Origin of the sequence: Salirhabdus salicampi, from assembly GCF_024259515.1 — a bacterium.
Classification (GTDB): domain Bacteria; phylum Bacillota; class Bacilli; order Bacillales; family Alkalibacillaceae; genus Salirhabdus_A; species Salirhabdus_A salicampi.
Genome location: NZ_JANBWE010000001.1, coordinates 861925 through 977267, shown reverse-complemented (window position 1 = coordinate 977267; position 115343 = coordinate 861925). Strand labels below are relative to the sequence as shown.

123 protein-coding genes, 2 pseudogenes and 2 riboswitches (2 of these 127 only partly in view) are annotated in these 115343 nt (G+C 36.4%); of the genes and pseudogenes, 29 read left to right on the top strand and 96 right to left on the bottom strand.

From position 1 onward, the window contains the following. From NLW78_RS05170 to NLW78_RS05155, 4 genes are all read right to left on the bottom strand, one after another. On the bottom strand, positions 1-446 hold the 5' end (the start) of the coding sequence (locus NLW78_RS05170; protein ID WP_254495916.1) for a GNAT family N-acetyltransferase. The gene continues 811 nt to the left of window position 1, outside the view; the window shows 446 of its 1257 coding nt (coding positions 1-446); the start codon lies at positions 444-446; its stop codon lies beyond the left edge, outside the window. A gap of 189 nt (positions 447-635) precedes the next feature. Continuing rightward, the gene (locus NLW78_RS05165) at positions 636-1562 is read right to left on the bottom strand and encodes a manganese-dependent inorganic pyrophosphatase (RefSeq protein ID WP_254495915.1); all 927 of its coding nucleotides are present in this window, start codon (positions 1560-1562) and stop codon (positions 636-638) included. A gap of 121 nt (positions 1563-1683) precedes the next feature. After that, positions 1684-2550 (bottom strand): CvfB family protein, encoded by an 867-nt coding sequence (locus NLW78_RS05160; protein ID WP_254495914.1) that lies wholly within the window; start codon positions 2548-2550, stop codon positions 1684-1686. 33 nt (positions 2551-2583) lie between these two features. Further along, positions 2584-2913, bottom strand: coding sequence for a CHY zinc finger protein (locus NLW78_RS05155; RefSeq protein ID WP_254495913.1), 330 nt, complete (start codon positions 2911-2913; stop codon positions 2584-2586). A gap of 100 nt (positions 2914-3013) precedes the next feature. On the opposite strand from NLW78_RS05155, the gene uvsE (NLW78_RS05150) reads away from it, so the two are divergent. The 3 genes from uvsE (NLW78_RS05150) (at position 3014) to NLW78_RS05140 (ending at position 7033) form a co-directional block, all read left to right on the top strand. Beyond that, the gene (uvsE, locus tag NLW78_RS05150) at positions 3014-3895 is read left to right on the top strand and encodes a UV DNA damage repair endonuclease UvsE (RefSeq protein WP_254495912.1); all 882 of its coding nucleotides are present in this window, start codon (positions 3014-3016) and stop codon (positions 3893-3895) included. An 82-nt stretch (positions 3896-3977) separates the two neighbouring features. Then, the gene (locus tag NLW78_RS05145; protein WP_254495911.1) at positions 3978-4766 is read left to right on the top strand and encodes a hypothetical protein; all 789 of its coding nucleotides are present in this window, start codon (positions 3978-3980) and stop codon (positions 4764-4766) included. Positions 4767-4795: 29 nt separating this feature from the next. Further along, entirely contained in the window at positions 4796-7033 is a 2238-nt protein-coding gene (locus tag NLW78_RS05140; protein ID WP_254495910.1) for a cell wall-binding repeat-containing protein, read from the top strand. Between the two features lie 61 nt (positions 7034-7094). Here the strand turns inward: NLW78_RS05140 and NLW78_RS05135 are convergent, their stop codons facing one another. The 3 genes from NLW78_RS05135 to NLW78_RS05125 all read right to left on the bottom strand — a co-directional run bounded on the left by NLW78_RS05135 (position 7095) and on the right by NLW78_RS05125 (position 8951). Then, entirely contained in the window at positions 7095-7598 is a 504-nt protein-coding gene (locus tag NLW78_RS05135; protein ID WP_254495909.1) for a CarD family transcriptional regulator, read from the bottom strand. A gap of 276 nt (positions 7599-7874) precedes the next feature. Then, a complete protein-coding gene (locus tag NLW78_RS05130; RefSeq protein WP_254495908.1) occupies positions 7875-8705 on the bottom strand; it encodes a deoxyribonuclease IV in 831 nt (276 codons plus the stop codon). 57 nt (positions 8706-8762) lie between these two features. Continuing rightward, a complete protein-coding gene (locus NLW78_RS05125) occupies positions 8763-8951 on the bottom strand; it encodes a hypothetical protein (RefSeq protein ID WP_254495907.1) in 189 nt (62 codons plus the stop codon). Between the two features lie 159 nt (positions 8952-9110). Here NLW78_RS05125 and NLW78_RS05120 point away from each other — a divergent pair, with 159 nt between their 5' ends. Beyond that, entirely contained in the window at positions 9111-9374 is a 264-nt protein-coding gene (locus tag NLW78_RS05120; RefSeq protein WP_254495906.1) for a YqhV family protein, read from the top strand. A gap of 71 nt (positions 9375-9445) precedes the next feature. On the opposite strand, the gene NLW78_RS05115 is transcribed toward NLW78_RS05120, so the two are convergent. Further along, entirely contained in the window at positions 9446-10417 is a 972-nt protein-coding gene (locus NLW78_RS05115) for a hypothetical protein (RefSeq protein ID WP_254495905.1), read from the bottom strand. Between the two features lie 271 nt (positions 10418-10688). Between NLW78_RS05115 and NLW78_RS05110 the strand changes: the two genes are divergently transcribed. Continuing rightward, on the top strand, positions 10689-10841 hold the full coding sequence (locus tag NLW78_RS05110; protein ID WP_254495904.1) for a hypothetical protein: 153 nt from the start codon (positions 10689-10691) through the stop codon (positions 10839-10841). A gap of 107 nt (positions 10842-10948) precedes the next feature. Here the strand turns inward: NLW78_RS05110 and dacB are convergent, their stop codons facing one another. Further along, positions 10949-12421 carry a D-alanyl-D-alanine carboxypeptidase/D-alanyl-D-alanine endopeptidase gene (gene dacB, locus NLW78_RS05105; protein ID WP_254495903.1) on the bottom strand — a complete coding sequence of 491 codons (1473 nt, stop codon included), beginning with the start codon at positions 12419-12421 and terminating at the stop codon, positions 10949-10951. A 205-nt stretch (positions 12422-12626) separates the two neighbouring features. Between dacB and NLW78_RS05100 the strand changes: the two genes are divergently transcribed. Continuing rightward, the gene (locus NLW78_RS05100) at positions 12627-13703 is read left to right on the top strand and encodes an iron-containing alcohol dehydrogenase family protein (RefSeq protein WP_254495902.1); all 1077 of its coding nucleotides are present in this window, start codon (positions 12627-12629) and stop codon (positions 13701-13703) included. 32 nt (positions 13704-13735) lie between these two features. On the opposite strand, the gene NLW78_RS05095 is transcribed toward NLW78_RS05100, so the two are convergent. The 9 genes from NLW78_RS05095 to NLW78_RS05055 form a co-directional block, all read right to left on the bottom strand. Further along, complete coding sequence (locus NLW78_RS05095) at positions 13736-15802, bottom strand: cation:proton antiporter domain-containing protein (protein ID WP_254495901.1); 2067 nt, start codon at positions 15800-15802, stop codon at positions 13736-13738. A gap of 640 nt (positions 15803-16442) precedes the next feature. Next, on the bottom strand, positions 16443-17087 hold the full coding sequence (locus NLW78_RS05090) for an SDR family oxidoreductase (protein ID WP_254495900.1): 645 nt from the start codon (positions 17085-17087) through the stop codon (positions 16443-16445). 11 nt (positions 17088-17098) lie between these two features. Continuing rightward, positions 17099-17620 carry a hypothetical protein gene (locus NLW78_RS05085; RefSeq protein WP_254495899.1) on the bottom strand — a complete coding sequence of 174 codons (522 nt, stop codon included), beginning with the start codon at positions 17618-17620 and terminating at the stop codon, positions 17099-17101. Positions 17621-17829: 209 nt separating this feature from the next. Further along, positions 17830-18261 carry a LytTR family transcriptional regulator DNA-binding domain-containing protein gene (locus NLW78_RS05080; protein WP_254495898.1) on the bottom strand — a complete coding sequence of 144 codons (432 nt, stop codon included), beginning with the start codon at positions 18259-18261 and terminating at the stop codon, positions 17830-17832. A 419-nt stretch (positions 18262-18680) separates the two neighbouring features. Next, positions 18681-19115, bottom strand: a complete 435-nt coding sequence (locus NLW78_RS05075) for a flavodoxin domain-containing protein (protein WP_254495897.1) — start codon at positions 19113-19115, stop codon at positions 18681-18683. Further along, on the bottom strand, positions 19115-20161 hold the full coding sequence (locus NLW78_RS05070) for a ribonucleotide-diphosphate reductase subunit beta (RefSeq protein WP_254495896.1): 1047 nt from the start codon (positions 20159-20161) through the stop codon (positions 19115-19117). Before NLW78_RS05070 ends, NLW78_RS05075 begins: the two co-directional genes overlap by 1 nt. Before the next feature lie 18 nt (positions 20162-20179). Beyond that, positions 20180-22462: a ribonucleoside-diphosphate reductase subunit alpha gene (locus NLW78_RS05065; protein ID WP_254495895.1), complete on the bottom strand. Its 2283-nt coding sequence runs from the start codon at positions 22460-22462 to the stop codon at positions 20180-20182. Between the two features lie 134 nt (positions 22463-22596). Then, a riboswitch (cobalamin riboswitch) is annotated at positions 22597-22775 on the bottom strand. Between the two features lie 200 nt (positions 22776-22975). Next, a complete protein-coding gene (locus NLW78_RS05060; protein WP_254495894.1) occupies positions 22976-24520 on the bottom strand; it encodes a S8 family serine peptidase in 1545 nt (514 codons plus the stop codon). 159 nt (positions 24521-24679) lie between these two features. Continuing rightward, positions 24680-24847 carry a XapX domain-containing protein gene (locus NLW78_RS05055; RefSeq protein WP_254495893.1) on the bottom strand — a complete coding sequence of 56 codons (168 nt, stop codon included), beginning with the start codon at positions 24845-24847 and terminating at the stop codon, positions 24680-24682. A 563-nt stretch (positions 24848-25410) separates the two neighbouring features. Here NLW78_RS05055 and NLW78_RS05050 point away from each other — a divergent pair. Then, positions 25411-26046 (top strand): FMN-dependent NADH-azoreductase, encoded by a 636-nt coding sequence (locus tag NLW78_RS05050; protein WP_254495892.1) that lies wholly within the window; start codon positions 25411-25413, stop codon positions 26044-26046. A gap of 54 nt (positions 26047-26100) precedes the next feature. On the opposite strand, the gene NLW78_RS05045 is transcribed toward NLW78_RS05050, so the two are convergent. Beyond that, positions 26101-26241: a hypothetical protein gene (locus NLW78_RS05045; RefSeq protein WP_254495891.1), complete on the bottom strand. Its 141-nt coding sequence runs from the start codon at positions 26239-26241 to the stop codon at positions 26101-26103. A gap of 236 nt (positions 26242-26477) precedes the next feature. Between NLW78_RS05045 and NLW78_RS05040 the strand changes: the two genes are divergently transcribed. Beyond that, positions 26478-26927 carry a YueI family protein gene (locus NLW78_RS05040; RefSeq protein ID WP_254495890.1) on the top strand — a complete coding sequence of 150 codons (450 nt, stop codon included), beginning with the start codon at positions 26478-26480 and terminating at the stop codon, positions 26925-26927. 115 nt (positions 26928-27042) lie between these two features. Here NLW78_RS05040 and NLW78_RS05035 read toward each other — a convergent pair whose 3' ends face one another. The 4 genes from NLW78_RS05035 to NLW78_RS05020 form a co-directional block, all read right to left on the bottom strand. Then, positions 27043-27486 (bottom strand): GNAT family N-acetyltransferase, encoded by a 444-nt coding sequence (locus tag NLW78_RS05035; protein WP_254495889.1) that lies wholly within the window; start codon positions 27484-27486, stop codon positions 27043-27045. A gap of 21 nt (positions 27487-27507) precedes the next feature. Then, a complete protein-coding gene (locus NLW78_RS05030) occupies positions 27508-27948 on the bottom strand; it encodes a DUF2243 domain-containing protein (RefSeq protein WP_254495888.1) in 441 nt (146 codons plus the stop codon). 164 nt (positions 27949-28112) lie between these two features. Further along, positions 28113-29093 carry a ring-cleaving dioxygenase gene (locus NLW78_RS05025; protein ID WP_254495887.1) on the bottom strand — a complete coding sequence of 327 codons (981 nt, stop codon included), beginning with the start codon at positions 29091-29093 and terminating at the stop codon, positions 28113-28115. Positions 29094-29215: 122 nt separating this feature from the next. Next, on the bottom strand, positions 29216-29749 hold the full coding sequence (locus NLW78_RS05020; RefSeq protein WP_254495886.1) for a YceI family protein: 534 nt from the start codon (positions 29747-29749) through the stop codon (positions 29216-29218). A gap of 286 nt (positions 29750-30035) precedes the next feature. On the opposite strand from NLW78_RS05020, the gene NLW78_RS05015 reads away from it, so the two are divergent. Continuing rightward, complete coding sequence (locus tag NLW78_RS05015) at positions 30036-30341, top strand: winged helix-turn-helix transcriptional regulator (protein ID WP_254496096.1); 306 nt, start codon at positions 30036-30038, stop codon at positions 30339-30341. 174 nt (positions 30342-30515) lie between these two features. Beyond that, a complete protein-coding gene (locus NLW78_RS05010) occupies positions 30516-31166 on the top strand; it encodes a trimeric intracellular cation channel family protein (RefSeq protein ID WP_254495885.1) in 651 nt (216 codons plus the stop codon). A gap of 1125 nt (positions 31167-32291) precedes the next feature. Here NLW78_RS05010 and NLW78_RS05005 read toward each other — a convergent pair. The 5 genes from NLW78_RS05005 to NLW78_RS04985 form a co-directional block, all read right to left on the bottom strand. Next, complete coding sequence (locus NLW78_RS05005) at positions 32292-32483, bottom strand: DUF6366 family protein (RefSeq protein ID WP_254495884.1); 192 nt, start codon at positions 32481-32483, stop codon at positions 32292-32294. A 293-nt stretch (positions 32484-32776) separates the two neighbouring features. Further along, complete coding sequence (locus NLW78_RS05000) at positions 32777-33049, bottom strand: hypothetical protein (RefSeq protein WP_254495883.1); 273 nt, start codon at positions 33047-33049, stop codon at positions 32777-32779. Positions 33050-33347: 298 nt separating this feature from the next. Continuing rightward, a complete protein-coding gene (locus NLW78_RS04995) occupies positions 33348-33794 on the bottom strand; it encodes a GNAT family N-acetyltransferase (RefSeq protein WP_302328416.1) in 447 nt (148 codons plus the stop codon). A 201-nt stretch (positions 33795-33995) separates the two neighbouring features. Further along, positions 33996-34634, bottom strand: coding sequence for a pyridoxamine 5'-phosphate oxidase family protein (locus NLW78_RS04990; protein ID WP_254495882.1), 639 nt, complete (start codon positions 34632-34634; stop codon positions 33996-33998). Between the two features lie 360 nt (positions 34635-34994). Further along, the gene (locus tag NLW78_RS04985; protein WP_254495881.1) at positions 34995-35294 is read right to left on the bottom strand and encodes a DUF5658 family protein; all 300 of its coding nucleotides are present in this window, start codon (positions 35292-35294) and stop codon (positions 34995-34997) included. A 259-nt stretch (positions 35295-35553) separates the two neighbouring features. On the opposite strand from NLW78_RS04985, the gene NLW78_RS04980 reads away from it, so the two are divergent. The 3 genes from NLW78_RS04980 to menC are packed head-to-tail and all read left to right on the top strand — an operon-like array spanning position 35554 to position 38637. Beyond that, positions 35554-36690: a M20 peptidase aminoacylase family protein gene (locus NLW78_RS04980; protein WP_254495880.1), complete on the top strand. Its 1137-nt coding sequence runs from the start codon at positions 35554-35556 to the stop codon at positions 36688-36690. Between the two features lie 2 nt (positions 36691-36692). After that, on the top strand, positions 36693-37529 hold the full coding sequence (locus NLW78_RS04975; protein ID WP_254495879.1) for a GNAT family N-acetyltransferase: 837 nt from the start codon (positions 36693-36695) through the stop codon (positions 37527-37529). A gap of 1 nt (position 37530) precedes the next feature. Then, positions 37531-38637, top strand: a complete 1107-nt coding sequence (gene menC, locus NLW78_RS04970) for an o-succinylbenzoate synthase (RefSeq protein WP_254495878.1) — start codon at positions 37531-37533, stop codon at positions 38635-38637. Positions 38638-38673: 36 nt separating this feature from the next. Here menC and NLW78_RS04965 read toward each other — a convergent pair whose 3' ends face one another. From NLW78_RS04965 to NLW78_RS04930, 8 genes and pseudogenes are all read right to left on the bottom strand, one after another. After that, positions 38674-39279, bottom strand: a complete 606-nt coding sequence (locus NLW78_RS04965) for a flavin reductase family protein (RefSeq protein WP_254495877.1) — start codon at positions 39277-39279, stop codon at positions 38674-38676. A 10-nt stretch (positions 39280-39289) separates the two neighbouring features. Next, positions 39290-39895 carry an alpha/beta hydrolase gene (locus NLW78_RS04960; protein ID WP_254495876.1) on the bottom strand — a complete coding sequence of 202 codons (606 nt, stop codon included), beginning with the start codon at positions 39893-39895 and terminating at the stop codon, positions 39290-39292. A gap of 1 nt (position 39896) precedes the next feature. After that, positions 39897-40841 carry a ring-cleaving dioxygenase gene (locus NLW78_RS04955; RefSeq protein WP_254495875.1) on the bottom strand — a complete coding sequence of 315 codons (945 nt, stop codon included), beginning with the start codon at positions 40839-40841 and terminating at the stop codon, positions 39897-39899. Between the two features lie 156 nt (positions 40842-40997). Next, positions 40998-41905: pseudogene (prpB, locus tag NLW78_RS04950) on the bottom strand (methylisocitrate lyase). Positions 41906-41920: 15 nt separating this feature from the next. Beyond that, positions 41921-43339 (bottom strand): bifunctional 2-methylcitrate dehydratase/aconitate hydratase, encoded by a 1419-nt coding sequence (locus NLW78_RS04945; protein ID WP_254495874.1) that lies wholly within the window; start codon positions 43337-43339, stop codon positions 41921-41923. 23 nt (positions 43340-43362) lie between these two features. Further along, the gene (locus NLW78_RS04940; RefSeq protein WP_254495873.1) at positions 43363-44880 is read right to left on the bottom strand and encodes a tripartite tricarboxylate transporter permease; all 1518 of its coding nucleotides are present in this window, start codon (positions 44878-44880) and stop codon (positions 43363-43365) included. 15 nt (positions 44881-44895) lie between these two features. Next, positions 44896-45354, bottom strand: a complete 459-nt coding sequence (locus NLW78_RS04935; protein ID WP_254495872.1) for a tripartite tricarboxylate transporter TctB family protein — start codon at positions 45352-45354, stop codon at positions 44896-44898. A gap of 88 nt (positions 45355-45442) precedes the next feature. Next, the gene (locus NLW78_RS04930) at positions 45443-46477 is read right to left on the bottom strand and encodes a tripartite tricarboxylate transporter substrate binding protein (protein ID WP_254495871.1); all 1035 of its coding nucleotides are present in this window, start codon (positions 46475-46477) and stop codon (positions 45443-45445) included. 212 nt (positions 46478-46689) lie between these two features. Here NLW78_RS04930 and NLW78_RS04925 point away from each other — a divergent pair, with 212 nt between their 5' ends. Continuing rightward, entirely contained in the window at positions 46690-47385 is a 696-nt protein-coding gene (locus NLW78_RS04925; protein ID WP_254495870.1) for an L-2-amino-thiazoline-4-carboxylic acid hydrolase, read from the top strand. A gap of 29 nt (positions 47386-47414) precedes the next feature. Here NLW78_RS04925 and NLW78_RS04920 read toward each other — a convergent pair whose 3' ends face one another. Next, positions 47415-48080 (bottom strand): response regulator transcription factor, encoded by a 666-nt coding sequence (locus NLW78_RS04920; RefSeq protein WP_254495869.1) that lies wholly within the window; start codon positions 48078-48080, stop codon positions 47415-47417. 14 nt (positions 48081-48094) lie between these two features. Beyond that, positions 48095-49681: an ATP-binding protein gene (locus NLW78_RS04915; RefSeq protein WP_254495868.1), complete on the bottom strand. Its 1587-nt coding sequence runs from the start codon at positions 49679-49681 to the stop codon at positions 48095-48097. A gap of 167 nt (positions 49682-49848) precedes the next feature. Between NLW78_RS04915 and NLW78_RS04910 the strand changes: the two genes are divergently transcribed. Next, entirely contained in the window at positions 49849-50016 is a 168-nt protein-coding gene (locus tag NLW78_RS04910; protein ID WP_254495867.1) for a hypothetical protein, read from the top strand. A gap of 642 nt (positions 50017-50658) precedes the next feature. Continuing rightward, positions 50659-52017, top strand: a complete 1359-nt coding sequence (locus NLW78_RS04905; protein ID WP_254495866.1) for a sodium-dependent transporter — start codon at positions 50659-50661, stop codon at positions 52015-52017. Between the two features lie 16 nt (positions 52018-52033). Here the strand turns inward: NLW78_RS04905 and NLW78_RS04900 are convergent, their stop codons facing one another. From NLW78_RS04900 to NLW78_RS04875, 6 genes are all read right to left on the bottom strand, one after another. After that, positions 52034-53239, bottom strand: coding sequence for a hypothetical protein (locus NLW78_RS04900; RefSeq protein WP_254495865.1), 1206 nt, complete (start codon positions 53237-53239; stop codon positions 52034-52036). A gap of 110 nt (positions 53240-53349) precedes the next feature. Next, entirely contained in the window at positions 53350-53487 is a 138-nt protein-coding gene (gene sspL / locus NLW78_RS04895; protein WP_254495864.1) for a small, acid-soluble spore protein L, read from the bottom strand. Between the two features lie 48 nt (positions 53488-53535). Beyond that, positions 53536-54150, bottom strand: a complete 615-nt coding sequence (locus tag NLW78_RS04890; protein WP_254495863.1) for an EAL domain-containing protein — start codon at positions 54148-54150, stop codon at positions 53536-53538. After that, on the bottom strand, positions 54113-55960 hold the full coding sequence (locus NLW78_RS04885; protein ID WP_254495862.1) for a diguanylate cyclase domain-containing protein: 1848 nt from the start codon (positions 55958-55960) through the stop codon (positions 54113-54115). The genes NLW78_RS04890 and NLW78_RS04885 overlap by 38 nt, the downstream gene beginning before the upstream one ends. A 67-nt stretch (positions 55961-56027) precedes the next feature. Beyond that, a riboswitch (cyclic di-GMP riboswitch) is annotated at positions 56028-56111 on the bottom strand. A 22-nt stretch (positions 56112-56133) separates the two neighbouring features. After that, positions 56134-57000 carry a 5'-3' exonuclease gene (locus NLW78_RS04880; protein ID WP_254496094.1) on the bottom strand — a complete coding sequence of 289 codons (867 nt, stop codon included), beginning with the start codon at positions 56998-57000 and terminating at the stop codon, positions 56134-56136. A gap of 158 nt (positions 57001-57158) precedes the next feature. Continuing rightward, positions 57159-57722: a DUF421 domain-containing protein gene (locus NLW78_RS04875; protein WP_254495861.1), complete on the bottom strand. Its 564-nt coding sequence runs from the start codon at positions 57720-57722 to the stop codon at positions 57159-57161. A 212-nt stretch (positions 57723-57934) separates the two neighbouring features. Here NLW78_RS04875 and NLW78_RS04870 point away from each other — a divergent pair, with 212 nt between their 5' ends. After that, on the top strand, positions 57935-58240 hold the full coding sequence (locus NLW78_RS04870) for an alpha-helical endospore appendage domain-containing protein (RefSeq protein WP_254495860.1): 306 nt from the start codon (positions 57935-57937) through the stop codon (positions 58238-58240). A 24-nt stretch (positions 58241-58264) separates the two neighbouring features. Here the strand turns inward: NLW78_RS04870 and NLW78_RS04865 are convergent, their stop codons facing one another. Continuing rightward, positions 58265-59590 (bottom strand): methyl-accepting chemotaxis protein, encoded by a 1326-nt coding sequence (locus NLW78_RS04865; RefSeq protein ID WP_254495859.1) that lies wholly within the window; start codon positions 59588-59590, stop codon positions 58265-58267. Positions 59591-59769: 179 nt separating this feature from the next. Between NLW78_RS04865 and msrA the strand changes: the two genes are divergently transcribed. Then, the gene (gene msrA / locus NLW78_RS04860; protein WP_254495858.1) at positions 59770-60300 is read left to right on the top strand and encodes a peptide-methionine (S)-S-oxide reductase MsrA; all 531 of its coding nucleotides are present in this window, start codon (positions 59770-59772) and stop codon (positions 60298-60300) included. Positions 60301-60353: 53 nt separating this feature from the next. On the opposite strand, the gene NLW78_RS04855 is transcribed toward msrA, so the two are convergent. The 3 genes from NLW78_RS04855 to NLW78_RS04845 all read right to left on the bottom strand — a co-directional run bounded on the left by NLW78_RS04855 (position 60354) and on the right by NLW78_RS04845 (position 63395). Beyond that, the gene (locus NLW78_RS04855) at positions 60354-61127 is read right to left on the bottom strand and encodes a hypothetical protein (RefSeq protein ID WP_254495857.1); all 774 of its coding nucleotides are present in this window, start codon (positions 61125-61127) and stop codon (positions 60354-60356) included. A gap of 154 nt (positions 61128-61281) precedes the next feature. After that, on the bottom strand, positions 61282-62712 hold the full coding sequence (locus NLW78_RS04850; RefSeq protein ID WP_254495856.1) for a PAS domain-containing sensor histidine kinase: 1431 nt from the start codon (positions 62710-62712) through the stop codon (positions 61282-61284). Between the two features lie 155 nt (positions 62713-62867). After that, a complete protein-coding gene (locus NLW78_RS04845) occupies positions 62868-63395 on the bottom strand; it encodes a type 1 glutamine amidotransferase domain-containing protein (protein WP_254495855.1) in 528 nt (175 codons plus the stop codon). Between the two features lie 108 nt (positions 63396-63503). Between NLW78_RS04845 and ytzI the strand changes: the two genes are divergently transcribed. Further along, positions 63504-63644, top strand: a complete 141-nt coding sequence (ytzI, locus tag NLW78_RS04840; RefSeq protein WP_254495854.1) for a YtzI protein — start codon at positions 63504-63506, stop codon at positions 63642-63644. 1 nt (position 63645) lies between these two features. Here ytzI and NLW78_RS04835 read toward each other — a convergent pair whose 3' ends face one another. Beyond that, positions 63646-64281 (bottom strand): methanogen output domain 1-containing protein, encoded by a 636-nt coding sequence (locus NLW78_RS04835; protein ID WP_254495853.1) that lies wholly within the window; start codon positions 64279-64281, stop codon positions 63646-63648. A 178-nt stretch (positions 64282-64459) separates the two neighbouring features. Here NLW78_RS04835 and NLW78_RS04830 point away from each other — a divergent pair, with 178 nt between their 5' ends. Beyond that, the gene (locus NLW78_RS04830) at positions 64460-65317 is read left to right on the top strand and encodes a DUF4349 domain-containing protein (protein ID WP_254495852.1); all 858 of its coding nucleotides are present in this window, start codon (positions 64460-64462) and stop codon (positions 65315-65317) included. A 33-nt stretch (positions 65318-65350) separates the two neighbouring features. On the opposite strand, the gene wrbA is transcribed toward NLW78_RS04830, so the two are convergent. From wrbA to NLW78_RS04805, 5 genes are all read right to left on the bottom strand, one after another. Then, complete coding sequence (gene wrbA / locus NLW78_RS04825; RefSeq protein WP_254495851.1) at positions 65351-65959, bottom strand: NAD(P)H:quinone oxidoreductase; 609 nt, start codon at positions 65957-65959, stop codon at positions 65351-65353. A gap of 91 nt (positions 65960-66050) precedes the next feature. After that, complete coding sequence (locus tag NLW78_RS04820; protein ID WP_254495850.1) at positions 66051-67187, bottom strand: bifunctional cystathionine gamma-lyase/homocysteine desulfhydrase; 1137 nt, start codon at positions 67185-67187, stop codon at positions 66051-66053. A 21-nt stretch (positions 67188-67208) separates the two neighbouring features. Further along, entirely contained in the window at positions 67209-68135 is a 927-nt protein-coding gene (locus tag NLW78_RS04815) for a PLP-dependent cysteine synthase family protein (protein WP_254495849.1), read from the bottom strand. A gap of 14 nt (positions 68136-68149) precedes the next feature. Beyond that, the gene (locus NLW78_RS04810) at positions 68150-68611 is read right to left on the bottom strand and encodes an S-ribosylhomocysteine lyase (protein ID WP_254495848.1); all 462 of its coding nucleotides are present in this window, start codon (positions 68609-68611) and stop codon (positions 68150-68152) included. Positions 68612-68626: 15 nt separating this feature from the next. Further along, a complete protein-coding gene (locus NLW78_RS04805; RefSeq protein WP_254495847.1) occupies positions 68627-69262 on the bottom strand; it encodes a class I SAM-dependent methyltransferase in 636 nt (211 codons plus the stop codon). 283 nt (positions 69263-69545) lie between these two features. Between NLW78_RS04805 and NLW78_RS04800 the strand changes: the two genes are divergently transcribed. Continuing rightward, on the top strand, positions 69546-70418 hold the full coding sequence (locus NLW78_RS04800) for an AAA family ATPase (RefSeq protein ID WP_254495846.1): 873 nt from the start codon (positions 69546-69548) through the stop codon (positions 70416-70418). A 6-nt stretch (positions 70419-70424) separates the two neighbouring features. Next, positions 70425-72233, top strand: coding sequence for a vWA domain-containing protein (locus NLW78_RS04795; RefSeq protein WP_254495845.1), 1809 nt, complete (start codon positions 70425-70427; stop codon positions 72231-72233). Here the strand turns inward: NLW78_RS04795 and NLW78_RS04790 are convergent, their stop codons facing one another. The 5 genes from NLW78_RS04790 to NLW78_RS04770 form a co-directional block, all read right to left on the bottom strand. After that, entirely contained in the window at positions 72234-72512 is a 279-nt protein-coding gene (locus NLW78_RS04790; RefSeq protein ID WP_254495844.1) for a hypothetical protein, read from the bottom strand. A 360-nt stretch (positions 72513-72872) separates the two neighbouring features. Continuing rightward, on the bottom strand, positions 72873-73307 hold the full coding sequence (locus NLW78_RS04785) for a hypothetical protein (RefSeq protein WP_254495843.1): 435 nt from the start codon (positions 73305-73307) through the stop codon (positions 72873-72875). A gap of 137 nt (positions 73308-73444) precedes the next feature. Then, positions 73445-74122, bottom strand: coding sequence for a hypothetical protein (locus NLW78_RS04780; protein ID WP_254495842.1), 678 nt, complete (start codon positions 74120-74122; stop codon positions 73445-73447). A 450-nt stretch (positions 74123-74572) separates the two neighbouring features. Beyond that, entirely contained in the window at positions 74573-75646 is a 1074-nt protein-coding gene (locus NLW78_RS04775; protein ID WP_254495841.1) for a metal ABC transporter solute-binding protein, Zn/Mn family, read from the bottom strand. Between the two features lie 117 nt (positions 75647-75763). Continuing rightward, positions 75764-76174 carry a Fur family transcriptional regulator gene (locus tag NLW78_RS04770; RefSeq protein ID WP_302328414.1) on the bottom strand — a complete coding sequence of 137 codons (411 nt, stop codon included), beginning with the start codon at positions 76172-76174 and terminating at the stop codon, positions 75764-75766. A 190-nt stretch (positions 76175-76364) separates the two neighbouring features. On the opposite strand from NLW78_RS04770, the gene NLW78_RS04765 reads away from it, so the two are divergent. Continuing rightward, positions 76365-76874 (top strand): hypothetical protein, encoded by a 510-nt coding sequence (locus NLW78_RS04765; protein WP_254495840.1) that lies wholly within the window; start codon positions 76365-76367, stop codon positions 76872-76874. 74 nt (positions 76875-76948) lie between these two features. Here the strand turns inward: NLW78_RS04765 and NLW78_RS04760 are convergent, their stop codons facing one another. From NLW78_RS04760 to NLW78_RS04695, 14 genes are all read right to left on the bottom strand, one after another. Next, a complete protein-coding gene (locus tag NLW78_RS04760; protein ID WP_254495839.1) occupies positions 76949-77098 on the bottom strand; it encodes a YfhD family protein in 150 nt (49 codons plus the stop codon). A 63-nt stretch (positions 77099-77161) separates the two neighbouring features. Next, on the bottom strand, positions 77162-78133 hold the full coding sequence (gene uvsE / locus NLW78_RS04755; protein WP_254495838.1) for a UV DNA damage repair endonuclease UvsE: 972 nt from the start codon (positions 78131-78133) through the stop codon (positions 77162-77164). A gap of 100 nt (positions 78134-78233) precedes the next feature. After that, the gene (locus NLW78_RS04750) at positions 78234-78407 is read right to left on the bottom strand and encodes a hypothetical protein (protein ID WP_254495837.1); all 174 of its coding nucleotides are present in this window, start codon (positions 78405-78407) and stop codon (positions 78234-78236) included. Between the two features lie 33 nt (positions 78408-78440). Continuing rightward, on the bottom strand, positions 78441-79289 hold the full coding sequence (locus NLW78_RS04745) for a MurR/RpiR family transcriptional regulator (RefSeq protein WP_254495836.1): 849 nt from the start codon (positions 79287-79289) through the stop codon (positions 78441-78443). Positions 79290-79300: 11 nt separating this feature from the next. Continuing rightward, positions 79301-80671: an aspartate aminotransferase family protein gene (locus tag NLW78_RS04740; protein WP_254496092.1), complete on the bottom strand. Its 1371-nt coding sequence runs from the start codon at positions 80669-80671 to the stop codon at positions 79301-79303. A gap of 125 nt (positions 80672-80796) precedes the next feature. Beyond that, complete coding sequence (locus tag NLW78_RS04735) at positions 80797-81726, bottom strand: type II secretion system F family protein (protein WP_254495835.1); 930 nt, start codon at positions 81724-81726, stop codon at positions 80797-80799. Between the two features lie 3 nt (positions 81727-81729). Then, positions 81730-82695 carry a type II secretion system F family protein gene (locus tag NLW78_RS04730; protein WP_254495834.1) on the bottom strand — a complete coding sequence of 322 codons (966 nt, stop codon included), beginning with the start codon at positions 82693-82695 and terminating at the stop codon, positions 81730-81732. A gap of 2 nt (positions 82696-82697) precedes the next feature. Beyond that, on the bottom strand, positions 82698-84041 hold the full coding sequence (locus NLW78_RS04725) for a TadA family conjugal transfer-associated ATPase (protein WP_254495833.1): 1344 nt from the start codon (positions 84039-84041) through the stop codon (positions 82698-82700). Positions 84042-84058: 17 nt separating this feature from the next. Further along, a complete protein-coding gene (locus NLW78_RS04720; RefSeq protein WP_254495832.1) occupies positions 84059-85246 on the bottom strand; it encodes a CpaE/TadZ family protein in 1188 nt (395 codons plus the stop codon). Continuing rightward, the gene (gene cpaB, locus NLW78_RS04715; protein WP_254495831.1) at positions 85243-85884 is read right to left on the bottom strand and encodes a Flp pilus assembly protein CpaB; all 642 of its coding nucleotides are present in this window, start codon (positions 85882-85884) and stop codon (positions 85243-85245) included. The genes NLW78_RS04720 and cpaB overlap by 4 nt, the downstream gene beginning before the upstream one ends. Positions 85885-85902: 18 nt before the next feature. Further along, positions 85903-86805, bottom strand: coding sequence for a pilus assembly protein TadG-related protein (locus NLW78_RS04710; protein ID WP_254495830.1), 903 nt, complete (start codon positions 86803-86805; stop codon positions 85903-85905). A 1-nt stretch (position 86806) separates the two neighbouring features. After that, on the bottom strand, positions 86807-87187 hold the full coding sequence (locus NLW78_RS04705) for a TadE/TadG family type IV pilus assembly protein (protein ID WP_254495829.1): 381 nt from the start codon (positions 87185-87187) through the stop codon (positions 86807-86809). After that, entirely contained in the window at positions 87184-87675 is a 492-nt protein-coding gene (locus tag NLW78_RS04700) for an A24 family peptidase (protein WP_254495828.1), read from the bottom strand. The genes NLW78_RS04705 and NLW78_RS04700 overlap by 4 nt, the downstream gene beginning before the upstream one ends. An 82-nt stretch (positions 87676-87757) precedes the next feature. Continuing rightward, on the bottom strand, positions 87758-87949 hold the full coding sequence (locus NLW78_RS04695) for a Flp family type IVb pilin (protein ID WP_437181945.1): 192 nt from the start codon (positions 87947-87949) through the stop codon (positions 87758-87760). 187 nt (positions 87950-88136) lie between these two features. Here NLW78_RS04695 and NLW78_RS04690 point away from each other — a divergent pair, with 187 nt between their 5' ends. Then, positions 88137-88490, top strand: coding sequence for a DUF192 domain-containing protein (locus NLW78_RS04690; RefSeq protein WP_254495826.1), 354 nt, complete (start codon positions 88137-88139; stop codon positions 88488-88490). A gap of 4 nt (positions 88491-88494) precedes the next feature. On the opposite strand, the gene NLW78_RS04685 is transcribed toward NLW78_RS04690, so the two are convergent. Next, on the bottom strand, positions 88495-89466 hold the full coding sequence (locus NLW78_RS04685) for a threonine ammonia-lyase (RefSeq protein WP_254495825.1): 972 nt from the start codon (positions 89464-89466) through the stop codon (positions 88495-88497). Between the two features lie 87 nt (positions 89467-89553). On the opposite strand from NLW78_RS04685, the gene NLW78_RS04680 reads away from it, so the two are divergent. Further along, positions 89554-89745: a hypothetical protein gene (locus tag NLW78_RS04680; protein WP_254495824.1), complete on the top strand. Its 192-nt coding sequence runs from the start codon at positions 89554-89556 to the stop codon at positions 89743-89745. A 53-nt stretch (positions 89746-89798) separates the two neighbouring features. Here the strand turns inward: NLW78_RS04680 and NLW78_RS04675 are convergent, their stop codons facing one another. The 17 genes and pseudogenes from NLW78_RS04675 to hisZ form a co-directional block, all read right to left on the bottom strand. Next, positions 89799-91046, bottom strand: coding sequence for an ATP-binding protein (locus NLW78_RS04675; protein WP_254495823.1), 1248 nt, complete (start codon positions 91044-91046; stop codon positions 89799-89801). A gap of 146 nt (positions 91047-91192) precedes the next feature. Further along, positions 91193-91444 (bottom strand): annotated as a pseudogene (locus NLW78_RS15645) (OsmC family protein); the annotation flags it as partial. Positions 91445-91465: 21 nt separating this feature from the next. Beyond that, on the bottom strand, positions 91466-91660 hold the full coding sequence (locus NLW78_RS04670; RefSeq protein WP_254495822.1) for a hypothetical protein: 195 nt from the start codon (positions 91658-91660) through the stop codon (positions 91466-91468). Between the two features lie 118 nt (positions 91661-91778). Next, positions 91779-93248 carry a degradosome RNA helicase CshA gene (gene cshA / locus NLW78_RS04665; protein ID WP_254495821.1) on the bottom strand — a complete coding sequence of 490 codons (1470 nt, stop codon included), beginning with the start codon at positions 93246-93248 and terminating at the stop codon, positions 91779-91781. A gap of 365 nt (positions 93249-93613) precedes the next feature. Continuing rightward, on the bottom strand, positions 93614-94006 hold the full coding sequence (locus tag NLW78_RS04660) for an ectoine synthase (protein WP_254495820.1): 393 nt from the start codon (positions 94004-94006) through the stop codon (positions 93614-93616). Between the two features lie 22 nt (positions 94007-94028). Continuing rightward, positions 94029-95312, bottom strand: coding sequence for a diaminobutyrate--2-oxoglutarate transaminase (gene ectB / locus NLW78_RS04655; protein ID WP_254495819.1), 1284 nt, complete (start codon positions 95310-95312; stop codon positions 94029-94031). 135 nt (positions 95313-95447) lie between these two features. After that, the gene (ectA, locus tag NLW78_RS04650) at positions 95448-95930 is read right to left on the bottom strand and encodes a diaminobutyrate acetyltransferase (RefSeq protein ID WP_254495818.1); all 483 of its coding nucleotides are present in this window, start codon (positions 95928-95930) and stop codon (positions 95448-95450) included. A gap of 443 nt (positions 95931-96373) precedes the next feature. Beyond that, on the bottom strand, positions 96374-100009 hold the full coding sequence (locus NLW78_RS04645; RefSeq protein WP_254495817.1) for a dynamin family protein: 3636 nt from the start codon (positions 100007-100009) through the stop codon (positions 96374-96376). Positions 100010-100109: 100 nt separating this feature from the next. Beyond that, positions 100110-101168, bottom strand: a complete 1059-nt coding sequence (gene hisC, locus NLW78_RS04640; RefSeq protein ID WP_254495816.1) for a histidinol-phosphate transaminase — start codon at positions 101166-101168, stop codon at positions 100110-100112. Between the two features lie 18 nt (positions 101169-101186). Next, positions 101187-101813, bottom strand: coding sequence for a bifunctional phosphoribosyl-AMP cyclohydrolase/phosphoribosyl-ATP diphosphatase HisIE (gene hisIE / locus NLW78_RS04635; RefSeq protein WP_254495815.1), 627 nt, complete (start codon positions 101811-101813; stop codon positions 101187-101189). Further along, positions 101813-102577: an imidazole glycerol phosphate synthase subunit HisF gene (gene hisF, locus NLW78_RS04630; RefSeq protein ID WP_254495814.1), complete on the bottom strand. Its 765-nt coding sequence runs from the start codon at positions 102575-102577 to the stop codon at positions 101813-101815. Before hisF ends, hisIE begins: the two co-directional genes overlap by 1 nt. A 2-nt stretch (positions 102578-102579) precedes the next feature. Continuing rightward, the gene (gene hisA / locus NLW78_RS04625; protein WP_254495813.1) at positions 102580-103287 is read right to left on the bottom strand and encodes a 1-(5-phosphoribosyl)-5-[(5-phosphoribosylamino)methylideneamino]imidazole-4-carboxamide isomerase; all 708 of its coding nucleotides are present in this window, start codon (positions 103285-103287) and stop codon (positions 102580-102582) included. Next, complete coding sequence (hisH, locus tag NLW78_RS04620) at positions 103284-103889, bottom strand: imidazole glycerol phosphate synthase subunit HisH (RefSeq protein WP_254495812.1); 606 nt, start codon at positions 103887-103889, stop codon at positions 103284-103286. Before hisH ends, hisA begins: the two co-directional genes overlap by 4 nt. Before the next feature lie 16 nt (positions 103890-103905). Further along, positions 103906-104490 (bottom strand): imidazoleglycerol-phosphate dehydratase HisB, encoded by a 585-nt coding sequence (hisB, locus tag NLW78_RS04615; RefSeq protein WP_254495811.1) that lies wholly within the window; start codon positions 104488-104490, stop codon positions 103906-103908. A gap of 14 nt (positions 104491-104504) precedes the next feature. After that, positions 104505-105800 (bottom strand): histidinol dehydrogenase, encoded by a 1296-nt coding sequence (gene hisD / locus NLW78_RS04610; protein ID WP_437181944.1) that lies wholly within the window; start codon positions 105798-105800, stop codon positions 104505-104507. A 17-nt stretch (positions 105801-105817) separates the two neighbouring features. After that, the gene (hisG, locus tag NLW78_RS04605) at positions 105818-106441 is read right to left on the bottom strand and encodes an ATP phosphoribosyltransferase (RefSeq protein WP_254495810.1); all 624 of its coding nucleotides are present in this window, start codon (positions 106439-106441) and stop codon (positions 105818-105820) included. A 1-nt stretch (position 106442) separates the two neighbouring features. Beyond that, the gene (gene hisZ, locus NLW78_RS04600; protein ID WP_254495809.1) at positions 106443-107705 is read right to left on the bottom strand and encodes an ATP phosphoribosyltransferase regulatory subunit; all 1263 of its coding nucleotides are present in this window, start codon (positions 107703-107705) and stop codon (positions 106443-106445) included. A 166-nt stretch (positions 107706-107871) separates the two neighbouring features. Here hisZ and NLW78_RS04595 point away from each other — a divergent pair, with 166 nt between their 5' ends. Next, a complete protein-coding gene (locus NLW78_RS04595) occupies positions 107872-108663 on the top strand; it encodes a histidinol-phosphatase HisJ family protein (protein ID WP_254495808.1) in 792 nt (263 codons plus the stop codon). 62 nt (positions 108664-108725) lie between these two features. Here NLW78_RS04595 and NLW78_RS04590 read toward each other — a convergent pair whose 3' ends face one another. Next, positions 108726-108962, bottom strand: coding sequence for a ferredoxin family protein (locus tag NLW78_RS04590; RefSeq protein ID WP_254495807.1), 237 nt, complete (start codon positions 108960-108962; stop codon positions 108726-108728). A 175-nt stretch (positions 108963-109137) separates the two neighbouring features. On the opposite strand from NLW78_RS04590, the gene NLW78_RS04585 reads away from it, so the two are divergent. Both NLW78_RS04585 and NLW78_RS04580 read left to right on the top strand, forming a co-directional pair. Then, positions 109138-110319 carry a M14 family metallopeptidase gene (locus NLW78_RS04585; protein ID WP_254495806.1) on the top strand — a complete coding sequence of 394 codons (1182 nt, stop codon included), beginning with the start codon at positions 109138-109140 and terminating at the stop codon, positions 110317-110319. Positions 110320-110892: 573 nt separating this feature from the next. Further along, the gene (locus NLW78_RS04580; RefSeq protein WP_254495805.1) at positions 110893-111897 is read left to right on the top strand and encodes a DUF3231 family protein; all 1005 of its coding nucleotides are present in this window, start codon (positions 110893-110895) and stop codon (positions 111895-111897) included. Between the two features lie 605 nt (positions 111898-112502). Here NLW78_RS04580 and NLW78_RS04575 read toward each other — a convergent pair. The 4 genes from NLW78_RS04575 to NLW78_RS04560 all read right to left on the bottom strand — a co-directional run bounded on the left by NLW78_RS04575 (position 112503) and on the right by NLW78_RS04560 (position 115127). Beyond that, positions 112503-112868: a VOC family protein gene (locus NLW78_RS04575; RefSeq protein ID WP_254495804.1), complete on the bottom strand. Its 366-nt coding sequence runs from the start codon at positions 112866-112868 to the stop codon at positions 112503-112505. 19 nt (positions 112869-112887) lie between these two features. Beyond that, the gene (gene sfsA / locus NLW78_RS04570; RefSeq protein ID WP_254495803.1) at positions 112888-113601 is read right to left on the bottom strand and encodes a DNA/RNA nuclease SfsA; all 714 of its coding nucleotides are present in this window, start codon (positions 113599-113601) and stop codon (positions 112888-112890) included. A 54-nt stretch (positions 113602-113655) separates the two neighbouring features. Beyond that, positions 113656-113862: a DUF6501 family protein gene (locus NLW78_RS04565; protein WP_254495802.1), complete on the bottom strand. Its 207-nt coding sequence runs from the start codon at positions 113860-113862 to the stop codon at positions 113656-113658. A 176-nt stretch (positions 113863-114038) separates the two neighbouring features. Then, positions 114039-115127 carry an AbrB family transcriptional regulator gene (locus NLW78_RS04560; protein WP_254495801.1) on the bottom strand — a complete coding sequence of 363 codons (1089 nt, stop codon included), beginning with the start codon at positions 115125-115127 and terminating at the stop codon, positions 114039-114041. 115 nt (positions 115128-115242) lie between these two features. Between NLW78_RS04560 and NLW78_RS04555 the strand changes: the two genes are divergently transcribed. Then, on the top strand, positions 115243-115343 hold the 5' portion of the coding sequence (locus NLW78_RS04555) for a GNAT family N-acetyltransferase (protein WP_254495800.1). 565 nt of this gene lie beyond the right edge of the window; only the first 101 of its 666 coding nucleotides appear in the window; its start codon is at positions 115243-115245; its stop codon lies off the right edge, out of view.

Genomic DNA, 115343 nt, shown 5'->3' with positions numbered 1-115343 from the left:
TGGGAAGGAATAAGTTTATATTGGTTCATTTTTGTCCCGAAACCAAAACCCATATACTTATAAAAGTCAGGGCGAAAGGGATATAACATAACGATACTAGCTTGTCTTTCATAGTAATATTGTAGAAAATATTCCACCATCTGCTTTGCAATTTTTTCTTTTTTATGTAACAAATCGACTGCGACAAGCCCGAGTCCTCCAGCCTTCATCTTTTTTGAAAAAAGATTGATTGTAAAATCATGCAGCCTTAAGTTTCCGCGTAATTCATTTTCCTCGTAATAACCATATAAATTGACAAACTCATTATTTTCTTGAATATTTTGTAATTTTTCTTCAAGTCTTTGCTTTTCTTCTACTGAATGTACGGAAAAACCTGGATAAGCATTGGAAACAATATTTACAACATCTTTCATTTTCTCAGTTGTGATTTTACTTATTTCTCCCATTGAAATCCCCCCATTGTAAACACTCTTTCTAAATGTAATTGCCAATTTATGGGTAGTTCATGCCTTTCATTACCACCCTTCCTCTACATCTTTTTTCCCTTTTTAAAGTCTAATACCGTATAATTTAACCCTAATTCCCTTATGTCAATAGTAAAGACACCGCCCTATAAAGAGCGGTGTCTGTTTGTGTTATAGTTGTTCAAATGCTTCCGTTAATACGGGTACAATCTGTTTTTTACGGGAAACTACACCCTTTAATACAGCAGTGTTATTGTCAAGTTTCGTATCAAACGCTTTTTCGACAGCTTCCGTTTTTTGCCCTACAGTAACAGCAATAGAATCATTATTCAATATATCGGTTACGGCAAGAAGGAATAGGTTTAAGTTGTTTGCTTCCACCTCTTTGTTCATTGCCTCTTCTAATTCACGTTGACGTGATAATAAGTCATTAGTATCCACTACATTTACTTGAGCAATTTTCACTTTGTTACCAGCCATTGTAAATTCTTTTGCATCTAATGAAATCAGTTCATCCGCAGTTTTACCATTTACATCTGCACCGGCTTTTAACATCTCCAAACCGTAGGATTCTGCGTCTACACCAGCAATTTCAGCCAATTCTTTTGCTGCTTGAACATCTTCATCTGTACAAGTAGGTGATTTAAATAGTAATGAATCGGAAATGATTGCGGATAACATTAAACCTGCAATCTCTTTCTTAATTGTGATGCCATTTTCTTTATACAGTTTATTTAAAATTGTTGCTGTACAACCAACAGGCTCTGCTCGGAAGTACAATGGATCACTCGTTTCGAAGTTTGCCACACGGTGATGATCAATAACTTCTAATATACGAGCATTCTCTATGCCATCTGCACTTTGTTGACGCTCGTTATGGTCAACTAATATGACATCATCGTTTTCTACCTTTTCAATAAGGCGTGGTTTTTCTGCATTAAAGTAATCTAACGCGAATGTTGTTTCACCATTTAATTCACCTAAACGTACTGGTTCCGCATTCACACCTAGTTCATTTTTTAAATCAGCATAAACGATGGCTGACGTAATTGTGTCAGTATCAGGACTTTTATGCCCGAAAATTAATACTTTACCCATAGTTATACACCCCTCAAATGTTCTCTGTTTTATATGTATTTATAAAGGTTATTGAACCTAACAATCATTTTAACATATCCTCATTCTCTCTAGTACTCATAAATATTCATCTATAACAATCTTAGCTATCCTTTTCCTTTATATACGTTTTTCCATCTTTTTGTTCAACTCTATTACTTTTCATCAACTTCCCTAGTGCACGCTTAAACGCTGCTTTACTCATATCGAACATATTATAAATTTCCTCTGGATCACTTTTATCACTGTAAGGCATAACCCCATCATGATGCTTTAAAAATTCAAGAATTGTTTCTGAATCGACATCTATTGCCTCCTGTTTAAGGGGTCTTAAAGAGACATTAAGGGTTCCATCATTTTTTACTTGTATAACTCTACCTTTCACCCATTCGCCTAAACGAGGATCCCGTTTACTTTCAGAATAATGGATAAATCCACGATATCCTTCTTCCGTAACGATAACGGCACCCTCTCGACTAGAACGGATAACTCTTCCACTAATTGGTTGATTCATTAAATCATCAGGAGCGTCTTCAAACTCATCTTCAAATGTACTCTCGGACATCGGAACCGCTAATAGTCTCCCTTTTTTATCGGTATCTAAAATAACATGAAGCACATCCCCAACTTCTGGCCAAGCTTCACGATATAATGGAAGATCGTCCTTTGATACTAGAATAGCTTTCTGAATGCCAATATCCACAAACACACCGAGATCAGAAATAACCTCTACAACCTCGGCCCAATCATACGTATCTATATCTGCTTCGGGAAGAACTTGGGTCGCTACGATTTCTCCTTTTTTATCTTGGTACAAGAAAACTTCTACTTCGTCCCCGTCCTCTAAATTATCAATAGCCTCATTTTTATGTAATAGTACTTCTGCATCATCATTTGTTAACACATAACCTGTATCAATGACGCGCTTAACAGTTAGGGTAGCTTTTGTCCCTACTTGTAAATTATTCATTTTCACTCTCTCCTTAGCTTGTTAGTTTTTCACTTATTCCTGAAAATATATATGGCGATGAAGTCGGCAGCCAGGATTGAAGGCTGTACGACAGCGTTGGCATTTTTCCCCATGTTGTAAATAATCATGAATCGTCATTTCTAACCCACACATTCCGCATAAGATCGCTTTTTCTTGAAACTCGTGAACCTCCCACACTTGAATTGCGTGGTCTGTGTTTTCATTATGACACTTGTAACACGGGTAATATACTTCACAGCATTTAAATTTGATGGCAATCACATCTAATGGTGAATGGTAATGTATACATCTTGTTTCATAATCTATAAGGTTTCCTTTTACCGTAACTCCTTTTATGTTCACAACTGTCACCTGCTTATTTAGATTACTCATTCATAAGGATAAATCATTCATCTTCATCAAATAATATGAAATAACTTTAATTTCAAAGTAGGTTGTGATTATGCGAATCGGATACGCCTGTATTAATACTTCATTGCCAACTAAGTTTAAAACTTGCCGTCTTGCCACCTTTGAAAAAAAAGGACCAGACATTATAAAGGAACTAACTATCAACAACTTACAAAATGTACTCGCTGCTTTAAAGTGGAATGTAGAACATAACATGTATTTTTATCGGATAAGCACAGAGATTGTTCCACTTGGCAGTCACCAGAACATGACTTGGGAGTGGTGGACAGACAAAGATATTTTATCATTAACAAGTACGATTAAACAGTTTAAAGAAAAACATAATATCCGTTTATCTATGCATCCGGGCCAATTTACTGTACTCAGTACGCCACGTGACGATGTATTAGAGCGATCTTTTTTAGACTTAGAATACCATGATAAGGTCTTAAATTTAGTTGGAGGATCGGATATGATCATACACGGAGGTGGACAGTACGGAAACATCGAGTTAGCTAAAGAACGTTTTATTAAACATTACCACATGTTATCAGACAGCATCAAAGAAAAGTTGCGATTGGAAAATGATGACCGTACCTATGCCTTAGAAGACGTAATTAGTATCTACAGGAAATGTGGTATTCCAATCTGCTTTGATATTCATCACTACATCTGTCATAACCGAAATGGAATTTTAGAAAACATGATGGAACACGTATTCGAGTCTTGGAAACCATTTGGAAGACCAAAGGTACATATAAGTTCTGGTAAAACCCATGTAAAAGATAGGAGTCATCATGATTATGTATTTAAACATGATTTTAACCGTTTATTATCCTTAGTTGGGGATCGTGAGGTCGACATTATGGTTGAAGCAAAATTGAAGGAACAAGCTGTTTTAAGAATTCAACATGAAGTATTTTCCCCATCGTAGGGGACCACTTTTTTCCAGTATGCGAACTATCTTTTGTCAAAGGATAAAACTGAGTAATTTCAATCGATGGGACGGTGAAGATATGGTGAAAATGCTCCTCATATTAAAAGCCCTTTTTATCATCCTCCTGTTCACTGGCTGTTCTTCTTCTACAGAACCAGACACGCAACAGGACAGATATCAACGTTTATCAACAGATGAACAGAATCCGCAACCAAATGATGAAACATTAATAGAAGACAATGAAAAAGAATGGTATGAACAGCCTTACGGTGATCTACCTCGGGATGAGGGAGAAGTTGAATTTCAACAGGAATCACAGGAGCGAACCATTCCAGAAGTGGCTGATGAAGAAGATTATGATCAAAGACAAATAATCCAAAAACAGAATGAGGAAATCAGTGAGAATGGTGAAGTGGTTCAAGGAAATATGACATTACCATTTTCAGATTTTAAAGAAAGGTGGAACGCCGTTACCGAGGAACAATTTTCTAACTTATATATTAAAGAACTTCAGCAAGAAGGAAGTGACACTGAAGAACAAGTTTATACGTCGCAATTAATGAGCAACTTATCATTACGTGTTTATGTGTTACAAGATTATATTCAACGAATCGAACTGACAAGTACAGCAAAAACGAACAATGTCAATCAATCTATGCTAATGGGTTGGAGTCAAATCATTAATATTATGCATCCGAATATAGAAATTTACGATGTAGACGCCTTATTTCATGATATAGGAGTTGGCCCTAATGCCGATTTATCAAAGGTAACAGCTAAGGAATTTCAATATTATCACATATTATACAAAATTCAGCCGACCAATAATGGATACCAATTTAGCGTCTCCTATGCCGATATAGAATAACACTTCTTTGCATATAAAGGGGGATTACAGTGAAGGCCATTAAATTTTTTTTAGTATTTATTTTCATACTACCTGTCGTAATGCAAAAAGGTTCTTCACCAGTCTCACAAGGACAAACAAATTTCTTTAATATGTCCTATGTGTATTTCGGTACACCTAGTTCTTACATCACTCAAGTTGATCGAACGAAAGGTAGTTTAAATGTTGTTTCTCCTAATTATTTTGACATCTCTAAAGAAGGAAACTTAGAGATTACTTGGCGATTACAAACATCGTTCATTAATGAAATGCACAAACGGGGAATAAAAGTTGTTCCATTCCTCGCCAATCACTGGGATCGTACTGCTGGAATAAATGGTCTAAATAACCGGGAACAGCTTGCACGAGATATAGCTAACGCAATAGAACAATACAATCTAGATGGTGTGAATGTGGACATTGAAGGTGTTGGTCACACGTACCGAAATGAGCACACAGACTTAGTCCGATTATTAAGGGAATACATTCCAAAACATAAAGAAGTTTCTGTAGCTGTTGCAGCGAATCCTAGTGGCTGGAATACTGGTTGGCACGGGTTTTACGATTATAAAGGTCTCGCCCAGCATAGTGATTATTTAATGATTATGGCCTACGATGAAAGTTGGGATTCTCCTGATAGTCCAATTGGACCTGTATCAAGTCTTTCTTTTTTTGAACGTTCCATACAATACGCAATAAACCAGGGGATTCCCCGTACAAAGATTGTTGCCGGTCTGCCTTTTTACGGGCGGATGTGGAAGTTAGATGGACCTACTTTGGAGGGGCGAAATTTACATGGCATGGGTCTTTCCTCCACTAGAGTAGAACCGCTCGTGAACCAATTTAATGGCAGAATACAGTTTGATGAAAAAACACAATCGTCATATGCAAGTTTTACCATCCCAGAAGGACAAAGTGCATTTATCGGGAGTACAAAATTAACGGAAGGTAGTTACATCATTTGGTATGAGAATGAGCCATCTATTCGGGCAAAATTGCAAATGCCGGGCAAATATGGAATAAAAGGAACTGGTTCATGGGCGCTCATGCATGAAACACCAAACACATGGGATTACTACACAAGTGCATTAAATACAGGAAATAGTCAACCTATCGCAACAAATCGATTTAGAAGTGGGCCAATGGCGGTTACTACGACCGACAACCTTAATTTACGGGAGACCGCTTCTCTATCAGGGACAATTATTCGTACACTTTCAAACAAAACTCTACTTAAGGTTACAGGGGATGTCATTACTGCAGACAATACGAACTGGGTCCCAGTACAACTCCAAGATGGAACAAGTGGTTTTGTTTCAAGCAGTTTCTTAAAACGATTTTCGTTACAAGAACTTTATGGAAAGAACCGCTTTGAGACAAGTACGAATGTATCTAAACATGGATGGCCTGAAAGTGCATCCACTGTTGTTTTAGGTCGTGGTGATGTTCCAATTGACGCCTTAACAGGTAGTGTTTTAGCCAAAAAGACACAATCTCCGTTGTTATTAACAAACAGTTCAAATTTACCGACGAATGTAGAGGATGAAATTGACCGATTACAGCCGAGCCGAATTTATATCCTAGGTGGTCAAGGTGCCATTTCAGACACTGTACAATCGCATTTACAAGGAAAAGGTTATAACGTTACAAGAATCGCTGGTTCAAACCGTTATGAAACCGCAGTACGAGTGGCAAGCGAGATCGGAAATCGCAATGAAATAATCTTAACTACTGGGAGGAATTCTCCCGATGCTTTATCAGTGGCTCCTTATGCTGGACAAACACAAACGCCGATCCTTTTAACAGACCAAAAATCACTACCGAATGAAGTTGCGCATTATATTCAAACAAACGGTATCAACAGTGTGACGATTATTGGTGGTGAAGGTGCTGTATCTAATAACGTTATTACGCAACTTCAAAATTTAGGTGTTCCGAATATTGAACGGATTGCAGGGAAAGACCGTTATGAAACAAGTGTAGCTATTGCACAACGATTTAAGAATGAATTCGATTTGTCCAACATCTATTTTGCTAGTGGTATTAGCTTTATCGATGCACTACCTGGGTCACCATTAGCTGCCATGCAAAGCTCACCCATCATCTTAATTAATAACGCAAACTTACCTCCGACCGTCGAAAGCTTTTTACAAAATGAGTTGCCAGGAACACCAAACGTAAATATTTTAGGTGGTTATGGTGTCATTTCGGATGCTACAAGGGCAAATGTTTTCCGTGTTTTAAGATAAAAAAATCACGCAGAAATATTCTGCGTGATTTTTTCTTATGTAAAGGAGTATTACCTCCCTTTTAAGAGCCGGTCAATACTGTTTTATCTTCTATGAATTTACCTGCTTCTTGGTCACTAATTCCTTTAATGAGTCCTAGCTCACTGATGACAATCTTTCGTGCATTATCAAGCATTTGCTTCTCGTTTGTATTTAAAGCTTTTTCCTGATTCAGTCGGGTTAAGTCACGAACAACCTCTACCCCATCTTGAAGGCTCCCTGTTTTCATTTTTTCCATGTTCGTTGTATATCTTTGTTTGCTGTTCAGTTCAGAATCTGTCTCCCCGTTTTCCATAACATCTAATACATCTTTTAGTGTACCTTGATCAACAACAGGACGAATATTAGATGTAGCAATCTTCGATTCAGGAATCATAACCTTCATGTTATCTATCTTTAACTTGATGATAAAATATTGCTCTTTCTTCCCAAAAATTTCTTTCTCTTCAACTGATTCAATTACCCCTGCGCCATGCATTGGATATACGATTTTACTTCCTACTTGGAACAAAATATCCACCTCCAAATGTGGTCCATGAACATATTATAACAAACTTTTTGTAATTTGAAAAATTAATTATAATAACATTAAAATAATATCTGTGTCAATAATATTAGCGATTTTAATTTTTGAAAATTTACATTAGTTAAAAAATAAAACGTAAACACTGTCGAAATCTACTGTCAACAAATGCAAGGAACACTCTATTTTTGCGCTTGCCCAGGAAATATATCACCCCCTATTCACAAAAATGGTCTAAAGTAAATCATATGTACTTGATACCTAAATCATGATTGAAAATTATGTTCCCCACGTTTGATATAGACGGGAAATTTCTATTTCTTTTGAAATTACGGAAGGTGTTTCTAATATAAACGGAGTGTGTTGTAACTCCATACATTTCATCAAATCCGAGAATTGTGTTTCCTCAATATATCCATCTTCAAAAATATTCGCATGCCTATCCTTTCCACTCCCAGCTGGAAATTTAGAATTATTTAGATGAATGACTTTTAGGTGTTGAAGATAGTCTTGTTTTAAACCAACTGCCCGAACTTCTCCCCAATTGGTTCCGTCCCATAAACTACTTGCATAGGCGTGACATGTATCTAAGCAAAAGCCGATCTTTTCAGGATAATTCGTTAGTTTTCTTACTTGTGCTAATTCTTCAATTGTTGTACCTATTGAACCTGGTTTGCCCGCATTATTTTCGAGTAAAATTTTACAATCCCCTTCCCAATGTTCTAAAACTTCATTTAATACATCAATCATTAAATGATAACTTGCTAGAGGATCATGCCGATTTCGCAACTTTCCGAAGTGAACAACAACCCCGATGGAGCCACATGCCTCAGAAATTTCTAAATCGTTATACAATGATTCAATTACCGCATTCCGCTTATTGTCTGTGGGTGTAATTGTCGTTGGGTATGGTGTATGGGAAACAGACACGAGACCATTCTCTAAACAAAATTCTTTACACGCACTTGCATCACTTTGATGAAAAGCTTTAACAGATAAGCTGCGAGGGTTTTTTGGGAAATATTGAAATGCCTCAGCCCGTAATTTTTTTGCCTGTATTGCTGCACCTAAATATCCTTCTTTTATACTCACATGACACCCAAATCTCATACGCATCCCCTTTCTCACTAAAAAGGAGGCCGGATACTGTCCAGACCTCCTCTTCCATTATTCCTTGTTAATTGATGCTTCTGCGCTAGTTTCTTTTTGATTGTTTGTATAACCTTTATCAAGCCTACCGGCATTTTCAATATCACCTGACATTTGATACCCTTCTACTTCGACGTTACCTGTTGTCCCATAAATTTTCATTCCATCTAACGAAGCCTTTGTACGCTCATTTTTATTTCTCTTCATGTTGTGGAAGCTCCTTTTACTTAGTTGATTCGTTTGTATTATTTCCACGATCAACAAAATTAGTCGAGATCTTTTCATACAAAAAATTGATAAGGCAAGTCTTCATAGTTATATACAAGCATATAATGACTTCAGGTACTAAAAAGTGAGGGATGAAAAGTGGATAAGGCGATATTTGGGATAGCAATGTTACGTGTACTTTCAGGTACATTTGAATTAATTGTCGCTATGATTATTTTAAAAATGAGTGATATGAGCAAAGTCTTAGTGTTAAATTCATCTTTAGCTATTGTTGGTCCATTAATTCTCTTATTAACGACCACAATAGGCGTTTATACGATTGCAGAAGAATTAACGTATTCCAAAATGCTTTGGATTATCATTGGCATTGGTTGTATTTTATACGGAGTTAAAAGTACATAAACGTTTTATCTTTATTTACCCTTTCTGGGCATAAAAACCTGCACTCAATAAATTGAGTGCAGGTTTTTATTTTATTTTAATACTATTCCAACAGCATAAATTGATTCTCCTTCCTCCCATTCCCCTTTTATCACAAGTACGTATTTGTTGGGTTTTTCTGGGAGTGTAATTCTATAGTTTTCCACCGGTTGAAAGTGGATTCCGTCTTCTGTCCATATGCCCCATTCAATTGTATGAGGACTATAATCAAATGCTATATTCAATACAGAATCAGCTAAAACTTGTTGGTATTTTTTAACTAAATCTTTAGGATGGAAAGAGTCAGCAGTAACTGATTTGTCACCATCTGACCACATATATGACCCTGTTTCTACATTAAGTTCTTGGTGATCTACCGTTATGGCAGGTGTTGGAGGACGAAGTTTTTCCAATCGTTCCAGTTCATTCTTTTCTGTCACTTCGGAGTGGACGTTTTTTGATTTCCCATCTACATAAACGACGATTTTTTTGCTCTGTTCTAGGTAATGGTGTAACTTCATTTTCCATTTATGTTTTTCATATTCAATTTCGTGGATTACCCAATAATGATCCTCTTGCTCCTTCTTTTTCACATAATCAAGCGCCAACTTTACAGCTTCCTCTTCTCCTACGACCCCTTCTTCATCATATGGGACTTCCACTGACTTACCTGCTAAAGCTATATACTTCACCTGACATTGTTCCGGGAATGATTCTTCGCATCCCGACTTTTGGTCCAGTATAAATTGAATTCTTTGCCCAATTTGTAGTTGATTCTCCTTAATTACATCACCATTTTCGTTATAAATAATAGTTTTATCCACAATCTTTAAATATTTAGCATCAACACGATCATCACCTTTGCCACCAACAACTAAAATTGCATTTTCGCTTAAGTCCGTAATATAAAAGAAATCTTCATCAAACTGAATGTTTGCACCTTGGTGATCGCCAATGGACGTACCACCACATGCTGATAAAAAAATTAAAAGAAACACCAATGCAGTGTTCATGAAATGTTTCATAAGCAGTTCTCCTTTCGTTTCATTCCATTAGACGAAATGAATATGAAAAAGTTACCAGTCACCTTCCGCAAGGTTTTCGATGCACATTTCAGCATATAATGAATAAAGTATTTTTGGAGAATATACGATTTACACAAAGAAATTAGAGGAATTTTAAAGAATCACAAATTTAAACTTTACTTTTTCGTAATATTTGGTATTATATACTGGAATTAACCAAAAAAAGACGGTATTTACAAAGGAAAATGTTTAAGAAAGGGGATGGTGGAGTATGGTAACATCTCTAATCGTTCTTTCACTTACAGTACTGACAACTTTTTTCGTTTTGTCTACAGTTGAAAACTTATCTTCACGCAAACGAAAGAAGAACGTAACGAATGTAGATCAAAACGAACAACCTATTTTAGCGTATGGCAAGCGATAATACTGTAATGCGCTCTAACATTCCTTTTGGAGATATTTCCACCACCTTATGAGAGCCTCTCATAAGGTTTTTTATTAGAAAAAAAACTCGGCTAAAAGCCGAGTTTTTCATTGGTTAGCTAATATTGTTAAAATGGTTTCCTCAATCTTTTTTGCTTTTGATTCATCGAGAATATTATTTATAAGGATGGAAAAAGTGTATGTTTTTCCCTTTTTTCCTTCTACATAACCAGATAGAGAACTTACGGTGGAAAGCGTACCCGTTTTCGCCTGAATATTACCAGCGAAATCCAGGAAACGATAGCGCAATGTACCTCCAACTTTCCTGTCCATTTGCCCTGCGACTGGTAATGATTGAAAAAATGTCGGAAACCACTTCTCATTTTGAATAGCGTATAGTAGTTTTGTGAGTTCATTTGCTGGTACAAGATTAACGTGAGAAATGCCAGAACCATCGCGCAACAACAACGTACTTGTATTGACTCCTAATTTTGCTAATTCTTTTTCCATCACTTCAATGCCTTTATCCCAGCTCCCCTCTCCTCTGTTGATTTTCCCAAGTTCTTTTACTAACACTTCACCGTGTCCGTTGTTACTTAATTTCATAAACGGGATAAGCAGTTCAGATAGTGGCATAGATGAATGTTGCATTAACATTTTCGATTTCGATGGTTTATTTCCTACCTTTGCTTCGCCCTTTACAATGATCCCGTTCTGTTCTAACAAGCGTTTAAACAGACTAGTTGTATATTTCGTTGGGTCCCAAACAGATATCCATTCCCGATACAGTTGATCGCCTAAAGGAATTTCCCCCTCAACGGTTACAACATTCGTCCCATGTTCCCTCGTAACTGTAATATCTCTTTGTTTGGATTCACTTATCGTTTTTGTTTTGTTTACAACCTTTACATAATTTGTCTTAGGAGTTATCGAGATTTTAGCCGTTTCCCCCATTTTATTTCCTGGTTTTATGTCAATGATGACGGTTCCGGCGTCATAATCCTCATCAGGAGATAATGTGAGAGCAGATATTTGTCCTCCGTAATATGTATGTTCGTCAGTCCAAGGTAAATCTTGTGAATATCGAACATCATCGAACCATGTGTCATCCCCAATTACATCCCCTTTTATGACGTCTACACCTGAATTCTTTAACTTTTTGACTAGATGTTGCAAATCCTTTTTTACTAAGGTCGGATCTCCTTTTCCAACAAGGTAAACGTTTCCGTCAATTGTCTTTCCCTTTTGCTTACCATTTGTATGAATTTCAGTAACAAATTTATAGTCCTCACCTAAGGAGGAAAGTGATGCTGCAGCTGTAAATAGTTTTAAATTCGAAGCAGGTCGTAAACGTATGTCGCCATTATGGTGATAGATTAACTCTCCTGATGTTGCCGAACGTACACTTATCCCGACGATCGAACCGTCAAGGGTAGCATTATTTTGAATAATACCGTGGATTTCACTAGCAATATCATCGCTTTCATCATTTGCAACTACGGGAACATCATGCAACTGCATGAATGGAAATGTCACAAAAAGAAATAGACTAACAATAATAAAATAAATTTTTGACCACATAATAAACCACCTTTACCCCTTAATACAGTCAATGCATTATACTCCCCAACCTTTCCCGATTTAAACCGGCAGAAAGTTATTAGTGGAATTTTAAAATAAACAAATTTTTCAAAACTTTCTCTATTGATTTACTGTTACATTCAACCTATAATGGACACACCTTACATATAGAACGACGCAAACGTCTTTAGGGGAGGATAACAGAATGAACCAAATTGAAGTCAGAGGGACACCAGGACATTATGAATGTCACACTGAGGCAATCTGTCAGCTACCAACACGGATGAAAGACGGCCAATTTCAATCCTTGTTTATTATTCACGGGGAAAAATCATGGAAAGTCGCAAAACAATACATGCCCGATTTGTCGTCTTTTCAAGTAGAATACTCTTTATACAGTGGCGAGTGTACGGAGCAAGAAATTCAGAAACAGACGGACAAAGCTCTTATTCATGGAGCAGATATGATTATTGGCATTGGCGGTGGAAAAGTACTCGATATTGCCAAAGGAGTCGCAAATAAAGCGAATATTGATGTTACACTCATCCCGACGTTAGCATCGACATGTGCAGCAACGACACCACTAAGTGTTCTATACAACCACCATGGAAATTTTATTGGATATACAATTTTTCCAAGGAGTACATACCTTGTATTAGTAGATACACGCATTTTATTAGATTCACCTGTTGAATATTTACGCGCTGGTATTGGTGATACGTTAGCTAAATGGTATGAGGCTGATGTACTGATTCAACAATTACACTCTCCCCCTGTCTCTGTTCGTCTTGCTTGGAACGTAGCCAAGGAATGTAAAGATGTACTATTAAAACACGGCAAATTAGCCATCGAATCCCTTCGAAAGGGAGAAATATCTTACTCGTTTCAACAAGTTGTCGAAACAAACTTGTTAACTGGAGGTATGGTTGGCGGGTTAGGTGATGAATACGGACGAATTGCTGGCGCCCACTCCATTCATAATGGATTAACACAAGTATCAGAAACACATTCATTTTTACATGGAGAAAAAGTGGCCTATGGAATATTAGTTCAATTAGCTTTTGAGGAGAAATGGGATGAAATAAATAAACTACTCCCGTTCTATAGATCATTACAACTCCCTTATTCGTTACAATCATTAGGAATCACAAATGAAGCCAGAGCCATCTCTACCGTCGCCAAAGCAGCTGCACTGCCACACGAGTCGATTCATCACATTAGGACAGCCTCAGAAGAAGAGATTAAGGATACAATGGCACAATTAGAAGCCTATATTGCATAGAAAAAGGTATCAAGTTAACTTGATACCTTTTTTTAGTCAAAATCTCGTTTAAAAAGCATTTCATTTGGTATGATGGTTCCAGATGCACCACGCATGTCAACGTGCTTTTCCTCTGTAGGGTAATAAATAATAAAGCTTTCTGGGTTGACATTTGTAAGTTTATTAGGTACTTCCTCCAGTTCTGGGTGCCAAGCAATTGTACCCCTTCGACCACTTAGTACAACTACGAGGTCATCATCTTTTAGGGTGACAAAATAACTCAAATAAAATGTATCCCAATCCGGTACTACCCTTATTGTAGATGCTGGATTTGGAGTCGTTTCCTTAATATATTTATCATATTTCGAAGAACCTTCTCCTATTATTAGGAATAATAACGTTGCCCCTAAGAAATTAGCCATTTTCTTTACATGTTTTAAAGCATCGATAAACCCAAAGGAATGATCGATTCCCCTAGGCAATACAACGACAATTCGTTTTGTGATGTTTAAAGGGTGACCTAACCTTGTAATTAAAATACTTTGGTGTGTCTTACTTAACAATTGATCAATGACTGTACCGAAGATTCGTTGGGGCGCAGTTTTTTCTCCGTTCCATCCTACAATAACTTTCGTCGCTCGTTCCTCTGCCATAGCCCTTTCGATCCCGTTCGCGATATTATAATTCACTCTCGTTATCGTCTTAACTGGAACTTCGGCTCCAGAGGCATATTTGACAGCGTAGTTTAACATTTTTTCCGCTTTCGCGACTTCGTTTTCCGCATTCTTCAAATCCTTCTTAACGACTGTGAGTGGATAAAGTGGCTCTTCGGTCCCACTACTTTTACGCAGTACAAATCCTAAATCTAATAATGAGTCCATTGTTTCAGGATTATACAATGGAATCATAATACGTTGAGGAGCATCACCTGATTCAAATTCTGTTTGCTCTTCAAGTAGGGATAATTTTCGACCGTGTTTTTCAACTAAATACGGTCCTGCGATACAAGTACCTAAAATCATAATGATAACTCCGTTAACGGTAGCTTGATCCAATAACCCTACATCATAGCCCACTAATGTAGAGGCCAATGTAGCGGCTGCTTGTGGAATGGTGAGCCCAAATGTAATGTGACGTTCCTCCTTATTGTATTGATATACATAACTAGCTATCCACGAAGCAATCAGTTTTCCTAAGAATACACTCACTAAAATTAATCCAGTTAATAGCCATGCCCGAGGATTTTCAATTAAGACGGATAAATCCATGAGCATTCCTACAGACAATAGAAAAAATGGGATAAAAAGAGCATTCGCCGTAAACCGTATCCGATTCATTAAAGTTCCATGATCAAATACGAGCCGGTTTAATGAGAGTCCTGCTAGAAAAGCACCTATAATTGGTTGTAAACCGGCTACAGTCGCTAAAAAGCCTGATAAAAAAAGTATTACAATCACATAGGTGAAATCAGTAGATCCTTCATTGATTACATTTCGGAAAAATTGACGGGATATATATGGTATTCCAAAGATATTTAATAAGGTAAAAACAATTAAAGATATAACCAGTACGATAAAAAATTGGATCGTTAAGTTACCTGTTGCAGCCCCAGTCACGACCGCCAACACAAGTAATGCCAATGTATCTGTTAACAGCGTCCCGCCTAGAGCAGTAGTAACAGCCTTATTCTTAGCAATTCCTAGGCGACTAGCGATAGGATACCCTAACAATGTATGCGAACCTAAAATAGAACCTAATAATATTGAAGCTGTCATACTATAACCGAGTATAATACCGATGAATGTTCCTAATGCAAGTGGAAATATAAACGATAAAAATCCGAATACAATACTGCGGTTTCGATACTTTTTAAAGCCTTCAAGGTCCATTTCTAAACCGGCAATAAATATGATAAATAAAAGACCCACTGTACCTAATAATTCAATTGTTTGGCCTCTTTGTAGTACCCCCAATCCATGTGGTCCAATAATGATACCTGCTATAATCGGACCGATGATTCCTGGTATCCTTAACATTTTCATTATCATAGGAGACACGAGAAAGATAACCATAGTTAGAGCAAATATCATGACTGGATCTGTTAGTGGAAGGGTAAACATAGTTAATCTCCTCTCTTCACACAAAACATAAAGTAAAATCTAAACATATTTTATCGTTAATATTATTATTAGCTAGCAATATTATCATAAAACGAAGAAGTCAAACATTCTGTAAACTGAGAATATCATTATCTTTGTTTTTCCCATGCCATCTTAATATTATTTCGCGAATAAAGCACAAAAAATATAGTTGTAATACACCTTTGTCAGAGTGTAGAGAAACCCCATGTTTTTTTCTACACTCTTTTATATTTCGTAGAAATTTAGATGTTTTAGAGCAATAAGTTATTTAAGAAAAAGATTGTCTTTCACCTAGCTGACACGAGCTAGGTGAAAGACAATCTTTTTCATGTTTTGACAAGCAGCTGTAAGCAATGCTTGTTCAGAAACATTTCGCAATCATGGACCAATACATAGAATTTTCATTTATACCTAAAAAAGTATGACCACATTATTCAGAGGATAACGGTCGTCCTTAACGCGATGAACGCTTAAAGCCGGCGGAAAATTATGATGAAAGTTGATGAAAAAACCGACACTACCGCGGAAAGGAGGTTTTTTCATCAACGACGAAATAAAATATAAAAAGGCCGTCGAGACTTTCTCGACAGCCTGAAAGGTGTATCACACCATTGTTTTTTTATAGGTTTTTAAGGGCTGTTTCAATCGGACTTTCTCCTGATACTAAGTCAAATTCACGATTAAATGTGTTTGATTCATCCAGTGCTAACAATACAGTTTTCGCGACATCTTCTCGTGGTATTGTATGGCGTTCCAGGTTTTCTGCAACAGTTACTTTGCCTGTAGCCGTTTCATTTGTTAGACCTCCTGGGCGGACAATTGTGTACGTTAACCCACTTTGCACTAGCATTCGATCAGCATAGTGCTTCGCCACAAAGTATGGTTTAATTTTTTTGCTCCAATTTGCGCGGTGATGGGCTTGAATAGCACTTACCATAATATATCGGTTAATACCTGTTTTCTTTGCTGCTTCCATTGTTTTCACTGCGCCGTCTAAATCAACTAATAACGTCTTATCAGGACCTGTCTTTGCTCCTGACCCTGCTGTAAATATAACTGCATCACAACCATCCATTACTTTGCTTATTTCAACCACGGTATCTTCCAAATCAACTATCATTGCTTCAATTCCTTCTTGTTGGAACTGGTCAACTTGCTCCTGTTTCCTTACAACTGCCCTTACTGTATGCTTACTACTGTTTTGAATAAGCTTCACTAAATGTTGACCAATTTGTCCATTTGCACCGAATACACAAACTTTCATCGAAACACTCCTTATAATTGAATGTTTTTCCTTATTTCTTCGTAATGTTCCTTTAATTGGCTTTGAATAATGAGAAAGAAAGAAACTAAACTTGCTAAACTAACCAAAACCAAAAGGATATGAATGCAAATAAATGATGCTGATGGAGCTACTTTCACAACATAAACACAATACTGATACATTACAAAACCAAACACTGTTGTTAAAAGGAAAAATTGAAATTTCGGCTGTTTCAACTCCTGAAATGATAAATCATCTAGAATAAACATTAAACCAAATCGCTTCTTTACCATTGCCATTGACATATGACATACAATAATTCCGTATAAAAATTGAATGGTCATTAACTCTACTAAATCTGCTTCTGGTGTGGCTAAATTTGTACTGCCTACTAATCCGATTTGCAACAATATAAGATAAATTGCACTTTGTATAACACCCGAAGCAACGACGTATCCGACAAACGTCACAATTAAGGAGAACCACCATTTGACATCCATTATCTTCCATATTAATAAAAATACAAGTATCATAATCGTTATTTCACCATAGAAAAATGGGATCGCTAAGAAATTGTAAAACACAATACATAAAGCGGAGATTATAAAACTTAAACCAACGTACCATTTTATATAAGGTCGGATAGGTAACCTAAAAAGTACGATCGAAAATATTAAGGTAGCGATTGCTTCAAAAGCACCAAAAAAAAGTTCAGAAAATAATAAGTAATTCATCGTTGTTGTTAAATCCTTTCGTTTCTAGGTTGATAAGTAGAGCTAGAATTATGTTTACTAACTCCATGTTCTAGTTGTGTATCTCTATTCTTTGCAATTGCACGATATATTAAAGGGTCTAATAATTTTTGCTTCATTTTTGCAATCGTAGCAAACACACTTTTCCGTGAAGGGTTTTCCTCAAAATAGATCTTGCCAAATTCTTGGTCATATTCCATTACATTTTGCAAATTAACTAAATTAGACCGGTCTAAAGAAACGAAACCGTTTTTTTCATTTAGTAAACTTTCCATTTCTTGTAGTTTTGTAATTTGGAAATAACGATCACCATTTATATAATAAACTAATTTACGGTTCTCCGATTCTACATAATCAATCTTCATTAAATCTATCGTCGTAAACGTTTTTGAACCGTCTTCTAATTCTTTATACACTGTCATCATTACCTCTTTTGATATGATAGACACCTCCCACGCAGAACCATTACCATTATACTAACCGTTTGTCAATAAAAATTCATGTTCATGTTTTTGCCTTTTCTTTCCTAATATCTAGGTCTATAATATCAATAGAAAATCCCCCAAAGAAAAAAAGAAATGGGATAAGAGAATGTTGGATGAGTACTTAGATATAATGTTAATAAACATAACATCAGGAAATGAGTAGCGTCTTTTTCCAAAATGATCTAAAGCACGATCGAACTATAGTACATTATAACTAGGTATTGTCCAACATTCATAATTGATAGTCTATAAAATTATAACACAAATTTTTACAGATTAGAGAAACGAATAATTTTAATTTTATGAATGCTCCATTCATTCCCACATGGAAATGACGCTTATAATAAGCGTCATTTTTATTTTGTATCCATTACCTTTTCGACAAATAAACGACAACGTTCCAAATCCTTTGTCTGAGGTAATAATTCTATTTTTAACGTTACTTGTAACTTCGTGTGAACATATAGCATATCCCTAAACTTATCTACCGCTCCACAGAAATGGGGATAAAACGTATCTCCTGTACCGGCCACTCCAGTAACAAGTCGCTTTACATTTTGCTGTTCAAAAGCCATATACAAAGGAATCATTTCCCTCGGAATTTGACCATTCCCCCAGGAATAAGTTGCAATCACGACAGCATCATACTCAGCTAGTCGTGATTGAGGAAAATCATGGACAAGATATAAGTCCGGTTCAATTTGATAGTCACTTTGAAAAAAGTAGCTTAATATATTCACGAGTTCTTTCGTGTTCCCCGTAATAGAGGTATAAATCAGTGCTACTTTCATTACAGTTCATCGAATCCATTTGATTGGGATACCTTTGTATACGTTCTTGACTTTTGTTCAAAAAAGTCGGATTTCGTATCGTTTATCATTTCATCACTAAACACATGAATCCATGGCATCGGGTTTTCTGTATGATTATATAAGCCTTGTAACCCTAATTGATTGAATCGTTTATCAGCTAAATATTCTAAGTAATCACCAAACTCATCAAGATTAATATCTTTTATATCTTTTAAAATAAAGTTGGCCCATTCTTTTTCTAAATCTACACCTTTTCGGATTGTGTCATAGATGTATTGAACGTTTTCTTCCGTATTTAATTCTTCTTGCTCTGTTAACAAGATGCGAATAAATTGAGAGATAAAGTAAGCATGCTGCATCTCGTCTCTTTGGATATAACTAATCATTGTGCTCGTTTTTAGCATCTTCTGTTGCCTTGCCAAGTTATAAAAGAAGGCAAAACCTGCGTAAAAGAAAATCCCCTCTAAAATAACGGAGTTAACCCCTAGTTCAAATAAATGTTGCGGTGTAGGTTTACTTCTGAATTTTTCATAGGCATCGAGAATAAGCTGGTTACGTTTTTGAACAATTGGGTCTTCTTTCGCTTGGTTGAATCTATCGTTTTGCTCCCGCAACGGTACGAGGGAACTTAAAATATATGAATAAGACTCATTGTGAACAGCCTCTTGTTGAGCAATCACTGCAAATATCGCTTTAAAACTTGAATCGGTAACATAATCGAGAACCTGACTCATGGTTGGTGTTTGCAGACTATCCAAAGAGGCAAGTTGTGTGTTAATTCGTAAAAAGACATCTTGTTCCGTTTCAGATAAATGGTCCCACTGTTTGATATCATCTTGCATATTAATTTCTTGTGCTTTCCAAAAATTCGACAACAATGTTTGGTATAATTCATACATTTGTGGATATGCAATGTCGTTCCAATTTAATAGACCTGATGATTCCCCATTAATAATACTAGTCGACTTATTCGGGTGATCATGGTTTAGTAACTTTACTTTCTTTAACGTGGTATTTGTTAACATAATACCCCTCCATAAAATTTAACTATGGCAAGCTTCACATTCCTCTATTTCTGATTGTGATGTGCTTCGAACGTAATAGGTTGTCTTTAATCCCGACTTCCATGCTTGCATGTGTAGGTTTAACAGTTCTCTTGCCTTAATATCATGCCTTACATATAAGTTAAAACTTACCGCTTGGTCAATATGTCTTTGTCGGGCAGCATTTTGCTTAATGCTCCACACTTGATCAAGTTCATGACGTGCACGGCGGTAATAGTCGTACGTATGGTGATCTAAATCAGGCGGTGTTACTTTAAACTTGAAATTCTTCTTCTCTTCTGCATATTCGACAGCATATATCGGATCGATCCCATCTGTAGAACCGCCAATTTTGGCAGTAGAAGAGTTTGGTGCGACAGCCATTAGCCACCCATTTCTTATTCCTTCCTGCCTAACCTGTTCTTGCAGTTCAAGCCATCTCTCAGATGAATAACCTCTACGTGTGAAATATTCACCTGTTTCCCATTCGGAATCAGCAAATTTACTGTAACTTCCCTTTTCTTTTGCCAGTTCCATTGATGCTTTTATCGTGTAATAAGAAATATCTTCATATAGGTCGTTTGCATAGTTCACTGCTTCATCTGATTCCCAATAGATCCCTTCTATCGCTAACAAATGATGCCATCCGAATGTCCCTAGACCAACGGCACGATATTTTTTATTCGTAACTTCCGCCTGTCCAACAGGGATTGTATTTAAATCAATAACATTATCGAGCATGCGCACTTGTATTTTCACTAGGCGGTTTAATACATCACCTTTCACCGCTCTTGGTAGGTTAATAGAAGATAGGTTACAAACGACAAAATCCCCTGGTTTTCGGACGATCACTAAGTTCCCTTCTTCGTCCTCGTATTCATTCGTAATCATTGTCGCCGACATATTTTGCGCGATTTCTGTACATAGATTACTACAATAAATAGATGTACGACCTCTTCCAACAACGTGTTTGTTCGGGTTTTGTCGATTCACTTCATCACGATAAAACATGTACGGTGTACCCGTTTCTAATTGGGCTACCATGATACGGGCCATAATATCCATAGCACGATATGTTTTTCTCGGTAATAATGGATGGTTGACTGCTTCTTCATATTTTTGGGTAAATAGCTTTTCATCTTCTTCGTCATAAAAGTCCTCGAGACCTAAAGGATTTCCGTTTTCATCTTTCCATCCCATAAACTGCTTCACTTGGTGCGGACAAAAAGTGTGCCATTCCCCGACACTCCGACCGTTCTCGTCTATTTCTTCCAATTTTCGCATAAATAAATCCGGGATGTTCACACCTGTAAAAATATCGTGTGCTTTTCGTCTTTCATCTCCATTATTCGTCTTTAAATCCAGAAATCCGTTCATAATATCTTTATGAAAGACGTCCAAGTAGATCGCAACTGCTCCTTGGCGTTGTCCTAACTGATCTACACTTACAGCCGTATCATTAATTAATCGAATCCAAGGAACAACTCCTGAGGAATTCCCTTTGAATTTTTTAATATCTGACCCAAGTGCACGAACTTTTCCATAATAAATGCCAATGCCTCCACCATCTTTACTTAAACGGGCTACATCCCAGTTGTTCAAATAAATGCCATCTAATGAATCATCTACTGTGTCGATAAAACATGACGAAAGCTGACCAAAACTTTTCCCTGCATTTGATAATGTCGGAGTAGCCACGGTCATATATAGATTGCTTAATGCCCAGTATGCTTCTTTTACAAGTTCAATACGTTGGCCTTTCGACTCATTTTGCATTAATGTCATTGCAATAATCATGAAACGCTCTTGTGGAAGCTCGTAGATGTTTCCGTCATGATCTTTTGCCAAGTAACGATCAGCTAACAAAAACAATCCAATATAGTTAAATAAAGTGTCATGCTCGGGGTTTATCTCTTTTTGTAACGTATCGATTTCCGACTTACTATATTCATTTAATAGACTAGTAGAATAAATCCCTTTTTCTGTTAACAATTCTATTAATGTGTAAAAATCACCATATTTTCGGGAAGAGTCATATCCCCTACTATGACTAGCTTTTGTGTACAACTCTTGTAAATATAACTGTGCTGCCATATAAGTCCATTCCGGTTGCATCATCCCAATTTTATTTAAGGAATAAAATAACGCTTGCTGTTGCTTTTCTTCGTTAGGTAAATCTTTTAATTTTTCTTTTAATGGGTCGGCATTAATGGAATACTTCTTCGCTGCTTCATCAATTATATGAAACACGTTTCGCCATTCCTGATCCATAATTTTAGACATATATGTACCCCTTCCATCCCTAGTTTTTTACATAAAAAAAACCGCTCAGCATTGAGCGGACAAAACGATAACACAAAGGGGTAAGAAGAGCCCTTTGTCGCCACCGTTTCATCATCCCAATCCCCGAGGAATTCGAAACACACGAAGTTGTGACAGGTCTCCTGACTTGTGTATCGTCCTACTTTGAGTCCTTCCCGTATGAATTATACAGTGGTGATCCTCAGTTCGTCCACACTTACAGTTGCGGGGGCAGTTTCGGATTTCTACCGAATTCCCTATTAAGCCGTAACGGCATCTCAACTCGCGGCAACACTATATATAGTTATGATTTCAATGAAGTTACAATATATTGTGATATAATCTATAAACTAGCATAAAGGAATATTATACTCATTTCAATCTATTTATTATAAAAATTTCATTTCATTCGAAGAATGACTTATGCATTGTAACATAAAAAGTGTTGAATCAAATAGAAAAAAACCACCGGAATAGCCGATGGTTTTCGTTTCACTATTGTAATGCTTTATATGCGTTGACGAATCCGTGTCCATAATGTTCATCATAACCAACTTTACCGAGATCTTCTGTTGTATTTTGTACTAGTGTTTTTAGTTTATATGGATTGACGTCTCCATACTTTACTTTCAACAATGCAGCAACAGCAGACACCTTTGGGGTTGCCATTGAGGTGCCAATATACCATGAATAGCCAGGATATAAATATTTGTAATCCTTAATGGTTCCGTTATCGTTGTATTCATACTCCACAACTGGTACTGAACTCAAGTTGAATTCATCAGCATATAATTGATTTTCTATATATTCATCAACGCGATCTTCTTCAGAATATTGCAAAAATGTTCTATAATCTCCTCCAACACCTGCTACATCAACAAAGCCTGATCCGTAGTTAGAGTATAAAGATAGCTCATCTGTAGGACCAGTTGCCGAAACCGTCACAATATTTGGTACCGAGGCAGGCGTGTAAAAGCTCGCTCCAACAAAATGGTAACCATAATCATCATACAATTCATTTGCAAATTCTGTTACTTCTTTTTTATTCGTTGCATTTAAGGCAGCATTTCCTGCCGCAGCCACAACTAATACCCCTTTGCTATTCGCGTATTGTGCAGCTCTCATATATGCTACATAATCTGCTACATCATTTCCATAGTCATACGTTTCACCTGTGTCTGGATTGGTCCAATATACTTTTCCTTTTACATAAATTCCACCTAAGCTCATCGAAATTACGTCTACCCCATCGTTTGCTGCATCAATCATCGCTTTATTGATCCAGCTGGAATAAGCTCCACCTTCTGCAGCAAATACACGGTATGCCTTAAAGCCTATATGAGGAGCAATCCCTAAAATTTGGCCATTCCCTGCAATATTACCGGCTACATGTGTACCATGTCCATTACGATCCTGTACATCATTTATATCACCAGTTTCCGATTGGTCATAGCCATATAATCCACCAGCTGGAACATAGTTTTTCGAACCAGGTAATAAATTTTTCGTAACGTCCGGATGGTGCAAATCTATACCGGAATCAATAATACCAACAACAACATCATGGTTACCAGTTTCTATTTCAAAGCTTGCTCCGTTGTTCGTCATACGTTTAATGTCCCATTGGTACTGTTCATATAAGCTAGCTGAAGCAACGTCTATTTCTTGTTGGTCCCCACGGTTATTTTTCTCCATTTTACCAGTTGTTTCGGTTTTTTCAGTTTCCATAGGGATTGTTTCTAATTCAGGGTTTTCGATAACAAGCGTTGGAGAAGCTACTTTGATAGCCTTATCCTTAGTAGCTTCAAAGCCGAACTCACTTGGTGCTTTAACCTGAATCACACCAATTTCAGGGATCGTATCTACAATTTCCCCACCTAAACCTATTATCAACTCGTTCGCATTTTTGGGAATTTTTTCTTTTTCAAATACAACTGTAAAATGAACATCGTCTTCTGTGGAAGCGTGAGAGGAATGAATGGATGCGATTCCAATCAACATGAATGAGATCGCAAGCAGTAACGAAAATAACCTTTTCATATGTAAACCTCCTTATATAATAGTAAGATATCGTATTTCATATCTTACTACACTATATGCTGAAGGCTTTTACTATATTAGAAATTATGATAGATTTCTTCAAAAATAAAAAAGGTACTCCCCCGAGTAACCTTTCAACATTGTTATGCCAACATGATATTAGAAAAACGTTTTATAAATCCAATCAATTACAACCCCGCCTAAATAGACACCAAAGACACCAAACACTCCAGCTAAAACGGGTGGAGCGGGTAACGGCAATTTAAATAATTTAAAGATGATGCCGATAATCATACCTGCTAATGTACTTAAAAAGATTTCTTTCATATTCTGGACTCTCCTCAATGTGGTTTCAATGTTATCTTTTCCAATTTCCTTAATTTTAAAATGGATAAAACGCTTTATGTGCATTTCATCTTTATGCCTAACGCTAATGTTTGTCCACGGTTTTTCAGGATGAATCCATAATTTTGTTTATAATCTATAATTAGATCATTCCCAATCCACTGTTGTGCGAAAGGCTCTATCCTCAAATAAACACCTTCAACACAAAAAAGAAGTTCACTGTTTTGATTCGTTGATCCATCCAGGATCAAGTCATAGTCAATGATATTGCTTCAACCATCAGTATTGTCCGCATGAATATGAAATACATCATAGTTATATTTTTTTAATTCGTATAATGCCCGCTCTTTAATTTGAACTTTCATTATCTCACCCCTTACTATCACTTTACATAATTTTACCTTAGTAAGCATTACATTTGATTTCTGTTTATTAATCGGATATCGTAATAATATCCTAAATTCAAGATTTTTAATCCTGAACAAAACGCATGGATTAATGAATGTAGGATAAATTATAAAAAACACCTAGAAAGGAAGATGAAAATGGCTAAAGTATTATACATTACAGCAAATCCAAAATCCACTAATGAATCTTTTAGTTTAGCAGTTGGAGAAGAATTTTTAAAAGCGTACCAAGAGGCAAACCCGAATGATGAGGTTGTCCACTTAGATTTATATAACGTGAATATCCCTTACATAGACACTGACGTGTTTAACGGTTGGGGTAAATTACAACAAGGTTCTGCATTTGATCAACTTAGTGAGGAAGAGAAAGATAAAGTAAGTCGCATTAACAATTTCACAGATCAGTTCATTGAAGCTGACAAATATGTATTCGTTACACCATTATGGAACTTTAGTTTCCCACCAAAAATGAAGGCATATATTGATACCATTTCAATTGCTGGTAAAACCTTTAAATATACCGAAGAAGGTCCTGTTGGATTATTAACCGACAAAAAAGCGATTCACATCCAAGCACGTGGCGGTGTATATTCTGAAGGCCCAGCAAAAGATATGGAATTCGGCGATCGTTATCTGCAAAGTGTATTCGCATTTTTAGGTATTCAATCAGCTGGTTCTGTTGTAGCTGAAGGTATGGCAGCAACCCCTGACAAAGCAGAAGAGATTAAAGCAAATGCTATTGAAAAGGCAAAAGAAGTAGCGAAACAGTTTTAATTAAATGAAAAAAACCTACCGGAATTCCGGTAGGTTTTTCACTTCCTTGAAACATTACTTCACTTCATCCAAAGGAATATGTTGATTGTAATCAAATGAAACAGACTCACTATTTTCATTCGATTGTCGTGAGTTTAACTCAACTGACCCTTTCGGTACTTCATGTAGTGGAATATCCATTTTGTAATCAAACATATTAATTCCTCCTTTTATCATATTATAAACGATAATTGCCAATTTATTATGTAAATATTTGAATTTTTTTGAATTTTTCTAGGATTATAAATATAGGTATTTTGAAAGGGGTAACCAACATAGGGATAATCATTTTTATTTTGAGAAGAAAAGAAAATTTTTATACGATTTCTATATCTATTCCATTAATGAGAACACTATGGTAAAAGGGTTCATATCTTTGGGAGGATTGTAAGATGAAAAAAGCAGTTGATGACTATATACAAGAAGGAATTTATGGAGCGAAAGAAACAAAACCAGATGAAAGAAGACGATTTTTAGGTTCATTACGGGAAAGAACCGTTTTAGCATTAACAAAGGCACAAGTTATGAAAGGATTAGGACAAGAAGAAATGAAGGAGGAAATGCGTCAACATCCGAAAGCGAAATTATTGTTAAATGGGCAAGTTCATTCTCGTTTTTTTACACCGTATAAACAAATTGCAAAGCAGATGAAAGTTCCATATACAAATGTTTCTAACCGTGATGCAAAGTCTGATTTAGGTGCTATCTTAACCTATGATGAAGCCATTGATAAGGAACATATTTTTTTGGAAACTACACCAAACTATGAAATAAAGGAAGAGGAAAAGCAAAAAGAAAATATCTTTCAAATAATCGTGAAACGTTTGTTTTCCAAAAAGTAACATATCATTTGATATATGTTAAACCTTTGCAGTTGTACTTCCACCCTCTTCCAAAACAATCGTAATGATATATACGTTTTATTAAATTCAAAATAGTTCACTAAATGGTAAATCCTTACATAGTCCGTGGTTCCAAATAAATATTTGCTTTCTGTTCATCTAAATATCTAGCCATCGCCGTTTTATGTTTACGTAAACCAAACTGTTCATAAAAGGTTTCTTTGCCGATTGTAGTCGTTAAATGCACAAAAGGAATATCCTTTAAATGGTTTAGTAAGGAATCTACTAGTTTATGCCCGATTCCTTTCCCTTGCATATGCGGAGCTACTACAACATCATATATTGCAGCGTATCTTACTCCATCAGATATAGAACGACCACACCCAACTAATTTATTATCTATAAATGCAAAACAAACGATATAGCTATTTCGAAAGGCCTTTTCGACATTTTCCATATTATACCCTTCCCAGTTTACTTGTTGAAATAATTCACTTAGCTCTTTCCAATCTATATTTTCCACACTTGTTTGTAATACAACATGACGATGATTCCCCACGTCATCCTCCCCCTAACCGTTTTATACCTTTTTTCTCCGTACGATAAGCCCAATTATAACTAATAAAAAACCGACAATTAAAAAACTAATATCATACAATAGTGGATTTTCAGCAGCTGGTCTTACCCGATGAATTTGCAAGATGTGGTGATTAATCATTCCTTCAACTAAATTGAAGACACCTCCGCCTATGAGTATACCACTCAAAAAAGTACGAGGTCTTGTACCAAGCTCACCTTTTGCAGCATCTCGATAAATCTTGACCCCACCCCATACTAGTAGAAGAGAAAATAAAATTGTAAACCAACCGTCAGAAAATATTTTCATGTGAATTTGATTATGGTGATCCACCATGTGATGCCATTGTAATAACTGGTGAAATACGATACCGTCTACTGCTCCTAACAAACCTAAACCTAATATAAAAGCTGCTTGAAATAAATTTCGATCATTCCGTTCCATATAGCATTGAACTCCTTAGTTTTTATTACCTCTGTGTTCCCATTAGGAAAGGAAATTATACATATAATAAGAAATGCCCAAGTGGGCATTTCAAAAAGTTATAGAACCAGTATTATGGTAATACGTTATGGCTTTCAGAAAATATTCACAACAAACGGTTGCCCTTACTCACTCTGCTTCGTTTCTAAAGGAACTAGTTTAGCCTCAATTTGTTCACGTTTTCCTTCCAGAAAAGGGGGTAATGCTAATGATTCTCCTAATGATTCAAACGGTTCATCTGATTCAAATCCTGGCCCATCTGTGGCTAATTCAAATAATATGCCGTTTGGTTCGCGAAAATATAACGAACGGAAATAATATCTCTCAACAAAGCCCGAGTTTGGAATACGTGCTTCATTTATTCGGGTTACCCACTTTCTTAACTCTTCTTCATTATCAACCCGAAAAGCTACGTGATGAACACTCCCACGGCCAGGCCTTTCCCGAGGTAAGTCAGGGCGCACCTCCAGATGTACTTCTGCACCTGTCCCGCCTTCACCTGTCTCGAAAACGGTAACTGGATTGTCATTTTGATTTGTGTAGGTTGAAACTTCTTTATACCCCATGATGTCCTGTAAAACTCGTTCCGTTCTACCTTCTCTAGATACAGTTAGGTAAACAGGACCTAATCCACGAATGGCATGTTCTAGAGGAACAGGACCTTTCTCCCACGGAGTTCCAGCTGCAACCCCTTTATTGTCTTCATCAGAAACGAGGATTAATCGTTGCCCTTCATGGTCACGAAAATGTAACGTAGCACGTCCGTTGTCCATTTGGATACTATCATACTCAACACCAAATTCATTAAACCGATCCATCCAATATTGAAGAGAATCATCCTTCGGAACACGTAAAGATGTTCCAGAAATGCTATTAGAGCCGTAATACGTATTTCCAGCATTCGGAATTTCAAAAAAGGTTAAATCAGTACCAGGATTTCCTCTCTCATCCGCATAAAATAGATGATAAACTGATGTGTCATCCTGGTTAACTGTTTTCTTTACAAGCCTCATCCCTAGTATTTTCGTGTAAAAGTCATAGTTAGCTTTCGCATTCGCCGTTAGTGCTGACACATGATGTTGCCCTTTTAATGGTTTTAAATTCATAAATTTTCACACCTTTTTTCTTTAGCATTTGTGTATACTTCCAATTATATAGATTATTTTGTCCACAGAAAATACCGCTAACAAAAAAGGCACCTCCCAAAGAGATGCCTTCTCATTCAATCCTAATCTTGCTTCATAGCCTCTACTTCAATAAAGAACTTAATTTTCTCTCCAACCAAAACGCCGCCCGTTTCAAGTACTTGGTTCCAAGTTAAACCGTAGTCTTTACGGTTTACAGTTCCTTCACCGGTAAATCCTACTACTTCATTACCCCATGGGTCTTTACCTTGGCCTTCAAAACGAGCCACAAACGTTTCACTTCTTGTTGTCCCACGAATTGTTAAGTCACCTGTAACGTTATACTCACCGTCATCCACCTTTTCAACCTTTGTTGCGTTAAACGTAATCGTTGGATGATTTTCAACATCAAGAAAATCGGCTGATTTTAAGTGTCCATCACGATCTGCATTTTTCGTATCAATGCTAGCAGCATCGACAGAAAACTCAATACTTGCTGTTGTTAAGTCATTTGGATCAGCTTCAATGGTTGCATCAAATTGTTGAAAAGTTCCTCTCACTGTTGAAATCATCATATGCTTAGCTGAAAAGTCAACTGAGCTGTGTGCCTTGTCAATAGACCATTTTGTTTTTGCCATACTTCATATCTCCCCTTATGATTAAAATTTATTAAAAATTGTGGCAAACTGAGTCATTCTAAATCAAACAGTCCGAATTCGAGATAAATATTTTTAAAAAAACTGCTTACTTTTATCGGACACAGTTTAGAACTTTTTCCCTATACTTCTAAATATTACCTTAGTTACTTTTCGTAATTAATATACTATTCATAATTTAATTTGTCAACTAATTTTAAATTATTTGAATATTTATATTCCAAATCTCCCTGTAAACGGTATAATGATGTTAAATGAGGTGATCGTGTTGAATAATACTCAACTTTGTCCAAAGTTTGAAAAAGCGATGCAATTAATTGGAAAACGGTGGACCGGATTGATTTTGTATAAGCTTTTGAACGGTCCACAAAGGTTTTCTGAAGTCGAATCCTCCTTACCAATTAGCGGGAGAATTTTATCCGAAAGATTAAAAGAACTTGAAGAGGAAAAGATAGTAAACCGTAATGTGTATGCAGAGGTTCCTGTTCGTGTTGAGTACACTTTAACAGAAAAAGGACAAGAGTTAGAACCAGTTATTCGTCATATTCAAGATTGGGCGATGAAATGGGAATAATCGAGAGAAAATTGTTAAGCCAACGATACTGATTGCACATCCTATAGCTAGTATAGTGTCTGACAATTGGAGCAGTTCATACGAGTAGTCTTTTTCCTTCCCCATTTATTAATGGACATATGCGTTCTCATACGTTAAAATTTTCTCACCAACCATTAATGATTGGGTGATGTTATGATATGGGATATTTTAACGGTTATCGGAACAATAGCATTTGGTTTAAGTGGTGCACTTGTGGCCCGAGACCCTGAATGTGATTATGATTTATTAGGAATATACACTTTAGGCTTTTGTTGTGCTTTTGGTGGAGGCGCGATTCGGAATCTACTAGTAGGAAATCCAATTTCCCAATTGTGGGAGCAAGGTAGTTTGTTTTTTATTGCCTTTATATCAATAACAATTCTCATCATATTTCCAGCTCATTTAATTAAACATTGGAGTAAATGGGGCAATTTCTTTGACGCCATTGGGCTATCCGCATTTGCTATACAAGGTGCGCTGCTCGTAAAGGAAATGGGTTATCCAGTAAGTGCGATTGTTGTTGCGGCTATTTTAACGGGTACCGGTGGTGGTGTATTGCGGGATCTATTAGCTCGTAGACAACCACTTATTTTTAGGGATGAGATTTATGCCTTATGGGCCTTAGTGGCTGGGCTCTTGATCGGGTTAAATATTATCCAGACTGATATTGGACTGTATGGATTATTTGCCTCTATTGTTGTATTAAGGCTAATTTCATTAAAATACAATTGGCGGCTACCAAGATCCTCTTACTTACAGCGGGAACAAATGATGGAATCAAAAGGGGATCAACGATTTCTTTAAGGAGTTCCGATACTATGAAAATAACAGATAAAAAAGAATACTGAAGCACACTATGTTTAGCACCGTAAAACAGTACAAACAGTAAACAAAAACGTTTGGATTTTTTAATTCTGAAGTGCCTCCAAAAAGTTAAACAATTTATTATATTAAGCAGCTTGTTGCGCAAGAGTTCGGTATTGTATCGGGCTCTTGCCTTTTAATTTTGGTTAAAGACGTTTGTTATTATAGCAATCCATATATAAGCTAATTGGTAATGACCACAAAAACGCAATCATTAAATAGCTATCATTTATAAGAGAAGCAATCATTGCTATAACTACTGGGAGCGTTAATGTAAACAATGTATTCATCATGGTTCATATTCAGCAGGTTTAAGCACAAACCATATAACAATACTGGAAATAGCTGCAATTATTCCTAAAACTTTGAGGTTTTTTTAATTTTAATCAACTCCTATTCGCATTTTATTAAACTCTTCTGTTTCGTTAGTTGAAAAAACAAAAAAGCTCCATCGACAGTTGGATTTCCAAGTAAAGCCCCCGTTAATGATATAAGTTACTAGCTTCTATTAGTTATTTTTATGTACTTTAACGGATCTTGATTTTGACTAATTTGTGATAAGAGGATCTGTCTATGAAAGTATAAATCAAACTAATAACACTGAAAATAAGAACAGATGTTATTTCAGTTAAATTGTAAATTTGAACGTTTTCATTAAGAAAACTCAATCCAAAAATAAATTTTCCATAGAAATACCCAACTGATGAGTAAATAATAATTTTAATCACTAGCTTATTAAAAAACTTTTCTATGATTAGGGTAAGAGGTAACATTATAACTCCGAAAGCTAAACAACCACCAATGAAACCATAAAAAATCAAAGCAACACCAAGGTCAATGTGTTCGGTAGTATTGATTTTACTTCCTTCTATTAATTCTACCAGCCATGTTCCGAAACCAAATAGTAATGAAAAACTGCTAAATAGTATCAGTATCCAATAGCGAATGTATTTTGACTGCAAAAAATCACTCCAATATTATATTCCTCATGAAACAATCTTGCTTGGTTAGTACAATAACTTCAAAGAACAAAGGCATTAACCTTTCTGGGTTTATCGCCTTCAGTTACTGAAAGAAGACGGCATAAATTATAAACGCTAATATAATTACGAGAATAAGTATACCAGTGCCTTTCCACCCCAAGCTACCAACTAAATCAGCAAGATTGCTCCCATGAATACTACTCGAGGGATTCCTTAATTCTTCTTGTCGCAGCCTCTCTCTTCTTTCTTTTGGAGTATCTCTATCTAAACTCATTCCAACACCCCCTATTTTGCTACGAAAACATATCTAATAAAGGTTTCACTTATTCTTCAACTATCGTCCCCTTAGCACAAGACTTTGCTTATATAATATTAACATAGACATTCCAAATTTCACCTTTAAGTACACCCTCTTTCAGCACAAACCAACAACAATAATTCTTTAACTGTCCATAAAGTGGTTTTGAAATCTTGCGAATAAGCGAGTATTAAATAAAGCATCTATATGAGGGAGTTCAATAAGAATATCTGTTTAGACACCGACCTCTTATTTTTCATAAGCAGAGCTTAATACTCTTTCGTATAAATTATCTTTATAAAATAAGTTAGGATAAGAGTGAAAAGTCCTATACCAAAAAGTATGCCCCCAGAAACTACAAAGTTATTTATATAGCTTTCTATCCTAATATGAAACATAGCAGGATCCGCTCCACCTTGTTTCATAAGCCAATTGTCAGCCATTGATGTTCCAAAGTTAGTGCTAAAGAACAAAAGTATAAATCCGATTACAGATAATGTAGCTCCAATAGTTACAAATCGATTAAAATTATCCTTTGTCATAAAATCCCTTCCACTTCATAAAGTTTATCACCTGATTCTCTAACGAGTTCATAATTTTCAACTAGGACTGCTTCCTTAAATGATAGTCCTACACCAACTGGACTTTCTTTAGTTGTCTCATTATAAAATAGAAAGCCTAAAACGATTCATAATTAAATAGATACAGCGATGATCATATATTTAATTTTTATACTTTATCCCCCTTTTTTCAATATATATTATTCAATTAACCTGCCTCTTAAGCTCAATAAGAAAAATGGATCGCCGAAGAAACCCTCTTGTTTAACATAAGCACCCTTTACTTAAGTAAATTTTTTTCAAGTACGATTTTATGTAGCCCTTTTTCATCTATATAAGTATCAATGACATCAAATCCATTTTTAATATTCAAAACTAACATACTACGCCATTTATTCATTGTTTTTGTTTGGACAACGTTATAACCCTTGTCCTTTAAATATTGATGTTGTTTTTTCATTAACATAGAAGCAACACCATACTTTCTGTAATTAGTGTCAACTCCACCTAACCAACTATAAAATTTATTACGATCAATTTCATATCCAATTTTATATCCAATCACTTTTTTGTTATCCTTTGCAGTAATGACTAACAAATTGGGTTTACTTTTCATCTTGTTAATCAAATCATCAGAAGTACCAAAAATGTCTTTATGAAGTTCTAGAATGCCCTCTAATACAACAGGATTTGGTATTGAATTAAAAATTGTGTAATCAATACCCAAATGTAATTCCCCTTTCCTAACAACTTAGAATACATATATTGCTCTATCTTATTAAGACAATTTATTCAACTAAACTGGCGCGTAACACAAGGTCCTTATGATTAAATCTTAACATGATATTCCAACATTCGTTTTTAAAAAAAATAAAAGACCATCTTTGGATGATCTCTTGTTAAACTCTAACCCCGATTAGCGAAACAATTAATATAGCCGTTTTGAATAACCCTCTTCTAGCCTTTTCTGAATGGAATCAACACTTGTATTAGGAAGTTTAGCGTGTTCAAATATTATTTTTGCAGCTGACGGCAATAGAGCTTTATCTGTCCAGGAATTAGGTTCCCATAACCTCGAACGTTTGAAGGCTTTTGCACAATGAATAAAACATTCATCTACCTCAACACCAATACCCAAGAGAGGTCTTTTTTCTTTAAATGACATGTTATCAAGCAGTTCATCATCTGTAACCAAAGTGGCTTTACCATTAACTCTCAATGTTTCACCCAAACCAGGAATAAAAAAGAGAAGGCCTATTCTTGGATTGGATAAAATATTTCGCATAGAATCTATTCTTTTATTTCCAGGTCTTTCCGGTATGACTAACTGCTTTTCACTTAGAACTTGTACAAATCCAGTCTTATCTCCTCTTGGAGAAACATCACAAAATCCAAATTCATGAGAAGTAGAAATAACTACAAACGGTGATTTCGATATAAATTCTAAACAATGTTTATCAAGATATGTAATTACTTTATTATTCACTAATTCACTAGGAAAACCAATGATTGAGCGTAATTCTTCTTCTGTTTGAATCGTATTTTTAAACAGATAGTTTTCTTTCACATGTACACCTCTAACTGATTGATATTACCCTTAAAATAACAATTCTTTACAATGTCTATCATTATTTTAACATAAAATTACAATACCTACTTAGTTTATAAAAATCTACAAAGCAAACAGCATCACCATAAATAGTAAGTTGACAACAGCTATTGTCATTGTGCTGTATTGCTATTTTGTATGCTAATTCACGTATCAATAGCCAGTAACCGCAAATATATACGGAAAAACAACAGACCAAATCATATGTGATTTGATCTGTTAAATATGGTACAGTGCACTCCCTAGCAAGGGTAAAATTATATTTTGTTTCATAGTGAGGATTACCTCGGTTTTATCCGGTTAACCTATGTTTCGTTCTTATACAATCACTTTCACCCATACGAAATGTAAGCCGATGACAAAAACATATATTGCTGTTGTCCCTTTTAAGAGAATGTTCCACCCTCTTTTGCTTACAAAATGTAACGGAAAACACAATGCCATTACGACCAATATAATCGACAAAAAACCTTTTACAAGGATGAAATAGTATGGTGAGGCTTGCCATAAAAAATCCATGATTGGATTTCCCTCTTCAATTACGTTTAAGGACAAACCTACCGAAGTAAACGTTAAATCCACAAGATTTAAAAAGGCGATTACATAAAAGTAATGCATTGTGTCACCTCCTTGACGTTATCAATACCAGTATGGGTTCTCCGAATAGTCCGTAAACCTTAAACCCACTAATTCATTGTATGATACTTTAGAGGACTTTATTGACAGGTGAAACACAACCTTCTCAAAAACGTTTACCCAAGCTAACTGTTCTAACATTCAGAAAACAATTGAATGGATAACAATATTATGATAGCTTTAAAAGCAATCCATAATGATATTTCTATCATGGAATCGTTAATAGCAGGAGGAAATGAATGTGAAACAATTCATAAAAGAAATAGAGGCAGAGTTAAAACAAATTTTTCATCATTTGCATCAACATCCGGAAACGAGTTGGCACGAGTATGATACGACAAACTATATCCAAGCAATCTTTGAAACTAGGGGCTTAACCGTTCATAGATTTACAGATATACCTGGACTCGTCGTTGAAATGGGCTCTGGGGATTTTTGTATTGGACTTCGTGCTGACATGGATGCTTTATGGCAAGAGGTAGATGGAGAATTCAAGGCAAACCACTCATGTGGTCATGATGCCCACATGACAATGGTAATTGGAGCCGCTCTTTTGTTCCAAAAATTGTCTATCCCTGAAGGTATTAAACTAAAATTCATCTTCCAACCAGCAGAAGAAAAAGGTACAGGCGCATTGGCCTTAATTGAACGAGATATTCTTAATGATGTAGATTTCTTATTTGGTGTTCATTTGCGCCCAGTTCAAGAACTAGCAGACGGGTATGCCTCCCCGGCTATTTATCATGGGGCTGCCCAATTTTTATCTGGGAAAATTCATGGTGAAGATGCCCACGGAGCAAGACCTCACCTTGGACAAAACGCAATTGAAATTGGTGCATCCATCGTACGTGAGATCCAAAACATCCACCTAGATCCAATGACACCCTACACAGCCAAAATGACGAAGTTTCACGCAGGTGGAGATGCCGGAAATTTAATCCCTGGTAAAGCAACTTTTAGTTTGGATTTACGTGCTCAATCCAACGAAAATATGAAGCAGTTAGTTAATCAGGTCAAACATACCATTAAACATATCGCTAACATACATAATGTAACCATCTCCTTAAATGTTGAAGCAAGAATTGCGGCTGCTACTGTAAGCGAAAAAGCTATGCAATATATGAGTGAAGCAATCATTGATACAGTCGGCAAACCATACGAATGTAAACCAATTGTGACAAGTGGTGGCGAAGATTTTCACTATTATACCTTAAAAAAACCCGATATTATGGCAACGATGCTAGGACTTGGGTGTGGTTTACAGCCTGGATTGCATCATCCCCACATGTCATTTAATCATGACCGTATTTTTACGGGGGTAGAAATATTAACAAAAGCGATACTTAAAACGGCGAACGCCCACAAAGGAGAGCAATAACGATGTATTCAAAGAAACACATAGAAATACGGGTGTTATCGAAAAAGGACGAATTAACCCATATTGATGATTTACAGCAAAACATATGGAATATGACACCTATTCCTGTCCACCATACATTAACCGCTTCCCAGAATGGCGGTCTAATTTTAGGTGCTTATAACCAAGATCAAATCATAGGGTTTAGTTTCAGTTTTCCAGGTTATAAACATAACCAAATCTATTTATGCTCTCATATGTTGGGCATAGATCCCGCCTTTCAAGAGCATGGGGTTGGCACCATGTTAAAAGAAGAACAACGAAAGCAAGCAAAGCAAATGGGATATTCCCTAATATCATGGACCTTTGACCCGTTACAAAGTAGAAATGCTTACTTAAATCTATCGAAACTAGGTGCTATTTGCTCTACATATATAGAAAATTGCTATGGAACCATGAATGATAGTCTAAACAAAGGGCTCCCCACTGATCGATTTAAAGTAGAGTGGTGGATTGACCGGGAATTAAGCAGAGGGTTTGTTCACAGTTTACCGGAAGAAACAGTAATTGAATGGGAACTTAATGATCAAAATTTACCAAGATTACAATATGTAAAATTAGAGGATTTAAACTTAAAAGATGGCTTATGTTATACCGTTCCAATACCGATGCAATTTCATAAAATAAAGTCCCGTAATCAAGCCCTTGCCTATGATTGGCGAATGAAGATTCGAGAAATTTTTCAATACTTTTTCAATAATGGCTATGCAGTAATTTCCTTGGAAAAAGCGGACAATGGGCATATTAATTATTACAAGTTAGTTAAGCGAACGAGATTAAAAATAGATAAGGTGTGGTGAAATGAAAGTAAGTCGAGTAACATTACGTCACGTCAAAATGGAGATGAAATTTTCCTTTACGACTAGTTTTGGGTCATTACAAGAAAAAGAGTTTTTATTGCTAGAAGCTATAGACGAAGATGGCTTAACAGGATGGGGGGAATCTGTTGCATTCCCAGCCCCTTGGTACAATGAAGAAACATTAAAAACGAATTGGCATATGCTAGAGGACTTTCTCATCCCTGCTCTTTTACATAAAGAAATTCATCACCCATCTGAGATTAGTCAGTTGTTCTCACATATACGTAAAAACAATATGGCGAAGTCCACAATTGAAGGGGCAATGTGGGACCTTTATGCAAAACAACATGCCGCTCCCCTCTTTACATTGTTAGGGGGGAAAAGAAAAACGATTGATGTTGGTGTGAGTATAGGAATTCAAAAGTCTATTTCCGATCTTTTAGAAATTATAAGAGCTCACGTAAATGAAGGTTATAAACGAATAAAAGTGAAAATTAAACCAGGTTGGGATGTTGATGTGTTGAAAGAAATTCGTCACCATTTCCCAACATTACCATTGATGGCTGATGCTAACTCTGCCTATACGCTTGCAGACGTTGAACGACTTAAAGAACTTGATCCTTTACAGTTACTAATGATTGAACAACCATTAGCATCAGATGATATCGTAGATCATGCAAAGTTGCAAAGACAAATCACGACGCCAATATGTCTCGATGAAAGTATTCATTCCTATGACGATGCTCGTAAAGCAATTGAATTAGGGAGTTGTAAAATAATTAATATTAAAATTGGGCGGGTCGGCGGTTTAACCGAAGCTAAACGTATTCACGATTTATGTGCGGAACGTAATGTTGCCGTTTGGTGTGGCGGTATGTTAGAAGCAGGCATTGGCCGTGCTCACAATGTCGCTCTCAGTACGCTGGGAAACTTCATATTACCAGGCGACACAGCTGGTTCTGCGCGGTACTGGGAAAAGGATATCATTAAGCCTGAGGTTATCGTGCGTAACGGAGAAATTCATGTACCCGTAAATCCCGGGATTGGGTACGAACCTGACTTACATTCAATTGAACAATATACCATATATCAACAAACATACTCTTAAAAAAATCCCCATAACCTTTTCGGTTATGGGGATGCCTTATTTGGGACGCTCTATCGAAAACATTTCACCAAGCTTACTATAATCTAGGCCTGCTAACCTCCCAATAGGTTTTAACCCTTTTGGATCAATTTTCCCATCGTAGTATAAATCGTCCCGAATATGATAATGGACAACTTTCCCTAACAAAAAGTCACATTTTACTCCATTATCACCAAAAGGTATGATCCGATCTAGCTTACATTCGAAACGTATGCTTGCTTCTTGAATGCCTGGTACTTTCACTTCGCGACTCTCGACCGGCGTAAGGTTAGCCTCTGTAATTTCACTAACATGCGCAGGTAAACTAGCAGCTGTTTCATTCATCGCATGTACGTATGATTCATCGACAATATGAACGACGAATTCGTTTTGATCAATAGCGTTTCGTGCTGTGTCTTTCTGTTCACCATCTCTTCTCTGAACCGAAACAGACACCATTGGTGGGTCCGAATTTACGACATTAAAAAAACTAAAAGGAGCACCATTTAATGTCCCCTCTTCTGATAAAGTCGTTACGAATGCAATCGGGCGAGGTATGACACTTCCACTTAATAGCTTGTAATTATCCTTTGCTGATAACTTTTTTGGGTCAATCGATAACATGCTATCATCCTTATGAAAAGTTTTCTTTATACCATCTAGCAGCCTGCTCAACCTCTGTTCGTGTAAGTTGATGCCCCATTGACTCCCAGTATACTTCTACGTTCGCTCCAGCCTGTTCTAACAACTTCGCGAGTTCCTCTGTTTCTTCAGGTTTACAAATGGGATCATTTTTACCTGCACCGATAAATACAGGCACATCTGTTAAATCAGGTATTTCCAAACCTCTACGCGGTACCATTGGATGGAATAGTACAGCTCCTTTTAAGGATTTTTCGTGATGAAAAAGCAAACTCCCCGCAATATTGGCTCCATTTGAGTATCCGACAGCAATCATATTATCTCGGTCAAATCCCTTTTCAGTTGCAGCATCACTTAAAAAATCATATAACTCTTTTGTTCGAAAAACTAAGTCTTCTTCATCAAATACACCTTCCGCAATACGGCGAAAAAATCTTGCCATCCCATTTTCATTGACATTCCCACGCACACTTAATACATTTGCCTCATCATCAATCATACCGGCCACAGGTAAGAGGTCCAACTCAGATCCTCCAGTCCCATGAAGTAACAGAAATGTTGGTTTATCAGCATTACCTTTTTCAAAAATATGTTTCATTTTATTTTCCTCCTTTATCCGTTGGGATTTGAACAGGTTCTAAGTTTTGTTCTATCTTATCCCGATGAACTTCGTACCAGCTTGGCAATTTCAAGGTAGTTCCTAGGTTTTCTTTTGATTCATCTGTTGTGAAACCTGGTTCATCTGTCGCAATCTCGAATAAAATGCCGCCCTTTTCTTGAAAATATATAGATTCAAAATATTGACGGTCTTTCATGTCAGTTGGGAAGAAACCATTAGTACTAATATGCTGTCGCCAATTTACTTGGTTTTCACGATTATTACAACGCCAAGCGATATGGTGAACAGTCCCAACCCCCATTTCCCCCCTAGGACTAGCTGTTAACTTTATATCAATAATATTACCAATCTCACCTTCTGATTCCAAACGCAAATAATCACCTTGTTGACTAATACGCTTTAAACCCATAACATTGGTTAACAATTCCTCCGTTTGATAAGGACTTCCTGTATAAAGAACAGCTCCGCCAATACCTTTAATGGCATGATCTGTATCGATACCATTTATTTCCCAATGGCTCTGGTTTCCGTCTCCCCTTGCTACGATTTCTAGTTGTAAACCATGAGGATCTTGAAACTGGAGAAATGACTCTTGGAAGCGAGTCACAGACGAATATGGAACCTCTTTGTTTTCTAACCGATCTTCCCAAAATGATAGTGCACCTTCAGGGACAACGAAAGTCGTAATACCAACTTGACCAGATCCTATTCTCCCTTGTCTTTCGTTCGACCAAGGGAAAAACGTCATAATACTTCCTGGACTACCGATTTCATCCCCGAAATAGAAATGGTACGTACTTGGATCGTCAAAGTTTACCGTTTTCTTCACAAAGCGAAGCCCTAATATTTCACCATAAAAATTTATATTCTCTTGAGGGTTACCAACTATAGCAGTAATATGGTGAATACCTAACGTCTTTTGCATCGTGTATTACCCCCTTCCTCCGCTTATGTACTGCTTTATCTTATTCATGTTGTATTTATACTTCTATTCAACCTTAAATATCTTGAATTTGAAGTAATTGTATAAAGAAATTGAGTAAATGTCAATTTTTTCACAAATTTGAAAAGCCTTGATTTCTCAAGGCTTTATTCCATTAAATTTTTGTTTTTGCGATTTTTCCTCTAATTCTTCATAATCGGATAATTTAATTGTATCGTACAGTTCTTTTCGAGTTTGCATATTAGTCAATGAGTCCTTTTGTGTTCCTTCGTATTGAATTTCATGAAAAACATTTTCGTATGCTTTGGCTGCTACCCGTAAAGCGGTAACTGGATAACTAACCATCGAAAAACCGAATCGTTCAAATTCATGTGCTGTAAAATAAGGTGTCTTACCAAATTCAGTCATATTAGCTAATAACGGGAGATTAGTAGTTTTATGGAATGTTAAGAAATCGTCTTTAGTCGTTAAGGCTTCCGGAAATATCGCATCCGCTCCCGCTTCCTCATATAACTTTATTCTTTCCACCGCTTTTGGAATTCCTTCCACGGCAACCGCATCAGTACGGGCAACGACAACTAAAGTTGGTGCCACGTCTTTTAACATTTTAATTTTTTGCGCCATTTCTTTTGCATCGACTAACTGTTTCCCGTTTAAGTGACCACACTTTTTCGGTAAATCCTGATCCTCGATTTGCACTGCACTTACCTTTGCCTCTACCATTTCTTTCGCCGTTCGCGCAACATTGAGCACTCCCCCAAATCCCGTATCAATGTCCACTAAAATAGGGAGATCGCTCTTACGATATCACGCGCCCGTTCTGCTAATTCTGAAGAGGTTATTATGCCTAAATCAGGAAGACCTTTACTTGCGGTGTATGCTGCACCAGATAAATAAAGAGCCTTAAATCCTGACTGTTTCGCTATAAGGGCTGACATGCCGTCATAAGTTCCTGGTATTTTTAAAATGTCACGCTTGTGCATCTCCGCCTTAAACTGGTCTGCTAACGTCCTTTGAGAGATTTCCTCTTCAATAAACCATGTCATAGAAAACACCACTCTTTATAGCTTAAATAAAGTCATAAAATCTTGTACATTGGTATCAGCAAACTTGTCAGCGTCCATACAAAGTTGCTGAATTTGTTTATTTTGTTTTTGAGCAAAAGTAGTTGCTAAATTGGATTGGAACTTTTCAACTAATTTTGGTATTCCTTCTTCCCTTCTAAACCGGTGTCCAAGGGGGTATTCGATTTCAACTTTTTCCGTACTTGTACCATCTTGAAAATGAACTTGTACGGCGTTAGCAATGGAGCGTTTATTTGGGTCTAAATATTCCTCGCTATATCTATTATCTTCGACTACGGTCATTTTTTCCCGTAATTGATCAATGATTGGATTTTCTGCAACGTCATTCTCGTAATGATCTGCCTCTATGTTTCCAAACATTAACCCTATTGCGGTAATATACTGTATACAATGATCACGGTCCGCTGGATTATGAAGTGGTCCTGTTTTATCAATAATACGTATTGCGGATTCTTGTGTTGTTATCGTAATTGAATCGATTTCATCTAAGCGATCTTTTACTTGCTCATGTAATATCACAGCACACTCAGCTGCAGTTTGAGCATGAAATTCTGCGGGATAAGAAATTTTGAATAAAACATTTTCCATAACATAAGACCCAAGGGAACGAGCAAGTGTTATTTCTTTACCGCCCATGAGTACATCTTGGAAACCCCACCTCGGTGCAGTCAATGCAGTTGGATACCCCATCTCACCATTAACGGCCATAAGGGCTAACCTAACTGCTCTGCTAGTAGCATCTCCTGCAGCCCATGACTTTCGCGAACCCGTATTCGGAAAATGACGATATGTTCGTATGCTCGAATTATCAATCCATGCATTTGAGACCGCATTCATGATTTCTTCTTTTGTGCCACCTAACATTTGGGTCACAACTGCAGTTGTTGCGACTTTAACAAATAGGACATGGTCTAACCCTTCTCGATTTAAGCTGTTTTCTAAAGCTAAAATCCCTTGAATTTCATGTGCTTTAATAGATGCGATTAACACATCTTTCATTGTTAAAGGCTCTTTCCCGTTACGAATATGTTTCCGACTTATATAATCCGCTACAGCTAATATCCCACCTAAGTTATCAGAAGGGTGCCCCCATTCGGCCGCTAACCATGTATCATTGTAATCTAGCCAACGAATCATCGTACCAATATTAAATGCAGCCTGTACCGGATCCAACTCATATGACGTTCCTGGTACTCGACTTCCATCTTCAACAAATGTGCCCGGAACAATTGGACCTAAATGTTTTACACATTCAGGATAACTTAATGCGAGAAATGCACAACCTAAACTATCAATCAGTACATACCTAGCTGTGTTCAGAGCTTCCTCACTTGTAATCTCCTTGTTTAACACATAATCTGTAATTTCTTCTAATACAAAATCATACTTATTCATTACCTCAGCCCTTTCTAAAAATCTTAACTATTGATTTCCTCACCATGTTCCCCAACTAACTGTTTCTTCTTTTTATTTTGAAAAACGGGGATATATAATGAAAATACGGTTAAAACAACGAGAGATAATGTAATCGGCCTTTCTAAAAAAATCATTAAACTACCATTCGAAATCGTGAGTGATTGTCTAAGTGATTGCTCCATCATCCCACCTAAAATAAAAGCTAATATGAAAGGCGGAGCCGGGAAACTAAACAATCTCATTAAATAACCAATTACTCCAAATGCTAATAGAAGGTACAAATGGAATGTATTAAAACTAACCGAATAGACACCAATTAGACTAAACACTATGACTAGTGAAATTAACATTGGTCTTGGTGTTTTTAACACTTTCGCAATATAAGGAATTAACGGTAAATTTAATATAAGCAAAAAAATATTTCCGATATACATACTAGCGATAATTCCCCAAAAGATTTCCGGTCTGTCAGTCATCATTTGCGGACCTGGTTGTAATCCCATTACTAAAAATGCACCTAACATAACAGCCGTAGTACCCGAACCTGGAATCCCAAGGCTTAATAGAGGTACAAAAGAACCACTAGTCGCTGCATTATTGGCAGCTTCCGGTGCAGCTAATCCCTTTACAGAACCTTTCCCGAATTCATCCTTATCCTTTGCTATCCGTTTTTCCGTGATATATCCAATAAAGGATGCTATCGTTGCACCAGCACCAGGAAGGACTCCAATAATAAATCCAAGAATAGATTGTCTCCCTGCAGGTCCTCTTATATCCTTATAGTCTTCTTTCGATAGCTTTAAACTGCCAATGTTCTGTTGATCTTGTATAGTGCGATCATGTCTACGTAGTATAAGGGATGCCACTTCTGCAATGGCAAATAGCCCAAGTGCTATGATTAAGAAATCAATACCTTCTAACAGACTAGCATTTCCAAATGTGAAACGCGGTGTTCCTGACTGTGCATCAATACCGACTGTTGCAATGATAAATCCAACAGTCGCAGCAATTAAAGCTTTCACATGGGAACCGTCAGATAAGCTGGATACTGCGGATAGTCCTAATAACATGAGTGCAAAATATTCAGGCGGACCAAAGGATATAGCCACTGCTGCTAAAACAGGCGCAAATAACATTAATAAAATGACACTAATCGTACCACCCACAAACGAAGAAATCGCTGCAATTGCGAGCGCTTTCCCAGCTTGGCCCTTTTGCGCCATCGGATAACCATCGAATGATGTCGCAACGGTTCCGGAAATGCCAGGCGCATTTAATAGAATTGAAGACGTCGATCCTCCAAATACTGCACCGTAATATACGCCAGCCATCATGACTAAGGCCATTGTTGGATTCATTCCGTATGTAATCGGAATCATGATGGCGATTGCACTAATAGGACCTAATCCTGGCATCATACCTATAAAGGTCCCTACAAAAACACCAATTAAAACGAATAAGATTCCCTCTAAACTGAATGCAACTTGAAAACCAGATAAAATCCCTTCAATAGAACCCATCGTACTCCTCCTCCCCTAGAGCGGTAATATTCCTTGCGGCAACGATATTTGTAAAAGGTACGTGAATAATGTATAAATCGTTATCGGAAAAAGTACACTTACTAAAATATTTGCCTTCATATTTTGGTAACCGAGAAATCTGCTACAGAAAAAGAGGAAAAGGACAGTCGTTATTACGAACCCAATAATCTCCAACAAAAAGATATAAAGAAAAATAAAGGCTACAACAGCTAATAAAACGGCTACCTCTTTTTTAGGTATGTTCCGTTGCGCTTTTTGTTCAGCTGTTTCATGATCCTTCGAAATAAATAGCAGGATACCTAAAAATACTAGAAGCCACCCTAAAAATTTTGGCACGACGTCTGCATCAATCAATGTATACGCATATGAAGGTAATTGATAACTAAGGATTAAATAAACAGCAGCAAAACTTATAACAAATAACCCTAGCTTTCGGTTTGTTGTAAGTTTCATCATCTCACCATCCTATCTATGATGCTTACATATGGAAATAGAGAATCAACGGCGAACCGCCGTTGACTCTCCTAATTTATCATTCTACTTAATTGCCTAATCCTAATTCATCCAATATTTCCTTAATCGCTTGTTTTTCATTATCTAAGAATGTTTTATACTCGTCACTATCCATATACATTTCGTCCCAACCATATTGAGCGCGAATATCTGCAAACTCATCAGAATCGCTTAATTCTTTAAATTTAGCTTCATAGTAAGCTCTTACTTCATCATCCATGTTAGGAGGACCGAAGAAACCTCTCCAATTCACAAATGTTTCATTGATTCCTTGCTCAACAGCTGTTGGGAAATCAGAAATTACATCTCCTTCTAATCTTTCCCCTGCCGTTACGGCTAGAACACGAATGTTTCCTGCTTCAGCTTGCTCTACTGTTTCAGCTAATCCAGTAGAGTAAACGTCTACACTCCCGTTTAAAAGTGCTGTCATCGCACCACCATCTTGGTCAGACACGTATTTGATCTTCGTAATGTCGACTCCAGCTGCTTTCGCTAATTTTACAAACTGGATATGGTCCATACTTCCAGGAGACGACTCACCTACAACAGTGATGCTCTCTGGTGCGTCCTTCAGGTCTTCAAATAATTCATTCAGATTGTTCCATTTTGCATCTTCTTTAACTGCAAAAGCACCATAGTCAGCAATAACGTTTGCAATCGGTGTGAAATCTTCATGACCATATTGTGACTGACCGTTTAATGGAACTAACAAGATTGGTGAAGAAGAAACAAATAGGTTATACGGGCTTCCTTCTTTACCTGCGATATATGCCCAACCTACTGCACCTCCACCACCAGGCTTATTCACAACACCGATGTCTTGGTCAATAATACTTGCTTCTTCAAATACTTTCGCAGCCATACGAGCCGTTGTATCCCAGCCACCACCGGCTCCTGCTGGTGCTACAATTTCAATAGACTGTTCTGGTTCCCATGTTTCATTGCCATTGCTATTTCCATCACTATTTCCGCTATTATTTCCATCCCCACTCGTATTGTCGTTGGAACAAGCTACAGCAAACATTAAAATCATAACAAACAAAAATGAAAGGAACTTCTTCATTTCTTTTCCCCCTTATTTATTTCAAATATTTGAAAAACTTCTATCAACTTAAGTTTAGTTGGACACGTTATTTATGTAAACGTTTTCAAAATAACGTGTTTTTCTGCAAATAAAATACATTTTGTTCATTTTGTTCACGGCCCTAAGTATTTGTATAAATCCAAAATAAGATTTATAATAAAAAAATTCAGAATTGTTTAAGGAGGATAAAAATGACAGAGGAACGAAAACCGATACCACCACTTTCTATGTATCAAATAACTGCCATGCTCTTTAGCCATTTAGAAAAATCAATAACCACTTCTTTTGGCGATAAAGGAAAAAATCTAATTCGATTAGGATTAAAAAGATTTGGATATGAAGACGCCTATCGTATTGCTATACAAGCAAAAAAAGAGGGGGAGGAACATCGTTTGTTCGATTACATTCCAGAGGACCGAACTGAAATAAGACATCACGATGTTACGATATATGGACAAATGGCAAAAATGTTTGCGCAAATCACGAAAGCCATAGTAGACGAATTTGGTGATGAAGGACAAAATGCTATCCGGGAAGGAGTTCGTACCTTTGGTGAGACACGCGGGAAAGGAATTGCCACAAGGGCAAGCCATTTAGGAAAACGAAATACGATTGATCATTACTTATCCAATTATGATATGGGACGCAGCGAGTTATTTGAGTTCGAAACGTTATTTAAGGAAAATGTCATCGAACAAACATTTACTAAATGTCCTTTCGGTCAACAATGGGCTGACGACGACATGCATGAGTATGGTATTTTATACTGTGAAATGATTGACCCATCTATAGCAAAAGGATATAACCCCAATTTTGAAGTAGAGCACGACAAATACGTTCTTAAAGAAGGGGTTTGTCATTTTAATTTTAAACTAGAAGATAAGTAAGAAAAAAAGGTGTTATTACAACACCTTTTTTAATAAATTTCGTATTTTCTTTCTGGCCGTCCAACAATTCCGTACTCAAGTTCTGCTTTTCCTTCTCCAGTTGAGATTAAATATTCAAGGTACCTTCTTGCTGTTGTACGTGATGCCCCCATTTTTTCTCCCATTTCTTCAGCTGTAATCCCTCGAGATTGTTTACGAAGAATTTCTTTTACTTTATCTAATGTTAACGGGTCAATACCCTTCGGTGTGTTATCGAGGGCGTTATTTTGGCTATACCCTAAATATCCATCAATCATCCCTTGAGTCACCTGTTCCTGCTTAAACAGTTGTACTTTTTCTTTATAATTTTCAATAGTACGGACAAACCTGTCTAATGTGACAGGCTTTATGATGTAATCCATAACACCGTGACGTAAAGAATCCGCAACTATGCTCCCTTCCGAGACAGCTGTTATCATAATAACATCAGTATTTGGGTGCTCTTGTTTAACCGCTTTCAGTATGTCTGTCCCTAGCATATCCGGCATAAAAATATCTAATATTAATAAATCCACTTCTTTGTTATGTAGCAGGTGTAATGTGTCTTTTCCATTCAGTGCTTTTCCTACAACGTAAACTCCGTCTATTTTTGATAAAAATTGTTCATGAATATTAGCCACACGGAAATCGTCCTCTGCAATTGCTACTCGTACCATGGTACAGTCCCCCTTCAGGCCGATATTCCCATCTCTTTTGGGATGTATACGGAGAACACCGCTCCTCCTTCTTTCTGGTTCTTCACCTCAATATTTCCATTTAAATCTTCTACAGCCTTACTCACATTTGTTAAGCCATAGCCCCTATTTTTCAATTCCTTCGTTGAAAACCCTTTCTCAAATATGTTCGGGATTAATTCATCCTTAATGCCGTTGCCGCTGTCGGATACTTCAATGATAATATCTTTGCCTATATCAGTTATGAAAAAAGTTACAACTCTCTCTTGTGAGTCCCTTACAGCATCAAATGCGTTATCGATTAAATTTCCGATAATAACGATTAATGAAGTTACATCAATATGTGTCGGAAGTTTCTCTATCGTACTATTAACATCAATTGCAAATGAAATTTTCTTCTCTGAAGCTTTGCTAACTTTTCCTAGTAATATTGCTTGAACAGCTCTATCTTCAATTTGTTCAAACAGAATACGGTTTTGAATTCCAATACTATCATATTCCTTTTGGATTAGTTGAACAGCTTCATCATAATGACCTAATTGAAGCATACCGGATATAACATACAGTTTGTTTGTGTATTCATGAGTTTGAGCTCTTAACCCTTCAGAATATTTATGAACCTCAAATATCGTATTAACCATTTCTTTAATTTCTGTTTTATCTCGAAAGCTGGCTACGACACCCACCACTTTTCCCTCTTCAATGATAGGGGTGCGGTTGACGATGACGAGACGATCTCGTAAAGTAATTTCTTCATTCTTTTGGCTTTTCCCACTTTGTAACACTTCGTGCATTTTTGTATTCGGTAAGTAATTTTCAATAGGTTGATGTAAACAATGATTATTTAATCCTAACATCTCTTTCGCTGATTTATTCATCATCGTAATATTACCCTGCTTATCTATTGCGATTATACCTTCCTTAATAGAACGTAATATCGCATTCCGCTCTCTAAATAACCGGGCAATTTGCTGAGGCTCTAGACCCAATGTATCTTTTCGAATACTTTTGGCTAGCAAAATACTCCCTATTACACCTATTAACGTAACAAAGATAGCTAGAAAGAACATATCCCACAATTTATTTATGATCGTAGTTTGAATATGCTCTATCAAAAACCCGACAGATACAATTCCAATGATTTCACCATGCTCATCAAATATTGGTGCTTTCCCTCTTAACGAAGGCCCTAAGCTTCCAACCGCTTTCGAAGTATAATACTCCCCACCTTCTAACGCCCTTTTATTGTCGCCACCTACCATCTGCTTCCCGATTTTATGTTCCTCCGGGTGGGCATAACGAATGCTGTCCTTGTTTCCGATGACGACGAATTCTGCTCCTATTTTCTCACGAACATCTTCCGCTAACGGTTGCAGTACAGACGATGGTTCTTCTAATGAGAAAGCGTCGGAAACTGAAGGCATAGAAGAAACAGTTGTTGCAACACGCAATGCTAACTGACCCATATGCTCTTCTACTTGCTTCGATTCAATATAAGCAAAAATTGAAGTTAAAAGTAAAGTAACCAATAAAATTAAACCAACAATTAACACAATGATCTTCTTCTGTAACGTTAGTTTCACTGTTTATCTCCCCTACCCCCGTAAGCGTATACAGTCTTGATACAAATTTATCATAATCTTTAGGCTAATTGCACAACTATTATATAGTTAATTTTGTTAGAAGCGTACTGAATAAGACCTTTTCGTAATATATATGAACATAACAATCTCACATAGGAGGTGTCCATATGGTATGGTTTTTTGCCTTTATCGTAGCTGTTTTGCTTATTTCATGGATTATTGATATAAAAAAGAAAAAATATCAAAATGTGAATGATCATATTAGTAGTCCAGTAGTGGCTAAATCGAAACCTAGTGATAGTTCAAATCAAACGAACATGGACTTTGACGAGTAATAAGAAAATATATTTTATGACTCATCATTAGTTCTTAAGATGGGACGTACCAGTTGGTAAACGTCCCCTTTTAACTTTAAATGTTTAGAATATAGATCGAATTAATTGCAAGAAGTTGAAACATCCAGAGAGATTTCTCTCCCATTTCCCCATTGTTATCACCTTTCTTTAATAAATGGTAAAAGTAGTTTCTTCGATTACCCATGTGTGACTTCAAATAAAAGCGAAGCACAGACATCTTCTACCTTTCCCCATTCAATTTACGTACTTCGGATGCAAAATGACGATTTAACCATGTATATATCTCAATAGACAGTTGAAAATAAAAGAAATCCTATTTTCAATACATTCCTGTTCGCATTCATCTTTATAAGTGTTATCTGAGATGTTACCAACTATTATTATCTCGAAATACTTTTTTCAGATCTTATAATATCGTTGTCTGACTTATCTGTTTGTTTAAACCAGTAATTTTAACGTGTTTCCATTCCATTCGTCTGTCTTCATTCAGCCTCATTTTTCAAAGATACTATTATTAAATAATAATGGTTTGTAACATTCTATATATAAGTTGACAACCGGTATCCGTTGCCTTATCATTGCTAATTGCGAATATTTTAAGAAAATTAGGAGGAATATAATTTGGACAGCTTAGAAAAGCAGACAAAGCGTGACCAATGGGGCTCACGAACAGGTTTCATACTTGCTGCTATGGGCTCGGCTGTAGGGTTAGGAAACATTTGGAAGTTCCCTTACGTTGCGGGCGCTAATGGTGGCGGTGCGTTTTTATTTCTATATATTTTATTTGTATTACTTATTGGAATTCCAGTTATGCTTGCGGAATTCTCCATCGGTCGTAATACACAGCGGGATGTCGTACACGCATTTCAAAAGCTAGCACCAAAAAGTCCTTGGGTTTTAGCTGGTATTTTGGGTGTTGTAGCTACATTCTTTATTTTATCGTTCTACAGTGTAGTAGCTGGTTGGACCCTTAACTATATTGCTCAATATACAGTTGGAGGCCTAGGCCAAGCAGCGAACACAAATTACGGTGAATATTTTTCACAGTTTATTTCACATCCATTAATGCCCATTTTTTGGCAGACGATGTTTATGATATTAACCGTTTTATTCGTGTACAAAGGAATTAAAAACGGAATTGAAAAGTTAAATAAGGTTCTTATGCCGACACTTGCCGTTTTAATTGTCGGGCTTGCCATATATAGCCTTAATTTAGACGGAGCGATGGATGGGTTGAAATTTTTGTTCCAGCCTGATTGGTCTGTGTTAAAGGATCCATCTGTTTATTTAGCGGCATTAGGACAAGCTTTCTTCTCACTAAGTTTAGGTTTAGGTGCATTAATAACATATGGAAGTTACTTATCGAAGGAAGAGAAACTACCAAGTGCATCACTAACCATTGCATCGTTAGACACCGTTTTTGCTATTATAGCTGGTTTACTCATTTTCCCAGCCGTATTTACGTTTAACATTGAGCCAGGAGCAGGTCCAGGTCTTGTCTTTATAACACTACCAGATATATTCGGGAACTTTGCTTACGGTCAATTTGTCGCGATAACATTCTTTTTCTTATTAGCTGCAGCAGCACTTTCCTCAGCTGTTTCGTTATTGGAAGTTACAGTTGCATTTGTTATCCGTCAACTAAAATGGACGAGAGAAAAAACAGCGATATTTGTCGGTGTACTCGTTACATTAGTCGGTATCCCATCCTCTTTAAGTCTCGGAATTTGGTCAGAGATAAAGTTATTAGGTAATCTTAACATCATGGATAGTATCGACTATGTGGCATCTAACATCTTCCTACCTTTAGGTGGGCTACTCATCTCCATGTTTGTCGGTTGGGGTTGGAATAAACGCGATGTCTTAAGTGAAGTTAATTTCCAAACAAATAGTTTAGGTACACTATGGTTAATTTCATTACGATATATAACACCTATTGCGATTTTCTGTGTTTTACTATATTCCCTAGGTATAATTTAAGGAGCCCGATGGCTCCTTATTTTTTACGTAATTCCTCTATTTTAGCATCATAGTTATAACCATTTTTATAAATTGACATAAGTTGGACACCATCAATGTCCAGTTCAATACGGTTGTTATCCGTTAGGAAAACACCAAAATAAACAAATGTATTAGGAAATTGGGCTTTTAACTGTCGTATAAATTCTTTCTTTTCACTAGTTTCATGAGCTGTATGACCGAAAACGAAAGCGGCTTGTACTTCGTCACAAATAGTTTGCTCACTTTTTGCTTTAGGTTGTATCAAAGCGACATCAATTTCATCTGATAATTGTTCATGAGCATAGTCCATATGAACACGATAATTGTTTTTCGAAAATCGATGATCTACCCCTATTAACTTTCTCATATGGAAATAAAAAGAGTGCATGACATCTACTTCTCTTAGTATATACCCAAAGAGAAGATCATTTAAAACCGATTGTTGCCAAACTTGCTCTACTAAACTATGTATTAGTTGAATGCAATCTTCAGAATCATTCTTTACTTGACGAGAATATTGATTCACCTTGTGCAATTGGGCTTTTTTTTCAATTTCAAATGTTAATTGTTCTTCAAAATTCTCCGTAGATTGTTGAATGTATTGCTCGATATGAGACCATGTTTTTAACTGATCGTCTCGAATAATGTTCGATAAAATATATCCAGCAGTACCGCTACGAATTGAAAGATTCGGGAATAGCCGAGTAACTTCTTGATTGTTCCCTACTTTCTGTGTCCCTCTTATACCATACACTTTTATCTCAACTTCATCATTGTTTGAAGGTGCAGTATAACGCTTCCTTTCCCAATAAAGCGTAAACTCATATGTAACCGGATCCCCATCCTCACTGATGACATTTTTCATTTTCGTTGTAATTTCTTTACTCTCTTCTATCTTTTCTTTAGCATGTAATTGCTCATTACTGGTTTTAGCTGGATTAGTAGGTATCGTCTCAGTGGAAACTGGCCCTTTAAGATTTGCCGCTTCTTCATAGATCTCTTTTAACAACTGCTGGCCCTCTTCATCGTAACGCCGAACACTCCCACCTAATTGTTTGGCTATCATATTATACTCATATCTAACTTCTTTAGGGTTTCCTTTTTTAATAAGATATTTATCGTCACCATTCCGGATCCATAAAAACGATATGTCAGTTTTAGATTGTAACTCTAGGTGATAGTATGGTTTATCTTGTAGCACTGACCTCACAACCCTTTCTTTTTTCGAAAAGTTTTCTATAATTCTTAACACATTTTACCACATCTTCGCTAATTCGTAATAAAAATAAGGTTATGGAGATCTCCATAACCTTAACTCTTCGTGTTTCGTTTTTTAGCTCTTTGTTCTAATTGTGATCTTGGTTGTTGATCTGCTACGTCCTCAGACAATCCCTGGGGATTAACACTTGAATCAACTTTTCCTTTATTACTTCTTCTTTCCTTTTTCAATGTATGAACACCTCCACGGTTTATTGTGCCATTGAAAAAGGAATTTATTTAAACGACCTTCGACTTCTTTATATAATCCGTTAGTTGTTCCTTAGGAATAGGCGGACTATAATAATATCCCTGAACATACAGGACTCCTTCAGATTTGAGAGCCTGTAGCTGTTCTTCTGTTTCTACTCCTTCTACTATCGTCAATAATTCCAAATCTTTAGCCAATTGTAACATTCGTCTAAGAATCGTACTGTTTTTCTTATCCTGTACGATATCCTTAATAAAGGAACGATCTATTTTCAAGACATCTAACGGGAGATCATGTAAATAAGTTAAGGAAGACAAACCTGTTCCAAAATCATCTAATGCAATTTGAATTCCTAAGCCTTTCAACTGTTGTAATATAGAAATCGTATTTGAAACGTTTTCCATTGCCGCCGTCTCTGTAATTTCAAACTTGATTTGACTTGGGTTTACTTGTGTCTCATCTAAGATATTGGAGATCATATCAACTAAATAATGATAATAAAACAATTTTGATGATAAATTAATGGATATAATGACATCTGGCCAGTTTTTAGCATCCTCACAAGCTTTCCGTATAACCCACTCTGTTAAATCCTTAATTAATCCATTATTTTCTGCAATAGGAATGAACCGATTGGGGGGCAACATAGCCGTACTGTTGATGTTTCCACCTTATAAGTGCTTCTACTGCGTGGATTTTATTTGTCTCTACATTGAGAATAGGTTGGTAATGGAGGAAAAATTCTTCTTCTTTATTTGCTTGTCGCAAATCAGCCGACAGCAAAATTTCCTCTTCTACATTCTCGCTTAACTCGTCATTGAAAAACTGATAACCATTTTTCCCTTTGTTTTTCACATTATATAAAGCACGATCTGCATACTTAATAAGATCATCCGCTGTTTTGCTATGATATGGATACAGTGAAATACCAATAGATGGGGTGACAACAATTCGTATATTCTCTACTTCGATTGGTTTGTTAAGAACGTCAATAATGTTATCAGCGATTTCAATAACGGTTTCTTTCGTTACATCTTTCAGCAAAATAACAAATTCATCTCCACCAAACCTGCCCATAACATCCTGTTCCCGGATACACGTTTTTACAATTTGGACCAGTTTCTGTAATAACTTATCACCTACATTGTGCCCAAATGAATCATTCACCCATTTAAATTGGTCGCAATCAAAATATAAAACGGCTAATGTTTCATTTCGTCTTTTTGCTTTTTGAATTACTCGTTTTAGTTCATATTCAAAATATTGCCGGTTGGGAATTTTCGTTAGCATATCGTAATACGCCATATCCGTTAATTTTTGTTCATATGTTTTTCGATCCGTAATATCCTTTGAGGATAGTACAATACTACGTATTTTTTTATCTTTCCCTACAATTTGAGTAAGGTTTGTTTCTAACCATATCCATTTCCCCTCTGCCGTATACTGCCGATATTCAATACTATTTGCTTTTTCATTGTACTGTTTCAATCCACAATTTATACTTTGTAATACTCTCCCAACATCTTCCGGATGAACCGTCGATATCCAAAAGCTATATTGCAACATCTGTTGTAATTGAAAGCCTAAGGCTTGTTCATATGATGGTGTCAAATAAATAATTTTTCCGTTGTCATCTATTTCTGCTACCATATCACTGGAGTGAGTAGCAATTAGTTCGTACCGTTTTTGACTATTTGATATGGCAAGTACACTTTTCCTATGGTCTAGTGTTGAGAATATAACTGAGATCGTAATTAATCCTAACGAAACAAGAGACACTTGTGCTGTTAAGAATTCTGGGTGAATAATGAAACTACTCCACGCAGTATCGGGGTGAACAGGTTCTTTTGAAATTTCAAACCCAGCCATAGCCGTATAATGCATTCCCGAAATAGCAAGTCCCATCAAAATCGCACTCGGTAAAATAAATGGACGATAGATTTTACCGCGATTGTTTAATTTTGATAGTAAAAGGAGTGCAAACGTAGATGCTACAATAGCTATGACAAAGGCAAGTGTTATATGATGAGCCGTGTGTTTCGTGTTAAAAGGAATGACCATTGCCTCCATACCAATCATGTGCATAACAGTAATACCAATCCCCATCAAAAATCCAGAAAGAATATACTTATATAAAAATTGGTTAAATACAACTGTTGAGTAAAAGGCGGTAAAAGATGTACCAACAGCTAATAACAAACTGAGCAATGTTAAAAGGCCATCGTATAAAATGGGAACGTTAATATCGTAAGCGATTAGACCAATGAAATGCATGGACCAAATCCCAATGCCCATTGTAAATGAGCCAATGATCATCCAAACTATTTGATGTCTTGTTTCCTTGTAATGTTGTACACGGTCGTTAATCGTTATTGCTGAATATGAGGCAAATATGGCGATTAAAATAGATAAAATTACCTCAGCCTGGTTATATGAAATGTCTATTTCACTCACAATGTTCTCTCCCTTTTAAGCGATATAAAAAGACAACTGCCCTTAAGTCGACAGTTGTCTTCTCATAAGAGGCGACCCGGCGATCATAGATAACATCTTTAGACCCGTAGTTTTGCGTCCCAGCATTTCTACTGGTTTGCCATTTTTCTCTATATTTAACCTTCTAATAATCATTACACAACAGACTTTATCTTTTGGATAGATTTTACCATCGAATTCATATCTAGTTCTTGCAACTTATGTGACACTTTCTCGATATCCATATCCCATTTTGCCGCTTCGAGGGAACAGTTAACAGGAACGTCACAATAAATTTTTGCTAGTTTTCTAGATAAATGTAACATTTCAAGGTGTTCACTTACTTTTTTTCGGACTCCATTTGGCAATTCGTCCAAATGTGCTAACATATTTTCGACGGTATGGTACTGGTGTAATAATTTAAGTGCGGTTTTTTCACCTACACCTTTCACACCAGGATAATTATCACTTGTATCTCCCATCAACCCTTTTAGATCGACAATTTGCGTTGGTGAAAGATTCTTTTCCTCATGAAAGTTTTGGGTGTTATACACTTTATAATTCCCTTGACCTTTTTTCATAATAGCTACTTCTACTCGCTCATCTACGAGTTGTAATATATCTTGATCCCCAGTCAAAATAAGCACATCATGATTAGTCCGATAAGATTCACTTAAGGTGCCAATACAATCATCAGCTTCATAGCCTTCCAAGCCAACATTAGGAACCCCAAAAGATTCCACTACATCTTTAACTAAATCAAATTGGGGTATCAATTCTTCAGGTGGTTCTGCGCGATTGGCTTTGTAAGGCTTATACAACTCAGAACGGAATGTTCGACTTCCCATATCCCAACAACAAATAACATGGGTCGGTTGAAACGTCTCGATTGCATTTAAGAAATATTTCAAAAAGGCGTAAATGCCATTTGTCGGCATACCTGTACTTGTTCTCATATAATTGCCAGAATAAGAGGTGGCAAAGAATCCTCTAAAAAGTAAAGCCATCCCATCTACTAACATTACTTTATCGTTATTATTCAATCGATTCGCTTCCTCTCTTTAAAAATCTACTTATTTATTGTAACACATGTCCGCAGTAAGAAGGGAATGTATAATTGTCCATGAACATTTGTAAAAAAGCAAAAAACAGCCATCCAATAATGAGATGGCTGTTTTCGTTATTGCAGATAATCTGGGTTTTGTTTTGAATGACCTTCCTCTATTTCGCTGAAAATATTTTCGTTGTTAACCTTAGGACTATAATTGGTCATGATTTTTTTAAACTCTCCGACTGTTAATGGCTTTGCATCATCGATTAATTCATACCCAATCTGACCATTTGGTTCTAGAGTAGCAACTTTTACATCCGCAATTTTGGTGATGCCTAGTTGTCGTAATCTCATTTCCAACTGATCAACAGTGAAACGTAACTTTTTTAAGTTTTCCACGTTTACACTACCGTTTTCAATGATGACTTTTGATTTGCCTGTAATAAACTTCTCTACAATATTAAATTTTAATTGTAAATATTCCATTATAATTAGTGTTCCAATAAAAATTGCTGATGCAACAAGTGTTCTCCATACACTCGTTTCAATGATTGGTTGAATAATTATAGAACCGATAGAAATCATTACTACCGTTTGGGCCAATGTCATTTGGGAGATCGATTTTCTTCCGGCTATACGCAATAGAAGAACTCCTGCAATAACAAGAAGCAATGAATTCCAAACTAAGCTCATGTTTTCACCTCTTTTACTTTCTTTAGTTACATATATTTTTTTCTTATTTTTGGTAAACATTCATGACTATTTTATTTTTTTGCATATAATTATATTTCATAAATTTAACACTTTTACAGTTAATTAAGGAAAGTGACTTACTCTATTTATCCAAACATAAGGTTATATTTTGCATATGGTATATTGAATACTTTAATAAGGGGGAAGAAAGAATGGGAATGCCAAATATCGATGATATCGAACCAAAAATTGACCTTGATGATGAAGAGGTCGTCAATCTTCTATTAAGCTCTATTGCTTTAGAAGAAATTAGCCTTTCTCACATCATGAACGCAGAAGGAGAAAAGTTGCAAAAAGCCATTAAAGGCAATTGCGACTGGAAAGATTTAATGAAAGTTAACGACAATGTTAACGACATGCTTAAAACAATCGTAAAAAAACAAATTTTATTACAGTTCAAATTTGATAACGTATTAGATTTAGTAGATAAGCAAAAAGGAAAAGGGAAAAAGTACTAAAGAATAAAAAGAGACTGATCAATATCAGTCTCTTTTTCCATTATGAAGTCGAAATAACTTCATTCTATTTTTTAATTGTTCAGCTAATGTAGTTAGTTCCTCTGCACTACGTGAAATTTCCTCCATTGAGCTGCTTGATTGCTGTGATGACGCTGCTGTCTGCTCAATTCCAGCGGCCGCCTCTTCTGCAACAGAGGCTACTTCCTCAATAGATTGATTCATATCATTGCTACTACTTAAAATATCTTTTAAGTTTGTCGAAATCATTTGAATTTTTGGAGCCATTCCACTTATTGCTTCATTTATATCATCAAACGTTTTACCTGTTAAGGATATTTGTTTCGTTCCTTCATTTACTTCATCATAACTTTTTTGTAAGGACTCTACGACTACTTCAGATTCAGCTTGGATGTTATGAACGATATACGATATATCTTTTACAGAATAGGTTACTTGTTCAGATAATTTGCGTACTTCATCTGCAACTACGGCAAATCCTTTACCATGTTCACCTGCTCTTGCTGCTTCAATCGCTGCGTTCAATGAAAGTAAATTTGTTTGGTCGGCAATGTCTCGAATTACTTGAATTAACTGTGTTATTTGTTGAGTTTGTTGATCTAATCCATGCACCTTCTCGACAGCATCCCGAACAATCCGATCTATATTATTCATTTGTTCAACAGAGGAATTCATTAATTTTGTGCCTTCACTACTATTAACCAGTACTTTTTCAGATGTAGTTGCAATCATTTGTCCATTCTCTTCCACTTGTTCAATTTTATCATGTAATGTTTCCATGACATCCCGTAGGTGAGTTGCACTACTTGCTTGGGCTTCCGATCCTGACGAAAGTTCTTGCATCGTAGAAGCGATTTGACGACTACCTTCCTTCACTTCTTCAGCTGATCTCGTTAATTCATTACTTTGACGAGATACTGTCTCTGCTGCCTTCGATACGTTATGAATAATTTCATGTAAATTAGCTTTCATATCATTCATAGCCATTGCTAATTCACCTATTTCATCTTTCGTGTTCACTTTAATTGTCGTGGACATGTCTCCTTTTGCTAACCTTTGCGTAGAATGAACAAGTTGTTTTAATGGTTTGATGATAATGTATTGAACAAAGATTGATAACACAGCTGTGGAGATACATAATGTAACAACTGTATTCACGAAAACACCAATTTGTCCACTTATATATTGACCAATCAATTTATTTAAAATCGCCGAAATGGGCGAACTTATGAGTAAGCTAATGATAATGGTTATAGTAATTTTAAAACGGAGACTTCGTTGGACACTATTTCTAGTAGATGTGCTTTCCAAGTTCACCTTGTAATCTTCCATATGTATCCTCCTCTAATATACTACTCTATTTATATATTATGACATGGACGAACCTAGAATACTACTATATCATGACAGTTCTTCTAAATTAATTCTATAAAATGCGACTGTGAAAGTTGCTCCCGATTATTATCCAATGATATGATAACAAATAAAAACTACGACAAGGAGAATGACAGATGGGTAAAGAACTAGAAAAGGCAACATTTGCAGGTGGATGTTTCTGGTGTATGGTTAAACCTTTCGACGAGTGGGAAGGTATCGAGGAAGTTGTCTCCGGATACAGCGGAGGACATATTGATAACCCTACCTATGAGCAAGTAAAAACCGGAGAAACAGGCCATTATGAAGTTGTGCAAATTACATTCAACCCAGAGCTTTTCCCATATGAAAAACTGTTAGAAATTTATTGGCAGCAGATTGATCCTACTGATGATGGTGGTCAATTTCACGATAGAGGACCTCAATATCGTACAGCCATCTTCTATCATAATGAAAAGCAAAAACAATTAGCAGAACAAACAAAACGTGAAATAGCAGAAAGCGGGAAATTTAACCAACCGATTGTGACAAAAATATTACCTGCAGCACCTTTTTATCCTGCAGAAGGATATCATCAGCATTTTTACAAAAAAAATGAAACAGAATACTTAGAAGACCGTGCGAAATCTGGTCGTGATCAATTTATTGAAAAACATTGGGAAAAATAACGAACGAACCCCTCCTTTCTATAGACACGTAGAAGGAGGGGTATTTATTATCTTTATTTAATGCTACCAATGATGTTTACTGGTGATTGAATATAGTTCCTAAGATTCGTAACTTGCGATCTTGGTAAGGATATGATTACACAGGTTGAGAAGCCGGCAGATGCCTGAAAATCTATTTCTCCCTGTCCTTCCAATAAAATCTCTAAATTTGTTTCAACCGTAAATCGATCTAATTCATGTTGTATTCCTTTTGCACCAACTGGGAATATATCATGCACATAGGGCAATTTGTGTATCAAATTTATCTCACTTAATGAAATAATATCCTGATCATCAATATTCACTTTGTCATGGAGATTACACTTAGGTTTCCCGACAACAGCAAGTACATCTCCATGTTCAGTTCTAGCTGTTTGAAAATCCTTAATATTTACCAAACCTAGAACCGTAATACCAATCCCTGTTTGAATCGTTGGTATATAATCTTCCGTACTACAAGAAAATTGTATATCGTCCGTAATGCCTGACTCACAAACATAATCTTTAATCGCTTCAGATATTTTCTTCCCTGTAGGGTCAAATTCTACTGTTAATGATTCATTTATATAAAAAGGTTTTCCGCGTAGCGCAATTATTTCAAATAAAGGATCACGTACTGCAAATTGCGCAATACTTTCTTCTGGAACATTGACGAAGTCAGCTGCCTTATTCCCCATTCCAGCATTAGAATGGCAAGCAATCATCAAGTATTGCTCCTTATTCATTTGAAAAAGGGTTACATCTCGAATTTTCTTAAGATGGTTTTCAGGGTCTTTTATTGCCATCATTGTTTACGCTCTCCATTTCATAATTTAAAGTTTTTAACACGTAAGCAGCAGGTAAATTATACTAGTTTCGTAATATAAAGTAAAGAATTTTCCGAACATTCTACATTTAAAAAAAGTCCACATCACTGTGAACTTTTACATTTTATCTGTATTCTCATTGGCTGTCGTATAATGGTAAGCTAATCGAAAAAGTTGTCCCTACTCCTTCTTCACTATTCACCTTAATTGAGCCTCCATGATGTTCTATTAATTTATAAGTAAGCATAAGTCCTAATCCGGTTCCTTTATCCTTCGTTGTATGAAATGAGCACCCTAACTTGTCAAGCATATGTTCTGGAATGCCACATCCATCATCGATAATGTCCAAAATAATCATTTGTTCTTTTACTGTAGATTGAATGTTTATGTTTCCGTTTTTATCGATTGCTTCGATCGCATTTTTAATCAAATTAATAAAAACTTGTTTGAGTTGTGTTGACTCGCCAAGTACGTAAATATGGTCCAGAGTTGGTTCCCATTGAATATTAATGTTTCGATTTAACGTGTGTCCATTCATTAATAAAACAACTTCACTTATGAGCTGATTGATATTTAAAGGTGCAAGTGTGTCTTTCGGTTTTGAAAAGGATAGCAAATCATTCGCAATTTTTTCCATACGATTTATTTCTGCTTTAATAATTTTAATATAGTCGTCCTGTTTTATCGTACCTGCCTCCATCAGTTGAAGAAACCCTTTTATAGATGTAAGTGGATTTCTCATTTCGTGAACGACCCCTGCACTTAACTCCCCTATAATGGCAAGTTTTTCTGACTGTTTTAATCTTTTTTCCGTTTCAATTTGATCGGAGATATCTCTTATGTAAGAAATGAGACGCTTTTCTTTGATTACCTTTGTAAGCTTTAATTTGTTTTCGACCCACAAGTATTTACCATTCTTTAGTTTAAATCGGTAATATATCGTTTTTGGGCTTCCCCGTTCTTCCATTTCCAAATAAGCTTTTTTTATTTTTTCAACATCATCATCATATATGTACTCAAAAATGGTTTGTCCAATCAGCTCTTCCCTTGGGTAGCCGAATACATCCTGACTCACTGGAGATATATATGTCCAAGTTCCATTAAACAGTTGTTCACTTACTACATCAGACATGTTCTCACTTAACATGCGATACTTTTGTTCGCTTTTTTTCAAAGCGTGTTCATAACGTTTTCGAATTGTTATATCACGGAGGTATGCTAAGGCATATGTATGGTTTTCGTATAAATAAGGAGTAAAATACATTTCTACATCTATGAAAGTTCCGTCATTTTTTAGTAATTTCAATTCTATTAAATCTGTTGTTTCTTTATGGTAGATAACTTTTTCAAGGTGGTACTCGAAAAGTTCATAATCCTCCGGATGTATAAAGTCCTTCCATTGAAAATCAGCACCTAAGTTCTGTCCAATTATATGGAAGAAATAAGAGTTGGCATAGATAATTTGTTGTTTACTCATAATTAAGATTCCGCTTAGAACTTGATCAATGATTTGCTCAAAATTCATTGGATCACTTATTGTTGTATTGGTAGTAGGTTTGACAAACATGGCCTTTTCCTCCCTAAGTCACATACATATGCCTCTATTTCTTTACCCTCTCCGTTTTCTTTTAAAACATATGCTCAATTAATTTTTTCAAATACGACAAAAGAACTCGCAATAAGACAAAGACTACCTATCTATAGGTAGTCTTTTTGTACTATTTATTCTCCTGCTAAAACACGAATGAACTCTTTCATGTAATCAGGTAAATCTGGTGGCCGGCGACTTGATACGAGATGGCCATCTACGACTACAGGCTCATTAACCCATGTAGCTCCTGCGTTCATCATATCATCTTTAATTCCAGGCGTACTCGTGACCCTTTTACCATGTAATATATTTGCAGAGATTAACACCCAACCCGCATGGCATATCTGCCCAATCGGTTTCTTCTTTTCATTCATGGATTTTACCATGTTTAAAACAGAATCAAAACGCCTTAACTTATCTGGCGACCATCCCCCAGGTACTAATATCGCATCATAATTTGAAGGGTTAATTTCATCAAAGTGATAATCTGATACGACAGGGACTCCATATTTTCCAACGTATGTATGATTCGCTTCCTTACCGACTAAATGTACTTCTGCCCCTTCCTCACGAAGACGAAGCACTGGATACCATAATTCCAAATCCTCAAAATCATCGCTTACAATTTGAATGACTTTCTTACCTGTTAACTGTCCCAATGATAAACCTCCAATTCTAAAGACGAACAAATCGAATTCTGATATACTGTAATGGCTTGTACACCATATTGAATCCATTATGACATATTGAAAAAGGAGTTGTCTCCCATGTTGTTTATTATTATTTTATCCATTTTTATCATTATTATCATCTTGGCGTTAAGTTTAATGGCGATATCAAAAGGTTACTCATACGAGCATACAATTGACCCATTACCTGATCAAAACGAAAACGATCAAATTGACTAAGCTATTGAACGTCTGTTTCTTTTACTTTCGCACGTAAATGCTCTATTTCTTCAAGTAAATCTTGAATCATGTCATCACTTCGTTTTAAGTTTTCATGTAACAATGTAATTGTATCTTCCTCCCACTCAAACGGGTTCCCATTTTCAGGCGTAATCGGAAGATCCTTATATATGTCTCCTTCTTCTTTATCCGTTGGCTTAAAATATACCGCCACTTCACAACCGTTATCACCCACTGCAATTCGTTTTCGTAGACTGACCATCCCATAGCCAAACCTTCTTGCTGCCATACCACCAAATACACTTGACGTCATTTTACAAAGGTGAGGAGCTTCTTTTACCGCTTCACCAAAAGGACAGCCAGTAGCCTTTACAACCACATGGTCTGGATGTACTTCTTTGATTGTGAAATGGCCACCGATTGAGTTTTTCAAATCGACAATAATATCCGCGTATTTTTCGACAGACCAATCTTCGCTTTTGTCACTATAAAATGACTCTATCCATTCACCTTGTCTGATGCCCAATTGCCTAATGTACTCCTCAGCAGTGCTACCAATGGTTCTCTCGTGAATCTTTGCGTATTGAGTAATTAACTTTATCAAAAAGCGTATGCCTGACAATGATTGTTCTTGCATGGTAATCTCCCTCTTTTCGTATACCGAAATTCTATTAGTCTTTTACCCTAACATTCGAGTAAATAAACTAATTTTCATATATTTATGTAGAAACATCTATACGAAAGTATTGGCATAAGTGTGACTTTTTTCGTTACCATTCGTCTACGTAATGAAACCGTTTCGAAAGGAGTCATTTATGAGAATATATGTTATTATTTTAGCAGGAATTTTTTTGATTGGATGCCAGGAAACCGACCCTACAGATCAAGTAGGCGAATCCTCATACGATGCGCCTGAACAGCAGACTCATAAAAAGGAAAACGCGAATTGGGAAAATGGTCAAAACAACGTAATTCATGAAGAACGTAAAGTTATGTATCATGGTAATGTTACGATGTCTGTTCACAATGTTGAACAATCTATGAAGACTATTACATCATATGCAAAAGATTATGATGGATACATAACCGAATCCTCAAGGATGACTACTGATCAACAGCTGTATGCTAACATTCGCGTTAAAATTCCAAATAACCATCTACAATCATTTTTACATGAACTAGATGGTATAAGCAAGGATATTGTCAGGCAACAAATACGCGGTCAAGATGTAACAGAAGAATATTTTGATCTTTCTTCACGTTTAAAAGCAAAAAGAACAGTTGAAGAGCGATTATTAACATTTATGAAAGAAGCAGATAAAACCGAAGATTTATTATCGATTTCCCGTGAATTAGCTCATGTACAAGAAGAAATAGAGCAGTTGGAAGGGCGAAAACGGCTGTTAGAGAATCAAATAGATTTTGCAGAACTGTTTATTGAGCTGAAAGAATCTTCCACCTCCCTAGAGGTGAGCCAGGAAAATCTTAAAACACCACAAAAGATAAAAAATGCGTTTATTCAATCCATTAATGTTATAGCGAAAATTCTTTCTTTATTTGTGATCGTTGTAATTGGATTCTCACCGATCCTTCTATGTTTAGCAACTGTTATTTTCCTATGTTGGATTGGCTACAAACGAAAGACTCATCAACGACGTAAAAAAGATTCATAACAAGCGAGCATCAAAATGCTCGCTTGTTCTTGGTTATTCTGATTGTTTTACACGTTTCGCAATGTCTACAGTACGTTTGGCTTGATGCTTCACCGCACTTTCCACATCTTCAATCATATTCCCATCTTGGTCAACTGATACACTTGTACCGTAAGGATTACCACCAGCACCAAATACGACTTGGTCTGTATATCCAGGTGTTACAACAATAGCACCCCAGTGATACATTGTCGTATAAAGAGAGAGAATCGTTTCTTCTTGACCTCCATGTGGATTTTGGGCTGAGGTCATGCCACTCACAACTTTATTCATTAGCTTTCCTTCAGCCCATAGACCTCCAGTACGGTCTAAAAATTGCTTCATTTGGGCTGGTAAATTTCCGAATCGTGTTGGCATACTGAATATAATCGCATCTGCTGTTTCTAAGTCTTCCAGTTGTGCTTCAGGAACATCCTTCGTAGCCTCCACATGCGCTTTCCAGGCCGGGTTAGATTCGATTGCTTCTTTCGGGGCTGTCTCAGGTACTTTCAATATCTTTGCATTGGCTCCTGCAGTTTCCGCTCCTTGTGCCGCCCACTGAGCGAGTTGATAGTTTGTACCCGATGAACTGTAATAAATAACTGCTAAATTTACATTGGCCATCTCTACAAAACCTCCTATATATAGAAATCAACTATAGGATTGTCAGTAAAATGGTTTCTCATACATGAAAAAGCCCCCTATAGGAGGCTTCTTAGCTTTTCAGGCCTGCTTCCAGGTCTTCAATTAAGTCTTCTGCATCTTCTAAACCTACAGAGATTCGAATCAAACCGTCAGTAATACCAAGTTCCTCACGACGTTCTTTTGGAATCGAAGCATGTGTCATTTTCGCCGGTACAGAAATTAAGCTTTCCACAGCACCTAGACTTTCAGCCAAAGTAAAATATTTTACTCTATCAAGTACTTCATCCGCTTTTTCTGCACTTCCTACATCAAATGAGATCATACCACCGTATCCAGTTGCTTGATTTGTATGAACATCGAAGCCAGGGTGGTCCGGTAAGCCTGGATAGAACACTTTCGATACTCCACTGTGTTCGTCTAAATAATTAGCAATCTTAATAGAATTTGCTTCTATTTCTTCCATTCGAATACCCAATGTCTTTATTCCACGAATTAACAAATACGCATCCTGGGGTCCTAGAATTCCACCAGCTGAGTTTTGAATAAAGTGTAGTTCATTACCAAGTTCTTCTGAATTTACAACTACTAAACCGGCAACAACATCACTATGACCACCTAAATATTTGGTTGCACTATGAAGGACAATATCTGCACCAAATTTTATTGGATTTTGCCAATATGGCGTACTGAAGGTATTATCTACAATAAACAATAAATTACGTTGCTTTGCTAATGTCGATACCGCTTTTAAATCGGTAATTTTTAACAACGGGTTTGTCGGTGTTTCAATGTATATTGCTTTTGTATTCGGCTTAATAGCCTTTTCGATTTCGTCTACAGAACTCGTATCTACAAACGTTACTTCAATGTTAAAACGATTTAAAACTTTAGATACTACACGATAAGTTCCACCATACACATCATCGGTCATAATAACGTGATCATTTGCTGAAAACATCATAAAAATAGATGTTATAGCAGCCATTCCTGAACCGAAAGCGAATCCACGCTCTCCCCCTTCAACATCTTTTATAAGTTCTTCTAGTGCATGCCTAGTCGGGTTACCTGTTCGGGAATATTCAAACCCCTTATGTTTTCCTACTGCGTCCTGTTTATATGTGCTCACTTGATAGATTGGGACATTAACAGCGCCTGTTTGTTCATCCCCGGTTATTCCACCATGTATTAGTTGTGTTTTCTTTCTCATATGACGACCTCCTGCCGATCCTTACGTATTATATTTTTCATAAATATTCGTACTTAAATATCTTTCACTACTGTCAGGAAAAACAGTAACAATATTCGTTCCAGGCTTCGCCTGCTTTGCTTCTCTCAAACAGGCTTCAAAAGCTGATCCAGAAGAACTACCAACAAGTAATCCAACCTTTTGTGAAAGCTCTTTGACCCTTTCAAAGGCATCTTTATCGGTGATGGTGTGAACAGCATCAAAGTATGACGTATTCATATATCTAGGAAGAAACTCCATCCCAATTCCCTCGGTATCGTGAGGACCTGGTTCTCCCCCATTTAATATTGAACCTTCTGGCTCGACAATGATGGTTTTCACATCGGCATTTTTCTCCTTTAAATAACGAGCGGTCCCCATAAATGTACCACCAGTTCCTGCCCCTGCTACAAACACATCAATTTGCCCTTCTAAATCTTCATATATTTCTGGCCCTAATGATTCATAGTAAGTATTTGGATTCGAAAAGTTATCAAATTGTTGCGGGCAATAAGAGTCAGGCGTATGTTTTAATAATTCCTTCGCCCTTTCAATTGCCCCTTTCATTCCTAACTCCGTAGGTGTATTCACAACAGTTGCCCCAAGTGCTCGCATTAATGATTGTTTCTCAACACTAAACTTTTCAGGTGTTACAAAAACAACTTTATAATTCGTTCCTACAGCTGCGAGAGCTAAACCTATCCCCGTATTCCCTGCAGTTGGCTCAATAATGGTTCCTCCTGGCTTTAATTGACCAGTTTTTTCCGCATCTTCAATAAGCTTTTTTCCTAACCGGTCCTTTACACTACCGCCTGGATTAAAATACTCTAACTTAGCGAATATACGAACATCATTCGGGAGATCAAATTGATGGATTTCAATTAATGGGGTTTTACCAATTAATTGTTTTACATCTCTCACAAAATTCATAATATCCTCCAGATTTATGCGAAGACTTCTGTCCACTCATCCTTTTTCGCTAACATATTCTTCGCGATTTCTTTTGCGCCATCTAAGCTATGACTTGCTGCCCAACCACACTGAACTTCATTACAGGCCGGCACTTCAGTTGCCTCTAATACATCACGTAGAGTCTTCTCCAAAACGTCTAAAACTCGCTCATAGTTGTCATCATTTATTAAAGCTAAATAGAAACCTGTTTGACATCCCATTGGGCTAATGTCAACAACACGGTCGTGATGATTTCGGCTGAATTCTGCCATCATATGCTCTAACGAATGTAAACCAGGCATATCCATATGTTCTTTATTCGGTTGGCAAAAACGAATGTCATATTTATAAATGACATCACCTTGAGCGCCTTCAGTTTTTCCCGCTAAACGGACATAAGGTGCCTTTACTTTCGTATGATCTAGGTTAAAACTTTCAACGTTCATTTTTTCCATGTCGAAACACTCCTTTTACTTTTTTATTGCTTCTATAATCCAAACAAAATCATTCATTTGCTTAAATTGTACCGTAAATCCATGACGAAGAAAAATTGTTTCTAATACATCTATTGTTGTGTAATATTCCGTTTTTAAGTCATATGCTAAGTTCAGAAACTGTTCACGTTCTGCATTTTCAATAAATCTTTGTTTTTCCGCGTCATCTCGAAAGACCGTATCTGCAAATACCACTTTTCCCCCGGATTGTAATAAATCTGAATATGTTTTGATTGCTACATTTTTCTCGTCATTTGTTAAATGATGAAAAGCATAAGAGCTTACAAATGCATGAATCGTTTTATCAATAGGAAAATTGAGAAAATCTCCATCTAAGATTTGCACATTTGGCACCTTTTTCAAGGCAATTTCCCTCATTTTAGGGGATGGTTCAATTCCAATTACTTCGCACTGTTGCTCTTGCAACAACTTCGTTAAATTACCTGTTCCTGCTCCAAATTCGATAATATGTCCTTTTACACGTTTTGCAACCTCGTTTAAGATTTTATCATAATGCCGAAATACTTCCTTATACTCTATATTCGTTCCACTAACGGTTTCATCATATGATTGTGACCAATCATTGAACAAGTCAATAAATTCTCTTCCCATATAGGAACCTCCTCACTTATAAAGACTAATAATTCCTATTGGTATACTATGAATTAAATGGAAACAATGATAATTATATCACACCCATTTTTTAGATGTAAATTTATATATTTTAAGAAATTTGACCATGTACGCTATTATGTAACACATTTTCCCTGTCTATTTTGGGTGGGAAGGGCTTTGTATAAATGAATTGATTTACTATAGGAGAAAAAATCCGTAAAATAGGAAGAAGTCTACACAAATCACAAAGATACACTTCAACTAAAAGGAGTTTAGATATATGAGTATTCAACAGTTACCAAAAGAAATATTAGCGTCCATTGAAGAAAAGAAAAAAACGGATCATACTTTTGAGCATTTATATACGAGTGGAGGCTATTTAGAGTCTAACGAATTATTAGATCATACGGTTATATCCCTTTATTTAGGTAAAAACATTCTATTAAAAGGACCTACCGGAAGCGGGAAAACGAAGCTTGCAGAAACGTTAGCTTCAACATTTCATACACCAATGCACAGTATTAATTGTTCTGTAGATTTAGATGCAGAAAGCTTGCTTGGCTTCAAAACTATCCAACAAAAGGATGGCTTTTCATCTATTGAATTTGTTGAAGGGCCTGTGATTCAAGCAATGAAGAATGGCCACATCTTATATATTGATGAAATTAACATGGCAAGACCAGAAACTTTGCCAATTTTAAATGGAGTATTAGATTATCGTAGAACGATTACGAATCCTTTCACAAATGAAGTAGTGAAAGCTCATCCCGATTTCCGTGTAATAGCGGCGATAAACGAAGGATATATTGGTACTACGCCACTCAATGAAGCTTTAAAAAACCGTTTTGTTATGTTTCAAGTGTCCTATTTAACAGGAGAGAAATTAAAGCAAGTGATTCAAAGTCAAACAAAGTTAGAAAGTGCACAACTTATACAGTCTATGGTACAACTGGCTGAAGATTTAATTGGGGAAGCGAAAAAAGGAAAACTCTCTGAGGAGGCGGCCTCTACAAGAGCATTATTGGATGCTTGTGATTTGGCTTTATATGTATCTCCTTTAACCGCGATTACCCATGCTATAGCAGAGAAATTAGATGATGAGCGGGAAAAAATGCTTGTTTTAAATCTTGCGGAAACGTATTTTAAGGGTTGATAAAACATGACGTTTGTAGAAAAAGATGTCAACTATTTTATGTTTATGCAATTAACCGATTTGGCCTATGCATTTACGAAACAAGATGTTGAAATTGAATATAATCAAGTTTCATTTCTTGATGTATACAACAAATTAATTACGATTAGTAGCTTTTGGGAACAGCGTACTTCCGAACAACATCTCGGAGAAAAAAGTGATATCTATCTACGTGCCATCGGTAATCTCCATTATACAAATAAGGGTGCATTAGAACGCTTTTTCCAAAAGCATCAACAAAGTCCGAATTGGTTATTCCGAAAGCAATTATTAGCTTTATTAGAAGATTTACGGTTAGAGGATTTGATTAAACGAAAACGACCAGGGACTGAACAATCTTTTCAATTTCGAAGGCAATCGTATGCTCAGTTCTTCTTAGACCAATTGAAAGTGAACCAAAGTCGTGGCTTTAAAGCGGATACGTTATTTTCATATATTGCTTTATCTTTGTTTCAATCAAAACTAACAGAAGTTAACTTGCCCTTCCACGAAGGTACGCTTCGGTCGATTAAAGAGAAAGTGTTTACAGTATTCGAGTGTAATCATACTGATGATGTCATGACTATTGTAGAGCAGATTGGGATCCTTACAAATGAAATACTACCTAATGACATGATTAACGCATACTTTACGTTGCCTATGATACAGCCAATACAGACAGAAAAAACGGAAGAAGATGAAGCGATTGACGAATTGCTCCCCACTTGGAGTATGGAACGGAAAAAAGAAACAAAAGAAACCTTCTTACAGTTTGATTTAAGTGAAGGTGATCAACCATCTAATAATTATAATACGGGGAGAGAAAGTGAAGCTACCGATCAGGTAATGGGATTAGTGGAAGGTAGTGCCCAACAAAGTGATCTCCATGATCACTCTCAGTCTGCCCTCGATACGTTAGATACAGAAGAAAACTTCCATAAAGGTTCAGAAAATCGCTATGCAGTTGCAATCGAAGAGCCGATTGAGGATGTAACAGCAGTAGAAAAAGAACAATATTTTGCATTGAAACAAAAAATATCAGCGGAGAAAAGGAAGCTGACAAAGTATCTTCAAAAATTACTTGAGCGAAAACGGGAAGACGAGACCCGTCGCCTTCATTTTGGAAAACTTGATCGTAATGTAACCCGATTCTTTACGAATGACAATCCGAAAATGTTTATAAAAAAGGAAGAAAGTAACCAGTTTGATTGCTCCTTCCTCTTACTAGTCGACTGTTCTTCTTCGATGAACGACAAAATGGAACAAACAAAAGAGGCAGTAACGTTATTTCATGAAACGTTAAAAGGTATGGGTATTTCCCACTCTGTGATTGGCTTCTCTGAAGACGGTATTGAAAGTGATGACACGTATCAGCCAAATATCTTTCAACATTTTATCCCCTTTCCTCTTAGTACAACAAAGCAAGTTGGACCAAACATTATGAAGCTTGCACCAATGGAAGATAACCGTGATGGTTTTGCCATTCGCTATGGGATGAAAGAAATGTTAAGACAGAAAGAACAAAAAAAATTCATTATTGTTATAACAGATGGCAAGCCTGCTGCCTATAATTATTATCAAAATGGAGTTTTTGATACGAAAGAGGCAGTGATGGAAGCGAAAAAAGCGGGAATTGATACGATTGGCATCCAAATTGGAGACGATGGGGAGCACCTGCAAGAAATGATGGAAGCTATTTATAACAATCAGTATATGACCATTGATGAAATGAATATGGCAAGTGCACAGTTTGCGGCACTTTTACGGAAATTACTCGTTCATTCCGTTCCACAATAATTACGATAAAGATTGGTTTAAATCATTCATGATTTGTTGGAGGTCATGTAACATAAGTGGAACATCTTCTTTATTCAACATTAAAGGGATTTGGTCATTAACAGTTATTACACAAGATTCTTGTTCTTCATTTGTTTTCATTAAATAATGGTATAATGTTTTCATTTGACGATCATTTATTATCGATTGGGTATCAATGTTTTTCACTTGTGTTAACAAAAATTCATTTGAATTCAAATCACATTCACCATGTATAAGTTGCCCTTCAAATCTTTGCATGCTTTTTCACCCTTTATGTCTTATTTTTCTTATTTTGAAAAGTTGCCACCATTTTATACAACAAAAAACTGCACTCCAATTGTGTCTAACAATCGGGGTGCAGTTTTTTGCGCAATAGCTCAACCTCTGTTCTAAAGTCAAATCTTATGTAAGAAATATTACTAATGATTTTCATCATTGGGACGCCAACGACACGAATTACCTCACTTTTTTTCCTTGCTCTCTATGATTCATAATCAACTATTATAAATGTAAAAAGTCAGCCCAAATTTAACTAACGGGTTCAGTTTTGGGAGAGAAAAATGCTAATAACAAACCAGTTACTTTCTTTGTAATAAATCACAATATATTTACATTTGATTATTTGACTTCAATAACAAAAGCGTAGGACGAATCAGCTTCTAAATCTTCATAGTCCCATCTTGCATGTACTTCATAATAGTACACTCCTTGTTCAGTAGGTACCGTCAATGACTGGTTATACAACTCTTCTTCGCCTTTTTTCATTCGAGTTACTGAGGTATTATTTGGTTTTGGTTCGTAATTAAATATAATGTTTATTTCAGCAGTCTTTGGAACTATTGTTGGTTCTTTTCTTTCAACAATTTCTGGAATAGAAGGAGTGTCAGCACACTCATACCAACAATAACCTCCCCTTACAACGGGAATATCAACTAAATCTATCTCAACTTCAGGAATTGGTGGTTTAGTAGTTCCCTCTAGTTTATTCCCTGAACAACTTACGATTAATAGGAGTGTACCTATCATCAAAAATAAGAACAGTATCTTTTTCACTCAACAAATCCCCTCATTAATATGTCGTATTTATAAACCGCAACTCAACTATCCTGCTCCGTTAGTACAAAAACTTCAACAAAAAAAGCATTAACCCTTCTTTGGTTAACGCCCCGTTTTTTTTAAAAAAACTTACATTATTTTTCGTAATCATTAAACCATTTCTTTACATCGACATACTCATTTACGGACTTAATTTCACTTGAGTTTATTTGCAATGTCTTATTTTTATAGCTAATTCCAAAGTGACCAATATTCACATCTTTTTCATATAATGCTTCAAGGAGTCGAAATGCCTTTTTCATTTCTGTTTCTTCGTTCTCTTTAGTAATCTTAGTATGATTCATAGCGATGCCAATTTCTAAAGTTACGATATCTCTAAAATTAGGTACATTTGAGTTCTCTGTAACATGGGGGGCTATAAAATCCTTAACCTCTACTGCATGGTTTATTCTATTAGGAAATATATCTTCTATAATAGGACTTATCTCATTTTTTGCTTGATACCTCCACATTTCATAGTGATACGCATCATCAATTTCATTTAATTTCGGATTTTGTCCTATGTGAAATGTTACTTCTGGGTAATTCTTAGAAAAGGCGTATGCGTGATATGTTCCTCCGTGTAGAAAATCATATGAGATTTCTTTTATGACGAAATCCTGATTATATTTATCTTCTAAATATGTCTCAAACTTACTTTTATATGCAATCATGTCCCATGGTGTACCGTAAAAGAAGTAAAAAATAAATCCCATAATACTAAATAAAACGACGGCGAAAACAAGAATTTTTTTTGATTTCAGAAATCCCATAGTTTCACCTCTTTTACAATTTCACATCATTCATTCAATAACTTTAGTTCGTTTGCATTCCTTTTTAAATATTCCTGCCTCGTTAGTTGAATTACCTTTTCTACTTCTCTCTAAATATTTTAACATAAAATCCCAAAAAACCTTCCAAAAAACAAGATAACTCATTATTAGCATCGAAAATGATGTATAAAAATGCATAGTTTTTAACACTCGTTTTAGCACCATAATTTCACTCTGTACATAAATTTATGTATGTTTGTTAATAAGGCTTCTATATATATCGATTTGGGTGTTAAAACCAGATAAATCTGTCATATCAATAAAAAAAGAAGTACGAAACGCTATGCGATTTGTACTCCTTTTTAGTGTGTTATTTATTGTTTTCTCTCCCGTTACTGAACCAATTAAGATTTAACTGGACTGTTTTCTTCATGTATTGAGACCGAATGTTTACTTGTGAGACAATGCCTCGACTAACACATCCAAATTACGATACATTAAACTGAAGTAATCTTCTCCATTTTCTATATCATCATCTGTTAATATAGCCAAATTATGAATACGTAAAACTTCTAAATTCATTTCTTCTCGTATTAAATCTGCTACTTTAGGCGTCACATTTTGCTCAAATAAAATATGATGTAACTGTAGTTCATCTACGAGATTTAATATATTTTCAATTTGCTTTTGAGATGGTTCTGAAGACGGAGATAACCCGGTTACTGCTATTTGTTCAAGACCATAGGCTGCTTCCCAATATCCAAATGCAGCATGGGATACGAGAATTTTCTTTTCGTCTTGTTCAAGTATATGATGGTGAAAGGCTTCATCAAGTTTTTTTAGTTCTTCCTTTAGTGATGCGAAGTTTGCTTCAAATTCTTCTTTAGCTTCAGGCTTTAATTCAATCAGCACATCTTTAATATTTTCAGCCATTGTAATGGCGTGAGTAGGATCTAACCAAATGTGTGGGTCATCATCACCATGGTCGTGTCCTTCATGTTGCTCTTCATACTCGTCATGGTTTTCTTCACCATGTTCATCATGTTCCTCGTGCTCATCATGGTTTTCTTCACCGTGTTCTCCATGTTCCTCGTGCTCATCATGGTTTCCATCGCCGTGTTCATCATGTCCTTCATGATCCTCGTCATGTTCATGATTCTTTACATTAATTCCTTCTGATGCTTCAAGAACGATTACATTTTCACGTTCAATAGCGTTTGATATTTTCTCCGCATATGTTTCTAATCCAAATCCATTCATAATGAACATATCGGCTTTTGCAATGTTTACAATCATCTTCGATGATGGTTCAAATGTATGTGCATCTCCTCCTGCCGGTAAGATTGAGCTAACACTTACATGTTCCCCACCAATTTGTTCAGCAAAAAATTGCAATGGATAAATCGTTGTATATATTGTTAGATTCTCGTTTTCATCTTTTTCATTTGAAGCTGATGTAGAGCAAGCTGCTAGACTAATAGTTAGAATTAGTATAAATGATAGCAGTACATTCCGTTTCCCCATATGGTTTTCACTCCTCTTTATTTAATCCAAAGTGATTATATCGTAATGATTACGATTTGTAAATGGTAATTGTTACGATTTATGAAAAGATAAAAAAAATCAGGGAAGTTCCCTGAATTAATGACAAGATGGACATTTTCCATATACTTCAAATTTATGGTTTTGAATCTCAAAGCCGTTTAATCGCCCACTAACCTCTTCCATCGGACATATATCAATTGGACTGGTTGAGCCACACTCAGTACAAATAAAGTGGTGGTGATGCCCCACTGTGTCACAATGGAAGCGAAAGTGCTGCTCACCATTTAGCTGTGTTGATTCTAATATTCCTATATCTACAAGGGCGTAAAGATTACGATAAATTGTATTGTAACTAGCACCAGGGAAATCTTCCTGAAACTGCTCAAAAATTTCTTTTACGGGCATATATTCCTCTTTTTGTTGAAATAATTTCAACAGTTTCTCTCTCTGTTTTGTCTGTTTATAACCGTTATCCTTCATAATTGTTAAGGCTCTTTGATAGTCCAACTTTGACTCATCCTTTAACGATATCTTTTTATCAACATTATAATAGACGTAGCACAAATTGTATACATTAACTGTTTTTTATGTGTTTTTTTGTCTAAAGTTCTTAAAACTTTTTTGAAATTTCGGTTGAGTGTTTCCCAATTATCTAGTAAAATAACCCACTGTGTAATTTTTTAGAAAGGGCGATATCATGAGTTTTATGAAATTACTAGAGAACGAAACGAATGAACGTGATGCAAAAGAAGTCCTTGATGATCTAGAATTTCAAATGTTCCGCATGAGAGAAAATATTATAAACATCGCCAAAAAATGGGATGTTGTAGGTATTGAACAAACGAAAAAAGATGAATGGACGGTTATTTCCACTTATGATGATGGCAACAATTGCAAAATTATGTTGAATGATTGTCAAACTTCATTTAAAGGGAACTGGGACTTTTTATTAGAAGCAGAATATAAGGATGAAAATACAATTCATATCGCTGATATTAAAGGCCCAGCGGATAAAGGTTACGGTTCAGTTGTTATGAATTATTTAAAAAATATAGCCCGTCAACAAAATATACAATATATTACTGGTGATATAGTAAAGAGAGACTGGGATCACATAGGACGACTAGAACACTTCTATAAGAAACATTATTTTGATGTAATAATCGACTTTGAAGAGAAGTATGGGACAATTATATGGAATGATTAAAAAGACCAATTCTACTACAGAATTGGTCTTTCCTACATACACTTTAACAGTTGTCACCCTGTTATGTACTTGCGTTATTGTTTCTTTTTCGCTCGAGCATCTGCTTCTTTTGCTCTTTCCTGTGCTTCTAAATCGTCGTGATCTGCTAATTCCCTGGAAAACTCAATATCCCGACCACCTTCTACAGTCCTTTTGCGTATATCCTCACGAGAATTTCCCTCCATCTTCAACCTCCTTTCTCATCACTTTATATTTTTAATATGTGTAAAATCTTGCATATTTATCCTTTATTTTTCCTTAACATAGAACGAAGCACCATCAACAACTTCTATACTCGGTTCTTTCTTTAAGGCTTCCATTAATTTAAATAAAGCGTGGTCTTTCATTTTCGCTTCAATCATACAATCGATTTGATCAACACTTCCATTTACGTCGTGAACAAATTGCAAGAACATTTTCGGATCAATATAATTTGCATGATGGCGAAACTGTTCCGAGCTTTTAGGGCTTGAAATGTGCATTTTGATTGGATATGGAGAGTGCTCCCACGTTGTTAAAATACGCTCCCATTCCGCTTGCCAATCTGTTTGAAGGTGATTAGCTAAATGGTGATGAAGATCAAAGACCATAGGAATATTTAGTTTTTCACAAACATAAAGCACATCCTGGATATTGTACGTTTTATCATCATTCTCTAACATAACCATGTTTTGTATTGTACGAGGAACAGTACCCCAATTGGATACAAACCTTTCTAACGATTCTTCTTTATCTTTATATGCCCCACCAAGGTGAATGACACATCGATGAGTACTATCCAGACCCATACCTTTTAATAATAGTCGATGATACTTTAACAATATAATAGAAGATTTCAAATTATGTTCGGTAGGACTATTCAACACGACAAAGTGATCCGGATGAAAATCAATACGCATTTGTTTCTCGGTAGCAAATTTTCCTAATTCCTTAAGATCCTCCTTTATAGGACGAATGAAGTTCCACCCTCTAAGTTCATCATGTGTAGCTAAAGGGACAAGCTTTGAACTTAGACGAAAAAAACGAATGTCGTGGGCGGCATTATGTTTTAATAACCGTAAACAATTGTTGATGTTGGTTTTAGCTATTAATTCTAATTTACGGACTGCAGCTTCACGGTCCCGTATTTTTTCAAATTGATTATACGTCATCGTTTGTGATGGTGAAGCATTCTTCACATGTACACTCATAGCAACGTAGCCAAGTCTAAATAACGTCATAAAAATCACCTTTTATCTTTTGTCAATTACTTATAGAGTTTGCGAAACGGCATATATTTATGAAAACAAAAAGGCATGCTCTAACATGCCTTTTTGTCACCTACTTTTCCTTATTTATAAGCTTTACAATATGTTCTTTTGGATCCCAGCAACGGAATTGATAAGAAGGCTTCGTTTCGTAACCTAAACGAACACAACGATACACCATACCTGATGGTTTTTGTTTTATCGCTTCAAAGTGAATGCACGTTGCACAACAATGATAATCTTTCAATCAATTCCCTCCCCGAAAACATCTTGTTACATTTTACGTATAAAATATATCTAAATGATCCCACATTTGTTCTAACTGATCCAATTTCTCTTTAATGTCAATTTGTTTTTTGTTTCCTAATTGCGTAATGATTGCGTTAATTAAACTAAGGGGCGCAACAAATGAATCGATAAAACTCGGCATTCGGCTCGATGCTGTTAATGAAATATCCGCGTTTGGGACAAGAGGTGACAATAAATTGTCTGTTAAACAAATCGTCGTTGCCCCTCTTTGTTTTGCGTAAGCAAAGCTTTGGACTGTACTTTTCGTATAGCGAGGGAAACTTATGCCAATTACGACATCTTCTTTATCAAGGTTATAAAATCTTTCGGAAATTAACTCGTATGAGGTTACATTTTCTACATTATCTAATACAATTCGTAAATAATAGTCCATAAAAATCCCTAATGACATGGCACTTCGGTTTGCTAGAATATAAACTTTCCGTGCATGTAGCAAAACATCAACAGCTTTTTGAAAAGAGGACACATCTAATGAGCGAATCGTATCTTGAATATTGTCCATATCATCTTGGAAAAGGTCAAATATAGATCGATTTTGATCATTGTATACTTTTGAAGACATTTGTAACCGTTCTGTTGTCGTTAACTGTTTTTGTAAGGAGTCCTGCATCGCTTGTTGAAACTCAGGGAACCCTGTGTACCCAATAAAGGTGGCAAACCGAACAATCGTTGCTTCACTCACATTTGTCAATTGTGCAAGTTTCCTAACAGTCAGGAACGGTACATTCGTCGGATTTTCGAGTATATACGTAGCAATTTTTTCTTGCGACTTACTCATACTTGGAACTTTTTCTGCAATGAGTTGATAAACGTTTGCCATAACGTAGGACTTTACCTCCTTAACCGGCGTAAAACATGTTCATGCTTAGCAATCGTAAGTGCTATATCTTCTTCTGTATGGGCGGTTGATAGTGAGTAACGATTTAATGGTTTCGTATAAATACCTAAATCAAGTAATTCATGATCAATTTGTTTGCGTAATTCCATGTTTACATGTTTCATATCGCGATAATTTTTGATAGGTTGATCAGCTAATATGATATTAAATATACTTCCCATCCCTACGGTTTGCATAGGAAAGCCATACCGGGAATATACATCCTCTAATCCGCAGCGCAATTGATTCGTCGTTTTAATAAGACGTTTCATCGTTTCCTGACCCTCTAGTAAGTGTATTGTTTTTAACCCAGCTGCTAAAACGGTAGGATGACCATTATACGTTCCACTATGAAACAATGTTTCTTGTGGATTACTTGATCGACTTCCAGCTGTTAAAATGTCTTTTCCCTTATTTGGAGCACTCATCATCATGATATCTTCTCTACCACCGACTGCTCCTATAGGGAACCCTCCCCCTAACACTTTTCCAAGTGCGGTAATATCAGGTTTTATATTGTATTCTTGTTGTGCCCCACCTAAAGATATACGAAATCCTGTTTTCACCTCATCAAAAATTAGCAAAATATTTAATTGTTTCGTTATCCTTCTTATCCCTTGAATAAATTCGTTATTTGCCGGGATAAATCCTCCTAATATCGGTTCCATAATAATTGCCGCTATCTCATGTCGATGCTTCCATAAAAGATTCTCACATGCTTCTAAGTCGTTAAACGGGAGAATAATGGTATTCTCTACGTAATAATCGGGTATTCCTTTTGATTCTGGCACAGGATTTGGTTGTTCCGCAGACCCAGCTTCTTCAATACTTGGATTTACACTTACTAAAAATTGATCAGAACCACCGTGATAATGCCCTTCAAATTTTGCTATTTTCTTTTTATTCGTATAGGCCATTGCTAATCTTGTTGCTAATAATGTTGCCTCTAAACCGGAATTTGTATATCTGACCATATCAATACTAGGGTACAATTGAACGAGTTTTTTTGCCATTTCTGCCTCTAAACGGTGTGGTGTTCCAAAAATCGTAGTTCCCATCTTTTCTATTTGCGCTTTAACTTCTTTCATCACTTCTTCATGACCATGACCATGTATTTGTGCACCATAACATAGTAAATAATCTATATATTCATTGCCGTCCACATCAAATAATCTGCTCCCTTTTGCGTACTCCATCACAATTGGGTTTGGTTCAAAAAATTTAATATTAGCCGTTACACCACCAGGCATTACTTGTTCAGCTTCATGAAACAACGCCTTAGAAGTCTTTCGCTTGCCTCCATGAAGTGAAACATCATCAATCATCAACGTAAGTTCTCCCTCCATTTGAAATAATAATTTAATTTTAATATATAATATGAAATATTTGTTTCATAGTCAATGTAATTTGCCTTTTTTGTTACAAAAAAATTAGGTTGCATACGCAACCTTTAGTTCCACATCGTCATGAATTGAATTAGAGCAGGACCTAATAATACGATAAACAAGGAAGGAAAAATGAACAAAACCATAGGGATCATCATTTTAACAGGTGCTTTCATCGCTTGTTCTTTAACCCTTTGTCTCTGTTGTTCACGGATTCTTTGGGTTTGAGAGCGAAGAACTTTCGATATACTAATTCCCATAGTATCCGCCTGGATTAACGCACTAATGACACTTTTAAAAAAATCTGACGCTACACGTTCCCTTAATTCAGTAAAAGCTTGTCTTCTTGTTTTCCCTAGTGCCATATCTTCAATTGTAAATTGAAATTCATCCGCTAAAGGGCCTCCCATTTGTTTACTTACTCTTCTTAGCGCACCATCTAACCCAAGTCCTGCTTCAATTGAAATGTTAACCATGTCAAAGAAATCAGGCATAGACCGTTCAATTAGAGCAATCCTTTGCTTCCGTTTACTATTAACGTAAAAATTTGTATAAAACAATATAAAGAAGAACGTAAATACACTTAAAAATAACGGACTCATCATATTGTCGCTCCCCTTTAAGGAAACAAGGAATAAAAAGAGCGCAAAAAATGTAGCTACAACTAATTGGGCGACAAAGAAATCAATACCTTTTAACCCAAAAGGATGCCCTGCCTCCCTTAATCGTCTTTCAACATCCTTTACTTTTTCTTTCGGCATACGCTTCAATAAAAAAGTACGGGTTTTTGTAAATAATGGCTGGACTACTCTCGCCTTAAAGGAATGATTTTCGTTCTCTTCTTTTGTTTCAATGGCTTTTTCAGATTGTTCTTGTATAAGCGGTGCAATTCGCTCTTCTATCTTTAATCGTTTTTCGGAAAGCTTTAACTGCAATAAACCAATTGATAATGTAAAAAAGAAGAACGCAATAACCCAAAGGGTAACGTCTAACATTCATTACACCTCGATTTTGATAATTCTTTGAATTAATATCCATCCAAATACTCCAGATACTATACCAAGTCCGAGTAATAACCATCCTACTGGATGGGTTAGCATAGGTCCAAAGTATTCTGGGCTCATTAAATTTAAAAATAATCCAAGTACAACAGGAAGTAATGATATAATCCATGCCGACATTCGACCTTGTGCTGTTAACGCTTTTAATTCGTCTTTAATACGTACACGCTCATTAATTGTTTCTTCGATGGTTTCTAATAATTCTGCTAAGTTCCCCCCTGTTGACCTTTGAATAATAACAGCATTTACAACAAGTTTTAAATCTTCATTCGGCAATCTTTCAGTCATATTTTGAAAGGCAACTTCTGAAGATATACCTAAATTTATTTCTCGAATTGCTTGACCAAACTCTGTACCAAGAGGATCTGGGATCTCCTTTGAAACAAGTTGCATCGCTTGCATAAAACTAAAACCGGACTTCATAGCAGTGGCAAGTGTACTTAACGCTTGTGGTAGTTGAATAGAAGAACGAGCTAATCTCTTTTCCCTACGGTTACGTAAAATCATAACAGGCAACACCCAACCAAATACCGGAATGATTAGCCGAGAAAGCAGATTCATATTAAACAATGAAACAATGACTAATGACAAAAGAAGAAGTAACACCCTAATCGTAATAAATTCTTCAGGCTTGAGAGGCACACCTGCCTGTTCTAATTGACGATTCCATTTCTCCGCAAAACGCTTCCCCTTAAAAACTTTTGCAATAATACGAAACAGTTTGATGGTAGGTTGTACTTCGTTATCTGTGTTAATTGTCGTTTGCGGTCTGGCAGGAGACGATTCTGTTTCCTTCGGAATAAAACGTCTCAACCGTCTTTCTATAGGGTTTCTTCTTCTTGATATAAATGTCGCTATACCACCAAATAGCAACGTAAATATAATGATTAACAATACGTACACCATTACCACTCCTCAGCAAACCAGTCCTTTGGCACGTCTATTCCATAGTTCTCTAATATTTCTGCAGCACGAGGACGAATCCCAGTTGAAACAAACTTTCCTTCAATTTTCCCATCTTCATTTGTACCTGTTTGCTTAAAACTAAATATATCTTGCAGTGTAATGGTCTCTCCTTCCATTCCAACAACTTCCGTAACATGTGTAATCTTTCGACTACCATCCTTCAACCTCGTTTGTTGAATGATCAAATCAATAGCACCTGCAATTTGCTCACGTATTGCTCGGACAGGTAAATCCATACCTGCCATTAAAACCATTGTCTCTAATCTGGCTATCATATCACGAGGTGAGTTTGCATGTCCGGTTGCTAAAGATCCGTCATGACCTGTATTCATGGCTTGTAACATATCTAGCGCCTCGGCACTACGCACCTCTCCGATGATAATACGGTCTGGTCGCATTCGCAGGGAATTCCTTACAAGGTCGCGAATTGTAATTGCACCTCGTCCTTCAATATTTGGCGGCCTCGTCTCTAGAGAAATAACATGGTCTTGGGAAAGTTGCAGTTCAGCCGCATCCTCAATTGTAATAATCCGTTCATCTGTTGGAATAAATGAGGATAATACATTTAATAAGGTTGTTTTACCAGAACCGGTTCCCCCACTTATAAAAACGTTTAATCTTGCTTTTACACAACCTTGTAAGAACTGGGCCATTGCACGGCTTAATGTGCCAAATCGGATCAAGTCTTCAACTTGTAATCGATCTGTAGGAAACTTTCGAATTGTAATCGTTGGACCATTTAAAGCGAGCGGAGGAATGATAGCATTTACACGCGATCCATCCGGGAGACGGGCGTCCACCATTGGACTACTTTCATCAATTCTTCTACCTAGTGGGGCTACTATTTTTTCTATAACTTGTAATATGTGATCATCATCGCGAAAGTAAGAAGGGGTTTTTATAAGCCGCCCGCTTTTTTCAACATAAATTTCATCAGGTCCATTGACCATCACCTCCGATACACTTGGATCATTTAATAAAGGGGTGATGGGGCCATATCCTGTTAACTCATTCGCGACATCTTCGACTAACGTTTTCTTTGCTTCAAATGTTAATCTCTCTCCATTTTCGTTTAAAAACTCCATCGCTTCCTTATTCAGTAATTGGAGTTGTTGTTCTTCATCTAAATTATTATGATTTTTTAGTTCGGTAATGAGGTGATTTCGTAAAGACACCTTTAATTCATTTTCCTTCGGTCTAATCGTTTCCTTACGTTGTTGTTGTTTTGAGCTTGTGCTTGATATGGTAACATTTTTTTCATTTAATCGTTTCAAAAGTGACATAATTTAGGAACACCTCTTTATTTCGATCGAAGAAAAGAAAATTTACGTTTCTTCTTTTTTTGTCCATTATTTTGTTTGCTCTCAGACGGGTATAATTGTTCAGCCAAATTCATGACAGACTTAGCTACTGCTGTTTTCGGTGAACGTACAACAAATGGATTTCCTAAATTAATTCCTGAGATTACAGTGTTATAATCACTAGGTATGGCAGCAGTTAGTTTCATACCCAAAATATTTTCAACCGTATTCCTATCCATCCCTTCCATAGGAGTTTCCCTATTTAAGACGACTTTCACTTTATCATTCAGACCGAGCACCTGAAATGTGTCTACCGCTAATTTCCCGTTCTTCAATGCTGGCAAATCGAGTGATGTAACTAAAATAATGTCATCAGAGTTTTCAATGGCAACTAAACTTGTTTCCACGAAAGATGGTGGTGTATCAACAACAATAAAATCGTACTCTTTTTTTAGTTGTCCTAAAATAAAAGATATGTGTTCTCCGTTAATTAACTCGGCAAACTCCGGCAAATGTGGTGCCGCTAACAGGTGTACACCGGTTTTCGCATCCTTTGAAATATAAGAATCAAGAGCTCCATCTCCATTTTCATACGATTCCTTTAACCATTCGTATATTGTTTGTTTCGGTTGGACATCTAATAATAACGGAACATCACCAAACTGCAGGTCAAGATCTATAATAATAACCTTATATCCCCTTAAAGCAAAAGATACGGATAGGTTAACACTTAATGTCGTTTTACCTATGCCACCTTTCGTTGATGCAACAGTCACAATATGACTTACATGGTGTTTAATATTCCCTTTTTCCAGTTCTTCTGCTTTCAATTCAATAATACTTTCCGCTTTCGCTAGTGCAGCCTTAAATTCATCATCTTCTAATGATTCATCAATAATATCCACCGCACCTACATACATTGCCTTCCGAAAATCAATCTCATCCTCGTTTGCAATTAGAATGACGGAAATAAGTGGATATTGAATCGAAATATCCCCGCTTATTTCATATAAATCATAGTTCGTAGCATTTGTAACAAATAATATACCTTGCTCCTCCTTAGGAGTTGTATTCGCAAATTCCTCAACAGATGAAAAGGCCCTTGCATATTTCCGATCCTTTTTTAACTTGTCCTTTATTTGTTCGCCAATTGATTGGCCCCCTGAAATAATAAAATAGTTCATCATTTCTGGATCACCCCTTTGTAGATTTGATCCAAATTAATATGAAAATGCTCGACAACATCTTTATCTTCTGTATTTCGTAACATTAATGTGTAGAAATTCGCTTCTTCGACTACATATGAGAGGGCGGCACCTTCTTTAGGAGAGACTTCCAGCGTTATGAGGTTATAGTGATTGTATAACCGTTGTTCCTCTTGACTCTCTTCCTCATCATTTACTTGTATATTGTTATAGTACCCTGTTGCTAGCACCTTAACATTTTGCAGTAGAATTTGAACATTTTCTTTATTGCCTTTGGGAGCAGGAAGATCCGCTACAATATCGACATAATCTCCCTTTTGAATGAACCCTGATACACCTTGCGGATCTGACACAGGAATTGAAATCGCCCTTTTTCCTTCTGATACATCAAAACGATTATTAATCCATCGAGGCTGTCCTTCTTCCACTTCTTCAATGCCCTCTGTATCTTCTTCATTCTGATCCAAACCTTTATCGTCTGTAGTATTTGTTACATCTTGCTCATCTGTTTCATCTAGACTTTCTTCTACACTTCCAGTTTGCAAGACAATATATAAAAGGGTTGCCATAATGAAGCCAAGAAAAGTTGAAATAATCCATAGTTTTCGTGTCCCCTTCAAAAGTTGTTCACCTACTTTCTATTGGGTTAGTTTATAACCATACGTGCCGTAATCTGTTTGATTTTCATTAAGTTCCCCGATATGTGTGGTCCGGATAAAACGTCCAAACACTTCAGCCCCATCGCTCGTAGATGTAACACTTTCTAGAAAAAAAGTTGCAAAACCAATAATTTCTACTGACTTTACTTGGTTCTCACTTGTAGTAATCGGCCGAAAAACAGGTACTAAAACAACCCTTGAACAGTCTGTGGAAAAGTTTTCATATGTTTCATTTGGACAACCGCTTAGACGATAATCAATTGCTTTTTTCGTAGGTCCTGCAATATTCCCTGTTTGTGTATCGAGCCTTTCACCTACTTTTATAGTAAATTCATATCCGTACTTTAAGTCAGTTTCGTAATCTTTGGCGCCAGGTCCTGTTAAAGCTAGCGCACCAAAATTCCCTACAGTTGATTCGCCAACTTTTAAGGACTTTCTCGTTCCATAAGCTAAATCCGTATTATATTCCACACCTAGAGGAATTGCTCCTTTTGCAGAAGACAATGGATATAGAGAAACCGTTGCTTCCGCCTCAATAATTGGGTCGGAAAAACCAATTGCATTTGCAAAAATCAGATTAACTTCTTTATTAGCATGAACGTATATGGATGTATTACCTGAAGGTATTTCGATCGTTAAGTTATCAATTTCTTGGTTGTGAAATGCTGTGTACTCTGCCTGTTCTCTTGCCCGATTCGGGAAAGTGGGAAGGTCTTGAGCACCAGCTAATGCTGAGGCGTCAACCGCTTTTTGAAGACGATTCCGTTCTAAATATAGGTTTCCCCCATCTATGACTAGAGCAAGCAATGCTAAAAATGCTGACATTAACAATGCAACGATGATTAAAATTTGACCACTTTCATCCTTCACCTTTCTTACCATTCTATTCCATCCTCATCGTAGTTTCTGTTTTCACAATGTACGGATTAGGAACAATTTCTTGAATAATTGGGGTAGAGATTGATACTGGATAAGAAACCGAAATGGTAACATAACTTCCGCGTGTTCGATTAGAATCTGGTGAGATACTGATATTCATTTGATCCGCATCTAAATTTCCTGCCGCATTGCGTACACGTTGATATATTTCGGTATTTTCAGCACCAATACTAGCAATACGGGCACCTTCTCTGGTGGAATGCTCTAATGTTAAATAAACGTTAAAAATGCGCCCAAAATCAATCATTCCAAAAACAATAAACAACAAGATGGTAATTGTTAAAGCTAGTTCAACAGTTGCTTGTCCTCTTTCCGACCGTTTCAAAACCATTCCACCCCTAATTGAATTAACGTTCCAATAACAATCGGTACTCCGTACGGAAAACTTGAATGAAACTCATTTTTGTTTATCGTGTCCATACTTTTTAAATTCATCATAAGATAAATCCGTTTTGTTAAACATTTTAGTCTTCTTTGATAAACAAGAAGAAAAAGGGCAATAATGCCGCCAACTATACATGTGTATAAAAAGGCAAAAAAAACAAAGTGCGTACCTTTTAGTGCTCCAATTACCCCGAGCAGTTTCACATCTCCAGCTCCTATTCCTCCTAATAAAAAAGGAAACATGAATAAGAGAAGACCTGTTAACAGCCCGAGCACACTAAATAAAACCCCGCTAGTGCCTGTATGAAAACCATAATAAACAAGGCTTATCAATATAGTTGGATACGTGACATTATTGAAAATTTTGCGGTATCGTATATCAGTAATAAAAGAGATACACAATACCGTTATAAGTATGATATTGATCATAAAATTACCCACCTAAAGAAAAACCCCAGCTTTCCATCATTATTGAAAAGAGGGGCGAATTGGAATTTATATGTTCATTCAATTACTGTGTTGTACCTGTATTATTTCCCGCATTTGTTAAAGCGTCTACAATTGCTTGAAATCTGTCTCGTAGCGTGTCACCAAAAAGTATTAAAACGGCAACAACTGCTAATGCAATTAGACCGAGAATTAAACCATATTCAGTCATCCCTTGTCCTTCTTCTTCAATAAAGAATTCCTTTAGTTTATTCATCATATAACCCCCTAATTTCTGTTTTTTTATGGCTGGTCTCCCGCCTCCACACTCGCTATGGGGTAAATGATTGTGCTACATCAGCCACATAAAACGTTATTCATATTGTCTCTCTAAATTATCTTATTATCATATACAAATGAGATTTATCATGAAAATTTAATGGTAACGGTGGTGACTTTCACTTATGATGGAATTAACTAGAAAACAAGGCGCTCATATAACAATCCCATATAAAATTACAATATCCAATACGTTTGCTACTCGTTTGAAGGGATTTATGTTCCGTCGTAAACCTATATATCGAGAAGGAATGTTTATAAAACCATGTAAATCCATCCATACTTTTTTTATGTTTTTTCCTATAGATATCCTTATTTTGGATGGAAATCATTCCATCATTTATATAAAGGAAAATATGAGGCCATGGACTTTTATTTATCCCGTAAAAGGTGGTAAAGCAGCATTGGAACTCCCAAAGGGTACTGTTCAAGATTTTGAGATCAATATTGGGGATAAAGTCGTTGTCAAAAAAAAATAAACCTCTATGATGAGGTTTCTACAGACAATATGTTATGTAAATTTTGTAAATCAATATTACCACCGGATAAAACGGCTATAATATTTTTGTTTTTATATTTTACGTTTCCGTAAAGTAAAGCAGCGATTACGGTTGCCGATGACGGCTCAATGACTTGCTTTAATCGCTCCATCACGAAAGTAAGTGCTTTTTTAATTTCTTCTTCACTCACTAATACCATGTCATCTAAATACCGTAACAAAACAGGAAAAGTCAATGAGCCTGGCTTTGAAGTACGTAACCCATCAGCGATCGTTTTTGTTCCATCTTTTAGGACGTGTTTTCTCTGTTGAAATGACAAAAAGGTATCATTCGCTAACTTCGGCTCTACCCCAATCACTTGAATACTTGGTTTTTTCTCTTTAATTGCCGTTAATATTCCTGATATTAATCCGCCACCACCAACAGGGACGAGTATGACATCAGTTTCATGGAGTTGGTCTAAAATTTCCAGACCAACCGTTCCTTGTCCAGCCATAATAAACGGATCGTCGTAAGGAGGGATATATATTCCATTTTCACTTTGCGCAATTTCTTTTGCTCTAGGTAGTCTTTCCTCTGAATTTGTACCACAACGTTCAATAATGCCGTTATACTTTAAAATGGCATTTACTTTAGATATTGTAGCATCTTCAGGGATAACGATTTTCGCCTTTATGTTGCACTCATTGGAAATATAAGCTACGGCTTGCCCATGATTTCCTGAGGACGCTGCTGTCACTATTTGAAATTCATTTCTATGTTGATTTAAGGTATGTAACATTTTATTTGTAGCTCCCCTTATTTTAAAGGAGCCAGTTTTTTGTAGATGTTCAGACTTTAAAAAGACGCGATTCCCAGTTATATAATCAATTTGCCTGGAAGTTATCATGGGGGTTTTATGTATGTATGGGGTAATTCGATGTCTCGCCTCGACAACATCATTTACACGAATCAAACACAACATCCTTCCTTCATTTAATTTTGTATAGATTTTATGTACTTTCATAAAATAAAATTATTATTTAGAGGGTGGTGAATGAAAGTGAAAAACGATAAATACCGGGACAGAAAAACAAACGCACCGAAGGAACCCTTCATAGCGGTGCAACCGGCAGGTTCCCTTTCCGATGAAAAAAAAGCCTATCCTGGAGATTCTGTTGAAGAACATAAGGCTTTAGAAGCAGCAAATGAATATTTAGCGGAAGATGAAGTAAAGCAACAACGCAACTTATAATATTTCCCTGGCAACCGCAGGTTTCGCGTTGTAACATTGTAACTCGACACCTTTTAGGCGTTTGGAAGATAAATCGTAAAAGTCGTTCCTTCATCTGGTTTGCTCGTAACTTGTATATCCCCTTTCATTCTTCTTATAATTTCAAAACAGACAGTTAATCCAAGGCCAGTTCCATCACTTTTAGTTGTATAATAAGGTGTACCAAGTTTCTTTATAGCGTCTTTAGGGATGCCTTTACCACTATCTCTAATTTTAATGACTATAAAATTTACATGTTGTTTAGCTAAGACAGTCATTCTCCCGCCATGATTCATAGCCTCAATTCCGTTTTTCATAATATTTAAAAACAACTGCTGAATATCATGCTTAGAGGCTCTAACATTCAATTCATCTTCTACATTAGCATCAATTATCACACCTCTTGAATGTGCATAAGTTCCGACAATATCAATTAAATTATTTAAAAGCTTTGACACATTTAAATGTTCACAAAATGTTTTATCATTTCGTGAGTAAGATAAATATTCGTTTAAAATATGTTCCGCACGATTTAACTCCTCAACTGAGATATCTACATATGAACGATTTTTATCCGAAAGGCTTTCATTACTGCTCAAAATTTGCAAGAAACCTTTCACCGTTGTTAATGGATTACGAATCTCATGTGTAACAGAAGCTGCTAACTGGCTAACCGCGTTCATTTTTTCATAATTTTGAATTTCTCTTTGAATAACAAACTGCTTTTCCATTTTTTCAATTAAAAAGAGGACCATTAATAACGTTATCCAAGTAATAAGAGTTAATATTAACGTAAATTTTAATTGATCTGTCAAACCTGTAATGAAAAAGTAAACAGTTCTTGATAAGGTTATAAGACCGTAAAAACCCGTAATGAGAAGAATTTTCCTCAATAAGCCTCCAGAGTCATAAAATTTTTTTGCGATAAGCAAAAGGACAATTGCTATAAAATAATTACCTATTAAATTCGGAAGAATTTGGGATGAGTCTATTATAATCGTGTAAATAAGCATGATTGTAGTTAACGTTAAACCTGATATTGTGTGACCGTACAAAAACATACATGTAATTGGAATAATACGGAGGTCGTAGGTATATTCATTCGTGTAGGTAACTGGAAATGACATTGTAGCAATTAAAGAAATTAATAAAATAAAAAATAATTTCGGAAACACTGTTGATTGTCGGTCTAATTTATCTTCATGCCAAAAAACGTGATAAGCTAGAAGTGGAAAAATGATAAATAACACATTATCTAATAATTCACTAACAGACAACCACATAATGACCCCTCACCCATTCCTTACATTAGACAATTTTCCATCTTTATATACAAAGTGTAAACCTTTCCAAATGTGAATTCAATAAAATGTATATAAATAAATACAACTTTAAAAAAACATGTGTAATGCTACACATGTTTTTCAGACTACCCTTCGGTTTTTATATCCCATGAATGGTCAAAATGTACACACCCTGCCAATGTTTGGGCAACAGGGCATTTTTTCGGAAAAACGTTCAATGCGCGCTCAGCTGTCTCCTTTTTATTTTCAGGAATAATCAATTCATAATGACATTGAATGGTTGTGATCTTTAATACGCCTTCCGGTGCTTCAATAACACCTTTAAACCGTCCTTTTAGCTTATTTGGGAATGTTGGGATGTTACGCGCCTCCAGCGCGCCTGAAAGTGTTCCGACAAGTCATCCTCCAGCAGCTGCTACGATATGATCTAATGTTGAGGGGTGCTCTTCCTCTGGTGACACACCATAAAATTCCTTCACTCCTCCATGAACACCAAATTGTAGTGGTTCTTCAAATCCGGAAATAAATGCTCTTCTGTTTGGCCGTTTATCCTGTATAATCGTTATCTCTGAAATTTCAATTGGTTTTTGCATTGGACAGCCTCCTTATTAAGTAATCTACATGATTTAATTCTCAGTAAGTAGAGTATTTCCTGCCTAAAAAACAAAAACCATTGATTTTGAGCATCAATGGTTTTTTGACGAAATATGATTATTTACGTCCTCTAGATCGTTTTCTACGATCATTATATTTACGATCATTTGAACGTTTGTCATTTCCGTTGCGATCGTTATTACGACCACTATTACGGCGGTCATTTCTTCTTCCGCCGCCACCACTGCGGCTTTTCGACTTTTTCGCGCGTAGAGGTGCTACTGCTGTTAAATTAACAGGCGTTTCATCGGGTTCTCTTGTAAGTAACTTAAGCGCAGCTGAAACTAATGTGACAGAGTCATAAGTGTTTAATAAGTTTTCAGCAGTTCCGCGATATTCCTTTAAATCAGCCGCATCACTAGTTTCAACAAGACGATCAATCGCTGCTTGTTGATTTCCTTTAATTACGTCTGAGTAGGATGGAATAGGTCGTTTTTCAATTTTGGTTTTCGTCACTTCTTCAATAGCCCGTAAGTGACTAATTTCTCTTGGAGTAACAAACGTTACCGATAACCCACTTTTACCCGCACGTCCTGTACGTCCAATTCGGTGTACATAACTTTCCGGATCTTGTGGAATGTCGAAGTTATAAACGTGAGTTACATCAGTAATATCTAATCCCCGTGCCGCAACATCTGTTGCTACCATAATATCAATGGTTTTTTCTTTAAATAAACGAATGACGTGATCACGTTTAGATTGGGATAAATCACCGTGAATTCCTTCTGCAGAGTAACCACGTTTCTTTAATCCTTCCGCTAATTCGTCAACACGTTTCTTCGTACGTCCAAAGACGATTGCTAAATCTGGTGATTGAACATCTAGTAAACGACTAAGCACGTCAAACTTTTGTTTTTCGTGAACTTCGAGGTAGTGCTGATCAATATTACGCACTGTCATTTCTTTTGCTTTTACTCTAATCATCTCTGGATTATTCATAAATTTCTGTGCTAACGCTTCGATTTTCTTCGGCATTGTCGCAGAGAAAAGCATTGTCTGATGTGGGCTTGTTATCTTACTTAGAATCATCTCAATATCTTCAATGAAGCCCATATTTAACATTTCATCTGCTTCATCTAAAACAGTCATTTTAATGTTGTCTAGACGAATTGTTTTTCTCTTAAGGTGATCTAATAATCGACCAGGTGTAGCGGAAATAATTTGCGGACGTTTTTTTAATGATTTAATTTGACGTCCAATATCTTGACCACCATAGATAGGCAGTGTGAATACACCTTTTTTACCACCAATGCGATTTAATTCTTCAGCTACTTGGACAGCTAGTTCTCTTGTTGGTGCTAAAACAATTCCTTGAACGTTGCGATCTTCCATATCTATTTGTTCAATTAACGGTATTCCAAACGCAGTTGTTTTTCCCGTCCCGGTTTGTGCTTGTCCAATTAAATCTTTACCTGCTAATCCAGTAGGAATAGCCTCCGCTTGGATAGGTGTTGCTTCCTCAAAACCCATTGCATTAAGTGCATCTTCAACTTCTTGACTTAACTGAAAATCTGAAAATTTTTTCAAAATTATTCAATCTCCTTACGCGTATTGTTCTACTTTTATTTTTATGTTTCCAATAATTGAATTTAAACATACCAATTAACGACAAATGGCATCAATACCAGTTCTGTGTTAAATATTCAATTTTTGACACTTTAGCCATCATCTCATATTTTCTTGTGGAAATCCAGTAAAACACTGGAACAGTAAGTAGTCGAAATATTATTACAATGGTAATTTTATAGAACTAAGGATTAGACTAATCAATTGTTATTATAAATGGACTTTGTCCTTTTATTCATGTTAATATCATTTATCAAATATGACGTCATTTCTATCGTTTACTCACATAATAAAACCCCCCATTACATTGATGGGGGGCTAACCTTTTATTCATCGTCTTCAATTAATGGGTATACACCGTTTTCATCATGTGTTTCTTTTCCTGTAATTGGTGGATTAAACACACATACCATTCTCATATCTGTTTTAGCACGAAGCAAATGTTCATCATACTCATCAAGAGCATAAATTACATCTTTATTAATCGGCCAAACTTTATTATCTTTTAATGTTACAACTTCCCCTTCGCCTTCGATGCAATATACAGCTTCTAAATGATTTTGATACCATATATGTGTTTCTGTACCTGCTTTAATAATTGTATCATGAACGGAATAACCCATACCGTCTTTTTTAAGAAGTAATCGTCGACTCGTCCAATTCTCCCCTTTTACTTCTTGTTCCGTTCCAATAATATCTTTTAGTGCAACTACTTTCATCTCGTTTCCTCCTCGATTTCTCTTACTGTGTTACTGGTTCTTTTACTACACTTTTAACACTTTGTTCTAAAATTTCTAACCCTTTATTTAATCCTTCATCATCAATGTTGATTGGTGGGAACAATTTAAATACTTCGTCTTTAGGGCCTGAGGTCTCCATAATGAGTCCACGCTTAAACGCTTCCGCTGCAACTTGCTCTGACAACCCATCTACTTCCGATGAAATTCCTACCATAAAGCCTCGACCTTTAACCTTTCCTTTTAATTCAGGATATTTCGAAACGAGTTCCTCAAGGAAAGCGTAAATGCGCTTCGATTTTTCTTTGATCGATTTTTCTAAACGGTCATCTTTCCAGTATGATAGAGCCGCTGTAGCTGTTACAAAAGCGTGGTTATTTCCACGGAAGGTACCGTTATGTTCACCAGGTGCCCAAATATCTAAGTCTGGACGGAATAATGTGATGGCAAATGGAAGTCCATATCCACCAATTGATTTAGAAAGACATACTATGTCTGGTTTAATTCCTGCTTCTTCAAAACTGAAGAATGTTCCAGTACGGCCTACTCCGGCTTGCACATCATCAATAATGAGAAGAATTTCCCACTTTTTACAAATCTCCTCTACACGCTTCAGCCATTCAAGTCGTGCCGCGTTAATTCCACCTTCTCCTTGTACTGTTTCCAGGATCATGGCAGCTGGAATTTCAACACCACTTCCTCCACCTTCTAAAAACTTTTCAAGATAATCTAATGTATCCAGTTCTTCCTCTTCTTCAATAAAGTTATCGTATGGCATCGTGACAGCGTTTGTTAATGGAATTCCTGCGCCCTTACGTTTCATGGAGTTACCGGTCACGGCTAAAGAACCAATTGTCATACCATGGAAACCATTCGTAAAGCTAATAACTTCCGTACGACCGGTTGCTTTTCGGGCGAGCTTTAAAGCACTTTCTACTGTATTTGTACCTGTTGGTCCAGGGAACATTACTTTATAATCCAGTTTTCTCGGTTTTAGTATGACATCATGAAATGTTTGCAGAAACTCCGCTTTTGGTGTTGTAGCCATATCAAGTGAATGTGTAATTCCATCACTTAAAATGTATTCTACTAATTTTGACTTTAATGTTTCATCGTTGTGTCCATAGTTCAATGCTCCTGCTCCGGAAAAGAAATCGATATACTCTGTTCCATCTTCATCCCATAATTTATAGCCTTTTGCTTTTTTAAATACTGTCGGGAAGCTTCGGCAATAACTACGTACCTCGGATTCTAACTTTTCAAAGACTTTCATATCCGTTTTACTCATTGACTTGTTTTTCCTCCTTTAAATTTAATACCTATACGCCGTATGGGTATTGAAAGGTATTGTTAAATCCCTTTATCTGGATCATTTGTTACAATTCATCCACTAACGTTATTTCATTGTGAAGTTAATATCTTCTTATTGGATTGGCCCTACACGAAAAGTTAACTCTTTCTCGTGGTCGTTTCCTGGGAATAAATTTTCGGCAAAACATTCAGACACTTCACACTCTGTAGATAATTTTTGAGCTAAACGGCGGAATAAGGTCTGTGAAGCCTTATTGGAAGGTGTCACAGTTGCTTCTAAAAACTTGACATTCGAACAAACATCACGATTTAAGATATGCAATAAAAGTTGCGAAGCTAATCCTTTTCCCCGTTGTGAAGCATCCACTCCTACTTGCCATACGAAAACGACGTCCGGGCGTTCTGGAGGGATAAAAGCGGTAACAAAGCCAACAAGCTTATTATTTTCTTTGGCAACAACACAAGTCTCTGCAAAAAACTCACACATCATAATGTACTTATATGGGGAGTTCGTATCCAATGTTGTATTGTTCACTAATTCCCACATTGCCGCGCCATCTTCTACTGTCGGCTTTTCAAACGTAACCGTATTCATTGTTCGTGAAGGTGCGGTTGCAATTTGACTAATAATGTTTCGTTCCTCCTTTAAAATTCTGTATTTTTACGTTTTTAACGACGTTTGCTCTCAACCCTTTTCATCAGCGTTGTGGCGTCCGTCGAAATACAATTTTAATAATAGGTGGTGTGGAAACATTACGCAAACAAGATTAATGCTGATTAAACCTGATTAATCGGCTTTAGATGGAATGGCGTTCACTAAGAGCGTTAGTCTTACCAAATGCTACCGTATTGTTAAGTTTTCGGACAAATTGAAAAAATTTGATAGTTCAATTAATTACCAGCAATTGCTAAAAACGTTTATGTATCAGTGCTTTAGACCACTTCTTCCATTGGTATAAAAAAAATAAAAAAATATAAAAAAAACGGGCTTAGCATGCCTAAACCCGCCTTTTGTCCTATATCCCTGTCCGATTATGACTATTTTCCCTCTGTTCCGCTTAAAACAGCATGTATTTGTTTTCGTGATCTTTTTAGAGCCGTCAAATACGTTTCATCAGTTAAAGTGTACTCTAATCCTTTATAGTATTCAGCGATCGCTTCAGTATACTTAACCTTTATACCTTTTACTTTTTCACGCCACATTGGTAAATAGTATTGCTGTAATATACCTGCTTGCTCTTCTAGCACTTCCTGTATAATTGGATCCAACAGCTTTTGCAATTCATCCTTCATAATTTCCTTCTCATTTTGTTCAAAAAACGATTTCGTGTTTTTAAAAAGTGAAAGTGGTTTTGTTAACTGCCCATCGCTGTCTTTCACTAAATTATGAGGAATCTCAGGGGTTTCATAAGTCTCCTCACTAATAGATGGAAAAGCGTGAAATGACGTGATTTCTGAACATTTCCTTACGAGATCATCTGCAAACTGCTCCATTACTTTACTTAAATGATTTTCAATTCGTAAAGAAGTTGCCTGCAATTCATGGTATAAATGTAGATTCAATTTGTAGATTAAAGATTGTAACGCTTCTTGTAACTCTAGTTTTCCTTTTCTTCCATTAGACTTAATCTGACCAGGGTGGAACGTTTCCTTATACATGTCGGAAAACCGTAAAAAAGTTCGTTGCCTAATATAAAATACCAGTTCATCTATCTCATGTAATGATGATTTTACGTAAGGGTCTGTCGGCATTTCCCAAATCATGTCATGCAACGATTTTTCCCTTGTTTTATGCCCTTGTATTTGTTTATCTTTTTCTTGTTGGTCAACGGAAGCAAATTGAATGTAGTCGTCTAAAACTTCAGTCACATTCTTCATGTCTCGCAACGCAGATTGGATAAATAATTGTGTTAAATCTTCATCTAAAAATGAATTAAAATCTTGTTCAAAACGTTTTATTCTTGAGTTCATGCTTTGATTCGATGCTTTTTCTTCCAATGCCAATTTACTTGATAGAGGGTACGTTTTGGGCTGTTGAATTCCATATTGTAACAAATGACTTTGTAGATATGTCTCTACTGCGCGAAGTTCATCTTCATCTTTAGCTAAATCAGCTGCATTCAAAATAAAAAACATCTTATCTAATGCAAATATATCTTTTACACGACCAAGCTGTAATAAAAACTCTCGATCAGCCTGTGAAAAAGCATGATTGTAATACGTCACAAATAAAATAGCGTCAGCATTTTTAATGTAGTCAAATGCTACATCTGTATGTCTCGCATTAATAGAATCTGCTCCTGGTGTGTCGACTAGCGTAATCCCTTTTCGGGTAAACGGACAATCATAAAATAATTCTATCCATTCCACATAACATGCTATATCTTCTTTCACAATATAGTCTGCCAATTCATCTCTACGAATGACAGTGCGCTTCCCTATTAACTCACGCATTGACGCATAACCTTGAATCAGTGCCTCAATAAAAGACTGGTGAACAGTGTCAGCTTTTCCTTCGTTTTTTTTCTTTAACCAATCAACGCATTCCTGTAATGAATGAAACGATATATCACTTAAGGTTACATCTTTTATATTTTCAATTAACTCTTGTTCACTCTTTAACTGAACTAAGGCTGTTCCGTGACGATGTTTGTCATTTGGGGGGCTAATTTTATTCACTGTCGCCGTCGTCGGATTTGGTGAAACAGGCAGTAAGGCCTCACCGAGTAGAGCATTTGCAAAGGACGTCTTCCCTGCGCTAAAAGCACCAAACAGAGCAATTGTATAATGTCGGTTTTGTAACCTATCTTTCCGATTTATAAAGTCAGCAGCTACGTTTTGGAAGCCGGTTAGGGGTTGTAGAATATTGGCTGCTTGATCAAGCTTTTTCATCACTTCTTCTGCAGACACTTTAACGTCATGAAATGATGTTGTTTTTGTGTCTATTTGCACCTCGTATTCTCTTTCGTTCTCCAAATCCCTATTTACAGGTAGTACTTCAGTTCTGATATTCTCTCTTTTCTTTCTGATGGCTTGAATAATCTCATTACTTTTCTGTTCATCAACTTGTGGATGGTCACTAGACAATGTAGACAACAAATGTTCTTTTATCGATTGCACCTTATCGTCAATCTGCTTACGTGCTTTTTGCATGTGAGCAAGCTCATGTTGTTTCTGCTCTTCATGTTTTTGCTGCTGGGATAACCGTTTAACATGGTGTTGAATCGACAAAAAAATCGAATCCCAAATTTTTGTCGCTTCTTGTCGATACATTTGTTTCAGATCATTTGCAACGTCTTCACAATATACAAGAACATAATCACCTGTAACCTCTGCCCCTGATTTGACGAGATCACGTAATCGATCCATCTCATATGAGACAGACAATCCTTGGATCTTTCGGAATAAGTCATCGTGTTGCACGTCATAATAGCGCATATATTTGGTTAATAATTCACGTATGTGTGCCTCAACTTGTGTTTTCGCTGTTTCCATTAATGATGAATGGAACTCAAAAAGACGTCTTGATCTTTCTGCTTCCGTTTTCTTCTTCGCAAAGAGAATACCCGTTTTGAAATTTGATTGTGCTGAAACCAGGTATTCTCTCGCTTTTTCCCGATTTTCGTATGGCATTAAGTAAGCATTTTTAAACAAATCTCGTAAGTCATGTTTGAATCTTTTTTCGGCTTCTTTAGCATTTACAACAACCCCTTCATGTTCAGGTTCGTTGTTAAACGAGGATAGCTCTGTTTCTAGTTGTTCAATTTTCTCTTCTAATGTTGTCCTTTCTTCGTCATAATCCTTAGATATACTGTTTACATGTTCCTCAACAATCGCTTTTGCTGAATGGTGAACTGTATCTTTAATCAGTTTTGATTGTTCTAACATAACTTGGTGAATCACCTTTTTGACGTTAGAAAACTGATTGTGTCGATGATTTTTGTCTTTTAACGTTGTATAGAAAATTTGTTCTGGTTTAATTTTCCACTTTTGAAAAGTATCCTGTACACTTTGCTGGAACGATTGAAATGATAACTCTTTCTCTTCATGTTTATCAATCTGGTTGATCACTACATAAAAAGGTTTATTCTTTTCACCCATTTCCTTAAGAAAGGCTAAATTCACTTCTGATTGAACGTGATTATAATCCATTACATAAAACAACACATCAACAATATGTAGGCCAGATTCCGTGATAACCCGATCTGCATCATTTGATGAATCAATACCTGGTGTATCGAGCAACGTTACATGTTCTGGGATAGACAAATCGTGTTTACTTATTTCAATTGCTTCTATCGCATCACCGTCGCGACACATTTGTTGAATAGCTTCGATATCATATGGGGCTTTATACTGAACTGGATCTTCGTAACGGTAAAATATTCGTGCATACTCTTTTGGACTTGTTTTTACTTTTACAAGATTAGCACTTGTTGGAATCGGACTCGAAGGTAGGATTTGCTGTCCTAAAGCATCATTGATCATGGTAGACTTCCCAGCGGAAAAATGACCTGCAAAACCAAGTACCAGTTCTTTATTTAGTGCCTTTTCAATAAGGTCAGCGACTTTTGGAAGTTGTTCACTTCCTTCTTCTTGTAGCAACCTATATAAAGATAGTAATCGTTGTAACGTCAGCTCAGTTGATTGAGACTCTTTTATATCTGGTTTCATTTTGAAAACTCCTCACGAGGTAACATTACTCATTATTTTACTGAAAAATATGATTTTTTAACAGAGATTCGTTACATAAAAAAAGAATAGAAATCATTTTCTATTCTTTTCGTAATATGTGTTGTAAAGAATGAATGAATGTCTTCATTTCTTCATCGGTACCAACGGTTATGCGTAAAAATTGGTTGATTCTTTCTTTTTCAAAGTACCGTACATAAATCCCCTTATCCTTTAATTGTTCATATAGAGTTTTCGCATTCTCATGTTGAGCAAATAAAAAATTAGCTTGAGATGGAAGTACAGTAAATCCCAGCTGCCGTAACTGTTCTCCAACCCATTGCCTTGTTTCGATTATAGTGTTTCGGGTTTTCGCAAAATATGACTCATCCTCTATTGCTGCTTTTGCACCAACAAGTGCAAGACGGTCAATTGTATAAGAATTAAAAGAGTTCTTCACGCGATTTAACCCTTCAATTAATTCTTGGCTCCCAATCGCAAAACCGACACGAAGACCTGCCAAAGAGCGGGATTTTGATAAAGTTTGGATTACTAATAAATTATTATAGTCTTCAACAAGTGACGTTACTGATGTTCCACCAAAATCAATATACGCTTCATCGACGATGACCACTTTGTTCTCATTATTTTTTAAAATAACCTCTATATCCTCAAGCGATAACAAAATTCCTGTTGGGGCGTTTGGATTTGGGAAGATAACCCCACCTTCACTGTTATAAAATGATTCCACCGGGATTGTATAATCAGCTTTCAAAGGAACGGTTTCATATGGAATTTGAAAAATCTTTGAATAAACAGGGTAAAAGCTATACGTTATATCAGGAAATCGGATCGTTTGATCTTTATTGAAGAAAGCCATAAACGCAAAGGCTAAAACTTCATCTGATCCATTCCCTACAAATACTTCATCTTTTTTTACTCCAAACGTTTCCGAAATCGTTTCTAATAACGAATCCACCTTTGGATCTGGGTATAAACGAAGAGAAGCGTCGATTTCCCTTTTGATTGCCTCAATTACCTTCGGTGAAGGAGGGTATGGATTTTCATTCGTATTAAGTTTAATAATATCCGGATCCCTCGGTTGTTCACCGGGTACATAGGGTTCCGTTTCTTTCACGATGTCACTCCAAAACTTACTCAACCTTATTCCTCCATTCTTTTACTTTCCTTGCCTTTTAACGAGCTCCTCCTTCACATCATCAATCGAAATTCCTTGTTCAACCATAAGGACAAGTGAATGATAAACTAAATCGGAAAGTTCAGCCGTCAATTCTTCTTTATCTCGATTTTTTGCACCGATAATAACTTCACTGGCTTCTTCGCCAACTTTTTTCAATATTTTATCAAGGCCCTCTCTGAATAAGTAACTTGTATATGAATCTTCATTAGGGTGAGCCTGACGTTCTTTTATTTGGTCATATACTTCAGGAATTACATTACGATTAAACGGAGTAGATGTTCCTACTTCAATGTTGTTAAAGAAGCAGCTTTCCTCACCGGTATGACAGGCATTTCCAAGAGGCACAACTTCTATGAGTATAGAATCTCCGTCGCAATCATAGCTCATTTTTTGTACAAGTTGCTTATTCCCTGATGTTGCCCCTTTGTTCCAAAGTTGCTGACGACTTCGGCTATAAAACCATGTTGTTTTTGTTTCTATCGTCTTCCCAATCGATTCCTCATTCATATAAGCGAGCATAAGGACTTTCCCGTTTCGAATATCTTGTACAATTGCCGGTACAAGCCCTTGCTCATTAAAAGTTATTTCTTCAATATTAAATCCCATTACACGGTACGCCTCACTTCTACACCATTTTCAAATAAATAGTTTTTTAGAGAACTCATTTCTATTTCATTGTAGTGGAAAACGGATGCAGCTAATGCAGCATCGGCTTTTCCTTCTTGTAAAATTTCTAAGAAATGTTCAGCTACTCCCGCACCTCCAGAAGCAACAACAGGTACTTTTACATTTTCTGCGATTTCTTTTGTAATATTTAAACTATACCCAGTGCGTACACCATCGGTATTTATTGCATTCAAAACGATTTCCCCTGCGCCTAATTTTTCTCCTTCTTTTGCCCATGCTACAGCATCCATGCCTGTCGCTTTACGACCACCATTTGTGTAAACCATCCACTTTCCATTTTCATCTTGTTTAGCATCGATAGATAGAACTACACATTGACTGCCAAACTTCTCTGCCGCCTTTTTAATAATTTGTGGATCTGCTACAGCCGCGCTATTTACCGAAACTTTATCAGCCCCTGCATTCAATACTTTCCGAAAATCTTCAATCGTACGAATTCCCCCGCCAACAGTTAACGGAACACGAACTTCTTTAGCTGTAATTTCAACAACGTCAATAAATATATCACGTGCTTCATTTGAGGCTGTTATATCGTAATACACAATTTCATCTGCTCCCAGCTCACTATAACGCTTTGCTAATTCTACAGGATCTGCAACATCTACAATATTTTCAAACTTTTGCCCTTTTACAACTCTTCCTTTATTTACATCTAAACATGGCACAATACGCTTTGCTAGCATCGTTACACTTCCTTTAATATCTCTTCTAATTCAACTTTTCCGGTATATAAGGCCTTGCCTACGATTGCACCATACAAATGTAATTGGTGCAATGTTTTGATATCTTCTATAGTCGAAATACCACCAGATGCAATCACATCAATGTTCAGATGGTCATTCATCGTTTGTAATTCTTCAAAATTTGGACCTGCAAGCATACCGTCTTTTGCAATATCTGTATAGACGATTGTTTTAACACCTAATGCTTCTAATTCCTTGCCGAAGGTAAGGGCTTTTCGGTCAGTCGTTTTCGTCCAGCCATCAGTGGCAACATAACCTTTTTTCGCATCTATAGATACAACAATTTTTTCACCAAAGGTTGAGACAGCCTCTTTTAAAAATACGTCATCTAAAATAGCGGATGTGCCAAGAATGACACGACTCACTCCACTCTCCAACAATGCTTCAATTTTTTCAATAGAGCGAACTCCACCACCAACTTGTACTGGAACGTCGACTGTACTAGCGATTTCTTTAATGGCGGTTAAATTTTTACTTTCACCAACTAAGGCACCGTCTAAATCTACGATGTGTAAAAACGTAGCCCCTTTTTCCACCCATTTTCGGGCCATTTCTACTGGATCACCGTACGTGTCTTGCTGGTCGTATTTTCCTTGTACGAGTCGGACCGCTTTCCCGTCTCGAATGTCGATAGCCGGAAATATAATCATGTAACCATCTCCCCAAAATTACTTAGTAGCTTCATGCCTGTTTTGGAACTTTTCTCTGGATGAAATTGCATCCCTACAACGTTATCTTTTCGGACTACCGCCGGAACTTCGATTCCATAGTCGGTCCAAAATACAACCTCGTTTTCATCTTTCGGATTTACATAATAAGAATGAACAAAATACGTATATTCTCCTTCCCCAATCCCGTTGCCAATTTCATCATTGTTCCCTCGTAACAATTGGTTCCAACCCATATGGGGAATCTTTAAGTCATGTTCAAATCTTACAACTTCTCCTTTTAATAAACCGAGCCCAGCCCACTTTCCGTTTTCATAGCTCGTTTCGTAGAACAGCTGCATCCCTAAACAAATACCTAGAATTGGCTTACCTGCCGTTACATTTTCTTTAATAACATCAACGAGACCTACATTTTCCAGGTTCACCATCGCATCACGAAAAGCACCTACTCCCGGTAGAATGAGTGCATCACTTTCATTTACTTCTCGTTCGGTTGAAATAATTTTTCGATCTAAACCGAGCTGGTCCAATGCATGACTCACACTTTTTAAATTTCCTGCTCCATAATCAATGATTCCTATCATAGTTATTAGCTCCTTTTTACAGCATTCCTTTTGTTGAAGGTACGCCAACTATCCGCTCTTGTTTTTGTGTAGCTTCATCTAATGCACGGCCGAATCCTTTAAAAATAGATTCTATAATATGATGTCCATTACGGCCATATTGCAGGTTAATATGGAGGGTAACCCCTGCATTGCTAGCGAATGCACGGAAAAATTCTTCCACTAATTCTGTATCAAATTGGCCCACTTTTTCCACTGGCATTTCAGCATTAAAATGAAGAAAAGAACGGCCACTAATGTCTAATGAAACCATAGATAAAGCTTCATCCATTGGTGTAAAGACTGTTGCGTATCTAGTTATACTTTCTTTATTTCCTAATGCTTCTTGAAACGCCTTACCTAAAGCAATACCTACATCCTCTACGGAATGGTGAAAGTCTACGGCTATATCACCGTTACATTTTACATCGAGATCTAATAAACCATGTCTTGTCATCAATGTTAGCATATGGTCGAAAAAGCCAATCCCCGTATCAATGGTACCCTTTCCTTCCCCATCAATGTGTAAGGCGAGTTCAATTTCAGTTTCCGTCGTGCTTCTTGTAATCGTTCCTTTTCGCATCATAATCCCCTTTGCTATTCCTTATTTTCAAAACGAATATTTATCGCATTGGCGTGTGCTGTTAATCCTTCATTATTTGCAATTGCAGTGATATCATGTTGGACTTTCCTAAGCTCTTCCTCATTGTAGTAGATTAAACTGGAACGTTTTAAGAAATCATACGTTCCTAGTGGTGATGAGAATTTTGCAGTTCCATTCGTCGGTAATGTATGGTTTGGACCGGCAAAATAGTCTCCTAATGGCTCCGGGGAAAAACTTCCGAGAAAGATAGCCCCAGCATTTTTCACTTTTGGTAGTGCCTCAAATTCTTTATTGATCATAATTTGCAAATGTTCAGGTGCTATGTCATTAACGATATCAAACGCCTCTTCTATCGTTTCCGTTACAAAAATACGGCCAAACTCCTTAATACTCTTTTCCATGATCGACTTTCTCTCAAGTCGTTGCATTTGGATCGTCACTTCAGTTGAAACGGCCTTTGCTAATGCCTCATCATTTGTCACTAAAGTTGCAGATGCTAATTCATCGTGTTCAGCCTGAGACAACAAATCCGCCGCTATAAAACGAGGGTTTGCCTTTTCATCTGCTAATACACAAATTTCGCTTGGGCCTGCAATCATATCAATATCAACTTTGCCAAATACCGCTTTTTTCGCCCTTGCCACAAAGATGTTACCAGGCCCTACAATTTTATTTACCGGTGCAATCGTTTCCGTTCCATATGCTAATGCTGCTATCGATTGTGCTCCACCAATTTTATATACTTCGCTGATGCCAACCGTTTTAGCAGCTGCTAATGTATATGGATTCACTCTTCCATTTTGATCTGGTGGTGTTACCATCGCAATTTGTTCTACACCTGCCACTTGTGCAGGTATTGCATTCATCAGAACAGTTGAGGGGTAAACAGCCTTTCCACCCGGAATATAAATACCTACTCGCTGTAATGGGCGAATTAATTGACCAAGCATAATTCCATCACCTTTATGAGTCAGCCACGATTGTTCCACCTGCTTTTCATGGTAGGTTCTTATGTTTTCAACCGCTTTACTTAAGGAATCAAGGAACTGTGGATCGACAAGCTGTAACGCTTCATGAAATTCCTCTTCGGTTACTTGTAATTGTTCTAGCCTCACACCATCAAATTGTTCCGTATAGGCACGCAATGCTTCATCCTTTTGCCGCTTTACCGTTTCAATAATTTCTGTAACAATCCGGTCTGTTTCTTCAAAAGATGTTCCACCGCGATTATTTAAATTTTCAATAATTTCCTCCACGTTCGCCTCATTTGTTGTTTTAATGATTTCCACTATTCAGCCCCTCCTTATTATAAAGTGGTTCGTATTTTCTCGATTAACTCGTGGGTACTTTCTACTTTCGTTTTAAAGCTGGCTTTATTTACAATTAACCGGGCACTAATATCAGCGATATCTTCTACTACTTTCAGACCGTTTTCTTTCAATGTTCGTCCTGATTCGACAATATCGACAATTACGTCGCTCAAACCAATTAAAGGGGCTAACTCTACCGAACCGTGTAGTTTTATCGTTTCGACATAAATCCCTTTTTTACTATAAAAATCTTTTGCAACGTTTGGATATTTTGTAGCAACGGTTAATTTTTGTTTTGCGCTTGGTAAATCAGTCGACTGAGCAGCAACGGAAAACTTACATTTTCCGAACCCTAAATCAAGAACTTCATAAACATCGGCTTTCGCTTCCATTAATGTATCTTTTCCAACAATTCCGATGTCTGCAGCCCCTTTTTCTACATATGTTGCAACATCATCGGCTTTGACTAAGATTACCTTAACTTTATGGTCGTTATCATCAAATATAAGTTTTCTACTATCAGTTGTTAAATCAGAAAAATGGATATCAACTTCGTTTAATATTTCTATTGCCTTCTTTGCAAGTCTTCCTTTTGCTAATGCAATTGTTACTCCGTTCACATTACAGCCCCCTAATTAACTCAACGACATTTTCTATAGATTTCAGTGATTGTATGTTTTGTTGTTCATCGACAATTTGAAATCCTTTATCACTTACATGTATCATTACGGAAAACGGCGGAACTTCTTCATTTCCATATGGATTGTTTTTCATATTTGTCGTTTCAACAATAAATCCTTTTTCCCGTAAAAGATTCGCTGTCTTTACAGCTTCTTTCCGATATGTTGGTTCAAATGTAAGAAGAATCGCTTTTTCCTCAAAACGATCAGGTTGTAACTGATGAATTCCCATAGCTTCGATTAAGTCATCGACGTATATACCAAAACCAGTTGCAGGAATTTCATAACCAAATTGTTTACATAAATGATCATAGCGGCCACCCACCACAATCGGCTTCCCATATTCTGGAACAAAGCCTTGGAAGATGGTTCCGGTATAGTAATTCAGATGATTAATTAAGCCTAAATCTAAGGTGACAAACTGTTCATAACCATCTTCTACTAAGTGCTCGTATACTTCTCTTAACTTATTTAACTCTTCTTCCATCTTTTTGGTCATAATGAACTGCTCTGCTTTCCGAAATAGCTCCTCACCTTTTCCGTATAAGGACGGAATATTTAAAATGGCTTCCCTATAGTTTGTTTCTATCGATAGAGTTTCAACGAGACGGGAAAGTTCAGCAAAATTTTTATGCTCGATTAAGTAACGAACTTGGTTAAATTGTTCAACAGATAATCCTGAACCGTTAATTAGTTCTTTAAAAAAGTTAGCCTGGCCTATATCAATTGTAAAGCCTTCAAACCCTAGCTTTTGCAAAGACTGAATCGCCATCGTAATGACTTCTACATCTGCGTCAATGCTTTCTTGCCCGAAAAATTCAACACCAGCTTGAGTAAATTCTCGATTTTGTTGAACTTTCTTATCGGTTCTAACTCGGAACACATTTGTAATGTATGAAAGCTTAAAGGATGATTGTTCTTTTCCATCTTGATAGTCATTTGCAACCATTCTCGCAATCGGAATTGTTACATCAGGTCGTAACACTAAAATGCGGCCATCCCGATCAATTAACTTAATCATTCGATCTTTTTCTATCGTCGCCTTCGTTTCTGTAAATAACTCATAATATTCAAATATCGGTGTTTGGACTTGTTTATATCCGAACCGATTAAATAATGTTTTAATTTGAGAAATCGTATTTTCTTTCGTTTCAAAATCAGAGGAGTATAAGTCCCATACCCCTTCTGGAATGTGATGGTTCATGCCCATTCACCAACCTTTATTAGTTTATCGATTTAACACTTTATCTCTTCATTTGATTAAAGTTAGATTTATTGTAAAATGGTAACTATGAATTGTCAACATGTTTACCTTTGACTATATTCATAATAAAATGCACCTATAGTATAGTGAAAGAGAGGAATATTCCATGAAATTTGATTATCACGTACACAGCGAATTCTCTGCCGACTGTAACATCCCCATGGAGAAAATGGTGGAAGCTGCTATACAGAAGGGAATTCAAAAAATCTGTTTTACAGAACACATCGATATTGATTATCCGGATCCGACGATTGACTTCGATTTAAACTTGACCGGCTATGCCCAAAAAGTAAAAGACATGCAAAAACAATACGGAAATGATATAGACATCTACAAAGGCGTAGAACTAGGCGTACAGCCTCACGTTTTACCACAGTATGAAGAAATTGTTGCTAACAATTTCTTTGACTTTATTATTTGCTCTATGCACACAACCGACCGAAAAGATTTACACTCTGGTAACTTGTTTACCGATTGTTCATTGCATGAAGCTTATGAAAAATATTATAGTGAACTTCTTCACTGTGTAAAAACATATAAAGAATTTAACATTGTCGGGCACATTGATTTAGTAAAACGATATAAGTATGAATATAATGTTCATCACTTTCTCGATATTATGGAAGAAATTTTCCGTGTTATAATTCCGGAGGGGAAAGGAATCGAAATTAACACGTCGAGCTTCCGTTATGGTTTAGATCAATTTATGCCCAGCAAGGATATTCTTCAATTGTATAAGGAGATGAACGGGGAAATTATCACCATTGGTTCTGACTCCCACAAACCAAATACACTAAACGACCGTTATGATGAGTCTGTCGCTCTCTTACAAGATTTAGGTTTCAAATATGTAACAACGTTTCAAGACCAGAAGCCTTCATTTCATAAAATTACGTAATTACATGAAAGAAAAAGAAAGTTTATATAAATTAAAGAAGGGGCTGTACTCAGCCCCTTTTCTTATGATTTGAAAAAATCTCTGTTTAATTGGATATAATCTTTTTCCCCATCAGGAACATCGTCCTCGTGGTAGATAGCTTCTACCGGGCAAACGGCTTCACATGCCCCGCAGTCAATACAAATTTCCGGATCAATATAAAACATGTCCTCTCCTTCTTCAATACATTCAACCGGACATACGTCTACACACTCGGCTGCTTTTTCATCTTTACAAGGTGATGTAATAATAAATGCCATAAATAAAAGCCCCTCCTTAGTAAAATTCTTTTCTAACTATATATTATTAGAGATAGGCATAGAAAAACCCTTTTTTTTTATATTTTTAACAGATAATTTTAAAGGTTCTAACAATAAAATGTAAGGTAACCTCATATATTTATTCGAAAAACAAACGAAATGGGAGTGTTTGTTCATGAAGTTAATTGCATCACATGGTGAAACGTTATTTCAGTTAAGTAAGAAATTCAATATTCCATTTCATTTGTTACAAGATGCTAATCGATATGTACCATCAGAGTTACAAGGGGGCGAATCCATATCTATCCCTGGATACCTTAACAACACACACATCATCAAAAGCGGAGAAACCGAACATTCCATAAGTCATAAAGCAAATATCCCTTTACACATATTAAGATTTGTTAATCAAAATCAAGCGATTAACCCAGGATCTACATGGTCATTGCCATTTCGTATACGTACAAAAACGGTTAAAAACCAGCACCATTATGATTATCATCAATTAGTAACCGATCTCGATTTATTGACTTCAATTTTTCCGTTTATACATATTGAACAGATTGGCACAAGTGTTATGGGAAAGAGTATTTTTGAAATAAAAATTGGAAGGGGGCCAAAGAAAATACACTTGAACGGAGCATTTCACGCTAATGAATGGATTACGTCGGCAGCTATAATGACTGCACTGAACGATTATCTACTCGCTCTTACTAACGAAGAAAAGATGAACGATCTTGATGTATCGAAGTTTTATGAAAATGTAACGTTGTCCGTAGTTCCAATGGTTAACCCAGATGGTGTTGACCTTGTTTTGAATGGTCCACCTCATGACCCATACTTTAAAGAGCAAGCGGTAAATATTAATGAAGGTCATACAAACTTTAGTAGTTGGAAAGCGAATATTAATGGTGTCGACTTAAACAATCAATTTCCTGCAAAGTGGAAAGTTGAGAAAGATCGGAAAGTAAAGCATCCCGCACCACGAAACTTTCCCGGGGAAAAACCGCTATGTGAACCAGAAGCAAAAGCTATGGCCGATCTAGTAGAAAAAGAGAATTTCCACCAAGTCCTTGCCTTTCATACGCAAGGAAAAGTAATTTATTGGGGATATGATGAAAAGGAGCCTGTCATAGCCGAAACAATCGTCAATGAATACGGACGGGTGAGTGGGTATACACCAGTGCAAACGGTTGACAGTCACGCAGGATTTAAAGATTGGTATATTCAACAATATGAACAACCAGGGTTTACGATTGAGCTGGGAAAAGGTATTAGTCCACTTCCCCATTCCCAGTTCCCTTCTGTTTACGAGGAATGCTGCAACATATTTTTAGCTAGTTTATATATGTCATAAAAAAGTGAGAGTAGTTTAGTTTAAGTAGTTCCGATACTGTGGAGAAAATCTAAAATGACAAATGATATGACATATTAAAACACACTACTTTTAGCACCATAAATAACATTATAAATAGTAAACAAAAACGCTTGGGTAAAAATAACTCAAGCGTTTTATTTTTTATATTGTCTTGTTCAACTAACGCCCCCGTTACTTTAAGTACATTCTTTCACAAAGTTAGTTAGATTGATGTTATTTGAATGCGCAGTATCTTTGTACTGCGTAGCAAATGATCTCTTGTTCTTCTTCAACATTAGCCCCCTTGTTTGAAATAACAAATTCAATCTTAAATTATTTTAATATTGAACTATACATAAAAATTACTTTATTCACCTAATTGATACGACTGTTTTTTTTATTTGCACATAGCATATATTAAAAATAACTCATTTTCTTTTAATAGATATATCATTCCTTCCGAGACTCCTCCCTCCAAAGAGGTGTCTCTTTTTTGTCTTGTTAATAAAGAAATGGAACAATCAATACTTATAAATACCAATTTGAAGGGAAATATGAGCATGAGGTGATTACATGGATAAAGAAAATTTAAAGCTCACATCTGCCGAGATAGGAACTTTGTGGGGACAATATATAAATGGAACAATGGTTGATATTGTAAACAAGTATATGTTATCGATCATAGAAGATGAAAAAATCAAGGCGCTTTTTGAAGATGCCATAAAGACATTTTCTAGTCAAAAAGAACAGATTACAACGTTCATTGAAAACGAAGGATTTCCAGTTCCAATTGGATTTACTGACTCAGACCTCAATAAAGGAACCAAAAGGTTATTTTCGGACATATTTTGTTTACACTATTTACACATTATGACCCTTCATGGCTTGCTAGGACATACAACATCTCTTAGTTCCTCTGTAAGAAAGGATTTAAGAGATTTTTATGATTCTTGTGATAATGACGGCAAGAGAATGTATCATCAAACCATTGAACTTCTTCTAGAAAAAGGACACTTCCAAAGAGATCCTTATTTTTATCCTGAAAAAAATCCTGAATTTGTATTAGGTCAACAATTTTTAGATGGCTTTTTGGGAGATCAACGACCTATAGCAGCAACAGAAATTATCTCACTTTCTTTTAATATGAAAAAAAAGATTATGGAGAAAACCCTTTCGATTGCATTTAGCCAAGTGGCTCAATCTAAAGAAGTAAGAAGATTTTTACAGTCGGCACAACAAACTTCTGATCAGCAAATTCAGTCATTAGGAAAAATCCTACATCAAGATAATTTGCCCGTTCCTATGTCTTGGGAAACAGAAGTGACCATTTCTCAAGAAGCTCCTTTTTCAGATAAGTTGATGCTATATCACATTGGATTTTTATTGCAAACATCACAAGCTTATCATGGAACGGGACTTGCATCTGCTATGCGAACAGACCTTCTTATGAATTATGAAAAAATCATATTACAAAACCTAATGGTCACAAAAGAGTGGTTTAACCTTATGACCAAAAACAAGTGGTTAGAACAGCCACCACTTGCCCCAAATAGAAAAGAAATTGCAAAAGATAAATAATAGGTACCTGTAAATGAACAAGAATGTTTTTGAGAAACTAACGTGAAGTATTGCACTTGCCGGGTTCTGACTGTTGGAGTTGTTATTTGAGAAGCATAAACAAGTATTTATAAACCCCCCTTCTTTATTCATAAGGGGGGATATTAACGGTTAAAACCTTATTCAACTCCACTGTGCTCCTTTACTTTAGATACATACATTCACAAAATCCTTTGAAGTGAAGGTCTTTGTTGCGCAGTATGTGTCTATCACGCATTAAAGAATGACGACTTTCTTATTCCACATTACTGCCCCGTTAGTTTAAGTGCGTTCCTTCACAAACTCTACATTTATTTTAACATAAAATAACAATTACCTTCTTGGATTTAAAAAATCAGCATCGCAAATAACATTCAAATTCACATAGGAAATGCACATTGACAACAGCCATTGTCATTATGCTATTTGGGGTGCGATTTCGTATGATAATTAACATGTTAAAATCTAATAATCGTGGTATACAAGGAAAAAAGACCAGACCAAATCATATGCGATTTGGTCTGCTAATTAGGCTGCTATTTCGTATGTTTCTCCACCGAAACAGAACTACTTAAGTTTAGTTACTCTCACTTTTTTTCTAGGAACTCCATCCGATTACCAAATGGGTCATAAATATAAAAGCGGTTATAACCAGGTAAACGATTATCGTCAATCACGTCTACATTTTGCTTTTTTATATGTGCTCTAAGCGATTGTAAGTCTTTCACATAAAATGCAGGGTGTGCCTTTTTTGCCGGTTGAAATGGATCTTCCACCCCTATATGTAACTGCTGATGACCACAACGAAACCAAATCCCTCCATTCTTCTGAAGTTCTGTAGGTTTTTCGATTTCTTCCATACCAAGTACCCCTTGAAAAAAACGTTTCGCCTCCAGCTCACACCCTTTTGGCGCCGCTAATTGTACATGATCAATACCTGAAAATTGATACATGCCCATCCTCTCCTTCGCATTAAGTTAATTGGACAGGTACAGGTTGATTCAACGTAATTCCTTCTAGTGATATATAACAACTACGGGCATATACATCGACACCTGTTTCCCTAGCCTGCCCTAGTGCTTCTGCAAATTGTAAATCAATCCAATCAGCTACACGTACTTCATCAATGTCACTTCGTTGACATACAAACAATATGCCTGTCTTATATATCCCTTCTCGAGTAATTTTCGTTAGATGTTTGACATGTTTTGTACCCCTTTTCGTTGGGGCGTCAGGGAAGTAACCTTTCCCATCCTTTTCCATTGTAACACTTTTTACCTCTAACAAATATGGCGCTTTATTGTTTTCTAACAGAAAATCCCACCTTGAGCCGCCATAGGTAAACTCCCGCTGAACAAAAGAATATGGTTCAAATTCAGGTAATTTCTTTTGTTTTAACGCTTCTTCTATTAATCCATTTGGTAATGTAGACCGGAGTGAGACAAGTCTATCAGCATCCCGTTTCTTAACTAGTTGGGCTGTCCATTTCGTTTTTCGATGGGGGACTTCATGGTAAGACACATACACAATATTCCCCTTGACAAGTAGTTCCTTTAATCGTCCTGGATCTGGTAAATGAACAGTAATGACTTCTCCGTTACTGGATAATTTACAAGACAAAATAAACCGATTAACCCGTTCTATAAAGACTGTCTCATATAACTGATCTTGAAATGGTATAAACAATCGTTATGCCTCCTAAAAAAAGAATCCTACCACAAAGGATAGGACTTACTTCCATTAATTCACTTCTTCAAAGTAGTCTTTTAAAAACCCGCCCATTTTGCCCGTATTATCAATGACAAAATAAAATTCTTCTGTTTCATTTTTCACATCATAAATTTTGCCTTCTGTTAGCACATTTTTCACAACATATTTTTTTGCATTTGTATGAATACATTTAATTTGTTTTATCGTTTTTGCATCATTCCACGTCTTATGTATCATCATTACACTCCCTTATATCATCCAACATTTTAAAATGTATATATCGTTATCTTATATTTTTTCATAATATTTATCAACCACCATAGGATTAGCACTTTCTTATACCTTCCCTTTGCCCCCTTACCCTTATTCCTTCGACAGGTTTTATCATTACACGGTCGTATACACTTCCTTCACTAGTTTTTATCGTAAACATTGTTCGACCTCAACTTTTTTCTATATTTCCGTTGAAATTTCGGTATAAAAATCTTTAAAGCGAAAGGTAATACGACGACTACCAGTAATAACCGTATCGCTTGTAATGAACTTACGACGGAAGGGTCCCCTCCCACATCTTGAGCAGTTAACGCCATCTCGACTAAACCGCCTGGTGCTACACTTAACATCGCTGTGGCCATGTCCATGGATGTTATAACATGAAACAAATACCCTAAGCCAAAAGACAAGACAATCAACATAATCGCCAGAATTGTAGAAAGGAGTCCGTATTTTCCTACATTACGAAGCGCTTCAATTGATACGGTATTCCCTAAATAAACTCCTAAAATAATTTGGGAACCAATGAAAAAAGGCGCTGGTAAATGAAACAGTGGGATATCATTCATTTGAAAAAAGGCCGTGCATAGCATCGGAATAATAACAAAACTAGCTGGCACCTTCATACTGCACAACTTCGCGATCCAAAAGAACAGAAAGTATAGAAGAACGGTAAACAACGGGCCTTGCTCAATTGATATCGTGTAACCTCCGCTAGTTGTTGGTTGGTGATTCGCAAAAAAATGAATGGCCGAAAATGGGACGATAAATAACACTGCTAATAAACGAATCGTATGCGAAATTGTTACATAGACTGTGTTTCCATCCATCTCTTCGCTGAGGGCAATCATTGCCGATAGTCCGCCTGGTACTGCACCTAACATATTGGTAGCCATATCCATGGTTGTTTTTCGTAATAAAATATATGCGCTGACAAGACTGATGACAATCAAAAATAACGCCAACAGCAAATACGGTATAATATACGGTGTTACAATAGATAAAGTATTATGCGTAAACGTTGTTCCGATTTGAATACCTAATAATACAAAACTAACATTGCGTAACCTTAAAGAAGTTGCTGTTTTTCCGGAAAATGCTTTATAAATAATTAAAAGGAAAAGCGGGCCCAATATCCACGGTAAAGGAAAAGATAAAACGTAAAATATTCCCCCACCGATAAGTCCTAACAGTAAGGACACGCACAAGCGAAATATATATGATGACACAAACATTACCTCTTTCAATCAAATAAATTTAGTGCAAAATTGATGACTTTTCGATAATCTTAGATTATACCGAACAATGTATAACTTATAAACTATCTTGTTCAGGAGGATGTTTATGTACAAGGAATTTTATGTGTTTGATAAACAAAACAAAAAACCTAAAAAGGCGCTCATTCGCAATTATACAATCAATGATTTTCCAGCACTCATCCAAGT

Bases quoted from the DNA above. Each gene is read 5' to 3' on its own strand.
- NLW78_RS04795 (WP_254495845.1), top strand. From the start codon at position 70,425: ATGACGTTTGTAGAAAAAGATGTCAACTATTTTATGTTTATGCAATTA.
- NLW78_RS04585 (WP_254495806.1), top strand. From the start codon at position 109,138: ATGAAGTTAATTGCATCACATGGTGAAACGTTATTTCAGTTAAGTAAG.
- NLW78_RS05055 (WP_254495893.1), bottom strand. From the start codon at position 24,847: ATGAAAGAAATCTTTTTAAGTACATTAGCAGGTATGATTATCGGCATC.
- NLW78_RS04865 (WP_254495859.1), bottom strand. From the start codon at position 59,590: ATGGAAGATTACAAGGTGAACTTGGAAAGCACATCTACTAGAAATAGT.
- NLW78_RS04595 (WP_254495808.1), top strand. From the start codon at position 107,872: ATGAAATTTGATTATCACGTACACAGCGAATTCTCTGCCGACTGTAAC.
- NLW78_RS05165 (WP_254495915.1), bottom strand. From the start codon at position 1,562: ATGGGTAAAGTATTAATTTTCGGGCATAAAAGTCCTGATACTGACACA.
- NLW78_RS04720 (WP_254495832.1), bottom strand. From the start codon at position 85,246: ATGATGAACTATTTTATTATTTCAGGGGGCCAATCAATTGGCGAACAA.
- NLW78_RS05030 (WP_254495888.1), bottom strand. From the start codon at position 27,948: ATGGAACGGAATGATCGAAATTTATTTCAAGCAGCTTTTATATTAGGT.
- NLW78_RS04850 (WP_254495856.1), bottom strand. From the start codon at position 62,712: ATGTTTGTCAAACCTACTACCAATACAACAATAAGTGATCCAATGAAT.
- NLW78_RS04800 (WP_254495846.1), top strand. From the start codon at position 69,546: ATGAGTATTCAACAGTTACCAAAAGAAATATTAGCGTCCATTGAAGAA.
- NLW78_RS05085 (WP_254495899.1), bottom strand. From the start codon at position 17,620: ATGATACTTGTATTTTTATTAATATGGAAGATAATGGATGTCAAATGG.
- NLW78_RS04580 (WP_254495805.1), top strand. From the start codon at position 110,893: ATGGATAAAGAAAATTTAAAGCTCACATCTGCCGAGATAGGAACTTTG.
- NLW78_RS05060 (WP_254495894.1), bottom strand. From the start codon at position 24,520: ATGAAAAGGTTATTTTCGTTACTGCTTGCGATCTCATTCATGTTGATT.
- NLW78_RS05040 (WP_254495890.1), top strand. From the start codon at position 26,478: ATGAAAAAAGCAGTTGATGACTATATACAAGAAGGAATTTATGGAGCG.
- ectA (WP_254495818.1), bottom strand. From the start codon at position 95,930: ATGAATACGGTTACGTTTGAAAAGCCGACAGTAGAAGATGGCGCGGCA.
- NLW78_RS04695 (WP_437181945.1), bottom strand. From the start codon at position 87,949: ATGAATAAACTAAAGGAATTCTTTATTGAAGAAGAAGGACAAGGGATG.
- NLW78_RS05130 (WP_254495908.1), bottom strand. From the start codon at position 8,705: ATGAGATTTGGGTGTCATGTGAGTATAAAAGAAGGATATTTAGGTGCA.
- NLW78_RS04835 (WP_254495853.1), bottom strand. From the start codon at position 64,281: ATGCAAGAACAATCATTGTCAGGCATACGCTTTTTGATAAAGTTAATT.
- NLW78_RS04975 (WP_254495879.1), top strand. From the start codon at position 36,693: ATGTATTCAAAGAAACACATAGAAATACGGGTGTTATCGAAAAAGGAC.
- NLW78_RS04935 (WP_254495872.1), bottom strand. From the start codon at position 45,354: ATGAAACTTACAACAAACCGAAAGCTAGGGTTATTTGTTATAAGTTTT.
- NLW78_RS04690 (WP_254495826.1), top strand. From the start codon at position 88,137: ATGATGGAATTAACTAGAAAACAAGGCGCTCATATAACAATCCCATAT.
- NLW78_RS04820 (WP_254495850.1), bottom strand. From the start codon at position 67,187: ATGAGAAAGAAAACACAACTAATACATGGTGGAATAACCGGGGATGAA.
- NLW78_RS04875 (WP_254495861.1), bottom strand. From the start codon at position 57,722: ATGAGCTTAGTTTGGAATTCATTGCTTCTTGTTATTGCAGGAGTTCTT.
- NLW78_RS04855 (WP_254495857.1), bottom strand. From the start codon at position 61,127: ATGATGGCAATAAAAGACCCTGAAAACCATCTTAAGAAAATTCGAGAT.
- NLW78_RS04660 (WP_254495820.1), bottom strand. From the start codon at position 94,006: ATGAAAGTAGTTGCACTAAAAGATATTATTGGAACGGAACAAGAAGTA.
- NLW78_RS05095 (WP_254495901.1), bottom strand. From the start codon at position 15,802: ATGTTTACCCTTCCACTAACAGATCCAGTCATGATATTTGCTCTAACT.
- dacB (WP_254495903.1), bottom strand. From the start codon at position 12,421: ATGTGGTCAAAAATTTATTTTATTATTGTTAGTCTATTTCTTTTTGTG.
- NLW78_RS04740 (WP_254496092.1), bottom strand. From the start codon at position 80,671: ATGATTGATGATGTTTCACTTCATGGAGGCAAGCGAAAGACTTCTAAG.
- NLW78_RS05070 (WP_254495896.1), bottom strand. From the start codon at position 20,161: ATGTTAACAAATACCACGTTAAAGAAAGTAAAGTTACTAAACCATGAT.
- NLW78_RS04760 (WP_254495839.1), bottom strand. From the start codon at position 77,098: ATGGAGGGAAATTCTCGTGAGGATATACGCAAAAGGACTGTAGAAGGT.
- NLW78_RS04590 (WP_254495807.1), bottom strand. From the start codon at position 108,962: ATGGCATTTATTATTACATCACCTTGTAAAGATGAAAAAGCAGCCGAG.
- NLW78_RS05125 (WP_254495907.1), bottom strand. From the start codon at position 8,951: ATGAAGAGAAATAAAAATGAGCGTACAAAGGCTTCGTTAGATGGAATG.
- NLW78_RS05145 (WP_254495911.1), top strand. From the start codon at position 3,978: ATGGTGAAAATGCTCCTCATATTAAAAGCCCTTTTTATCATCCTCCTG.
- NLW78_RS05160 (WP_254495914.1), bottom strand. From the start codon at position 2,550: ATGAATAATTTACAAGTAGGGACAAAAGCTACCCTAACTGTTAAGCGC.
- hisIE (WP_254495815.1), bottom strand. From the start codon at position 101,813: ATGGGATTTAATATTGAAGAAATAACTTTTAATGAGCAAGGGCTTGTA.
- NLW78_RS04745 (WP_254495836.1), bottom strand. From the start codon at position 79,289: ATGGCAAACGTTTATCAACTCATTGCAGAAAAAGTTCCAAGTATGAGT.
- NLW78_RS04575 (WP_254495804.1), bottom strand. From the start codon at position 112,868: ATGTATCAATTTTCAGGTATTGATCATGTACAATTAGCGGCGCCAAAA.
- NLW78_RS04940 (WP_254495873.1), bottom strand. From the start codon at position 44,880: ATGGGTTCTATTGAAGGGATTTTATCTGGTTTTCAAGTTGCATTCAGT.
- NLW78_RS04565 (WP_254495802.1), bottom strand. From the start codon at position 113,862: ATGATACATAAGACGTGGAATGATGCAAAAACGATAAAACAAATTAAA.
- NLW78_RS04775 (WP_254495841.1), bottom strand. From the start codon at position 75,646: ATGGGGAAACGGAATGTACTGCTATCATTTATACTAATTCTAACTATT.
- NLW78_RS05020 (WP_254495886.1), bottom strand. From the start codon at position 29,749: ATGGCAAAAACAAAATGGTCTATTGACAAGGCACACAGCTCAGTTGAC.
- hisH (WP_254495812.1), bottom strand. From the start codon at position 103,889: ATGATAGGAATCATTGATTATGGAGCAGGAAATTTAAAAAGTGTGAGT.
- NLW78_RS04790 (WP_254495844.1), bottom strand. From the start codon at position 72,512: ATGCAAAGATTTGAAGGGCAACTTATACATGGTGAATGTGATTTGAAT.
- NLW78_RS04965 (WP_254495877.1), bottom strand. From the start codon at position 39,279: ATGTTATCGATTGACCCAAAAAAGTTATCAGCAAAGGATAATTACAAG.
- wrbA (WP_254495851.1), bottom strand. From the start codon at position 65,959: ATGGCCAATGTAAATTTAGCAGTTATTTATTACAGTTCATCGGGTACA.
- msrA (WP_254495858.1), top strand. From the start codon at position 59,770: ATGGGTAAAGAACTAGAAAAGGCAACATTTGCAGGTGGATGTTTCTGG.
- NLW78_RS04645 (WP_254495817.1), bottom strand. From the start codon at position 100,009: ATGAAACCAGATATAAAAGAGTCTCAATCAACTGAGCTGACGTTACAA.
- NLW78_RS04670 (WP_254495822.1), bottom strand. From the start codon at position 91,660: ATGCAAAAACCAATTGAAATTTCAGAGATAACGATTATACAGGATAAA.
- NLW78_RS04780 (WP_254495842.1), bottom strand. From the start codon at position 74,122: ATGGGATTTCTGAAATCAAAAAAAATTCTTGTTTTCGCCGTCGTTTTA.
- ytzI (WP_254495854.1), top strand. From the start codon at position 63,504: ATGTTGTTTATTATTATTTTATCCATTTTTATCATTATTATCATCTTG.
- NLW78_RS04810 (WP_254495848.1), bottom strand. From the start codon at position 68,611: ATGGAAAAAATGAACGTTGAAAGTTTTAACCTAGATCATACGAAAGTA.
- hisZ (WP_254495809.1), bottom strand. From the start codon at position 107,705: ATGAACCATCACATTCCAGAAGGGGTATGGGACTTATACTCCTCTGAT.
- NLW78_RS05010 (WP_254495885.1), top strand. From the start codon at position 30,516: ATGATATGGGATATTTTAACGGTTATCGGAACAATAGCATTTGGTTTA.
- NLW78_RS04955 (WP_254495875.1), bottom strand. From the start codon at position 40,841: ATGCAAAAGACGTTAGGTATTCACCATATTACTGCTATAGTTGGTAAC.
- NLW78_RS04945 (WP_254495874.1), bottom strand. From the start codon at position 43,339: ATGAATAAGTATGATTTTGTATTAGAAGAAATTACAGATTATGTGTTA.
- NLW78_RS04700 (WP_254495828.1), bottom strand. From the start codon at position 87,675: ATGATCAATATCATACTTATAACGGTATTGTGTATCTCTTTTATTACT.
- NLW78_RS04880 (WP_254496094.1), bottom strand. From the start codon at position 57,000: ATGTTAGTAGATGGGATGGCTTTACTTTTTAGAGGATTCTTTGCCACC.
- NLW78_RS04725 (WP_254495833.1), bottom strand. From the start codon at position 84,041: ATGTCACTTTTGAAACGATTAAATGAAAAAAATGTTACCATATCAAGC.
- NLW78_RS05080 (WP_254495898.1), bottom strand. From the start codon at position 18,261: ATGACAGTGTATAAAGAATTAGAAGACGGTTCAAAAACGTTTACGACG.
- NLW78_RS04805 (WP_254495847.1), bottom strand. From the start codon at position 69,262: ATGGGAAGAGAATTTATTGACTTGTTCAATGATTGGTCACAATCATAT.
- NLW78_RS05075 (WP_254495897.1), bottom strand. From the start codon at position 19,115: ATGAAAGTAGCACTGATTTATACCTCTATTACGGGGAACACGAAAGAA.
- NLW78_RS05090 (WP_254495900.1), bottom strand. From the start codon at position 17,087: ATGAAAGTTTGTGTATTCGGTGCAAATGGACAAATTGGTCAACATTTA.
- NLW78_RS04765 (WP_254495840.1), top strand. From the start codon at position 76,365: ATGAGTTTTATGAAATTACTAGAGAACGAAACGAATGAACGTGATGCA.
- NLW78_RS04735 (WP_254495835.1), bottom strand. From the start codon at position 81,726: ATGTTAGACGTTACCCTTTGGGTTATTGCGTTCTTCTTTTTTACATTA.
- NLW78_RS05050 (WP_254495892.1), top strand. From the start codon at position 25,411: ATGGCTAAAGTATTATACATTACAGCAAATCCAAAATCCACTAATGAA.
- NLW78_RS05065 (WP_254495895.1), bottom strand. From the start codon at position 22,462: ATGTCTAAAATTATGGATCAGGAATGGCGAAACGTGTTTCATATAATT.
- NLW78_RS05100 (WP_254495902.1), top strand. From the start codon at position 12,627: ATGAACCAAATTGAAGTCAGAGGGACACCAGGACATTATGAATGTCAC.
- menC (WP_254495878.1), top strand. From the start codon at position 37,531: ATGAAAGTAAGTCGAGTAACATTACGTCACGTCAAAATGGAGATGAAA.
- NLW78_RS05005 (WP_254495884.1), bottom strand. From the start codon at position 32,483: ATGAGTTTAGATAGAGATACTCCAAAAGAAAGAAGAGAGAGGCTGCGA.
- NLW78_RS04930 (WP_254495871.1), bottom strand. From the start codon at position 46,477: ATGAAGAAGTTCCTTTCATTTTTGTTTGTTATGATTTTAATGTTTGCT.
- NLW78_RS05110 (WP_254495904.1), top strand. From the start codon at position 10,689: ATGGTAACATCTCTAATCGTTCTTTCACTTACAGTACTGACAACTTTT.
- NLW78_RS05115 (WP_254495905.1), bottom strand. From the start codon at position 10,417: ATGAAACATTTCATGAACACTGCATTGGTGTTTCTTTTAATTTTTTTA.
- NLW78_RS04710 (WP_254495830.1), bottom strand. From the start codon at position 86,805: ATGGTAAGAAAGGTGAAGGATGAAAGTGGTCAAATTTTAATCATCGTT.
- NLW78_RS05045 (WP_254495891.1), bottom strand. From the start codon at position 26,241: ATGTTTGATTACAAAATGGATATTCCACTACATGAAGTACCGAAAGGG.
- hisF (WP_254495814.1), bottom strand. From the start codon at position 102,577: ATGCTAGCAAAGCGTATTGTGCCATGTTTAGATGTAAATAAAGGAAGA.
- NLW78_RS05000 (WP_254495883.1), bottom strand. From the start codon at position 33,049: ATGACAAAGGATAATTTTAATCGATTTGTAACTATTGGAGCTACATTA.
- NLW78_RS05025 (WP_254495887.1), bottom strand. From the start codon at position 29,093: ATGAATTTAAAACCATTAAAAGGGCAACATCATGTGTCAGCACTAACG.
- hisB (WP_254495811.1), bottom strand. From the start codon at position 104,490: ATGCGAAAAGGAACGATTACAAGAAGCACGACGGAAACTGAAATTGAA.
- NLW78_RS04960 (WP_254495876.1), bottom strand. From the start codon at position 39,895: ATGAAACATATTTTTGAAAAAGGTAATGCTGATAAACCAACATTTCTG.
- NLW78_RS04815 (WP_254495849.1), bottom strand. From the start codon at position 68,135: ATGAATTTTGTGAGAGATGTAAAACAATTAATTGGTAAAACCCCATTA.
- NLW78_RS04830 (WP_254495852.1), top strand. From the start codon at position 64,460: ATGAGAATATATGTTATTATTTTAGCAGGAATTTTTTTGATTGGATGC.
- NLW78_RS04920 (WP_254495869.1), bottom strand. From the start codon at position 48,080: ATGGTACGAGTAGCAATTGCAGAGGACGATTTCCGTGTGGCTAATATT.
- NLW78_RS04910 (WP_254495867.1), top strand. From the start codon at position 49,849: ATGGTATGGTTTTTTGCCTTTATCGTAGCTGTTTTGCTTATTTCATGG.
- NLW78_RS04870 (WP_254495860.1), top strand. From the start codon at position 57,935: ATGGGAATGCCAAATATCGATGATATCGAACCAAAAATTGACCTTGAT.
- uvsE (WP_254495912.1), top strand. From the start codon at position 3,014: ATGCGAATCGGATACGCCTGTATTAATACTTCATTGCCAACTAAGTTT.
- NLW78_RS04985 (WP_254495881.1), bottom strand. From the start codon at position 35,294: ATGCATTACTTTTATGTAATCGCCTTTTTAAATCTTGTGGATTTAACG.
- uvsE (WP_254495838.1), bottom strand. From the start codon at position 78,133: ATGACGTTATTTAGACTTGGCTACGTTGCTATGAGTGTACATGTGAAG.
- ectB (WP_254495819.1), bottom strand. From the start codon at position 95,312: ATGAGTAAAACGGATATGAAAGTCTTTGAAAAGTTAGAATCCGAGGTA.
- NLW78_RS04675 (WP_254495823.1), bottom strand. From the start codon at position 91,046: ATGTGGTTGTCTGTTAGTGAATTATTAGATAATGTGTTATTTATCATT.
- NLW78_RS04925 (WP_254495870.1), top strand. From the start codon at position 46,690: ATGACAGAGGAACGAAAACCGATACCACCACTTTCTATGTATCAAATA.
- hisA (WP_254495813.1), bottom strand. From the start codon at position 103,287: ATGATTATATTTCCGGCTATCGACATTCGAGACGGGAAAGCGGTCCGA.